The sequence below is a fragment of the Streptosporangium subroseum genome (assembly GCF_900188345.1).
Taxonomy (GTDB): Bacteria; Actinomycetota; Actinomycetes; order Streptosporangiales; family Streptosporangiaceae; genus Streptosporangium; species Streptosporangium subroseum.
This window is the reverse complement of the sequence record NZ_FZOD01000032.1, coordinates 1-100503: the sequence shown is the minus strand read 5'-3', so window position 1 is coordinate 100503 and position 100503 is coordinate 1. Positions and strand designations below refer to the sequence as shown.

91 protein-coding genes are annotated in these 100503 nt (G+C 70.0%); 60 read left to right on the top strand and 31 right to left on the bottom strand.

Going from position 1 to position 100503, the window contains the following annotated elements:
- Both CHC08_RS27755 and CHC08_RS27750 read right to left on the bottom strand, forming a co-directional pair.
- A partial coding sequence (locus CHC08_RS27755) for an amidohydrolase (RefSeq protein ID WP_089210312.1) occupies nt 1-1308 on the bottom strand: 1308 nt, incomplete at its 3' end.
- Nucleotides 1309-1414: 106 nt separating this feature from the next.
- Entirely contained in the window at nt 1415-2815 is a 1401-nt protein-coding gene (locus CHC08_RS27750; RefSeq protein ID WP_089210311.1) for an NAD(P)/FAD-dependent oxidoreductase, read from the bottom strand.
- A gap of 177 nt (nt 2816-2992) precedes the next feature.
- Here CHC08_RS27750 and CHC08_RS27745 point away from each other — a divergent pair, with 177 nt between their 5' ends.
- Nucleotides 2993-4024: a GNAT family N-acetyltransferase gene (locus CHC08_RS27745; protein WP_089210310.1), complete on the top strand. Its 1032-nt coding sequence runs from the start codon at nt 2993-2995 to the stop codon at nt 4022-4024.
- A 210-nt stretch (nt 4025-4234) separates the two neighbouring features.
- Here the strand turns inward: CHC08_RS27745 and CHC08_RS27740 are convergent, their stop codons facing one another.
- Nucleotides 4235-4822, bottom strand: coding sequence for a Clp protease N-terminal domain-containing protein (locus tag CHC08_RS27740; RefSeq protein WP_089210309.1), 588 nt, complete (start codon nt 4820-4822; stop codon nt 4235-4237).
- Between the two features lie 484 nt (nt 4823-5306).
- On the opposite strand from CHC08_RS27740, the gene add reads away from it, so the two are divergent.
- Complete coding sequence (gene add / locus CHC08_RS27735) at nt 5307-6335, top strand: adenosine deaminase (protein ID WP_089210308.1); 1029 nt, start codon at nt 5307-5309, stop codon at nt 6333-6335.
- Nucleotides 6336-6869: 534 nt separating this feature from the next.
- Here the strand turns inward: add and pgl are convergent.
- From pgl to tkt, 6 genes are all read right to left on the bottom strand, one after another.
- A complete protein-coding gene (gene pgl / locus CHC08_RS27725; RefSeq protein WP_089210306.1) occupies nt 6870-7643 on the bottom strand; it encodes a 6-phosphogluconolactonase in 774 nt (257 codons plus the stop codon).
- Nucleotides 7644-7718: 75 nt separating this feature from the next.
- Nucleotides 7719-8630 (bottom strand): glucose-6-phosphate dehydrogenase assembly protein OpcA, encoded by a 912-nt coding sequence (locus tag CHC08_RS27720; RefSeq protein WP_089210305.1) that lies wholly within the window; start codon nt 8628-8630, stop codon nt 7719-7721.
- Entirely contained in the window at nt 8631-10268 is a 1638-nt protein-coding gene (gene zwf / locus CHC08_RS27715; RefSeq protein ID WP_245878602.1) for a glucose-6-phosphate dehydrogenase, read from the bottom strand.
- Nucleotides 10269-10288: 20 nt separating this feature from the next.
- The gene (locus CHC08_RS27710; RefSeq protein WP_089210304.1) at nt 10289-11917 is read right to left on the bottom strand and encodes a hypothetical protein; all 1629 of its coding nucleotides are present in this window, start codon (nt 11915-11917) and stop codon (nt 10289-10291) included.
- A gap of 4 nt (nt 11918-11921) precedes the next feature.
- A complete protein-coding gene (tal, locus tag CHC08_RS27705; RefSeq protein ID WP_089210303.1) occupies nt 11922-13025 on the bottom strand; it encodes a transaldolase in 1104 nt (367 codons plus the stop codon).
- 2 nt (nt 13026-13027) lie between these two features.
- Nucleotides 13028-15139, bottom strand: coding sequence for a transketolase (tkt, locus tag CHC08_RS27700; protein ID WP_089210302.1), 2112 nt, complete (start codon nt 15137-15139; stop codon nt 13028-13030).
- A gap of 307 nt (nt 15140-15446) precedes the next feature.
- Between tkt and CHC08_RS27695 the strand changes: the two genes are divergently transcribed.
- Entirely contained in the window at nt 15447-16400 is a 954-nt protein-coding gene (locus CHC08_RS27695) for a heme o synthase (RefSeq protein ID WP_089210301.1), read from the top strand.
- A 159-nt stretch (nt 16401-16559) separates the two neighbouring features.
- Complete coding sequence (locus tag CHC08_RS27690) at nt 16560-17804, top strand: PrsW family intramembrane metalloprotease (protein ID WP_179282241.1); 1245 nt, start codon at nt 16560-16562, stop codon at nt 17802-17804.
- On the opposite strand, the gene CHC08_RS27685 is transcribed toward CHC08_RS27690, so the two are convergent.
- Both CHC08_RS27685 and CHC08_RS27680 read right to left on the bottom strand, forming a co-directional pair.
- Nucleotides 17792-18472, bottom strand: coding sequence for a SanA/YdcF family protein (locus CHC08_RS27685; protein WP_089210299.1), 681 nt, complete (start codon nt 18470-18472; stop codon nt 17792-17794). The two genes, CHC08_RS27690 and CHC08_RS27685, sit on opposite strands and share 13 nt — an antisense overlap.
- 171 nt (nt 18473-18643) lie before the next feature.
- The gene (locus CHC08_RS27680) at nt 18644-19633 is read right to left on the bottom strand and encodes a COX15/CtaA family protein (RefSeq protein ID WP_089210298.1); all 990 of its coding nucleotides are present in this window, start codon (nt 19631-19633) and stop codon (nt 18644-18646) included.
- A gap of 357 nt (nt 19634-19990) precedes the next feature.
- Between CHC08_RS27680 and CHC08_RS27675 the strand changes: the two genes are divergently transcribed.
- The 13 genes from CHC08_RS27675 to CHC08_RS27615 all read left to right on the top strand — a co-directional run bounded on the left by CHC08_RS27675 (nt 19991) and on the right by CHC08_RS27615 (nt 32802).
- A complete protein-coding gene (locus CHC08_RS27675) occupies nt 19991-21145 on the top strand; it encodes an NAD(P)/FAD-dependent oxidoreductase (RefSeq protein WP_089210297.1) in 1155 nt (384 codons plus the stop codon).
- Entirely contained in the window at nt 21142-21684 is a 543-nt protein-coding gene (locus CHC08_RS51720; RefSeq protein WP_245878601.1) for a (2Fe-2S)-binding protein, read from the top strand. The genes CHC08_RS27675 and CHC08_RS51720 overlap by 4 nt, the downstream gene beginning before the upstream one ends.
- Nucleotides 21685-21691: 7 nt before the next feature.
- The gene (locus CHC08_RS27665; protein WP_089210296.1) at nt 21692-23071 is read left to right on the top strand and encodes an FAD/NAD(P)-dependent oxidoreductase; all 1380 of its coding nucleotides are present in this window, start codon (nt 21692-21694) and stop codon (nt 23069-23071) included.
- A 52-nt stretch (nt 23072-23123) separates the two neighbouring features.
- Nucleotides 23124-24017, top strand: a complete 894-nt coding sequence (locus tag CHC08_RS27660) for a dihydrodipicolinate synthase family protein (RefSeq protein WP_089210295.1) — start codon at nt 23124-23126, stop codon at nt 24015-24017.
- A gap of 154 nt (nt 24018-24171) precedes the next feature.
- Complete coding sequence (locus tag CHC08_RS27655; RefSeq protein ID WP_089210294.1) at nt 24172-25173, top strand: proline racemase family protein; 1002 nt, start codon at nt 24172-24174, stop codon at nt 25171-25173.
- Between the two features lie 358 nt (nt 25174-25531).
- On the top strand, nt 25532-26704 hold the full coding sequence (locus CHC08_RS27650) for a branched-chain amino acid ABC transporter substrate-binding protein (RefSeq protein ID WP_089210293.1): 1173 nt from the start codon (nt 25532-25534) through the stop codon (nt 26702-26704).
- A 112-nt stretch (nt 26705-26816) separates the two neighbouring features.
- A complete protein-coding gene (locus CHC08_RS27645) occupies nt 26817-27710 on the top strand; it encodes a branched-chain amino acid ABC transporter permease (RefSeq protein ID WP_089210292.1) in 894 nt (297 codons plus the stop codon).
- Complete coding sequence (locus tag CHC08_RS27640) at nt 27707-28669, top strand: branched-chain amino acid ABC transporter permease (protein ID WP_179282240.1); 963 nt, start codon at nt 27707-27709, stop codon at nt 28667-28669. Before CHC08_RS27645 ends, CHC08_RS27640 begins: the two co-directional genes overlap by 4 nt.
- On the top strand, nt 28666-29433 hold the full coding sequence (locus CHC08_RS27635; RefSeq protein WP_089210291.1) for an ABC transporter ATP-binding protein: 768 nt from the start codon (nt 28666-28668) through the stop codon (nt 29431-29433). The genes CHC08_RS27640 and CHC08_RS27635 overlap by 4 nt, the downstream gene beginning before the upstream one ends.
- A complete protein-coding gene (locus CHC08_RS27630; protein ID WP_089210290.1) occupies nt 29426-30151 on the top strand; it encodes an ABC transporter ATP-binding protein in 726 nt (241 codons plus the stop codon). Before CHC08_RS27635 ends, CHC08_RS27630 begins: the two co-directional genes overlap by 8 nt.
- Nucleotides 30152-30212: 61 nt before the next feature.
- Entirely contained in the window at nt 30213-31187 is a 975-nt protein-coding gene (locus CHC08_RS27625; protein ID WP_179282239.1) for a proline racemase family protein, read from the top strand.
- Nucleotides 31184-32101 carry an ornithine cyclodeaminase family protein gene (locus CHC08_RS27620; protein WP_089210288.1) on the top strand — a complete coding sequence of 306 codons (918 nt, stop codon included), beginning with the start codon at nt 31184-31186 and terminating at the stop codon, nt 32099-32101. The genes CHC08_RS27625 and CHC08_RS27620 overlap by 4 nt, the downstream gene beginning before the upstream one ends.
- A gap of 20 nt (nt 32102-32121) precedes the next feature.
- Nucleotides 32122-32802 carry a GntR family transcriptional regulator gene (locus CHC08_RS27615; protein ID WP_089210324.1) on the top strand — a complete coding sequence of 227 codons (681 nt, stop codon included), beginning with the start codon at nt 32122-32124 and terminating at the stop codon, nt 32800-32802.
- A gap of 133 nt (nt 32803-32935) precedes the next feature.
- Here CHC08_RS27615 and CHC08_RS27610 read toward each other — a convergent pair whose 3' ends face one another.
- The 4 genes from CHC08_RS27610 to CHC08_RS27595 form a co-directional block, all read right to left on the bottom strand.
- Nucleotides 32936-33853 carry an EamA family transporter gene (locus tag CHC08_RS27610; protein ID WP_179282238.1) on the bottom strand — a complete coding sequence of 306 codons (918 nt, stop codon included), beginning with the start codon at nt 33851-33853 and terminating at the stop codon, nt 32936-32938.
- Nucleotides 33854-34025: 172 nt separating this feature from the next.
- Nucleotides 34026-35399: a glycosyltransferase family 39 protein gene (locus CHC08_RS27605; protein WP_089210287.1), complete on the bottom strand. Its 1374-nt coding sequence runs from the start codon at nt 35397-35399 to the stop codon at nt 34026-34028.
- Nucleotides 35400-35498: 99 nt separating this feature from the next.
- The gene (locus CHC08_RS27600; RefSeq protein ID WP_089210322.1) at nt 35499-36224 is read right to left on the bottom strand and encodes an ABC transporter permease; all 726 of its coding nucleotides are present in this window, start codon (nt 36222-36224) and stop codon (nt 35499-35501) included.
- A 133-nt stretch (nt 36225-36357) separates the two neighbouring features.
- Nucleotides 36358-37266: an ABC transporter ATP-binding protein gene (locus CHC08_RS27595; protein ID WP_089210286.1), complete on the bottom strand. Its 909-nt coding sequence runs from the start codon at nt 37264-37266 to the stop codon at nt 36358-36360.
- A gap of 370 nt (nt 37267-37636) precedes the next feature.
- On the opposite strand from CHC08_RS27595, the gene CHC08_RS27590 reads away from it, so the two are divergent.
- From CHC08_RS27590 to CHC08_RS27535, 12 genes are all read left to right on the top strand, one after another.
- Nucleotides 37637-38869: a multidrug effflux MFS transporter gene (locus CHC08_RS27590; protein WP_089210285.1), complete on the top strand. Its 1233-nt coding sequence runs from the start codon at nt 37637-37639 to the stop codon at nt 38867-38869.
- Nucleotides 38870-38973: 104 nt separating this feature from the next.
- Nucleotides 38974-39765: a helix-turn-helix transcriptional regulator gene (locus CHC08_RS27585; protein WP_143653368.1), complete on the top strand. Its 792-nt coding sequence runs from the start codon at nt 38974-38976 to the stop codon at nt 39763-39765.
- Entirely contained in the window at nt 39762-41174 is a 1413-nt protein-coding gene (gene sufB / locus CHC08_RS27580) for a Fe-S cluster assembly protein SufB (protein WP_089210283.1), read from the top strand. Before CHC08_RS27585 ends, sufB begins: the two co-directional genes overlap by 4 nt.
- A complete protein-coding gene (gene sufD / locus CHC08_RS27575; protein WP_089210282.1) occupies nt 41174-42292 on the top strand; it encodes a Fe-S cluster assembly protein SufD in 1119 nt (372 codons plus the stop codon). Before sufB ends, sufD begins: the two co-directional genes overlap by 1 nt.
- Nucleotides 42289-42606, top strand: a complete 318-nt coding sequence (locus CHC08_RS27570) for a Rieske (2Fe-2S) protein (protein ID WP_089210281.1) — start codon at nt 42289-42291, stop codon at nt 42604-42606. Before sufD ends, CHC08_RS27570 begins: the two co-directional genes overlap by 4 nt.
- 44 nt (nt 42607-42650) lie before the next feature.
- Nucleotides 42651-43382, top strand: coding sequence for a Fe-S cluster assembly ATPase SufC (gene sufC, locus CHC08_RS27565; RefSeq protein WP_218825511.1), 732 nt, complete (start codon nt 42651-42653; stop codon nt 43380-43382).
- Nucleotides 43382-44641: a cysteine desulfurase gene (locus tag CHC08_RS27560; RefSeq protein WP_089210279.1), complete on the top strand. Its 1260-nt coding sequence runs from the start codon at nt 43382-43384 to the stop codon at nt 44639-44641. The genes sufC and CHC08_RS27560 overlap by 1 nt, the downstream gene beginning before the upstream one ends.
- 118 nt (nt 44642-44759) lie before the next feature.
- Nucleotides 44760-45197, top strand: a complete 438-nt coding sequence (gene sufU / locus CHC08_RS27555) for a Fe-S cluster assembly sulfur transfer protein SufU (RefSeq protein ID WP_089210278.1) — start codon at nt 44760-44762, stop codon at nt 45195-45197.
- Nucleotides 45194-45559 (top strand): metal-sulfur cluster assembly factor, encoded by a 366-nt coding sequence (locus CHC08_RS27550; protein WP_089210277.1) that lies wholly within the window; start codon nt 45194-45196, stop codon nt 45557-45559. Before sufU ends, CHC08_RS27550 begins: the two co-directional genes overlap by 4 nt.
- Nucleotides 45560-45924: 365 nt before the next feature.
- Nucleotides 45925-47625 (top strand): DEAD/DEAH box helicase, encoded by a 1701-nt coding sequence (locus CHC08_RS27545; RefSeq protein ID WP_089210321.1) that lies wholly within the window; start codon nt 45925-45927, stop codon nt 47623-47625.
- A 344-nt stretch (nt 47626-47969) separates the two neighbouring features.
- Nucleotides 47970-48728 carry a class I SAM-dependent methyltransferase gene (locus CHC08_RS27540; RefSeq protein WP_089210320.1) on the top strand — a complete coding sequence of 253 codons (759 nt, stop codon included), beginning with the start codon at nt 47970-47972 and terminating at the stop codon, nt 48726-48728.
- A gap of 545 nt (nt 48729-49273) precedes the next feature.
- Entirely contained in the window at nt 49274-49702 is a 429-nt protein-coding gene (locus CHC08_RS27535) for a metalloregulator ArsR/SmtB family transcription factor (RefSeq protein ID WP_089210319.1), read from the top strand.
- A gap of 78 nt (nt 49703-49780) precedes the next feature.
- Here CHC08_RS27535 and CHC08_RS27530 read toward each other — a convergent pair whose 3' ends face one another.
- Nucleotides 49781-50806, bottom strand: coding sequence for a LacI family DNA-binding transcriptional regulator (locus CHC08_RS27530; protein ID WP_089210276.1), 1026 nt, complete (start codon nt 50804-50806; stop codon nt 49781-49783).
- 163 nt (nt 50807-50969) lie between these two features.
- Here CHC08_RS27530 and CHC08_RS27525 point away from each other — a divergent pair, with 163 nt between their 5' ends.
- From CHC08_RS27525 to CHC08_RS27470, 12 genes are all read left to right on the top strand, one after another.
- The gene (locus CHC08_RS27525; protein ID WP_089210275.1) at nt 50970-52751 is read left to right on the top strand and encodes an ABC transporter substrate-binding protein; all 1782 of its coding nucleotides are present in this window, start codon (nt 50970-50972) and stop codon (nt 52749-52751) included.
- 87 nt (nt 52752-52838) lie between these two features.
- The gene (locus tag CHC08_RS27520) at nt 52839-53834 is read left to right on the top strand and encodes an ABC transporter permease (RefSeq protein WP_089210274.1); all 996 of its coding nucleotides are present in this window, start codon (nt 52839-52841) and stop codon (nt 53832-53834) included.
- Nucleotides 53831-54691, top strand: a complete 861-nt coding sequence (locus CHC08_RS27515; protein WP_089210273.1) for an ABC transporter permease — start codon at nt 53831-53833, stop codon at nt 54689-54691. The genes CHC08_RS27520 and CHC08_RS27515 overlap by 4 nt, the downstream gene beginning before the upstream one ends.
- A gap of 34 nt (nt 54692-54725) precedes the next feature.
- Complete coding sequence (locus tag CHC08_RS27510) at nt 54726-55667, top strand: ABC transporter ATP-binding protein (RefSeq protein ID WP_089210272.1); 942 nt, start codon at nt 54726-54728, stop codon at nt 55665-55667.
- Entirely contained in the window at nt 55667-56551 is an 885-nt protein-coding gene (locus CHC08_RS27505) for an ABC transporter ATP-binding protein (protein ID WP_089210318.1), read from the top strand. Before CHC08_RS27510 ends, CHC08_RS27505 begins: the two co-directional genes overlap by 1 nt.
- A gap of 65 nt (nt 56552-56616) precedes the next feature.
- Nucleotides 56617-59037 carry a glycoside hydrolase family 2 protein gene (locus CHC08_RS27500; protein ID WP_089210317.1) on the top strand — a complete coding sequence of 807 codons (2421 nt, stop codon included), beginning with the start codon at nt 56617-56619 and terminating at the stop codon, nt 59035-59037.
- 113 nt (nt 59038-59150) lie between these two features.
- Nucleotides 59151-59414: a phosphoribosyl-ATP diphosphatase gene (locus CHC08_RS27495; RefSeq protein ID WP_089210316.1), complete on the top strand. Its 264-nt coding sequence runs from the start codon at nt 59151-59153 to the stop codon at nt 59412-59414.
- Between the two features lie 68 nt (nt 59415-59482).
- The gene (hisG, locus tag CHC08_RS27490) at nt 59483-60328 is read left to right on the top strand and encodes an ATP phosphoribosyltransferase (RefSeq protein WP_089210271.1); all 846 of its coding nucleotides are present in this window, start codon (nt 59483-59485) and stop codon (nt 60326-60328) included.
- A gap of 137 nt (nt 60329-60465) precedes the next feature.
- Nucleotides 60466-61350 carry an ABC transporter ATP-binding protein gene (locus tag CHC08_RS27485; protein ID WP_089210270.1) on the top strand — a complete coding sequence of 295 codons (885 nt, stop codon included), beginning with the start codon at nt 60466-60468 and terminating at the stop codon, nt 61348-61350.
- A complete protein-coding gene (locus tag CHC08_RS27480) occupies nt 61347-62084 on the top strand; it encodes an ABC transporter permease (protein ID WP_089210269.1) in 738 nt (245 codons plus the stop codon). Before CHC08_RS27485 ends, CHC08_RS27480 begins: the two co-directional genes overlap by 4 nt.
- Complete coding sequence (locus tag CHC08_RS27475; protein WP_089210268.1) at nt 62081-63220, top strand: sensor histidine kinase; 1140 nt, start codon at nt 62081-62083, stop codon at nt 63218-63220. The genes CHC08_RS27480 and CHC08_RS27475 overlap by 4 nt, the downstream gene beginning before the upstream one ends.
- On the top strand, nt 63217-63822 hold the full coding sequence (locus CHC08_RS27470) for a response regulator transcription factor (RefSeq protein WP_089210267.1): 606 nt from the start codon (nt 63217-63219) through the stop codon (nt 63820-63822). Before CHC08_RS27475 ends, CHC08_RS27470 begins: the two co-directional genes overlap by 4 nt.
- Before the next feature lie 106 nt (nt 63823-63928).
- Here CHC08_RS27470 and CHC08_RS27465 read toward each other — a convergent pair whose 3' ends face one another.
- Together CHC08_RS27465 and CHC08_RS27460 are read right to left on the bottom strand one after the other, a co-directional pair.
- Nucleotides 63929-64789 carry a siderophore-interacting protein gene (locus CHC08_RS27465; RefSeq protein ID WP_089210266.1) on the bottom strand — a complete coding sequence of 287 codons (861 nt, stop codon included), beginning with the start codon at nt 64787-64789 and terminating at the stop codon, nt 63929-63931.
- 168 nt (nt 64790-64957) lie between these two features.
- Complete coding sequence (locus CHC08_RS27460) at nt 64958-66022, bottom strand: EAL domain-containing protein (protein ID WP_245878600.1); 1065 nt, start codon at nt 66020-66022, stop codon at nt 64958-64960.
- 244 nt (nt 66023-66266) lie between these two features.
- On the opposite strand from CHC08_RS27460, the gene CHC08_RS27455 reads away from it, so the two are divergent.
- The 5 genes from CHC08_RS27455 to CHC08_RS27435 all read left to right on the top strand — a co-directional run bounded on the left by CHC08_RS27455 (nt 66267) and on the right by CHC08_RS27435 (nt 71981).
- Complete coding sequence (locus tag CHC08_RS27455; RefSeq protein ID WP_089210314.1) at nt 66267-66953, top strand: acVLRF1 family peptidyl-tRNA hydrolase; 687 nt, start codon at nt 66267-66269, stop codon at nt 66951-66953.
- Between the two features lie 180 nt (nt 66954-67133).
- Nucleotides 67134-68732, top strand: coding sequence for an ABC-F family ATP-binding cassette domain-containing protein (locus CHC08_RS27450; RefSeq protein ID WP_089210265.1), 1599 nt, complete (start codon nt 67134-67136; stop codon nt 68730-68732).
- 114 nt (nt 68733-68846) lie between these two features.
- The gene (locus tag CHC08_RS27445) at nt 68847-69065 is read left to right on the top strand and encodes a helix-turn-helix domain-containing protein (protein WP_089210264.1); all 219 of its coding nucleotides are present in this window, start codon (nt 68847-68849) and stop codon (nt 69063-69065) included.
- 129 nt (nt 69066-69194) lie between these two features.
- Complete coding sequence (locus CHC08_RS27440; RefSeq protein ID WP_089210263.1) at nt 69195-69998, top strand: enoyl-CoA hydratase/isomerase family protein; 804 nt, start codon at nt 69195-69197, stop codon at nt 69996-69998.
- A gap of 108 nt (nt 69999-70106) precedes the next feature.
- Nucleotides 70107-71981: an ABC transporter ATP-binding protein gene (locus CHC08_RS27435; RefSeq protein WP_089210262.1), complete on the top strand. Its 1875-nt coding sequence runs from the start codon at nt 70107-70109 to the stop codon at nt 71979-71981.
- Between the two features lie 185 nt (nt 71982-72166).
- Here CHC08_RS27435 and CHC08_RS27430 read toward each other — a convergent pair whose 3' ends face one another.
- Entirely contained in the window at nt 72167-73057 is an 891-nt protein-coding gene (locus CHC08_RS27430) for a sulfotransferase family protein (RefSeq protein WP_089210261.1), read from the bottom strand.
- 30 nt (nt 73058-73087) lie between these two features.
- Here CHC08_RS27430 and CHC08_RS27425 point away from each other — a divergent pair, with 30 nt between their 5' ends.
- Both CHC08_RS27425 and CHC08_RS27420 read left to right on the top strand, forming a co-directional pair.
- The gene (locus CHC08_RS27425; protein ID WP_089210260.1) at nt 73088-74047 is read left to right on the top strand and encodes a S66 peptidase family protein; all 960 of its coding nucleotides are present in this window, start codon (nt 73088-73090) and stop codon (nt 74045-74047) included.
- Between the two features lie 91 nt (nt 74048-74138).
- A complete protein-coding gene (locus CHC08_RS27420) occupies nt 74139-75017 on the top strand; it encodes a hypothetical protein (protein WP_245878599.1) in 879 nt (292 codons plus the stop codon).
- Nucleotides 75018-75104: 87 nt separating this feature from the next.
- Here the strand turns inward: CHC08_RS27420 and CHC08_RS27415 are convergent, their stop codons facing one another.
- Both CHC08_RS27415 and yczE read right to left on the bottom strand, forming a co-directional pair.
- Entirely contained in the window at nt 75105-76865 is a 1761-nt protein-coding gene (locus tag CHC08_RS27415; RefSeq protein WP_089210258.1) for a glycoside hydrolase family 15 protein, read from the bottom strand.
- Nucleotides 76866-76909: 44 nt separating this feature from the next.
- Nucleotides 76910-77515: a membrane protein YczE gene (gene yczE, locus CHC08_RS27410; protein ID WP_089210257.1), complete on the bottom strand. Its 606-nt coding sequence runs from the start codon at nt 77513-77515 to the stop codon at nt 76910-76912.
- Nucleotides 77516-77590: 75 nt separating this feature from the next.
- Between yczE and yczR the strand changes: the two genes are divergently transcribed.
- A complete protein-coding gene (yczR, locus tag CHC08_RS27405; protein ID WP_089210256.1) occupies nt 77591-79024 on the top strand; it encodes a MocR-like transcription factor YczR in 1434 nt (477 codons plus the stop codon).
- 66 nt (nt 79025-79090) lie between these two features.
- Here the strand turns inward: yczR and CHC08_RS27400 are convergent, their stop codons facing one another.
- Nucleotides 79091-79702, bottom strand: a complete 612-nt coding sequence (locus CHC08_RS27400; RefSeq protein WP_089210255.1) for a trimeric intracellular cation channel family protein — start codon at nt 79700-79702, stop codon at nt 79091-79093.
- Between the two features lie 45 nt (nt 79703-79747).
- The gene (locus tag CHC08_RS27395; RefSeq protein ID WP_089210254.1) at nt 79748-81247 is read right to left on the bottom strand and encodes a peptide MFS transporter; all 1500 of its coding nucleotides are present in this window, start codon (nt 81245-81247) and stop codon (nt 79748-79750) included.
- Between the two features lie 179 nt (nt 81248-81426).
- Here CHC08_RS27395 and CHC08_RS27390 point away from each other — a divergent pair, with 179 nt between their 5' ends.
- The gene (locus CHC08_RS27390; protein WP_089210253.1) at nt 81427-83265 is read left to right on the top strand and encodes an AMP-dependent synthetase/ligase; all 1839 of its coding nucleotides are present in this window, start codon (nt 81427-81429) and stop codon (nt 83263-83265) included.
- 126 nt (nt 83266-83391) lie between these two features.
- Nucleotides 83392-84276 carry a hypothetical protein gene (locus CHC08_RS27385; protein ID WP_143653366.1) on the top strand — a complete coding sequence of 295 codons (885 nt, stop codon included), beginning with the start codon at nt 83392-83394 and terminating at the stop codon, nt 84274-84276.
- A 61-nt stretch (nt 84277-84337) separates the two neighbouring features.
- Here CHC08_RS27385 and CHC08_RS27380 read toward each other — a convergent pair whose 3' ends face one another.
- Nucleotides 84338-85438, bottom strand: coding sequence for a PucR family transcriptional regulator (locus CHC08_RS27380; RefSeq protein ID WP_179282235.1), 1101 nt, complete (start codon nt 85436-85438; stop codon nt 84338-84340).
- Between the two features lie 176 nt (nt 85439-85614).
- Between CHC08_RS27380 and CHC08_RS27375 the strand changes: the two genes are divergently transcribed.
- From CHC08_RS27375 to CHC08_RS27355, 5 genes are read left to right on the top strand one after another with little or no spacing between them, the layout of a single operon-like run.
- On the top strand, nt 85615-86310 hold the full coding sequence (locus CHC08_RS27375) for an SDR family NAD(P)-dependent oxidoreductase (RefSeq protein ID WP_089210250.1): 696 nt from the start codon (nt 85615-85617) through the stop codon (nt 86308-86310).
- On the top strand, nt 86310-87059 hold the full coding sequence (locus tag CHC08_RS27370) for an SDR family NAD(P)-dependent oxidoreductase (protein ID WP_089210249.1): 750 nt from the start codon (nt 86310-86312) through the stop codon (nt 87057-87059). Before CHC08_RS27375 ends, CHC08_RS27370 begins: the two co-directional genes overlap by 1 nt.
- A gap of 19 nt (nt 87060-87078) precedes the next feature.
- Nucleotides 87079-88032: an agmatinase gene (speB, locus tag CHC08_RS27365; protein ID WP_089210248.1), complete on the top strand. Its 954-nt coding sequence runs from the start codon at nt 87079-87081 to the stop codon at nt 88030-88032.
- Entirely contained in the window at nt 88029-89033 is a 1005-nt protein-coding gene (locus CHC08_RS27360) for a polysaccharide deacetylase family protein (protein ID WP_218825509.1), read from the top strand. Before speB ends, CHC08_RS27360 begins: the two co-directional genes overlap by 4 nt.
- Nucleotides 89030-90478, top strand: a complete 1449-nt coding sequence (locus CHC08_RS27355) for an APC family permease (RefSeq protein WP_089210247.1) — start codon at nt 89030-89032, stop codon at nt 90476-90478. Before CHC08_RS27360 ends, CHC08_RS27355 begins: the two co-directional genes overlap by 4 nt.
- On the opposite strand, the gene CHC08_RS27350 is transcribed toward CHC08_RS27355, so the two are convergent.
- Genes CHC08_RS27350 through CHC08_RS27340 form a run of 3 tightly spaced genes read right to left on the bottom strand, consistent with a single transcriptional unit; the run spans nt 90475 to nt 93132 of the window.
- Nucleotides 90475-91488 (bottom strand): NAD(P)/FAD-dependent oxidoreductase, encoded by a 1014-nt coding sequence (locus tag CHC08_RS27350; protein WP_089210246.1) that lies wholly within the window; start codon nt 91486-91488, stop codon nt 90475-90477. The two genes, CHC08_RS27355 and CHC08_RS27350, sit on opposite strands and share 4 nt — an antisense overlap.
- A complete protein-coding gene (locus CHC08_RS27345; protein ID WP_089210245.1) occupies nt 91485-92045 on the bottom strand; it encodes an isoprenylcysteine carboxyl methyltransferase family protein in 561 nt (186 codons plus the stop codon). Before CHC08_RS27345 ends, CHC08_RS27350 begins: the two co-directional genes overlap by 4 nt.
- Before the next feature lie 7 nt (nt 92046-92052).
- Nucleotides 92053-93132, bottom strand: coding sequence for a type III polyketide synthase (locus tag CHC08_RS27340; RefSeq protein WP_089210244.1), 1080 nt, complete (start codon nt 93130-93132; stop codon nt 92053-92055).
- Nucleotides 93133-93271: 139 nt separating this feature from the next.
- On the opposite strand from CHC08_RS27340, the gene CHC08_RS27335 reads away from it, so the two are divergent.
- On the top strand, nt 93272-94141 hold the full coding sequence (locus CHC08_RS27335; protein ID WP_245878598.1) for a UbiA family prenyltransferase: 870 nt from the start codon (nt 93272-93274) through the stop codon (nt 94139-94141).
- A 153-nt stretch (nt 94142-94294) separates the two neighbouring features.
- Here the strand turns inward: CHC08_RS27335 and CHC08_RS27330 are convergent, their stop codons facing one another.
- Together CHC08_RS27330 and CHC08_RS27325 are read right to left on the bottom strand one after the other, a co-directional pair.
- Nucleotides 94295-95227 carry an aldo/keto reductase gene (locus CHC08_RS27330; RefSeq protein WP_089210242.1) on the bottom strand — a complete coding sequence of 311 codons (933 nt, stop codon included), beginning with the start codon at nt 95225-95227 and terminating at the stop codon, nt 94295-94297.
- A gap of 321 nt (nt 95228-95548) precedes the next feature.
- A complete protein-coding gene (locus CHC08_RS27325; RefSeq protein ID WP_089210241.1) occupies nt 95549-95896 on the bottom strand; it encodes a VOC family protein in 348 nt (115 codons plus the stop codon).
- 231 nt (nt 95897-96127) lie between these two features.
- Between CHC08_RS27325 and CHC08_RS27320 the strand changes: the two genes are divergently transcribed.
- Nucleotides 96128-96973 (top strand): hypothetical protein, encoded by an 846-nt coding sequence (locus CHC08_RS27320; protein ID WP_089210240.1) that lies wholly within the window; start codon nt 96128-96130, stop codon nt 96971-96973.
- Nucleotides 96974-97288: 315 nt separating this feature from the next.
- On the opposite strand, the gene CHC08_RS27315 is transcribed toward CHC08_RS27320, so the two are convergent.
- Nucleotides 97289-97657: a YciI family protein gene (locus tag CHC08_RS27315; protein ID WP_089210239.1), complete on the bottom strand. Its 369-nt coding sequence runs from the start codon at nt 97655-97657 to the stop codon at nt 97289-97291.
- 235 nt (nt 97658-97892) lie between these two features.
- Between CHC08_RS27315 and CHC08_RS27310 the strand changes: the two genes are divergently transcribed.
- Nucleotides 97893-98807 (top strand): SDR family oxidoreductase, encoded by a 915-nt coding sequence (locus tag CHC08_RS27310; protein ID WP_089210238.1) that lies wholly within the window; start codon nt 97893-97895, stop codon nt 98805-98807.
- Here CHC08_RS27310 and CHC08_RS27305 read toward each other — a convergent pair.
- Nucleotides 98798-99772, bottom strand: a complete 975-nt coding sequence (locus CHC08_RS27305; RefSeq protein ID WP_089210237.1) for a helix-turn-helix transcriptional regulator — start codon at nt 99770-99772, stop codon at nt 98798-98800. The two genes, CHC08_RS27310 and CHC08_RS27305, sit on opposite strands and share 10 nt — an antisense overlap.
- Nucleotides 99773-100121: 349 nt before the next feature.
- Between CHC08_RS27305 and CHC08_RS27300 the strand changes: the two genes are divergently transcribed.
- A partial coding sequence (locus tag CHC08_RS27300; RefSeq protein WP_143653365.1) for an endo-1,4-beta-xylanase occupies nt 100122-100503 on the top strand: 382 nt, incomplete at its 3' end.

The window sequence follows — 100503 nt, the reverse complement described above, 5'->3', positions numbered from 1 at the left end:
GTCGGCGTTGGAGACCGGCCAGTCGCTGCCCGCGCAGAACCGGGTGCCGGCGTGCAGCAGGTCGGCGAACGGATACTGCCAGGAGGACCGCTCGTCGCCCAGGAACGGGATGGTCAGCTCGTCCATCTGGGCGTGGTGGGTGGCCCAGAGCGGCTGCAGGTTGGCCGTCACGCCGAGCCGGGCGAAGCGCGGCACGTCGGAGGGTTCGATGATTTGCAGGTGCGCGATGTGGTGCCGGTTGGCCGGGTCGCTGCCCTCGAGGCTGTCCAGCGCCTCGCGGACGGCCCGCTCGCCGATCGCGTGGAAGTGCACCTGGAAGCCGTGCCGGTCCAGCTCGGCGACGTATTTGTTCAGCAGCGCGGGATCGACGTAGGACAGCCCGGTCCCGCCGCAGCGGCAGTAGGGCTCGATCACCGCGGCGGTGAAGTTCTCGGTGATGCCGTCCTGCATGATCTTGATCGACGTGGCCTGGAAACGCTCCAGGCCCTCGGCGGCCCTCCGGCGCTCCACGAGGTCGGGGATCTGCTCGGCTCCGCGCGTGCGGTCCCACCAGAGCGCGCCCACGACCCGGGCCTTCAGCCGCCCCGAGGCCGCGGCCGAGATGTAGGTGGGCAGGTGGTCGACGGAGCCCGCGTAGGAGCCGACGATGGCGTCCTGCCAGCCGGTGATGCCCTGGGAGAACAGGTGCGCCTGGGCCTCCACCAGCGCGTCGGCCTGGTCCTGGACGGTGGGACGCGGGGTGAGCAGGCCCACCAGGTCCATCGCGCCCTCGTGCAGCACGCCGCTCGGCGTGCCGTCTGCGTCGCGTTCGATCCTGCCGTCGGCGGGGTCGGGGGTGTCGCGGGTGATCCCGGCGAGTTCCAGGGCCCGGCTGTTCACCCAGGCGGCATGGTGGTCGCGCTGGATCAGGTAGACGGGACGGTCGAGGAAGTCGAGCTGCGAACGGTGGGGGAGGCCGCCGGGGAAGGCCGACATGTCCCAGCCGCCGCCGTCGATCCACGCATTGCCGGAATGGGATCCGGCGTAGGAGGCGATCAGCTCCAGATACTCCGGCAGGCCGTACACCTCGGCCAGGTCGCACTTGGCCCGCTCCAGCCCCGCCTGGACCGGATGGATGTGGGCGTCGGTGAAACCGGGGGTCAGCAGGCCGCCGCCGAGGTCAACGGTCTCGTGGCCGGGGGCCGCCAGCCGTGCGAGGTCGGACTCCCCGCCCACGGCGCTGATCCGGCCGTCACGGACCAGCACCGCCTCGGCGAAGGCCTCGGCGGCGAGGAACACCCTGCCGCCGCGGAAGAGGATGTCGCTCACCCGGTCACCGCCCAGAGGATCGCATCGGTCGCTCGCGGTCCGGGACGGTCGCGGGCCATCGGCTCCGCGATCTCGTGGCCTTCGCACAAACAGGTCATTTCTCTCCTCAGCGTCCGGTGATGGAGTCGGCGATGCGGGCCAGCATGGAGGTGCGGCCGAGCCCGGCGTTCTCCCGGGCGTCGGCCCGGCGGTACAGGTCGTACATGGCGTGCACGCCGATCCATCGGAGCGGTTCCACTTCCCAGCCTCGCACCTTGCGACCCACCCAGGGCATGGACGCCAGCTCGGTGTCCTCGCGCAGGATCAGGTCGCGCAGGGTACGGCCGGCGAGGTTGGTCGTGGTGACCCCGTGACCGGTGTAGCCGCCCGCCCAGCCGATGCCGGTGGAGTGGTCCACGTGCACGGTGGCGCACCAGTCGCGCGGCACGCCGAGCACGCCCGACCAGGTGTGTGCCACCTTGGAGGCCTTCACAGCGGGGAACATACCGGTCAGCAAATCCCAAAGTGCCTCGATCGTCCACTCATGGGTGTGGCCACGATCGTCCACATGCGAGCCGTACAGATAAGGTTTGCCGCGTCCGCCGAACGCGATCCTGCCGTCGGCGGTGCGCTGGGCGTAGGTGTAGTAGTGCGCCATGTCGCCGAGCAGCTCGCTGCCCTCCCAGCCGATCGCGTCCCACAGGTCACCCAGCGGCTCGGTGACGATCATCGAACTGTTCATCGGCAGCCATGCCCGGTGATACTGCTTCAGCCCGGCGGTGAAGCCCTCGGTGGCGCGGATGACATATTCGGCGCGGACCGTGCCGTACGGCGTGCGGGCCTCCCGGGGGGCGATCTCGGTGACGGGGGTGCGCTCGAAGATCTCCACCCCCAGGTCCCGCACGGTCCGCGCCAGGCCGACGGCCAGTTTGGCGGGCTGGATCCGGGCGCAGTGCGGGCTCCAGATCGCGCTGACCGCGCCGTCCACCCGCATGCGGCTCTCCCGCTCGGCCGGATCGAGCAGCCGGACGTCCTCCTCGGTCCAACCCCAGTGGCGCTCGTGGGCGAGCAACTCGCGCAGCCGCCGGTCCTGGGCGGCGTTGACGGCGACCGTGGTGACGCCGCCCTTGACGACATCGGCGTCGATGCCCTCGTTCGCGGTGACGTCGATGACCTCGTCGATGGACTCGAACATCATCCGCTGGAGCCGCTTGGCCGCGTCCACACCGTGGGTCTTCGCGTAGCGCTCGGGGGTTCCCGCGAGCTCGCCGACCAGCCAGCCGCCGTTGCGCCCGGACGCTCCGTACCCGGCGAACTCCTTCTCCAGCACGATGATCCGCAAGCCGGGGCTGGCCCTCTTCAGGTAGTAGGCGGTCCACAGACCGGTGTAACCGGCGCCGACGATGACCACATCGGCGTCGCGGTCGCCCTCCAGGGGGCTTTTCGCCACGGGGACGCCGAGAGAGCGATACCAGAAGGAGACGTCTCCGTTGACAAAGTCCCGGGCCAGGGGAACACGCGTGCTCATGGCTTCATATCCTTCTATATCCGTTAATTAGAGTGCACCTTCCAACGGAAACCGTTGTACAACCGCTGTGTAACAGCGCAATAAGGGATCTTCGCAGACGTAACGATGGGCTCACTCCTGTGTAGCAGTCCCGTAACAGAGCTGGGTAAGGCTGTCCTCAACAGAGGGAGCGTTTTAATGGGATTTCTGCGGATTCGCACTACCGTTGACGAGCGGCCCGGGCGTCTGGCCTCGCTGGCCGCCGCGCTTGCGGCCAAGGGCGGCAACATCCTGGGTCTGAGCGTGCAGACCGACGCCGACGGCACGGTGGACGAGTTCGTCACGGATATCCCCGCCGGTGCCGAGGTGGTGCGCGAGGCGCTGGAGGCGGCCGGCGGACGGCGCGTCCAGGTCGTCACCGCCACCGCCCACGAGCTGACCGACGAGCCCACCCGCGTGCTCCTGCTCGCCTCCCGGCTGCGCACGACGCCCTGGCGGCTGCCCGAGCTGCTCGGAGAGTTGCTGCGCGCCGATGACTCCCGCTGGGTCTACGGTTCGGATATGAGTGATCTTCCGGACCCGACGCTGCTGACCGTTCCCGTGGCCGCGCGCCGGGCGATCAGGGTGCGCAGGGCCGAGCTGCCCTTCACCCTGACCGAGGCCGCCCGGGCCGCCTCCTTCGTACGGCTCGCGCAGCCCCCCGTCCAGCAGACCGGGGCCGACCGCGACATCAAGCTGGCCGACGGCAGCGAGGTCCAGATCCGCCCGCTCACCCAGCTCTACCGCGAGGCCGTTCGCGACCTGCACGATCGCTGCTCGCCCGAGGCCCGCAGGTTCCGCTACTTCACCTCGATGCCCATGCTGCCGCCCAAGGTCTTCGACCGGCTCTGCGACCGCAGCCGCGGCCACTCGCTCGTCGCAGGCCACGACGGGCAGGTGGTCGCGCTGGCCAATCTGATGTTCACCCCGGATCCAGGCATCGCCGAGATGGCCTTCCTGGTCGAGGACCGCTGGCAGGGCAGGGGGCTGGGCTCGGTGCTGGCCAGGATGCTCGTCCGCCAGGCCCGCGACCTGGGCTTCGCCGAGGTCAGGGCCACTCTGCTCTCCGACAACGTGCGCATGCGCAGGCTCCTGGTCTCGCTCGGCGCGACCCTGAGCTATACCGAGGACCCCGGCGTGGTGGAAGCCAGGCTGGCCGTGGGCGTGATGGCGACGGTATCTCCGAGCTGAACCCATCACCTGGTCTCTCCGGTTCGGGATCGCTCAGGGGTTCCGAACCGGAGAGGTCAGAGCTCCGTACACCCCACGGTCTCCTGGGAGACCGTGGCCTTGTGCGTCTCGCGGAGATCGGGGCTCCACGGGAGGCCGTGGCTTCGTGCGTCTCACGGGAGCCCTGCGCGTCTCATGGAAAGACTTCATCCCGGCCGTTTCACGGGGAGATCAAGAATCCGGTATCGGGTCCTGCGGCTGGTCCAGGGCGTCCAGGCGGCGCTCGATCCGGTCCAGGCTCTCCTGGATCCGCTCCAACTTGGCGGAGAGCGGCGACCCGACGCCCTGGAAGCCCTCCTCGCTCCTCAGGAGCCGGTCCCGGCCGCGCCGTCCGGTCAACATGATCACCTGGGCGCGTACGGCCTCAAGCCGCGCACCCCGGTTGACGAGCACCCGGGCCGCGACCCCCTCGCCCTCGCGGATCAGGCCGAGCAGGATGTGCTCGGTGCCGATGTAGCTGTGGTGCAGGTTGAGCGCCTCCCGCAAGGACAGCTCCAGCACCTTCTTGGCCTGCGGGGTGAACGGGATGTGACCGTCCGGGGCCTCGTCCCCCCTGCCGATGATCTCTTCCACGTCGTTTCGTACCTGCTCGTCGCCGATGCCGAAGCTCTGCAGGGCGTGGCCGGCGGCGCCGTCCTTCTCGCCGATCAGGCCGAGCAGGATGTGCTCGGTGCCGATGTGGTCGTGGCTGAGGCGCCGGGCCTCTTCCTGGGCCAGGACCACGACGCGGCGGGCACGGTCGGTGAAGCGCTCGAACACGAGGGCCTCCGGGAGAGGTGTCGAGTTGCTTGTGTATCCACTATGCGCCAGACAGCTCGGTAGGTGAGGGGATATAGGCCACAGAATCCCCTTGAAACCGGGGCCGGCCGTGTTTGCGGGTGCCGCTTTCCCGGCGACGCCGTGAACCGCGCGTCCGCGCCGAGGGCAGCCGGAGGTCAGGGAGCGGTGAGCGCGGTTCACGCCATGGGTGACGTTCCTCGGTGACTTCCGGCGTGCGCGGAGTGCATGAGGGCAGGCGTGGTCCTCATGACGTCGCAGGTCCGACCGGTGCCGAGGGTGATGCGCCGGAGGGTTCGCCGGTGTCGCGTACTCACCTCGCGAGCCGGCGAACCGATCGGAAACCGGCACGTCATGGCCGACGCCGCCGGATCCGGCGCTTCCATAGGATAAACCTTACATTTTTATGTGAGATTAACGGCAAATGTCTTTTCGGCGCGGACTGGACGCGCCTAAGGTCGGCCGCATGACGATCGACGCGTTCATCGACGCGCTCCCCAAGGTCGAGCTCCACGTCCACCTGATCGGCTCCGCCTCGGTCCCCACCGTGCTGGAGCTCTCCCGCCGCCACCCCGACAGCCGCGTGCCCACCACCGAGGAGGAACTGCGCGCCTTCTACGGATTCCGCGACTTCCCGCACTTCGCCGAGGTCTACCGGGCGGTCAACGCCCTGGTCCGCACCCCCGAGGACGTCGCGACCCTGGTGACCGGGCTGGCCGGGGACCTGGCCCGGCAGAACGGGCGCTACGTCGAGCTGACCGTCACGCCGTACGCGCACCACATCATGGGCATGCCGATGCGGGAGGTCACCGAGGCGCTCGACCTGGCGGCCCGGCGCTCCCGCGACGAGTACGGCCTCCAGGTGGCCTACATTTTCGACATCCCCGGGGAGTACGGCGTCGAGGCGGCCCGCGTCACCCTGGACCACGCCCTACGGGAACCTCCCGAGGCATTGGTAGGTTTTGGACTGGCTGGAATCGAGCAGGAGCGCCCGCAGCACCGCGACGCCTTCAGGGACGCCTTCCGCGCGGCCACCGCCGCCGGGCTGCGCAGCCTGCCGCACGCGGGGGAGATGAACGGCCCCGAGCCGATCTGGGAGGCCCTCGACCACCTGGGCGCCGAGCGGATCGGCCACGGCATCGCCTGCCTGGACGACCCCCGACTCGTCGCGCACCTGCGCGAGACCCGGATCCCCCTGGAGGTCTGCCCCACCTCCAACGTGTGCACCGGGCAGGTCGCCCACATCAAGGAGCACCCGTTCCCACGCCTGCTGGAGGAGGGCCTGTTCGTCACCCTCAACAGCGACGACCCGCCCATGTTCGCCACCACGCTGAGCAGCGAGTATCGGGTCGCCGCCGAGGTCTTCGGCCTGGACCGCGAGGCCCTCACCGGCCTGGCCCGCAACGCCGTCAACGCCTCCTGCCTGGACCCCGCGGGCAAGCAGACGCTCCTCGCCGAGATCGACGGCCTCCCCACCGACCCCGCGACACCGTGAAATGCGCTGAGCGAGCCAGAGGCCAGGGAGCAGTGAGCGCGGCTCGCGCCGTGGCCATCTTCATCACCAGCCGGTGGGGATTGTCCTTGACCGGGAGGAACCCGTGGAAGGCGTAGAAGTCAGCGGCACGGCCGTCGATCGCGTCGACGACGATGATGCGGCCTCCGGCCGACGTGGAGGCGGACACAACTTTGGAGATCGCGTTCACCAGTAGCTCCGAGCCGAGGCCGCGACCCTGGAGGCCGTGATCGAGTGCCAGCCTCGCCAGCAGGTAGCCCGGCACGATGCTCACACCCCCTGAGAGGGAGCCGCCCACTTCGGCGCGGCGCACCTCGGTGGGAGTGATGGAGAAATAGGCGACGATCCGGAGGTCGTCAGGGGGAGACCATACGTAGGTGCGCGCCGTGTCCGACCGCTGGGCACGGAGCGCCGTCTTGACCAACCATTCGTTCATGATCGGGACTGAACAGTCGAAGGCGCTGAGATCGTGCTCCTCGTGGAGAGGCCGATGGCGGATTCCCCGCACGGCGGGGGTCAGGGTGAGGAGATGCGGCCCAGAGAGGCGGGGATCTTGGAGGCGGCGGCCCTGTCCAGGAGGAAGAGGGTGCGCTGGCGTCCGCGGGCGCCGGCCGCCGGGACCTGCATGGTTCCCGACTCCGACAGGGCCAGCCGTACGGCGGCGGACTTCTCCTCACCGGCGGCGATCACCCAGACCTCGCGTGCACCCTGGATGACCGGCAGCGACAGCGTGATACGGGTGGGCGGCGGCTTCGGCGAGCCGTGCACCGCCACGGCAGGGCGCGTGTCGTACAGCGCGGGCATGCCGGGGAACAGCGAGGCCACGTGGCCGTCCGGGCCCATGCCCAGCATCAGGACGTCGAAGGACGGCGCGGGGCCGTGGTCCTCGGGGCGCGAGGCCCGGCGGAGCTCCTCGGCGTACGCCTCGGCCGACTCCTCCGCGGTCATGCCCGAGTCGGGGCCGCGCATCACGTGGACCCGGGCCGGGTCCACGTCGACGTTGTCGAGGAGGGCCTTACGGGCACCGGTCTCGTTGCGCTCGGAGTCGCCGCTGGGCAGGAAACGCTCGTCGCCCCACCAGATGTCCAGGTTGCGCCAGTCGACGGCGTCGCGGGCCGGGGAGGCGGAGATCTCGGCCAGGGTGGCGATGCCGACGGTGCCGCCGGTCAGCACCAGTGAGGCCGACCCCTTGGCCGCCTGGTCGTCGACCAGGCGGGTGATCAGCCGGGCGGCGACCGCCTTGGCGAGCACGTCGGCGTCACGATGGATGATCACGGTGGGAACGCTCACGACGGTTCTCTTTCGAAGGACGAGTTCAAGGGAAAAGGATGAGCGCCCCGCGGCAGGCCGCGGGGCGCTCACGGGTCAGGACTTGTGCGTCCGGGCGAGTCGCCGGATCGCGGCCTCGTAGATCTCGTCGGGATCCAGCCGCCTGAGCTCCTCGGCGAGCAGCTCCGACTTCGGGCGCCGGGTCAGAGCGACCCGGCGGTCCGGCTGGCCCGGGCGGGACAGCATGGCCATGCGGCCGTCGCCGCGGGTGATGACGATGTCGCCCTCGGCCGTGGACAGCTTCACCGCGGTCAGCCCCGGGCCCGCCGATTCGGCGACCTTCACCGGGGTGTCGAGGCGCTCACCGAGCCAGGCCGCCAGCAGCAGGGCGCTGGCGTGACCGGTCACGGCCTCCACGGTGCCCTTCTTGACCTTGCCCACCGGCTGGTCGAACGCGGCGGCCAGCAGGCTCCGCCACGTCGTCAACCGGGTCCAGGCCAGGTCGGTGTCACCCGGCACGTAACCGCGAGCCCGGCCGGCGATCGCCGCGACCGAGTCGGTCGCCGCCCGCGCGTCGACGATGCGGCGCTGGGCGAGCACGCCGATCGGGTCCTTGGCCGGGATTTCGGGGCACTCGCCCGGCCACCAGGCCACCACCGGAGTGTCGGTGAGCAGCAGCGGGCTGACCACCGAGTCGGCGTGCTTGGTGAGCTCGCCGTACAGGCGGAGCAGGATCACCTCGCCCGGCGTGGACTCGCCGAACCGCAGCTCGGCGTCGAGCCGGTTCGACTCCTTCGGATCGCGAGAGATGACGACCAGTATCCGGGAGGGGTGCTCCCTGGCCGCCTCGGTCGCGGCCCGTACCGCGTCGTACTGCTCGCTCTCGTCGCAGACCACCACCAGGGTCAGCACCATGCCGACCGCCGGGGTGCCCATCTGGTGCCGCAGCGCGGTGAGCTGGGAGGAGATCTTCGACGCGTTCGTGCCGCTGAGCATGAAACTCGTCATCTAGAGCCTCCTCCAGACGCGGCCGTCGCGGGCCATCAGTTCGTCAGCCGACTTGGGGCCCCACGTGCCCGCCGGGTATTCCTCCGGCGGGCCCTGGGAGGCCCAGAACTCCTCGATCGGGTCGAGAATCTGCCACGACAGCTCGACCTCGCGCTGGTGCGGGAAGAGCGGCGGATCGCCGATCAGCACGTCCAGCAGTAGCCGCTCGTAGGCCTCGGGGGAGGACTCCATGAACGACTCGCCGTAGGCGAAGTCCATAGAGACGTCCCTGACCTCCATCGCGGTGCCGGGCACCTTGGAGCCGAACCGCACCGTGATGCCCTCGTCGGGCTGCACCCGGATGACCAGGGCGTTCTGCCCCAGGATCTCGGTGTCGTCCTTGCTGAACGGCAGGTGGGGCGCGCGCTGGAACACCACGGCGACCTCGGTCACCCGGCGGCCGAGCCGCTTGCCGGTGCGCAGGTAGAACGGCACCCCGGCCCAGCGGCGGTTGGCGATCTCCAGCTTGATGGCGGCGTAGGTCTCGGTGATCGAGTCGGGCTGGATGCCCTCCTCCTGCGTGTAACCGACGACCGGGTCGCCGCCCTGCCAGCCCGGACCGTAACGGCCGCGGGCGGTGGACAGCGACAGGTCCGACGGCAGCCGCACCGCCTTGAGGACCTTCTCCTTCTCCCTGCGCAGCGAGTCGGAGCCGAACGACGTCGGGTCCTCCATGCCGACCAGGGCCAGCAGCTGCAGCAGGTGGTTCTGGATCACGTCACGCGCCGCGCCGATGCCGTCGAAGTAACCCGCCCGGCCGCCGATGCCGATGTCCTCGGCCATCGTGATCTGAACGTGGTCGACGTAACCCCGGTTCCAGATCGGCTCGAACAGGTTGTTGGCGAACCGCAGCGCCAGGATGTTCTGGACGGTCTCCTTGCCCAGGTAGTGGTCGATGCGGAACACCGAACTCTCCGGGAAGACCGCGCTGGTGATCGTGTTCAGCTCCTGGGCACTCTTCAGGTCGTGCCCGAAGGGCTTCTCGATCACAACCCGCCGCCAGCTCCCGGGAGGGGCGTCGGCGAGGTTGGTCCGCTTGAGCTGCTGGACCACGAGGGGGAAGAACTTCGGCGGCACCGACAGGTAGAAGCCGTAGTTGCCGCCGGTGCCCCGGGTCTCGTCGATCTCCTTGAGCATCATGGCCAGCGCGTCGAACGCGCCGTCGTCGGTGAACTCACCCGGGCAGAAGAAGATGCCCTCCGACAGCTGCTTCCAGACCTCCTCGCGGAACGGCGTCCGCGCGTGCTCCTTGACGGCCGCGTGGGTGAGCTCCGCGAAGTCCTGGTCCTTCCAGTCACGGCGGGCGAAACCCACCAGGGAGAACCCCGGGGGCAGCAGCCCCCGGTTGGCCAGGTCGTAGATCGCCGGCAGCAGCTTCTTCCGTGCCAGGTCGCCGGTCACGCCGAACAGCACCAGCACGCACGGCCCCGCCACGCGAGGAATGCGCTTGTCGCGCGGGTCGCGCAGCGGGTTGGCCGCCGCCACCGCTTCGGTGGTGGCGGCAACCGCGGCCGCGGCTGCCGAGGTTGTGGGCTCCCCGGCCTTGACCTCGGAATTTATGGGCTCCGAGGCTTTCACCTCGGAGTTTTCCTTGTTCATTCAGACCTCCAGCGGCCCATTCAGGCCTGCCGGGCGGCGGCGAGCAGACGCTCGACGCCTGCCACGCGATCGGTCAGGTGCAGCCGTACGGTGGGACGTCCGCGCTTGGCCAGCGCGCCCTGGTCTCCCAGAGCCTGGGCCAGCTGCAGGCGGCCCAGGGTGTACGGCTTTCCGGGAACCTCGATGTCGTCCTCAACGGCCCCGGTGATCTGCAGGAACACTCCGTTCTGCGGGCCACCCTTGTGGTACTGGCCGGTGGAGTGCAGGAACCGGGGGCCCCACCCGAAGGTGACCGGGCGCTCGGTCCGCGTCGCGAGCTGTCCGCGCAGCGTGACCGGGTCGGCCCCGCTCCACGCGTCGGTCATCTCCTCGAACGAGGCGCCCTCGGGATAGGGGGCGTCGAACGCCGCCTCCCGGTCGAGGTAAGCCATGATCGTGAGATAGCCGTCTTCGGGGATCGCGTCCAGCAGCCGGGTGAGCACGTCGGACAGATCCTCGGGAGCCTCCGAGCCCGGTAGCTCGCCGTACACCTCGACCGGGCCGTCGACCAGGATCGGCGTGCCGACCGGCAGCTCGGCCTGGTCCAGCAGCTCGCCGGTGTTCTCCTTGGACTCGGCCACGTTCGGCTGGCTGAACGGGTCGATGCCGAGCACGCGGCCGGCGACGGCCGTGGCGTACTCCCAGACGAGGAACTGCGCGCCCAGCGGGCCGGTGACGGTCACCGCGCCGTCGGTGTCGATCCCGACGACCAGCTCGTCGTCGACGCCACTCGGGTCGGCGCCGACGACGGGCAGGATGCCCTTGCCGGACTTGCCGGTGGACTCGGCGATGAGCTGCTCGATCCAGTCGGGCAGGCCGTTGATCTCCGAGAGGTCGTCCTCGATCACGAGCTTGTCACGCCCGTCGGCCGCGGCGGCGCCGAGGGCGGCGCCGAGGTCCAGGCCGGGGTTGCCCTCGGTCTGCGACAGCAGCGGCTGCACGGCGGCCGCGTCGTCGAGCAGCTCCTTGACGTCGGCCCCCGCGAGGGCGCTGGGCACCAGGCCGAACGCCGACAGGGCGCTGTAGCGGCCGCCGACGGTGGGGTCGGCCAGGATGACCGTGTAGCCCGCCTCGATGGCGCTCTGCTCCAGCGGGGAGCCGGGGTCGGTGACCACGACGATCCGGTCGGCCGGGTCGATCCCCGCGTCGCGGAAGGCCTTCTCGTAGATCCGCCGGTGGCTGTCGGTCTCGGCGGTGCCGCCGCTCTTGCTGGCGACCACCAGGATCGTGCTCTCCAGCCGGTCTTCGAGCGCGCGGCGCACCTGACCGGGGTCGGTGGTGTCGAGCACGGTCAGCGGCACGTCGGCGCTCGTCGTGATGACCTCGGGGGCGAGCGAGGAGCCGCCCATGCCCGCGAGGACCACGTGGTTCAGGTTCTCCGCGCGGGCCCGCTCGACCAGCTTCTCGATCTCGGGAAGCAGCTCACGGCTTGTCAGTGGAAGGGTGAGCCAGCCGAGGCGGACGGTCGCCTCGGGCTCGGCCCCCGGGCCCCACAGCGTGGGGTCCCCGCTCGCCAGGGCGGCGGGGACCCCTTCGGCGACGAGTCGGCCCACGGCCTCGGAGGCCAGTTCGGCCAGATTCTCGTCGTCGAACGTCACGGACACTGACATGTGTTCAGGCCTTCTTCAGCTCGGTGGCGACGGTGGACAGGAGCTCGGTCCAGGACGCCTCGAACTTGGCCACACCGTCCTCCTCCAGGAACCTCACGACGTCGTCGTAGTCGATGCCGACCTCCTTGAGCGCGGCCATGGTGTTCCAGGCCTGCTCGTAGAAGGGACGAACGGTGTCGCCGGTGATCTTGCTGTGGTCGGCCACCGCGTTGAGGGTCTTCTCCGGCATCGTGTTGACCGTGCCGGCCGTGACCAGGTCGTCGACGTAGAGGGTGTCGGGGTACTCGGGGTTCTTGGTCCCGGTGGAGGCCCACAGCGGGCGCTGCGGGCGAGCGCCGGCGGCGGCCAGGGCCTGCCAGCGCGGGGAGTTCGTGACGTCCTCGAAGGCGGCGAAGGCCAGGCGGGCGTTGGCGACCGCGGCCTTGCCCCTGAGCTGCAGCGCCTCGGGCGTGCCGATCTTGTCCAGGCGCTTGTCGATCTCGCCGTCCACCCTGCTGACGAAGAACGAGGCCACCGACTCGATGCCCGACAGGTCCAGGCCGTTCGCCTTCGCCCGCTCCAGGCCGGTCAGCCAGGCCTCCATCACGGCGCGGTAGCGCTCGAGGGAGAAGATCAGCGTGACGTTGACGCTGATGCCCTCGGAGATCGCCTGGGCGATCGCGGGCAGGCCCTCGACCGTGGCGGGGATCTTGATGAACAGGTTGGGCCGGTCGACCATCCACCACAGAGCGCGGGCCTCGGCGACCGTCTTGTCGGTGTCCCTGGCCAGGCGCGGGTCGACCTCGATCGAGACCCGGCCGTCCACACCGCGGGTGGCGTCGTAGACCGGCTTCAGCACGTCGGCGGCCCAGCGGATGTCATAGGTGGTGATGGCGCGCACCGCCTCCTCGAGGTCCACTCCACGCACCTTCAGGTCGTGGAGCTGGGTGTCGTAGGCGTCGCCCTTGCTCAGCGCCGAGGCGAAGATCGTCGGGTTGGAGGTGACGCCGACCACGGACTTCTCGCGGATCAGCGACTCCAGGTTGCCGGTACGCAGGCGCTCGCGGCTGATGTCGTCCAGCCAGATGGAGACGCCCTGCTCCGAAAGTCTCTTCAGAATCTCACTCATGATCAGTTTCCCGTCGTCTCGCCCTTGTCGGCCCCGGTCTTCGCGAGGCTGGCCTTCGCGGCGGCAGCGACTCGCTCGGCGGTGAGGCCGAACTGCTCGTAGAGGGTCTTGTATGGGGCAGAGGCACCGAAGTGCTCCAAACTCACTACTTCCCCTTCATCTCCCACGAACTCCCGCCAGCCCAGTGCGATTCCCGCCTCCACGGCCACGCGCGCGCGGACCGCGGAGGGCAGCACCGTCTGCTTGTAGGCGGAGTCCTGGGCCTGGAACCACTCGACGCACGGCATCGACACGACCCGGGTCGGGAATCCCTCCGCCTCCAGGAGCTCGCGGGCCTCGACGGCCAGCTCGACCTCGGAGCCGGTGCCGATCAGGATCACCGCGGGCTGGCCGTTGGAGGCGTCCCGCAGGACGTAACCGCCCTTGGCGACCTTCGTGGCATCCCCGGTGCCCTCGTAGACCGGCAGGTTCTGCCGGGTCAGGGCCAGCGCGGCCGGCCGGTCGTTGTGCTCCAGCACGGTCCGCCACGCGGCGGCCGTCTCGTTGGCGTCGGCGGGGCGGACCACGTCGAGGCCCGGGATGGCGCGCAGCGCCCACAGGTGCTCGATGGGCTGGTGGGTCGGGCCGTCCTCGCCGAGACCGATGGAGTCGTGCGTCCACACGTAGGTGACCGGCAGCTTCATCAGCGCCGCGAGCCGTACGGCGGGGCGCATGTAGTCGCTGAAGACGAGGAACGTGCCGCCGTAGGGGCGGGTGCCGTTGTGCAGCGCGATGCCGTTGAGGATCGACCCCATGCCGTGCTCGCGGATGCCGAAGTGCAGCGTACGACCGTAACGGTTGCCCGGGAACTCCTTGGTCTGGAACTCCTCGGGGATGAAGGACGGCTCGCCCTTCATCGTGGTGTTGTTGGATTCGGCCAGGTCGGCCGATCCGCCCCACAGCTCGGGCAGCACCGGCGCGAGGCTGTTGAGCACCTCGCCGGAGGCCTTGCGGGTGGCGATGGAGGCGCCGGTCTCGAAGACGGGAAGCGCCTCGGTCCAGCCCTGGGGGAGCTGTCGCGCGGAGATGCGCTCGAACTCGGCGAAGCGCTCGGGGTTGGCGTCGCGCCAGCTCTGGAAGCCCTTCTCCCACTCGGCGTGGGCCGCGCGGCCCCGCTCGACGACCTCGCGGGTGTGCTCCAGAACCTCGGCGGGGACGTCGAAGCTCTTGGCCGGGTCCTGCCCCATGACCGTCTTGGTGGCGGCGACCTCGTCGGCGCCCAGGGCCGCGCCGTGGGCCTTGCCGGTGTTCTGCTTGTTCGGCGCGGGCCAGCCGATGATGGTGCGCAGGCGGATGAACGACGGCCTGCCGGTCTCGGCGCGGGCGGCCTCCAGGGCCTGGTGCAGCGCCTCGACGTCCTCGACGTAGTCGCCGGTCTGCGTCCAGTCGACGGTCTGGGTGTGCCAGCCGTAGGCGTCGTAACGCCTGACGACGTCCTCGCTCAGCGCGATCTGGGTGTCGTCCTCGATGGAGATGTGGTTGCTGTCGAAGACGACGATCAGGTTGCCCAGCTTCTGGTGGGCGGCGATGGAGCTGACCTCGTGGCTGATGCCCTCCTCGATGTCACCCTCGGAGGCGATGCACCAGATCGTGTGGTCGAAGGGGCTCGTGCCCGCCTCGGCGTCCGGGTCGAACAGGCCGCGCTCGCGGCGGGCCGCCATGGCCATGCCGACCGCGTTGCCGATGCCCTGGCCGAGCGGACCGGTGGTGGTCTCGACGCCGATGGTGTGGCCGTGCTCCGGGTGGGCCGGGGTCAGGCTGCTCCACTGGCGCAGTGCCTTCAGGTCGTCCAGGCTGAGGCCGTAGCCCGAGAGGAACAACTGGATGTAAAGGGTCAGGCTGCTGTGTCCGGCGGAGAGGACGAACCTATCCCTGCCCACCCAGGTGGGATCAGAGGGGTCGTGCCGCATGGCCTGCTGAAAAAGCAGGTAGGCGGCGGGCGCCAAGCTCATCGCGGTGCCCGGGTGGCCCGAACCCGCCTTCTCTACCGCGTCCATCGCCAAGGCCCGTACGACGTCGACCGCCTGACGGTCCAGGTCGCTCCATTCAAGGGCTGGCACGAGTTCGCTGCTCAAGTGCTCATTCTCCGGATCTTGTCGTGTAATGATGGCGCCGGTCTGGTACTTCCCGCCCACACCGGACCCTAACGGTTCGGCCTCGCCTGCTGCTGCGCAGGCCCACGTCGGGGCGAGTCCGCGGGGGCGGCGAGGAGCGCGGACGGGTCCCCGGAGGGGATCCCGTCGCGCGGCTTCAGCACCCCATGCCGGGACCGGCCCCCCCAACAACTACAGTGAGTTCTCAAAGCTGGCTGGTGCCCGCATTCACGGATCCGCTCTAATCAGAGGTTACGCGTTGACCCCGCACGTGCTGGAAGCGCCTTAGATGGTGCTGACCGACAAGCAATCGATGACCCCTCCCGGGGCGGCCGAGGCATCCGATGCCACGCCGCACTCGTTCGGCGACACGGTGAAGGCGTACGTCGCCCTCACCAAACCGCGGATCATCGAGCTGCTGCTGATCACAACACTACCGGTGATGTTCCTGGCCGCACGAGGCCTGCCACCGCTGTGGATCGCCGTCAACACCCTGGTGTTCGGCACCCTCTCGGCCGGCAGCGCGAACGCCCTGAACTGCTACATCGACCGTGACATCGACGCCACGATGCGCCGCACCCGGCGCCGCCCGCTCGCCCGCGACCTGGTCCCGCCGACCAACGCGCTGATCTTCGGCGTCATCCTCGGGGTGCTGTCGACTCTTGGCCTCGGGTTGATGGTGAATTGGCTCGCGGCGGGCCTCTCACTGGCCGCGAACCTCTTCTACGTGCTCGTCTACTCGATGATCCTCAAGCGGAGGACCTCCCAGAACGTGGTGTGGGGCGGCCTCGCCGGCTGCATGCCGGTGCTGATCGGCTGGGCGGGTGTCACCGGCAGCCTCGACTGGGCCCCGGTGGTCCTCTTCGGCGTGGTGTTCTTCTGGACGCCTCCGCACACCTGGACCCTCGCCATGCGCTACAAGGAGGACTACGCCGCGGCGAAGATCCCCATGCTGCCGGTGGTCGCCACCGAGCGCCGCGTGGTGCTGGAGAGCATCGTCTACACCTGGGCCACGGTGCTCTGCTCGCTGCTGCTGTGGCCGGTGGCCGGGACCACGCTGCTCTATCCCGCCGTGGCCCTCGTCCTCGGCGCGGCCTGCCTGTGGGAGGTCCACCGCCTTCTTGGCCGGGTCAACGCGGGCAAGACCGGCGTGGACCTGCGCCCGATGCGCTTCTTCCACTGGTCCAACGCCTACCTGGCGCTGCTCTTCCTGGCCGTCGCCATCGACTCGATATTCGTCTGAGCCGGCTCGGGCATTCCGCTAGGGCCGTCGCCCCCGTGACCGTTCACGGGGGTTCTTCTTTTCCGGTTCTTTGCCGTCGAATGTGTCTTTCGCGGTTGACCCCAGGTCAAGCGCGAGAGTGGAGGGGACAGGTCGTGGTTGATCGGTTACGGTTGCCCCATGGCAAGCCGTGATCCTCGGTGGGTGCTCAGGGAGCGCCCGTCTGTCGCACTGATCGCGGGGCTTGTCCTTACCGGGTTGTGCGCGTTGGTGTCGTTCTCCTTCGACGTGCTGAACGGTGATCCGGTCTATTTTTTCATCGCGCTCGGGCTGGCCCTGGCGCCGGTCCCCGTCCTGCTGGCCGCCGTGCTCGCGCTCGACCGCATGGAGCCCGAACCCCGAAGCAACCTGATCTTCGCGTTCGCCTGGGGCGCGGGCGTGGCGGTCCTCGTCGCCGGGGTCATCAACTCCTTCAACCTGTTCTACATCGAGAACGCCGTCCGGATGGGCTACGACTACGCGCGCAACGTCGCCGCGACGTTCGGCGCCCCGGTGGTCGAGGAGACGATGAAGGGGCTGGTCCTGCTGGGCCTGCTCAGGTTCAAGAGGGCGGAGCTCGACGGGCCCACCGACGGCATCATCTACGCCAGCATGGTCGGCCTCGGCTTCGCGATGAGCGAGAACGTCAGCTACTACGTGGCCGCTCTCGACGACCTGGGCGCGCAGGGCCTGGCGGTGACCGTCGTGTTGCGGGGGATCCTGTCGCCGTTCGCCCATCCGCTGTTCACCTCCATGATCGGCGTCGCGGTGGCCTACGCCGCGCAGCGCCAGGGGCCGATGCGGATCTTCGTGATCGCCGCCGGCTGGATCGGCGCGATGGCGCTCCACGGGATCTGGAACGGCTTCGCGTCCTACGTCGGCATCGGCGGCCTGGCCATCGCCTACCTGCTGCTGATGATCGTGCTGTTCGTCATGATCTGGATCGTCTTCCGCGACCGCAAGCGCATCGTCGGCCTGATCCAGAGCTATCTGCCCGCCTACCAGCCGACCGGGCTCGTCGCCCAGTACGACGTCAACATGCTCTCCTCCCTGCCCGGACGCCGCCACGCCCGGCAGTGGGCGAAGACACACGGCGGCAGGGGAGGGCTGCGGGCGATGAACGACTACCAGCTCGCGGCCACCGAGCTCGGCCTGCTCCACGAGCGGGCCAGGCGCCGCGTGATCGACGAGCGCACGTTCGACGAGGAGCAGCAGGCACTGTTGGAGTGCATGGCGGGTGCCCGCGCGCAGTTCCCCGTGCCGCCGCCCGCGCCCCCCGGCGGCGGCGCCTCATCGGGATACCGGCCCGGCCAGGGCGGCCCGCCCAACCTGCCGGGCGCCTCCTACCGGCGTCCGTTCCCCGGGTACGGCGCTCATCCCGACTGAAGCGCGGCGTCCAGGCTCGTCTCGCGCGGACCGGGGAAGACCGGGTCGGAGTCGAGGACCACGGAGTCGAGAAGCCCCTTCGCCGAGGCGAAGAACTCGCGGGCCGCGAGGGCATAGGTGGAGACCCACCGCTTGCTCGAGTCGTCGCCGACGCCGAATGCCTCCACGCCCGCCGTACGGCACAGGGTGACGGCCCTGGGCAGGTGGAAGACCTGGGTGACCACGGTGAGCCGGTGGGCGCCGAACACGGTGCGGGCCCGCACGCACGAGTCCCAGGTGTCGAAACCCGCGTAGTCGAGGACGAGCGCCCTGCCCGGTACTCCGCGCGCGAGCAGGTAGTCGTGCATCACGGTCGGCTCGTCGTATCCCACCCGCCCGTTGTCGCCCGACAGCAGGATCGCCCTGACCTTGCCCGCCCGATACAGCTCGGCGGAGATGTCCAGTCGCCTGGCCAGCATGGGCGACGGGTTCTCCCCGGCGATGCCCGCCCCGAGCACCAGCGCCACCGGCGCCTCGGGGACCTCGGCCATCCAGCCAGGGGAGGAGTCGGCGACCACCCGATGTCCGGAACTGGCCAGCCAGACCCAGGTCAGCGGCGCGATCATCAGCACGCTCAGCAGCACCGCGCCCTGGTAGAAGAGCCGGAAGGTCTTGCGTGACACACGCATCCGATCATTGTCCCGGTTGAGTACGGGTGGCGTCGAGATTCTCCCGGTTGAGCGCGGACGGCGTCGAGGCTGTCCTGATCAGGTCCTGTGTGGCGCCGATCCGTCCCGATCAGGTCCCAGTGGCGCCGACTCCATCCCGGCCGGGTGCGGCCGGCGCCGTACCCGTGCTGATCAGGCGTTGACGGTGTTGAACTCGTCCCGGTTCGTGGCCGGTGTGTCCAGTGGACCCCGCGACCGCATCATGAACACCACCCGCAGCGTGCAGATCCACACCAGCGTCGAGCCGAGCACGTGCAGGTCGACCAGGGCCGCGGGCACACCCAGGAAGTACTGGACGTATCCGACGCCTCCCTGGGCCAGTTCGACGATCAGCAGCACCAGCGCCGCCCGTCGCACGTAGCCCGGTGCGTCGGTGACGTGAACCGCGAACAGCAGCGCGAACGTGAGACCGACCACGATGTAGACGAAGTCGGTGTGGATCCTCACCACGCTCTCGATGTCGAACTGGAACCGGGAGGCCATCTGGTCGCCGGAGTGCGGCCCGGTGCCGGTCACCACCACGCCCGCGATGAGCAGGACGAACACCGCGGCGGTGAGCGCGAAGCCGAGCGTGCGGATGTCGCGGTGGACCAGGCGTCGCGGCGGGGCGTCTCCCTCGCGTGAGCGGGCGTACAGCGCGTAGGCGGCGGCGATCAGGCCGGTGGAGATCAGGAAGTGCACGCTGACGGTGACCGGGTTGAGCAGGCTCCGCACGACCAGGCCGCCCCAGAGCGCCTGCGCGGCCACGCCGACGGGCTGGATCCAGGCCAGCCGGACCAGGTCGCGGCGGCGGGGAAGGAGCCTCATCGCGGTGACCAGGCAGACCAGGGCGACGGCCAGGACCAGGAAGGTCAGCATCCGGTTGCCGAACTCGATGGCCATGTTGATCGGCGCGGTCTCGCCATGGGCGGCAGGGATGAAGCTGCCGGGGGTGCACCTGGGCCAGGTCGGGCAGCCCAGGCCCGATTTGGTGACCCGCACGGCCGCGCCGCTCACCGTGATGCCCGCGTTGACGACCACCGCCGCCAGTGCCCACCGGCGCACGGTGACGGGGGTGGGGGACCACACGGTATGCCACAGTTTCACGGCATTGCGGCCGATCTGGTCAAGGAGGTGCTTCACGGCTCACATGTTAGGCGGCGAGGTGGTCGGTCCCGCTCCGGACCCCGTGCGCGTCCCTCCTCGGGCCGTGTGCGTGTCCACCGTGGAGCGCGTACGCGCCCGGCTCGCGGACCGTGTACGCGTCCGGTCTCCGGTCGCGTGCGCCGCGGGGCGCGTCCTGTCTTGGGCCCCGTACGCGCCCCGCTTCCGGTCGCGTGCGCCGCGGTGTCCATCCGGCCTGCCCCGGTGCGTACGGCTTGCCTCGGGGGCCGTCCGGGTAGGGGTCGCTGAGTCGGAGAACGTAAGCGATGTCCCATTGATCCCCTCAAAGGTATGTGACATAGTACTGGCGAGTCGAGGCGCGGAGCGAGGTGAGTCATGCCGGACGTCGTGGTGATCGGCGCCGGGATCGTCGGGGCTGCCTGCGCTTACTACGCGGCCCGAGCGGGACTGGACGTGGTGGTCGTCGACCGCGGGGCCGTGGCGGGCGGAACGACCGGCGCGGGAGAGGGCAACGTGCTGGTCTCCGACAAGGAGCCGGGCCCCGAGCTCGATCTGGCGCTGCTCTCCAACCGCCTCTGGCGTGACCTGGCGAGCTCCGGGCCTGGCGACGGGTTCGAGTTCGAGTCCAAGGGCGGCCTGGTGGTCGCCGAGACCGGTGAGGTGCTCGGCGCACTCACCTCGCTGGCCGCCAAGCAACGCCTTGAGCACACCGTGGTCGCCTCCGGCGAGCTCGGCGACTACGAGCCCCACCTGACCGAGGACCTCGCCGGAGGCGTGTTCTACCCTCAGGACGCCCAGGTCCAGCCCATGCTGGCAGCGGCCAGGCTGATCCGGCAGGGCGCGGAGAGATTCGGCCACAGCGCCCTGATGCTGCGCACCGGCGTCACGGTCACCGGCTTCGTCCGCGACGGCGACCGGGTCACCGGTGTCACGACCGACCAGGGCGACATCCTCGCCGGAGCCGTCGTCAACGCCGCGGGAACCTGGGGCGGCGAGATCGCCGCACTGGCCGGAGTGCACGTCCCCGTCCTGCCCCGGCGTGGCTTCATCCTGGTCACGGAGCCGCTCGAAAGACCGCTGATCAGGCACAAGGTCTACACCGCCGCCTACGTCACCGACGTGGCCAGCGATTCGGAGGGCCTGGAGACGTCCGCCGTCGTGGAGGGCACCCCGGCGGGACCCGTGCTCATCGGCGCGAGCCGCGAGCGGGTCGGCTTCGACCGTACGGTCTCCATCCCGGTGCTGGAACGCCTCGCGGCCCAGGCCGTCGCGCTGTTTCCCGCGCTTGCCGAGCGCAGGGTCATCCGGGCCTACTGCGGCTTCCGTCCCTACTGTCCCGACCACCTCCCCGTGATCGGAGAGGACCCCCGGGCCCCGGGCCTCTATCACGCCTGCGGCCACGAAGGCGCGGGAATCGGCCTGGCCCCGGCCACCGGCCACCTCATCGCCCAGGCCCTGATCGACGACCACCTCGACCTGGACCTCCGCCCCTTCCGCCCGGACCGTTTCACGAAGGAGGACTCTCGATGAGGCAGCCGTACCGTCTGGTGCGGGCGCGGCCGGAGCCGGAGTTCGAGATCAGCGTGGACGGCGTTCCCGTCCCGGTGGTCCCCGGCCAGACCGTCGGCGCCGCCATGCACGGCGCGGGCATCCGCTCCTGGCGCACCACCAGGTTCGGCGGGCGCCCCCGCGGGCTGTTCTGCGGCATAGGCGTCTGCTTCGACTGCCTGGTCACGGTGAACGGCAGCCCGTCCCTGCGCGCCTGCCTGACCGAGGCCCGCCCGGGAGACCTGGTGACCACCGGCCACGACGTGAGCGACGGCCCGCACGGCGACGCGCCCCTCCCCGGCGGTTTCCTCTCCGGCTCCGACGCGCCGACCCAGGGCGCGTCCACTCCCGAGGCGTCCACATCCGGCGCGTCCGATCCCAATGAGTCCGATCCCAATGCGTCCGGTCCCGGCGCGGGCGGTCCCAATGAGTCCGATCCCAATGCGTCCGGTCCCGGCGCGGGCGGTCCCAATGCGTCCGGTCCCGGTGTGCCCGGTCCCGGCGCGGGTGGGGAGCGGTGAGCGGCCGATGAAGCCGATCTACGACCTCGCCGTCGTCGGCGCGGGCCCCGCCGGGGTGGCCGGAGCGCTCACCGCGTCCCTCGCCGGGTTGAGCGTCGTGCTCGTCGACGCCGGAGCCAGGCCCGGCGGCCAGTACTTCCGGCATCCGCCGGCGGGCTTCCACGCGGAGAATCCCGGAGCGCTCCACCACGGCCTCGACGGGTTCATGCGGCAGTGGGAAACGCTCCGCGGTCGGGCCGACGTACTGCTCCACCACCGGGTCTGGGCGGTCGAACGCGCAGGTGGGGCGATGACCGTACGGTGCCTGGAGGGCGACCGCGAGGAGCGGCCCCGCACGGTCACCGCGCGCAGGCTGCTGATCGCCACCGGCGCGCACGACCGGCCGGTGCCGTTCCCCGGCTGGGACCTGCCGGGCGTGCTCACCGCGGGCGGCGCGCAGGCGCTGCTCAAGGGCGACCTCGTGGTCGCGGGCCGCAGGGTCGTGGTCGCCGGTACGGGACCGTTCCTGCTCCCGGTCGCCGCAGGACTGGCCGACGCGGGCGCGGAGGTGCTCGGCGTCCACGAGGCCAACGGCCGTTTCGGGCTCGCGGGACACCCGCTGCTGGCCGCGGGCAAGGCCGGGGAGGCACTCGGGTACGGCGCGCGCCTGGCCCGCCACCGGGTCCCCTATCACGGCCGCCAGGCGGTGATCGCCGCGCATGGCGACCCCGGCGGCACAGCGCTGACCCATGTCACCGTCGCCAGGCTGAACTCCGGCTGGCGGCCGATCGCGACCAGAACCGTCGAGTGCGACACCCTCGCCTACGGCTACGGCTTTGTCCCCCAGCTCGATCTGCCGGTCCAGCTCGGCTGCGCGACCCGTCACGACGTCGACGGCAGTCCGGTCGTCGCGGTGGACGCGGGCCTGCGCACCAGCGTGCCCGGCGTCTACGCGGCGGGGGAGTCCACCGGCGTCGGCGGGGCCGTGCTCGCCGAGGTCGAGGGCCGCATCGCGGGCCGGGCCGCCGCCGCTGACCTGGGCCGCCGGGTGCCGCTCGATCCGGCGCTGTCCCGGCGCAGGGACAGGCTCGCCGCCTTCGCGCGGGCGCTGCAGAGCGCCTACCCGGTGCGGCCCGGCTGGATGCGGTGGCTCCGCGACGACACGCTGATCTGCCGCTGCGAGGAGGTGCCCCTGTCGGCCGTGCGCGAGGCACAGGAACTGGGCGCCGTCGACGCGCGCTCCGTCAAGCTGCTGGCACGCCCCGGCATGGGCTGGTGCCAGGGCCGGATATGCGGCTACGCGGTCGCGTGTCTCGCCGGTGAGGACCCCACGGCGCCCCGGCGCCCGATCGCCCAGCCCATCAGGCTCGGCGACCTCGCCGCGTCGACCCGGCCCCCCTCGGACTGACCCGGCCACCTCGGGCTCCACCGAGCCCGACCCCACTGGAAGGATGATGACGATGACGACCCGCCCGAAGCCCTGGCACGGCGTGATGGTGGCCACCGCGCTGCCCCTCGGCGAGGATCTCTCTGTCGACCTGGACGGCTACGCCGAGCACTGCCGGTGGCTGGTCGCCTCCGGGTGCGACGGCGTGGTGCCGAACGGATCGCTGGGCGAGTATCAGACGCTGACTCCCGAGGAGCGGGCCTCGGTCGTGGAGACCGCGGTCGCCGCCATCGGCGGGGACCGGGTCATGCCGGGAGTCGCCGCCTACGGCGCGCTGGAGGCACGTCGCTGGGCGGAGCAGGCCCGCGACGCCGGATGCCAGGCGGTGATGCTGCTCCCGCCGAACGCCTACCGGGCCGACGACCGGATCGTGGTGGAGCACTACCGCGAGGTGGCCAAGGCGGGCCTGCCGGTGGTGGCCTACAACAATCCCTTCGACACCAAGGTGGACCTCACCCCGGCGCTGCTCGCGCGGCTCCATGGAGAGGGGCTGATCGTGGGGGTCAAGGAGTTCAGCGGCGACGTCCGCCGGATCTACGAGATCGCCGAGCTCGCCCCCGGCCTGGAGGTGCTGGTCGGCGCGGACGACGTGCTGCTGGAGCTGGCCCTGGCCGGCGCGGTCGGCTGGGTGTCCGGTTTCCCCAATGCGCTGCCCACCTCCACCGTGGCCCTGTACCGGGCGGCCATGGCCGGGGACCTGGCCACCGCGCTCCCGCTCTACCGCGCGCTGCACCCGCTGCTGCGCTGGGACTCCAAGCCCGAGTTCGTGCAGGCGATCAAGCTCTCCATGGATCTGGCCGGGCGCAGGGGCGGTCCATGTCGCCCGCCACGACTGCCGCTCATCGCCGAGCAGGAGGCCACCGTCCGCGCCGCCACCGAGAAGGCCCTGGCCGAGGGCCTGTGCTAGGCGATCGTTCCCGGACCGCACGGCCGCGGACGACGCCCGTCGCGCCCGGCCGCCGGTTCAGGAGGCGCCTCCGGCTCCGAACCCCGTGCCGCGGTCGTTCACCCAGAAAGCGACCGTAGGCTCGAAAAGCAGTCACCCCCCGCGAGGAGAATTAATGAGGACAAAAAGGGTCTTTCATGCGGTGGACTCCCACACCGAGGGCATGCCCACCCGTGTGATCACCGGGGGAGTGGGAGTCATCCCCGGCTCGACCATGGCCGAGCGCAGGAAGCACTTCCTGGCCGAGATGGACCACCTCCGGACCCTGCTCATGTATGAGCCGCGCGGCCACTCCGCGATGAGCGGGGCCATCTTGCAGCCGCCCACCCGGCCCGACACCGACTACGGCGTGCTCTACATCGAGGTCTCCGGCTGCCTGCCCATGTGCGGCCACGGCACCATCGGCGTCGCCACCGTCCTGGTGGAGACCGGGATGGTCGAGGTCGTCGAGCCGGTCACCGTCATCCGGCTGGACACCCCCGCGGGACTGGTCGTCGCCGAGGTCCAGGTCGAGGACGGCGCCGCCATGGCCGTGACCATCACCAACGTGCCCTCGTTCAGCGCCGGCCTGGACCGCACGGTCAAGGTGGCGGGCATCGGCGAGGTCACCTACGACCTGGCCTACGGTGGCAACTACTACGCGATCCTGCCGATCGAGTCGGTGGGCCTGCCGTTCGAGCGCTCGCACAAGCAGCAGATCCTCGACGCGGGTCTGGCGATCATGGGTGCGATCAACGAGCAGGACGAGCCCGTCCACCCGCTGGACGACGGCTTCCGGGGCTGCCATCACGTGCAGTTCACGGCGCCGGGTTCGGACGCCGGGCACTCGCGGCACGCGATGGCGATCCATCCCGGCTGGTTCGACCGCTCACCCTGCGGCACCGGCACCAGCGCCAGGATGGCCCAGCTCCACGCCCGGGGCGAGCTCGCGCTGAACACCGACTTCGTGAACGAGTCGTTCATCGGCACCCGGTTCGTGGGGCGGCTCGTCGAGGAGACGGAGGTCGCCGGCCTGCCCGCGGTGGTCCCGACCATCACCGGGCGAGCATGGGTCACCGGCACCGCCCAGTACTTCCTCGATCCCCGTGACCCCTTCCCCGAGGGCTTCCTGCTCTGACACGCTCCCCGATCCTCCAGGACTCCGCCGGCCGATTCCCATCGGGCCACGTCCGGCGTCGCCGTCCGGCGTCGAACGCGCGGGTCGAGAAGATCCGCAACGAACCGGCCGGCGGGGTCCTGGGAGATCGAGGATCCCCGGCCGGAGCCGGGTGGTTCACGGTCGTTCTCGGCCGCTCGGCGAAGAACGGCCGAGAACAGTCGTGATCGGCCTGGCCGGGGGCATACGAGGGCACTCGTGTGGCCCCCGTCACATGCGGCGAAACAGTGTATGAACGTTAACGGTCTTGTTTCGACCCTTGACGCGCACATCTACGCAAAGTGCAATGTCACACATCATTCGATGTGAGGAGCCGCACATGCGTGCCATCCCCTTGAAATCCCTCGCCTCCCTGGCCGTTCTCGGTCTCCTGGCCACCGGATGTGGTCAGGGTCTGCTCGGCGGCGGTGACAGCGGCGACCAGGCGGCGAAGAAAGACGGTCCGATCCTCCTCGGGATGCTCATCCCGCAGTCGGGCAGTGAGGCCGCCATCGGCCCTTATATGAGCAATGCGGCGCAGCTCGCGGTCGACGAGATCAACGCCAAGGGCGGGGTGCTCGGACGCCAGCTGGAGCTGAAGACCGCCGACGACGCCTGCGACGCCCAGTCGGCGGCCGCCGGGGCGAACAAGCTGGTCACCGAGGAGGTGGACCTCTCCGTGGGCGGTTACTGCTCGGGGGCGACGCTACCGACCCTGCCGATCTTCGGCAAGGCGAACATCCCGATGATCATTCCGGCCGCCAACTCCCAGGAACTGGTCGACCAGAAGCTCAAGCACGTCTTCCTGATCAACGGCACGGGCTCCCAGCAGGCCATGGCCGCGGAGAAGTGGATCACCAAGCAGGGCGCCAAGAGCGTCGCGCTGATGCACGACAACACCAGCTACTCCAAGGACATCGCGGTCCGCACCCAGACCCTGCTGGAGGTCCCCGGCGGCGCCGAGCCCGTGATCACCGAGGCGGTCACGCCCAAGGAGAGCGACTACAGCGCCAACATCACCAACGTGCTCGACAAGAAGCCCGACTTCGTCTACTGGACCGGCTACTTCCAGGAGGGCGGGCTGATCGCACGCCAGCTCCGCCAGGCCGGGTACAAGGGCTCGATCATGGTCGGGGACGGCTCGGTCTCGCCCAAGCTGATGGAGATCGCCGGCGCCGAGGCCGCCGAGGGCGTCTACGCCACGATGACCCAGACCCCCGACACGCTTGAGGGCGCGGAGGGCTGGATCGCGGCCTACAAGAAGAAGTACAACGCCGACCCCGGCCCCTACTCCAACCAGGCCTACGACGCGGTGCGACTGGCCGCCGAGGCGGTCACCAAGGCGGGTGGCACCGACGGCGCCAAGGTCATCGCCGCGCTCGAGGCGATCGACGGGTTCCCGATGTTCTCCGGGCCCCTGAAGTTCACCCCCGAGCACACCCTGGCCAGCGGCGGCTTCCAGATCCTCGTCGTCAAGGGTGACAAGTTCGCCCTGCAGGACGCCCTCAAATGATCAGGTGCGTCCCGGTCACGTGGGCGGTCGATGAGGGTACCGGCGGACACGCCGCCCTCATCGGCGCCCTCGCCGCCGCCCTGCCTCCCCGGCCGGTGAAGGAGGCCGCCGCGTGACCCAGCTCGTCTGGAACGGCCTGTTCGTCGGCTCGTTCTACGCCCTGGTGGCCCTCGGCTACAGCATGGTCTACGGGATCATCAAGCTGCTCAACTTCGCCCACGGCGACCTGTACATGCTCGGCGCGTTCGTCGGCTTCGCCATCCTCGGAGCGGTCGGCGGCGTCTCCCCCTCCATGGCCCTGCCGCTGCTGCTCGTGGTGCTCCTGGCGACCATGGTGGTCACCGGCCTGGCCGGGGTGGCGCTGGAGCGGATCGCCTACCGGCCACTGCGCCGCGCGCCCCGGCTCTCCCTGCTGATCACCGCCGTCGGCGCGTCCTTCGCCCTGGAGTACGGCATGCGCGCCGTGGCCGGCGCCGACCCGCAGGTCTACCCGGTCCGGCTCGGCGGCACGGCGATGGAGGTGCTCGGCGCCCGGCTGACCCTCCAGCAGCTCGTCCTCATGGGCGTGGCCGTCGTGCTCATGATCGCTCTCAACCTGCTGGTCACCCGGACCCGGGAGGGCCGGGCGATGCGGGCCATCGCGCTGGATCCGCGCACCAGCGCGCTGATGGGCATCAACGTGAACTCGGTGATCTCCCGGACCTTCTTCGTCGGCTCGGCTCTGGCCGGGGCCGCGGGGGTGATGGCCGGGGCCTACTACGGGAAGATCGACTTCATGATGGGCTTCCTGATCGGGCTCAAGGCCTTCACCGCCGCGGTCATCGGCGGGATCGGCAACATCCCCGGCACGATGCTCGGCGGGCTGCTGCTCGGGCTGCTGGAGTCGTTCGGCACGTACTGGCTGGGCGGCGAATGGCGTGACGTGTTCGCCTTCGGGGTGCTGATCCTGTTCTTGACCGTGCGGCCCACGGGCCTGCTCGGCGAGCGCGTCACGGAACGCGTATGAGCACGACCAAGGTCCGCCGTCTCGGCACGGACAAGCCCCCGACCCGGGCGTCGAGGCTGATGCGGAACAAGTGGGCCGGGACCGCCGGCCTGCTGATCGCGCTCCTTGCGCCCTTCGTCGACGCCACGCCGTACGCACTGTCGATCATGACCAGCGCGGCCATCGCCGTGATGCTCGCCGCCGGGCTGAACATCGTGGTCGGCTACTGCGGCCTGCTCGATCTCGGCTACGTGGCCTTCTTCGCGGTCGGCGCGTACACCAGCGGCGTGCTCGCCACCCGCTTCGACCTGCCGCTGCTGGCCACCGTGCCCATCGTCATCGTGGTCACGGTCATCGCCGGGATCATCATCGGCGCGCCCACCCTCCGGCTCCGCAGCGACTATCTCGCCATCGTGACCCTGGGCTTCGGCGAGATCATCCGGATCACCGCCAACAACCTGGACGTCACCGGCGGGCCCTCGGGGATCTACGGCATCCCGCACCTGGTCGAGAACAAAGTGCTCTTCTACTACGTCACCGTGGTCGTCGTCTCGCTGGCCGTCCTCGGCGCGGCCCGCCTGGGCCGCTCCCGGCTCGGCCGGGCCTGGCGTTTCGTCCGGGAGGACGAGGACGCCGCCGAGGCCATGGGCGTGCACACCTACCGCGTCAAGCTCGCCGCCTACATCGCCGGAGCCGTCTGGGGCGGCCTGGCCGGCGTCCTGTTCGCCTCCCAGCTGTCGGCGATCTCCCCGGGGAGCTTCACCTTCCTGCAGTCCGCGCTGGTCCTGATGGCCGTCGTCCTCGGCGGCATGGGCTCGATGCCCGGCGTCGTCATCGGCGCCGTCGTGATCAGCCTCCTGCCGGAGGTCCTCCGCGGCCTCGCCGACTACCGTTTCCTGTTGTTCGGCATCCTTCTCATCATCGTCATGCTCCTGCGCCCGCAGGGGCTCTGGCCCGCCCGTTCCAAGGAGGTCTCGTGAGCCTGCTGAGCGTGGAGGACCTGCGCCTGTCCTTCGGCGGGCTGGCGGCCATCGACGGGCTCTCGTTCTCGGTGGACGAGGCGGAGATCGTCTCCGTCATCGGGCCCAACGGCGCGGGCAAGACGTCGGCCTTCAACTGCGTCACCGGTTTCTACCGACCGACCTCGGGCCGGATCACCCTGCGGGACAAGAACCTTCTCGGGCTGAGACCGTCGGCCGTCGCGGGCCTCGGCGTCGCGCGGACGTTCCAGAACCTGCGTCTGTTCGGCGAGCTGTCGGTCCTGGACAACGTGCGGGCCGGATCGCACCTGTGGCTGCGGCAGAGCGTCCTCGACGCCCTGCTGCACACCCCCCGCTACCGCCGCTCCGAGCGCGAGTGCACCGAGCAGGCCCACCACTGGCTGGACTTCGTCGGCCTGCGCGGCGACCGGTACGGAGCCGCCCGCAACCTGCCCTACGGCGAGCAGCGCCGTACGGAGATCGCCAGGGCGCTCGCCCGCCGTCCCGACCTGCTGCTGCTCGACGAGCCCGCGGCCGGGCTCAACCACGGCGAGAAGGAGGAGATGCTCGACCTGATCCGGCGCATCCAGGGGCTGGGTGTGGCCATCGTGCTCATCGAGCACGACATGGGCCTGGTCATGGAGGTCTCCGAACGCGTGGTCGTGCTGAACTTCGGCAAGGAGATCGCCGACGGCCGCCCCGAGGACGTCCGCGAGAACCCGGCCGTCATCGAGGCCTACCTCGGGAGCGACGCCCATGCTTGAGATCCACGGACTCGACGTCCACTACGACGGCGTGCACGCGCTGCGCGGCCTGTCCCTCACCGTCGCGAAGGGAGAGATCGTCGCCCTGCTGGGCAACAACGGCGCGGGCAAGACCACCACGCTGGCGGCGGCCTCCGGCCTGGTGCGGCCCAGCGCCGGAAAGATCGTCTTTGACGGCAAGGACATCACCAGGGAGAAGCCGCACAAGATCACCGCAAGCGGCCTGGTGCACGTCCCCGAGGGCCGCAAGATCTTCAGTACGCTCACCGTGCATGAGAACCTGCAGCTCGGCGGCTATCTCATCCGAGACCAGGCCGAGATCCGCAGGCGGATCGAGCGCGTCTACGAGCTGCTGCCCCGCCTGGCCGAGCGGCGCGGCCAGCACGGCGGCACGCTCTCCGGCGGCGAGCAGCAGATGCTGGCCATCGGCCGGGCACTGGTCACCGGGCCCAGCCTGCTGCTGCTCGACGAGCCCTCGATGGGCCTGGCCCCGCTGGTGGTCGCCTCGGTCATGGAGCTGATCGCCGGTATCAACGCGGACGGCACCTCGGTGCTGCTCGTCGAGCAGAACGCGACCGTCGCGCTCAAGATCGCCAACCGGGGGTACGTCATCGAGAACGGCGAGTGCGTGCTCGACGGCCCCGCCGCCGAGCTCCGCGAGGACGCCCGGGTGGTCGAGGCCTACCTCGGCGGAGTGCGGCGGAACGGAGGCACGTGACCTCCTCGCCACAGCCTCCCTGCGGCCGAAACCAGAGGTCTCCACGCTGGAAGGACCCAGGATGATCGAGACAATCGACTACCACACCGCGGGGGAGCCGTTCCGGATCGTCGTCGCCGGGGTGCCGGGCATCGCCGGTGACACGGTGCTGGAGCGCCGCGAGGCGGCGAGGGCTCCGGAGATCGACGCCGTGCGGCGGCTGCTCTGCCACGAGCCGCGCGGGCACGCGGACATGTACGGCTGCTTCCTCGTCCCTCCGGACGACCCCGGCGCCCATCTCGGCGTGCTGTTCTGGCACAAGGACGGCTACTCCACCGCCTGCGGCCACGGCACCATCGCCCTCGGTGTGTACGCCGTGGACAGCGGGCTGGTCAAGGCCGATCCCGACGGGGAGACCGACGTGGTCGTCGACGTCCCCTCCGGCAGGGTGACGGCCAGGGTCCGCTGCGTGGCGGGCCGGATCGAGGCCGTCACCTTCAGGAACGTCCCCTCCTACGTGCTCGCGCGAGGCATCCGGCTGGACCCCGTCTCCGGCGTCCCCGGGATCACCGTCGACGTCGCGTACGGCGGAGCCCTCTACGCCTCGGTTCCGGCCGCGGCGTTCGGGCTGAGCGTGGTCCCCGAGCATCTCACCGAGCTGATCGCGCTCGGCCGGGCGATCAAGGCAGCCCTGGCCGATCACCCCGCCGCCAGGCATCCGGGCGACGACCGGCTCTCCGGGATCTACGGTGTCATCTTCCACGACGAGCTGGGCCCCGGCCACCAGCGCAACGTGACGGTCTTCGCCGACGGAGAGGTGGACCGCTCGCCCTGCGGGTCGGGCACCGCGGCCCGGCTGGCGCTGCTGCACGACGACGGCTTCACCGGCACGCTTGTCCACGAGAGCATCGTGGGCACCTCCTTCCGCGCCCGGGTGGCCGAGGTGACCGACGAGGGGGTCGTCGCCGAGGTGGAGGGCATGGCCTACCGCACGGGGGACCACCGGTTCGCCCTCGACCCGCGCGACCCGGTGGGCACCGGGTTCACCCTCCGGTGAGCGGCCTGCCGTACCTCGACGGGGAGGCCCTGCGCGAGCTGGTGCCGATGGCGCGGGCCGTACAGGTGCTGGAGGACGCGCTGCGCGGCGGGCTCGACCCCGAGGAGACACCGCGGCGGCCCGTCGTGGAGGTCCCCGCCGGACAGCTGCTGCTGATGCCCGCCGCGTGGGGCCGTCACGTGGGAATCAAGATCGCCGCAGTCGCCCCGGCCAATCCCTCGCGCGGGCTGCCCCGGATCCAGGGCACCTACCTGCTCATGGACGGGGAGACCCTGGCTCCGCTGGCCACACTGGACGGCGTGGCGCTGACCTCGCTGCGCACCCCGGCCGTCTCCGCGCTCGCCGTACGGCACCTGGCCGGACCCGGCGCCGCGACGATGGCGGTGTTCGGCACGGGCCCGCAGGCGTGGGGACACGTCGAGGCCTTCCGCGCGGTCCGCCCCGTGGACCGGGTGATCGTGATCGCCGGGGATCGGGGGAGGGCGGAGGCGTTCGCCGGGCGGTGCGCGGACGAAGGGCTCCGGGCGGACACCGTGGCCGGTCTCGGGCAGGCCGATCTCATCGCCTGCTGTACGAGCGCCAGGGTGCCCCTGTTCGACGGTAGGCTCGTCCGCGACGATGCGACCGTGGTCGCGATCGGCTCCCACGAGCCGGACGCCCGGGAGATCGACGATGATCTCGTCGCCCGTGCCACCGTTTTCGTCGAAGCCCGCGGCGCCGCCCTGGCCGAGGCAGGGGATCTGATCATCCCGTTGCGGAACGGTACGATCACCGATGGTCATCTCGCTGGAAACCTCCGGGAACTGGTCACCGGTGCCGTGCCCCCGGGCCCGGGCCCCAGGGTGTTCAAGAGCGTGGGCATGGCCTGGGAGGACCTGGTGGTGGCGGCCGCCGCCTACGAGGCGTGGACGTGAGCGAGATGAGAGGCGCCGGCATGAGTTCTTCGGCGGACAACCGGCTCGACCTGCCGGTCGTGAGCGAGCGGCAGAGCCTGCGGGAGCAGGTGGCTCACGCGCTGAGGGCGGCACTGATCACCGGTGAGATGAGGCCGGGCACGGTCTACTCGGCGCCGGTGCTGGCCGCCCAGTTCGGGGTCTCGGCGACCCCGGTGCGCGAGGCGATGCTCGACCTGACCAAGGAGGGCCTGGTCGAGGCGGTGCGCAACAAGGGCTTCCGGGTCACCGAGATGTCCGACCGCGACCTGGACGAGCTCACCGAGATCCGCAGGCTCATCGAGGTGCCCACGGTGGCCCGGCTGGCCGGCACGGACCGCGCGGAGAGCTTCGACCTGCTCCGCCCGGTGGCTCAGGAGATCGTCGACGCGGCGGAACGCGGCGACCTGCTCGCCTACGTCGACGCCGACCTCCGCTTCCACGTGGAGCTCCTGGCGCTGGCGGGCAACGTCCACCTCGTGGAGGTGGTGCGCGACCTGCGCAAGCGGGCCCGGCTGTACGGCCTGTCCGCCCTCCATCAGCGGGGCCGTCTCCCCGACTCCGCCCGCGAGCACCTCGATCTGCTGGAGCTGCTCGCGGCCGGCGACGCGGACGCCGCCGAGCAGCTGATGCGCGACCACATCCAGCACGTCCGGGGAATCTGGGCCCGGCCCCCGCAGTAGTCCCCGACGCGGCGCGACCGGCCGGCGTCTGCCACGTCATCCGTGACCACGAGGGGGACGCGCGGCCCCGCGGCCGGCCGGCGGCTCCACGTCGACGGCCGGCGGGCGCAGCGGGTCCCGGCCACGCCGACGGTCAGCGGGTGCTGCGGGTCGCGCCCACGCTGGCGATGACCACGCAGCCGATGGCGGCCCACTCGCGCACCTCGAGCACCTCACCCAGCACGAGCAGGCCGACGATCGCGGCCACCGCGGGCTCCAGGCTCATCAGGATGCCGAACACCCGCTTGGGCATCCTGCGCAGCGCCTCCAGCTCGATGGAGTAGGGGATGACCGATGACAGCAGGCCCACCCCGAGCCCGATCAGCAGCAGTTCCGGCTGGAGCAGGTCGGCCCCACCGGTGGTGATCCCCACGGGGGCGATCACCAGGAACGACACGATCATCGCGAAGGAGAGGCCGGTCGTGCCGGGGAAACGCCCGCCCACCGAGGCCGACAGCAGGATGTAACCCGCCCAGCAGACCGCCGCGACCAGCGCGAACCCGATCCCGGCCCAGCTGATCCGGGAGGTCGCCGTCCCCCACGGGGCCAGCATCACCACGCCCGACCCGGCCAGCACGACCCAGAGCAGGTCCATGCGGCGGCGCGAGGCGGCCACCGCCACGCCGAGCGGGCCGAGGAACTCGATCGCCACGGCGATGCCCATGGGCAGCCGCGCCAGGGCCTCGTAGAACGACAGGTTCATCACGCCCAGCGTCACGCCGAACGCCACGCCCGCCCCGAGGTCTGCCCTGGTCAGCCCCTTCAGCCGGGGCCGGGCGACCACGCCCATGATCAGCGCGCCCATCGCGATCCGCAGGAACACCACCGCGCTCGGCGGCAGCTGGGAGAACAGGTCCTTGGCGAATCCCGCGCCCACCTGCACGGACAGGATGGCCAGCAGCACCAGCCCGGACGGCGGGATGGCGTCGGACGCGGCGCGCAGCAGCGCTCCGGGCCTGGGCAGTCCGGGCTCGTACGGCTCGGCGGGCCCGTCCAGGGCTTGGGCGGTCACGGGACTCCTCGGTGCCAGGTGCAATGCGGTGGTTCAGACCTTACTGTCGTTCCGACCTTACTCATGGAGGGTGCCATTTCCTGGGCGATGTCCGTCATGTGAGACGACCCCACCGCCGCGGACGGCACCACGACCATGGAGTGTCACGGTCGTCTCCCGCGGGGCCTCGCGGTCATGCCCGCCGGGTGTAGAGCGCCACGGTCATACCGGGCACCCGTCCCGTCCGCCATGCCCTGTCGCGGACGAACCCCTCCCCGACCAGGGTGATGACCTTGTCGATGCGAGAGCCCGCCTCGGGGGCGCCCCGCCAGATCACCCAGACCCGTTCGACCCCGCCGACGGCCGCGGCGACGTCGGTCCGTTCCGGATAGCCGAAGGACTCCGGCAGGGGGTCGCCGCCCAGGAGCAGCACGTCGTCGGGGAGGCTCGCCCCGCCGTAGTAGCGGAAGCCCTCCCGCAGCGAGGACCGTCCGTACATGATCGCGTCTCCGGGGCGGGCCTCGCCCGTGATGACCCGCACCGCCCGGGGGAAGTTCTCGTGGTGGCCGTCCTCCCCGCGGAGGTCGAGCTGCCCCGGCAGCCCCGCGGCCAGAAAGCCCGTCAGCGTGAGGGCGGTGAGCACGTGGGGCACCGAGGCCAGGGCGATCCCGGCCAGCAGCGCGTAGGCGGGCACCGTCGCGAACAGGTAGCGGTCGACGTAGATCGGGGAGACCAGGTGGGACAGGGTGAACAGCAGGAGGGGCGGCAGGACGGCCCAGCCGGCCAGAGCCGTCATCCAGAGCCGGTCGGCGCGGAGCCGCCGCCACAGGAACAGGGCGGACAGCGCCAGGACCAGCAGGACGCACCCCGCGAGCGAGGTGCCCCCCACCATCTTGGGCAGCGCCAGGAACACGTCCGGGCCGGGCATCGTGATCCAGCTGATCGCGTGCCGTTCGTTGAAGCCGATCACGACCCAGGCCGCTCCGGGAAGGCACCCGAGGGCCATGCTCGGCAGCATCCTCCTCAGGAGGCTCCTGTCGTACAGCGCCACGGCGAGCAGGTGGGCGGCCAGCACGAGCAGCGCGAACACCTGGGTGCAGCCGAGCAGCGCGACGGCCGCCGCGTATCTCCACCAGCCGCCGGGCCGTTCGGGCTCCTCCGCGGCCCGGTGCAGCGCCCAGATGGCCAGGACCGTGGCGGCGGCCGCGAACGCGTAGGAGCGGATGTTCTGCCCGTGGTAGGAGACCGAGGGCACGAACACGTAGACGGCCGCCGCGGCCAGGCCGGCGGGCAGGGAGTGCAGCCGCCGTCCCAGATCGGCGATGAGCGCGGTGGCCACGCCCGTCGCGATCGCCGAGGGCAGCCGCAGCCACCACTGCGCCTGGCCGAACTCCAGCCACAGGTGCATGAAGCCGTAGTAGGGCAGGAAGTGCCCGTCGATGTTCATGGCCAGCTCCCAGAGCCCGCCCGCGCTCCGGCCGGCCGCGCTGAGAGTGGCCAGTTCGTCGGATGACTGGGAGACCGTTGACGAGCCGGCGACGGCGACAAGCGTGGCAACAATCCCCATGGCCAGACTCGGCCACATTCGCCCCGAATGTCGTGTCGCCGATACGGATGAAGATCGCGTTTCGGTGATGATCACTCGGAGGATGCTAAGGCGTGTTGATCATTCCCAGCGAAAAGTTCGCGAAGTAATGAAAAGTGACACCGCGGCCCAGGCCGCGAGGATGGCCACCGCGGCCAGCGGCAGCCCGGCGCCGTCGGTCAGGACCGAGCGGAGCCCGCCGGTCAGCGCGGAGATCGGCAGCGCCTCCAGCACCGGCCGCACCGACTCCGGGAACTTCGAGAGCGGGAAGACGACCCCGCCGCAGCCGAGCAGCACCAGGTAGACGAGGTTGGCCCCGGCGAGCGTGGCCTCCGCGCGCAGGGTGCCCGCCATCAGCAGGCCCAGACCGCTGAACGCGGCGGTGCCCAGCAGGATCAGCAGGATCAGGGAGACCACGGCCAGGGGGGAGCTCGCGGGACGCCAGCCCAGGGCGATCGCCACCCCGCTGAGGACCACCACCTGGATGATCTCCACGGCGACCACCGCGAGGGTCTTGGCCAGCATGAGCCCGGTCCGCGACAGCGGGGTCGCGCCCAGCCGTTTCAGCACGCCGTACCGGCGCTCGAAGCCGGTCGCGATGGCCTGCCCGGTGAAGGCCGTGGACATCACGGCCAGCGCGAGCACGCCGGGGGTCATGAAGTCCACCCGGGAGCCGCCGCCGACGTCCACCAGCGGGGCGGCCGAGAAGCCGACGAGCAGCAGCACCGGAATGATCATTGTGAGCAGGAGCTGCTCGCCGTTGCGGAGCATGGACCGGATCTCCGCGCCCGCCTGCGCCAGCACCATCCGGTGGAGCGGTGCGGCACCCGGGGCGGGTGCGAAGTCCAGGGTCGTCACTGTGGTCTCCTGCGGTCTGGCGCGGGCCGGGCCCGTCGATGAACGGGCCGCACTCGGCGGTGAGAGGGGCGGGAGGGGAGCGTCATCGGAGCTCACGGCCGGTCAGTTCGAGGAAGACGTCCTCCAGGGTGCGGCGCTCGATGCTCAGGTCGTCGGCGGTGACGCCCTCGGCGGCGCACCAGGTGGTCACGGTCGCCAGGAGCTCGGGCCCGACCTGTCCCTCGATGATGTAGTGCCCCGACGGCGACTCCTTGGCCGCGCTGCCGCCCGGCAGCGCGGCGAGCAGCTCGTCCAGGGAGAGCCCGGGCCGGGCGCGGAAGCGCAGTTGCCGCTCGGCGCCGGTCAGCGAGGTGGGCGTGCCCTCGGCCACGACCCTGCCGTGATCGATGATCACGATCTGGTCGGAGAGCTTCTCCGCCTCGTCCATGTGGTGGGTGGTGAGCACCACCGAGACCCCGGCGGTGCGCAGGTCGCTCACCAGTTCCCAGCAGGCGTGCCTGGCCTGCGGGTCCAGGCCCGCGGTGGGCTCGTCGAGGAAGACCAGCTCGGGGCGGCCGATGACGGCCGCGGCCAGCGACACCCGCTGCTGCTGGCCGCCGGACATCCTCCGGTACGGCGTGCGGGCGTGCTCCGTCAGTCCCAGGCGATCCAGCAGCGCAGCCGGGTCCAGGGGGCTGGCGTGGAAACGGCTCATCAGGCGCAGCCACTCTCCGCAGCGCATCGCCGGAGGCACGCCGCCCGCCTGGAGCATCACCCCGACCTTCGCCCGCAGCTCCGCCCTGGAGGGGTCGAGCCCGAGCACGTTCACGGTGCCGCCGTCGGCTCGCCGGAACCCCTCGCAGATCTCGACGGTCGTGGTCTTGCCCGCGCCGTTGGGGCCGAGGATCGCGGTGACCGCGCCGCGGGCGGCACTGAAGGTGAGGCCGTCGATCGCGGTCGTTCGGCCGTATCTCTTGACCAGATCGATGATCTCGACGGCTGGGGACTCCATGACCACGAGTTTAGGGACTGCCCGTGCCGGTCACGCGCCCGGACCACCGGTCGGGATCCGGCCGGAGTCCGGCGCCTGCCCGGTTTCCGGCGGCGGAGGACTCCGGCCGGATCCCGCGGAAACCTTCGGCCCTCCGGGGCCTCCGACCTGGGAGCGCGGCCGCGCCGGGCCGCCCGCCGTCCCGCCGGTCCGGTGCCCGGACACCCGGGTGGCGGGCGTCGCCGCTCCCGCTCCTCCACCCGCTCGAGCGTCACATATAGGTATTTTTACCGAAATTTCCGTTACTAAGGAATTCGGATGACCCGGTTGTGGTTTAGACCCTCTGGCCCTCGTGGGCCCATCGTGGCCTGCGAGGAAAAGGGGATCGGGTATGACTGCGGCCGTCATCGCGCCGGAGGTCGCGCCGATCACACGGCGCAGGGGACTGCTGCTCATCCTGGGCGCGCTGTCGGCGATCGGTCCCCTCTCGATCGACATGTACCTGCCCGCGCTGCCCGCCATCGCCGGGGAGATGGCCACCGGACAGGCGGAGGTGCAGCTCACCCTGACCGCGTGTCTCATCGGCGTCGCCGTGGGACAGGTCATCGCGGGCCCGCTCAGCGACGTGCGCGGCCGGCGGACGCCACTGCTGCTCGGCATCGCGGCCTACGCCGTCGCCTCCCTGCTGTGCGCGTTCTCGCCCTCGGTGTACGGGCTGGTCGGGTTCCGCCTGCTCCAGGGCATCGCGGGCGGCGCCGCGCTGGTGATCGTCCGCGCGGTCGTCCGTGACCTCTACGAGGGCGCGGCCATCGCCCGCATCTTCGCCACCCTCATGCTCGTCAGCGGCCTCGCGCCGATCCTGGCCCCGATCGCGGGCGCGCAGCTGCTCAACCACACCTCCTGGCGCGGCGTCTTCGTCTCGCTCAGCGTCGCGGGACTCCTCCTGCTGGCCGCCGCGATGTTCTGGGTCCGGGAGACGCTCCCGTCCGACCGGCGCGAGGGCGGCGGGCTCAAGCACACCCTCGTCACCTTCGGCCACCTGCTCCGGCACCGCTCCTTCATGGCCAGCGCGCTGGCCGGCGGCCTGGGCTTCGGCGGCCTGTTCGCCTACATCTCCGGCTCGCCGTTCGTGCTCCAGGAGGTGTACGGCGCCTCGCCGCAGACCTTCTCCCTGGTGTTCGCGCTGAACTCCTTCGGCCTGACCATCACCGCGCAGATCGGCGGCCGTCTCGCCGGTCGCAGGATGACCCCCGAGCGGCTGATCCTCATCGGGCTGTTCCTCAACGCGATCGGAGCCGTGGCACTGCTCGCCACGGCCCTGTTCGACCTGCCCCTGTGGGTGCTGATCGCCGCGCTGTTCGTGATGATGTGCGGCGCGGGCTTCGTCCTGCCGGGCAGCGGCGCGCTCGCGCTGGCCGGACAGCCCCAGCAGATCGCCGGGAGCGCCTCGGCGCTGACCGGCGTGCTGCAGTTCGCGATCGGTGCGGTCGCGGCCCCGCTGGTGGGGATCGGCGGCGGCGGTTCGGTGCTGCCGATGGCTCTGGTCCTGGCCGGGTTCACCCTCGCGGCCGTCGTCGCCTTCGTCGGTCTGCGGTGGTCGCCGAAGAGCGTTTCCGCAGGTTAGGTAAGGCTTACCTGCGTGACAAACCGCATTCCCGGGGGGTCCGATACCGGTTGTCACCCGGGAAGCAATTAAGGCACACTGATGTTGTGAAATACGTGACCGAGATGCCGGGCACCGAGGAGACCGCCGTCGTGCGGCTCTCCGGCGTGTCCGCCGAGCGGAGCACGCGTGCGCGTGTCGCCCGGCTCATCCTGGAGCACGGACCCATCACCGCCGCCTCCCTCGGCGAACGGCTCGGTCTGACCCCCGCCGCCGTCCGCCGCCATCTGGACGCGTTGCTCGTCGACGGCCTGACCGAGGTCCGTACGGCGAGGCCCCGCGGCCAGCGCGGACGCGGACGTCCGGCGAAGATGTTCGTCATCACCGATGCCGGGCGGAGCGCCTTCGAGCACGCCTACGATGGGCTCGCGGGAAGCGCGCTGCGTTTCCTCGCCGAGCGTGTGGGCGAGGAGGCCGTGGCCGAGTTCGCGCGGTCACAGGTGTCGGCTCTCGTCGAGCGCCTGCGGCCGGAGATGAGCGAGGTCCCCGTCGACCAGCGGGTTCGCGTCCTGGCCGAGGCACTGTCGGCCGAGGGCTACGCCGCCTCGGCGAGCAAGGCAAGCCTCGGTGGCGAGCAGCTGTGCCAGCACCACTGCCCGGTGGCGCACGTGGCCGCGGAGTTCCCGCAGCTCTGTGAGGCCGAGACGGAGGCGTTCGCGCAGATCCTCGGCACTCCCGTGCAGCGGCTCGCGACCATCGCCCACGGCGACGGCGTATGCACCACTCACGTCAGCCCCCACAGAACGACCGAGCCGGGTGCGAAAGAGCGTAGGACGAGCTCGCAGGCATCGGGGCCGGGGCAGTCGTCAGCAATCCACGAAACGATCGACACATTGAGTAAGGAGACCGGAAGGTGACTGTCACCGACCGCCCGGAGCTGGAAGGCCTCGGGAATTATAAGTTCGGCTGGGCCGACTCGGACCTCGCTGGTTCCACAGCACGTCGTGGCCTGTCCGAGGAGGTCGTCCGCAACATCTCCGCTCTCAAGAACGAGCCGGAGTGGATGCTGGAGCTCCGTCTGAAGGGCCTGCGCCTGTTCGGCAAGAAGCCCATGCCCAACTGGGGTTCCGACCTCAGCGGCATTGACTTCGACAACATCAAATACTTTGTGCGCTCCACCGAGAAGCAGGCCGCTTCCTGGGAAGAGCTGCCCGATGACATCAAGAACACCTATGACAAGCTTGGCATCCCGGAGGCGGAGAAGCAGCGCCTGGTCGCCGGCGTCGCCGCCCAGTACGAGTCCGAGGTCGTCTACCACCAGATCCAGAAGGACCTTGAGGACAAGGGTGTCATCTTCGTCGACACCGACACCGCGCTCAAGGAGCACGAAGAGCTCTTCAAGGAATACTTCGGCACCGTGATCCCGGTCGGCGACAACAAGTTCGCCGCCCTGAACACGGCCACGTGGAGCGGTGGCAGCTTCATCTACGTGCCGCCGAACGTCAACGTGGAGATTCCGCTCCAGGCCTACTTCCGGATCAACACCGAGAACATGGGCCAGTTCGAGCGGACCCTGATCATCGTGGACGAGAACTCCTACGTCCACTACGTCGAGGGCTGTACGGCGCCGATCTACTCCTCCGACTCGCTGCACAGCGCGGTCGTGGAGATCATCGTGAAGAAGGGCGCCCGCTGCCGTTACACGACCATCCAGAACTGGTCGAACAACGTCTACAACCTGGTCACCAAGCGCGCCGTGGCCTACGAGCACGCGACCATGGAGTGGGTCGACGGCAACATCGGCTCCAAGGTCACCATGAAGTACCCGGCCGTCTACCTCATGGGCGAGTACGCCAAGGGTGAGACGCTGAGCGTCGCCTTCGCGGGCGAGGGCCAGCACCAGGACGCCGGCTCCAAGATGGTGCACCTCGCGCCGCACACCAGCTCCAGCGTCATCTCCAAGTCCGTCGCCCGTGGCGGCGGCCGCACCTCCTACCGCGGTCTGGTCCAGATCGAGGAGGGCGCGTACGGCAGCGCCAGCACCGTCAAGTGCGACGCGCTGCTGGTCGACCAGATCAGCCGCTCCGACACCTATCCCTACGTGGACGTGCGTGAGGACGACGTCTCCATGGGACACGAGGCCACGGTCTCCAAGGTCTCCGACGACCAGCTCTTCTACCTGATGAGCCGCGGTCTGGGCGAGGACGAGGCGATGGCGATGATCGTGCGCGGCTTCGTCGAGCCGATCGCGCGTGAGCTCCCGATGGAGTACGCCCTCGAGCTGAACCGCCTGATCGAGCTGCAGATGGAAGGGGCCGTCGGCTGATGGGCCTCGAAACCAAACCTCTGTCGACACTCCACGAGAAGGCCTCGTACAACGTGGAGGACTTCGCGGTCCCGACCGGCCGCGAAGAGGAGTGGCGGTTCACCCCGCTCTCCCGCCTCAAGGGTCTGCACAGCGGTGCCGCGACCTCCGGGAGCGTGGCCGTCCACGTGGACGCCGCCCCCGAGGTCACGGTGGAGACCGTGGGCCGCGACGACCAGCGGCTCGGCAAGGCCTACGTGCCCGCCGACCGGGTCAGCGCCCAGGCCTACGCCGCCTTCGAGAAGGCCACCGTGCTCACGGTGGCGCGCGAGGTCGTCGCCTCCAAGCCGACCGTGATCACCTTCACCGGATCCGGTGAGGGCCACGCCTACGGCCACACGGTCGTCAAGCTTGAGCCGATGGCCGAGGCCGTGGTCGTCCTGGACCACCAGGGCAGCGCGGTCTACGCCGACAACGTCGAGTTCGTCGTGGGCGAGGGCGCCACGCTCAAGGTCGTCAGCCTGCAGGACTGGGCCGACGACACCGTGCACGTCTCCCATCACCACGCCCAGCTCGCCAAGGACGCGACCTTCCGCAGCTTCGTGGTCACCCTCGGCGGCGACCTGGTACGGCTCTCACCGTCGGTCTCCTACGCGGGACCCGGCGGCGACGCCGAGCTGATCGGCCTCTACTTCGTGGACGCCGGCCAGCACCTGGAGCACCGCCTGCTGGTGGACCACTCCCAGCCGAACTGCAAGAGCAACGTCGCCTACAAGGGCGCTTTGCAGGGTCAGGACGCCCACGCGGTGTGGATCGGCGACGTCATCATCAGGGTCGAGGCCGAGGGCACCGACACCTACGAGCTGAACCGCAACCTGCTGCTCACCGACGGCGCCCGCGCCGACTCGGTGCCGAACCTGGAGATCCTCACCGGTGAGGTCGCCGGGGCCGGTCACGCCAGCGCCTCCGGACGCCTGGACGACGAGCACATCTTCTACCTCCAGGCCCGCGGCATCCCGTTCGAGGACGCGCGCCGCCTGGTCATCCGGGGCTTCTTCGCGCAGCTCCTGGAGAAGATCGAGCTTCCCGAACTCCGTGAGCGGGTGCTCGCCAAGGTTGAGGCGGAGCTCGAAAAGTGACCTTCGAGAAAGTCTGCAAGCTGGCCGACATCCCCGATGACGGTGTGATCGGCCTAGAGGTGGGGGAGACCCCGATCGCCCTGGTCCGCCAGGGTGAAGAGGTCTTCGCCCTGCACGACGTGTGCTCCCACGCCGAGGTGAAGCTCAGCGAGGGCGAGGTCTACGAAGGCACCCTGGAGTGCTGGCTGCACGGCTCCTGCTTCGACCTCCGCTCGGGCAAGCCCACGGGCCCGCCCGCCAACAAGCCCGTTCCCGTATACCGAGTAAAGATCGACGGCGATGACGTCCTCGTCTCGCTTTCGAAGGAGTCATAACAGTGTCTGATGTGAGCCGAGTCCCCTCGGGGTCCACCCTTGAAATCCATGACCTGCACGTCGCCGTCGGGGACAAGGAAATCCTGCGCGGTGTCAACCTGACCGTGAAGGCCGGCGAGACCCACGCCATCATGGGCCCCAACGGCTCGGGCAAGTCCACGCTCGCCTACGCGATCGCGGGCCACCCGAAATACACCATCACCAGTGGCCGGGTCCTGCTGGACGGCGCCGACCTGCTGGAGATGACGGTCGACGAGCGCGCCCGCGCGGGCCTGTTCCTCGCCATGCAGTATCCGGTCGAGGTCCCCGGCGTCAGCGTCTCCAACTTCCTGCGCACCGCGGTCACCTCCATGCGCGGCGAGGCTCCCAAGCTCCGCCAGTTCGCCAAGGACCTGAAGACCGGCATGGACGCCCTGTCCATCGACGCCGCCTTCGCCCAGCGCAACCTGAACGAGGGCTTCTCCGGCGGCGAGAAGAAGCGCCACGAGATCCTCCAGCTCGAGCTGCTCAAGCCGAAGATCGCCGTCCTCGACGAGACCGACTCCGGCCTGGACGTCGACGCGCTGCGCGTGGTCTCCGAGGGCATCAACCGCTTCCGCTCCTCCGGCGAGACCGGCGTGCTGCTCATCACCCACTACACCCGCATCCTGCGCTACGTGAAGCCGGACTTCGTCCACGTCTTCGCCGCGGGACGCATCGTGGAGCAGGGTGGACCGGAGCTCGCCGACAAGCTCGAGGCCGAGGGCTACGAGGCATACACGAAGGCATCTGCGTAATGAGCACAGGCTTTGACGTGGAGAGGATCAGGAAGGACTTCCCCGTCCTCTCCCGGGAGCTGCCCGGCGGCAGGCCGCTGGTCTACCTTGACTCGGGAAACTCCGCTCAGAAGCCCACCCAGGTGATCGAGGTCATGCGCGATCACCTGGCCATGCACTACAGCAACGTCGGCCGTGCCCTGCACGCGCTGGGCGCCGAGTCCACCGAGGCGTACGAGACCGCCCGCGACAAGGTCGCCGCCTTCATCGGCGCGCCGAGCCGCGACGAGATCATCTTCACCAAGAACGCCTCCGAGGCGCTCAACCTGGTGGCCTACGCCTTCGGCAACCCCATCACCGAGGATCCCCGTTTCCGGCTCGCCCCCGGCGACGAGATCGTCATCTCCGAGATGGAGCACCACTCCAACATCGTGCCGTGGCAGATGCTCGCGCAGCGCACCGGCGTGAAGCTGAGGTGGTTCTCCGTCACCGACGAGGGCCGCCTGGACCTGTCGAACCTGGAGGAGCTGGTCAACGAGCGCACGAAGATGGTGTCGATCGTGCACCAGTCGAACGTGCTCGGCACGATCAACCCGGTCGCCCAGGTGCTCGCCAGGGTCCGCGAGGTCGGCGCGCTGATGATGCTCGACGCCTCGCAGTCGGTGCCCCACCACGCGGTGGACGTGGCCGCGCTGGGCGTCGACTTCCTGGCCTTCACCGGGCACAAGGTCGTCGGCCCCTCCGGGATCGGCGTGCTGTGGGGCCGCGGCGAGCTGCTGGACGCCATGCCCCCGTTCATGGGCGGCGGCGAGATGATCGAGGCGGTCTGGATGGACCACTCGACCTACGCGCCCGCGCCGCACAAGTTCGAGGCGGGCACCCCGCCGATCGTCGAGGCCATCGGTCTCGGCGCCGCGGTGGACTACCTGTCCGAGATCGGGATGGACGCCATCGCCCGTCACGAGCACGAGCTCACCGGCTACGCGCTCGACGCGCTGGGGGAGATCCCCGGCCTGAAGGTGATCGGCCCGAAAGGTCTCGAACAGCGCGGGGCGACTGTTTCATTCACTCTTGAAGGGATTCACCCGCACGACGTCGGGCAGATCCTGGATGACAACTTCGGCGTGGCCGTGCGGGTGGGGCATCACTGCGCCCGCCCGCTCCACCTGAGGTTCGGGATTCCCGCCACCACGCGGGCGTCCCTCTACCTTTACAACACTCCGGCCGAGATCGACGCCCTGGTCCGCGGCCTCCATCACGTGCGGAAGGTGTTCGCCTAGTCATGCCGGAGCAGTCAAGCCGGCGAGCGGGCAACGAGCCGGCCGGGCCCCTCCGGGGCGCGGTCACCGGTGACGCACGGGCATACGGTGCAGCGAACGAGAAGGTGAGCACGACCATATGATCGCCGAGTCCATGTACCAGGAGCTGATCCTGGAACATTACAAGCATCCACAGGGGCGAGGTCTCAGGGACCCGTACGACGCCGAGGTTCACCACGTGAACCCGACGTGCGGCGACGAGATCACCATGCGTGTGAAGGTGGGCGACGGCGGCAAGGTCGAGGACGTCTCCTACGACGGCCAGGGCTGTTCGATCAGCCAGGCCGCCGCCTCGGTTCTGCACGAGCTGACCACGGGCTCGACCGTGGACGAGACGCTCGCCGTGGTGGACGAGTTCACCCGGCTCATGCAGGGCAGGGGCAAGGTGGAGGCCGACGAGGACGTGCTCGGGGACGCCGTGGCGTTCGCCGGGGTCGCCAAGTTCCCCGCCCGGGTGAAGTGCGCTCTACTGGCTTGGATGGCCTACAAGGACGCGGTCGTTAGGAGTTCTAAATGAGCAAGGCTGTTGAGACGCCGACGACGGCGTATGACGGAGATGTCTCCCTTGACGAGATCATGGAGGCCCTCAAGGACGTCGTGGACCCCGAGCTGGGCATCAACGTGGTCGACCTGGGCCTGATCTACGGGGTCAACCTCGACGCCGCGGCGCCCGGCACCCCGCCGATCGCCACCATCGACATGACGCTGACCAGCGCGGCCTGCCCGCTGACCGACGTCATCGAGGACCAGGCGCACTCCGCCCTGGACGGCATGGTCTCCGATGTGAAGATCAACTGGGTCTGGCTTCCGCCGTGGGGCCCGGACAAGATCACCGATGAGGGTCGCGAGCAGCTCCGCATGCTCGGATTCAACGTTTGATCCGCACTTCCAGGTACGGCTCGCGCCCTCGGGTGCGAGCCGTACCGAATTATGTGAGAGGATGCCCGGTGCCGGGAAGAAAAGCCCGGCACGGAGTGTTGACTCCATTCGACGGACAAGCGTTCATCTCATGATGCACGCCCCGACCGAGCCTGGCACTGCGAACGCCGGGTATGCTTGATCGTGGTTTGACTGCGTGCGGGTAAGCTAGACCCGCCCCGTGCGGTGCGCCTCGACTTGCACCGCACTACCGCCCCCATGTGGGTGTTGATTGAGCGCGGCCTCAGGCCGCGCGTTCCAGGCTCGTCCTTTCGCAGAAGTGACGTGCCCCGTACTTCTATCGAAAGGCACGAGTCTTCGTGACCATGCTTGACGCTGCCCTGCCCGAAATCACCGAGATCTCTGAGGCCCCCGCCGGCCCGTCCGAGTTCACGCTCCTCGGCCTGCCGAAGCCGCTGGTGACCGGGCTTTCCCGCCAGGGCATCGACAGTCCCTTCCCCATCCAGCGGGCCACGATCCCCGACATTCTCGCTGGAAGTGACGTCCTCGGCCGTGGCCAGACCGGTTCCGGCAAGACGCTGGCCTTCGGCCTGCCCATGATGACCCGCATCTCCGGCTCCAAGGCCCGCCCGGGCCACCCGCTGGCCATCATCCTGGTGCCGACCCGCGAGCTGGCCATGCAGGTCACCGACGCGCTCGAGCCCCTCGGCCGCGGTCTGTCCCTGCGGATGAAGACCGTCGTCGGCGGCATGTCCATGGGCCGCCAGATCGAGGCCCTGCGTCGTGGTGTCGAGGTCGTCGTGGCCACGCCGGGCCGCCTCACCGACCTGATCCAGCAGGGCGAGTGCACGCTGGACGAGGTCCGCGTGACCGTCCTGGACGAGGCCGACCACATGTGCGACCTCGGATTCTTCCCGGTCGTCAGCGCGATCCTCCAGCAGACCCCTTCCGACAGCCAGCGCCTGCTGTTCTCGGCCACCCTCGACGGCGACGTCGACAAGCTCGTCCGGCGCTTCCTCACCAACCCGGTGACCCACTCGATGTCCCCGGCCCTGTCGTCGGTGGACACCATGGAGCACCACGTGCTCGAGGTTCACCGCGACGACAAGTTCCCGGTGACCGCCGAGATCGCCAACCGCGAGGGCCGGACGATCATGTTCGTGCGCACCCAGCACGGAGTGGACCGTCTCTGCAAGCAGCTCGCCCAGGTCGGCATCAAGGCCGGCGGCCTGCACGGCGGCAAGCGCCAGAACCAGCGCACCCGCATCCTGGCCGAGTTCAAGGAAGGTGCGATCAACGTCCTGGTCTGCACCGACGTCGCGGCCCGCGGCATCCACGTCGACAACATCAGCCTCGTGCTGCACGTCGACCCGCCGCAGGACCACAAGAGCTACCTGCACCGTGGTGGCCGTACCGCTCGTGCGGGGGAGAAGGGCACCGTCATGACGCTGGTGCTCCCCAACGAGCGTCGCTCCACCGACGCGATGACCCGTCGCGCCGGCATCAAGCCGTCCCGCATCAAGGCGACCCCGGGCCACCCGCGCCTGGAGGAGGCCGCCGGTGCGCGTCGTCCCACCGGCGAGCCGATCCCGGTCTGGGAGCCCTCGGCCCCCGCGACCAAGCAGCGTCAGCGCCGCGAGGGCTTCGGCGGCAGCGGTGGCGGTGGCGGCCGTGGCCCGCGCCGGTTCCGTGAGCGTTCCCCTCACAGCGGTGGCGGCGAGGGCTACCAGCCCCGTGAGCGTCCCGCCGGCGACGACAGCCGTGGCGGCTACCGTTCCGACCGTCCGGCGAGCGACCGCCCCACCGGTGGTGGCTACCGTTCGGACCGTCCGGCCGGTGACCGTCAGCCGTTCCGCGCCGACAGGCCGAGCACGGGTGGCGGCGGCTACCGTTCCGACCGTCCGGCCAGTGACCGCCCCACCGGTGGTGGCTACCGTTCGGACCGTCCGGCCGGTGACCGTCAGCCGTTCCGCGCCGACAGGCCGAGCACGGGTGGCGGCCGCGGCGGCGAGTTCCGCTCCGAGGGCCGTCCCGACAACCGCGGTGGTGGCCACTACGGCCGCTGATCACCTCGTAGGTTGATCAACGCATAGAACGACCCTGAAAGGGCCGGTACGGCAGTCGCCGTACCGGCCCTTTTCTCGTCTCCGGCGGGGAGCCGCCGATCCTCGTCTCCACCGGCATCGCCGGGCCTCGTCTCCGACGGGAGCCGCCGGGCCGGTGATGCCGATGGACTCGACAACCCGGCCGACCGCGGGCGAGTGGGTGTTCCCTGTCCCCGGGCGCCTCCGCGCCGGTCGGGGGCCGGAGCTCGACCCGTGTTTCCTGAAGGCCGTGTCTCCCAGGGGGCGGGCAGGGCGCGGGGAGAAATTCGTTGGACGGCCGGTGAGGAGACTGCCAACCTTTGATCATGACGACGCGAACGTTCGAGGAACTGGTCGCCGAGGCCGAATCCGTCTCGGTCGATGGCTGGGACTTCTCCTGGCTGGACGGCCGGGCGACGGAGGAGCGTCCCTCGTGGGGTTACTCACGGCTCGTGGGGGAGCGGATGGCGCACGCCGTCGCCGCGCTCGACATCCAGACCGGCGGGGGTGAGGTGCTCGCCGGTGTTCCGCGGCTCCCTTCCCTGACGGTCGCCACGGAGTCCTGGCCACCGAACATCGCGCTCGCGACCGCGAGGCTGCGCCCACGGGGGGTCGCGGTCGTCGCCGACGACGACGAGCCGAGGCTCCCGTTCGGTGACGGCGTCTTCGACCTGGTGATCAGCCGTCACCCGGTGACCACCTGGTGGCAGGAGATCGCCCGGGTGCTCCAGCCGGGAGGAACGTATCTCTCCCAGGAGGTCGGCCCGAGGAGCGTCGGGGAGCTGACGGAGTTCTTCATGGGACCGCGGCCGCCCGGCTCGGCCCGTGACCCCGAACGTGCCAGGGCGGCGGCCGAGGCCGCCGGTCTCGAGGTGGTCGACCTTCGCCTGGAGTCCCTGCGGATGACGTTTCACGACATCGGCGCCGTGATCTACTTCCTGCGGAAGGTGATCTGGATCGTGCCGGGGTTCACCGTCGACCGGTACCGTAGCGAACTCGGGACCCTTCACGACCGGATCCTGGCGAGGGGTCCCTTCGAAGCGCATGCGACGCGATTTCTCATCGAAGCCCGTAAACCGGTCTGACGGCCCCCCGGCTCGCGCGGCGAAAACCGAGCCGGACGCTCCTTGAACCGGTCTGGCGGCCTCAGGCCCATGGGGAGAAGATCGTAGGCGAACGATCCTTGAACCGGTCTGACCACCCATGGCTCATGGGGCGAAGACCGAGTCGGACGGTTTTTGAACCGGTCTGGCGGCCTCAGGCTCACGGGGAGAAGATCGAGGCGAACGATCCTTGATTGCCGGCAACCAAGGATCGCCGGCGTCGCGGCGGCGAGGGAACGGCTGAGGACGTAATGGCCGCACTCGCGGTTGCCTCGTCCCCGAACGCTCCGATCGGAGTGACTTCCTGGGTTCCGCCGTCCGGCATGCTCACCTCCGCTGTCTGGAAACATATAGTGATTCATCGGGGACTTAAAGTAATAGTCATGGGCATGTAAAGATGCTGGTTCGCATTTTCCCAAGTGAGAAGATCGTTGGAGTCGAATCATTCGAGTGCGGCCTGCGACACCGAACGGGCTCGGTCGGACTCGCGTTGACTTGTATAAGTCCTTGCTGAAATTCTGATGTCTGTGCATGCGTTCGATGTCCTGGGCGATCCGGTCCGGCGCCGGATTCTGGAGCTGCTCGCCGACGGCGAGCAGGCGGCCGGCGCGATCAGCGCGATCGTTCAGGAGGAGTTCGGGATCTCCCAGCCGGGGGTGTCGCAGCATCTGCGAGTGCTGCGCGAGAACGGCTTCGCGACGGTCCGGGCCGAAGGCACCCGCCGCCTGTACGCCGTCGATCCCGCGCCCCTGCGGGAGGTCGACGCGTGGCTCGAACGCTACCGGCGGTTCTGGACCCCGCACCTGGACGCGCTGGCCACCGAGCTCGCCCGAGGCAAGCGCGCCCGGCGCGTGGCCGGTGAATCCGGAAGTGCTCCCGAGGCGGGGCCGGTGAAGCTCAGGAGCCCTGAGAATTCCGGGAACGCGGCCCGGCGTGGGGCCGGCGAGGCCGGCTGAGGCCGGGCTCTGCCCGCCGGTGCCCATCGGTTCTATCCGAGCCACATCGATGACGCCGCCGAGGGAGAGAGAAGTGGTCTATCCGTGCGGGACGCCGGAGGGCGGGGGAGCGGTGCTGCCGCGGGGGGTGAGGCGAGCCGCCTCGTCCTGGAAGGCGCCCACGTCCTCCCCGGCGATCAGAGCGAGCAGGCGGCGGGCCGCGTGCCCGCCGTACGCCGAGATGTCGCGGCTGAGGGCGGTGAGCGGGGGCCGGACCACCTGGGAGAGCGGTGAGTCGTCCCAGGCGACGATGGACAGGTCGCGGGGGACGTCCAGACGTAGGTCCTGGGCCGCCGACAGCCCGGCCACGGCCATGATGTCGTTGTCGTAGACGATCGCGGTGGGCCGGGCGGGAGAGCTGAGCAGCCGCCGGGTGGCGCGCGCGCCCTCCTCGCCGGTGTAGTCGGTGTGCACCGTCACCTGCTCGGCCACGCCCTCGCAGGCCTCGGCGAACGCCCGGTCCCGCAGCGCCGTGTGGACCAGGCGGGGCAGTCCGGCGACCCTGGCGATCCTGCGATGACCCAGCGCGACCAGGTATTCCACCGTCTCTCGTACGGCGCCGCCGTCGTCGGACCAGACGGAGACCAGCGCCCCCGACTCCGACGGATGGCCGATCACCACGGTGGGCAGCCCCAGTGTCTCGAACTCGGCCACCCGGGGGTCGCCGACGTGCAGGTCGACGAGGATGGCGCCGTCGACGCGGCCCTCTCCCCACCAGCGGCGGTAGACCGCGACCTCCTGCCGGTGGTCGCCGACCACCTGGAGCATGAGCGCGTAGGAGCGGGCGGAGAGCTCGCCCTCGATCCCGCTGATGAGCTCCATGAAAAACGGCTCCATGCCGAGGGTGCGGGCGGGACGGCACAGGGCCAGGCCGACGGCGCCCGCTCGCGCGCCGTTCAGCGCCCGGGCGGCGCTGTTGGGGCGCCAGCCGATCTCCTCGGCGATCGCCATGATCCTGGCACGGGTGCTCTCCGAGACGCCGGGCTGCCCGTTGAGGGCATAGGAGACGGCTCCCTTGGAGACTCCGGCCTGCCTGGCGACGTCCGCGATCGTCGGTCTTCTCATGATCCCCCTTGTTGACGGAGGTGATTATAGCTGAACCGGTCCAGTTGCCTATTGACACCCACGACACATGGACTTTACGGTCGCGTTACTTATCCGGTTCAGAAAGTGCATGCGATCGCGGCCTTCGATTGGGAGCGCTCCCATGCCGGAAAGGGGAACATCGATGCGGACTCGATGGAGACTGTTGACCCTCGGTGCGGCGGCCTGCCTGGTCGCCGCCGGCTGCACGGGGGGTTCCACGCAGCCGTCCGCCCCGAGCGGGGCGCCGCAGGCCTCGGGCAGCGCGGCCCCGGCCCCGGCGGGGAGCGGGGCGGACGCGGCGAACGCGGCGTTCCCGCGTAAAGAGACGCTGTACACCAGCGGCACTCAGTGGGGCCCGCCGGCCAACTGGAACCCCCTGCGGACCTGGGACTCGGCCACCGGCACCAAGGGCCTCGTCTACGAGACGCTGTTCCTGTACGACCCCCAGACCGACAAGTTCACGCCCTGGCTGGCGGAGAGCGGCACCTGGACCGGCGAGAAGACCTACGAGCTCAAGCTGCGCAAGGGGGTCACCTGGGCGGACGGCAAGCCCTTCACCGCCGCCGACGTGGTCTTCACCGTCGAGCTCGGCAAGATGAAGACCGTCCCCTACGCCAACCTGTGGACCTGGCTGGAGAAGGCGGAGGCGACCGACGACCAGACGGTGACGTTCACCTTCTCCAAGGCCAACTACCAGCAGTGGGCCAACTGGGTCTACAACAACGCGATCGTCCCCAAGCACCTCTGGGAGGGGCGCTCCGAGGACGAGGTGATGAACGGGACGAACGAGAAGCCGATCGGCACGGGACCGTACGCCTACCACAGCCACGACCAGGACCGCATGGCCTGGGTCAAGCGTGACGGCTGGTGGGCCACGGCGGCGCTGGGCAGGGACGTCAAGCCCAAATACGTCGTCGACATCGTCAACTCCAGCAACGAGGTGGCGATGGGCCTGCTGCTGCAGAAGGGCCTGGACCTCAGCAACAACTTCCTGCCCGGGATCGCCAACCTGGTCAAGGGGAACTTCGGCATCCAGTCCTACTATCCCGAGCCTCCCTACATGCTGTCGGCCAACACGGCCTTCCTGGTCCCCAACACCGCGAAGAAGCCGATGGACGACCCCGCCTTCCGCAAGGCGATCGCCAACTCCATCGACACCAAGAAGATCGTCGAGGGCGTCTACGGCAACCTGGTCAAGGCGGCCGGTCCCACGGGCCTGCTGCCCCAGTGGGACAAGTACGTCGACACGGCGGTGGTGAGCGAGAAGGGCTTCGCCTTCGACACGGGCAAGGCGAAGAAGCTCCTGGCCGACGCGGGCTACAAGGACACCGACGGCGACGGGTTCGTGGAGAACAAGGACGGCTCCAAGGCCTCGCTGAAGATCATCGTCCCGGCGGGGTGGACCGACTGGATGGAGGCCTCCCGGGTCATCGCCGAGGGCGCCAAGGCCGCCGGGATCGACCTCACCCCCGAGTTCCCCGACTACAACGCGCTGGTGGACCAGCGGGGGTCCGGCAAGTTCGACCTGCTGCTCAACAACGAGCGGCAGCTGTCCAACACGCCCTGGATGTACTACGACTACATCTTCCAGCTGCCGGTCAACAAGCTGCAGAACACCGTCAACTTCGGCCGCTACGAGAACAAGAAGGCCTGGGACCTCGTCCAGGAACTCGACGGCAAGAAGGTCGACGACGTCGAGGGGATGAAGCAGGTCGCCTCGGAGATCCAAAAGATCCAGCTGGACGATCTTCCGGTGATCCCGCTCTGGTACAACGGCCTGTGGGCCCAGACCAGCAACGCGGTCTGGACGAACTGGCCGTCCTCGGCGGCGGGCACGCCCAAGTCCCCGCCGGCCATGTGGCGCAACTGGCTCGAACTCGGCGGCGTCCTGACCCTGACCGACCTGAAGCCGGTAGGCGGCTGACCGACGATCCTCACCCCTTTCCCCGCGCTGTTTCCGAAGTGTTTCGCGCGGGGAAAGGGGCCCATCTCGCCGATTCGGGAGGATCGTTTGCGACGCTATTTCGGCAGGAAGCTGCTCGTCTACGGGCTCACCTTCCTCGTGGCGGTCACGATCAACTGGATGATCCCGCGCTTCATGCCGGGGGATCCCGTGCAGAGCATGCTCGCCAGGGCCAACGTCTCGCAGCCCGCCGCCGTGGAGGCGATGCGCGCGCACTACACGAACCTGTTCGGGCTGGACCTGCCGCTCTGGAAGCAGTACGGCAACTTCTGGGCCGCGCTGTTCCAGGGTGACCTGGGCACCAGCATCTGGCTGTTCCCGACCCCCGTGACCGACGTCATCATGCGGGCGGTGCCGTACACGCTGGCACTGCTCATCCCGGCCATCCTGCTCAGCTGGTGGGCGGGCAACAGGTTCGGCGCGTTCGCGGCCAGGCGCAAGTGGCTGGACAACACCGTGCTGCCGATCGGCTACGTGCTCACCGCGACCCCCTACATGTGGCTGGCCATCCTGCTGGCCTGGGGGCTGGGCATCGTCGCGGGGGTCTTCCCCGTCTCGGGCGGCTACAGCTTCGCCATGCGGCCCAACCTGTCGTGGGAGTTCGTGGGAGACCTCGCGCTCCACTGGTTCCTGCCGTTCGTCTCGCTCTTCCTCGTCGCGTTCGGCGGATGGGCGATCGGCATGCGCAACATGATCATCTATGAGCTGGAGGCCGACTACTCCACCTACCTGTCCTCACTCGGGGCGCCCCAGCGCCTGATCCGGCGCTACGCGTTCAGGAACGCCGTCCTGCCGCAGATCACCGGCCTGGCCCTGCAACTCGGCGTGCTCGTGGCGGGCGCCCTGGTCACCGAGATCGTCTTCTCCTATCCGGGACTCGGCCACCTGATCCTCCAGGCGATCCAGAACCAGGACTTCTTCCTGCTCCAGGGGGCCTTCCTGTTCATCGTCGTGGGCGTGCTGGCAGCCAACTTCATCATCGACGTCGTCTACGTCCTGGTCGACCCCCGCACCAGGACCGGGATGGGAGGCGAGGCGGCATGACGGCCGTTCCCGCGAGGCGCCACGAGGGCCTGTACTTCGCGATCCGCAACGGCAAGCTCCTGGCGGGGCTGGTCGTGCTGGTCCCGCTGATCGTCCTGGCCGTCGCCGGTCCGATGTTCGTCGAGGGCGATCCGAACGCCTACGTCGGCATCCCCGCCTCCTCACCCTCGGCCGAACACTGGTTCGGCACCACCATGTTCGGCCAGGACATCTTCGCCCAGTTCCTGTACGGCATGCGGGTCACCTTCGTGGTGGGGCTGCTCGGCGGAGGGCTGGCCGCGATCATCGGCATGGTGATCGGCTTCACCGCCGGCTACCGGGGCGGGCTGGTCGACGAGGTGCTGAACATGCTCACCAACATCGTCCTGGTCCTGCCCGCGCTGGCCGTACTCCTGATCGTCAACGCCTACCTGGGCATCCGCAGCGTCGGCGTGCAGGCGCTCTTCATCGGGCTCACCTCCTGGCCCTGGGCGGCGAGGGCCATCAGGGCCCAGACGTTCTCGCTGCGCTCGCGGGACTTCGTGGACCTGGCCCGGCTGAGCGGGGTCCGCACCTGGAAGATCATCGTCAGGGAGATCGCGCCCAACATGAGCTCCTACCTGTTCATGACGTTCATCCTGCTGTTCGGCGGGTCGATCCTGATCGCCGCCTCGCTCGACTTCATCGGGCTCGGGCCGAGCCAGGGCGTCTCGCTCGGCCTGATGCTCAACAACGCGGCCCGCTGGAGCGCGCTCCACCTGGGCATGTGGTGGTGGTTCGTGCCTCCGGGGGCCGGAATCACCGCCATCGTCGGCGCCCTCTACGTCACGAACGTCGGCCTGGACGAGGTGTTCAACCCGAAGCTGAGGGAGCTGTGATGACCGAGACCGTGCTCGCCCCGGGGAAGGCTTCATGACACTGCGCGTTGACGACCTGCGGGTCCACTACCGGACCCTGCGGGGCGAGGTGAAGGCGATCGACGGCGTCACCTTCGACGTCGGCGACGGGGAGATCCTGGGGCTGGCCGGGGAGTCGGGCTGCGGCAAGACCACCCTCGGCAAGAGCCTGATCAGGATGGACGGCCGGATGCGGCTGGCCGGAGGCGCCGCCGAGCTCGACGGCGAGGAGCTGCCGATCGGTGACGACCACCGGATGAACCCCTTCCGCTTCACCAAGGTGTCGATCATCCCGCAGTACTCCATGAGCGCCATGAACCCCACCCGCAGGATCGGCAGGATGGTCGCCGAGCTGCTCCGCTCCCGCGGGCGGCAGCTGGACACCGACGAGCTGGGACGCCGCCTGGACCTGGTCGAGCTGCCGCGCGAGGTCCTCCAGCGGTATCCGATCGAGCTGTCCGGCGGCATGAAACAGCGGATGGTCATGGTCATCTCCACCCTGCTCGACCCCTCCCTGCTCATCGCCGACGAGATCACCTCCGCGCTCGACGTGTCGACCCAGAAGGCCGTGGCCAGGACCCTCGTGGAGTTCCGGGACCGCGGGTTCGTGCGCAGCATGATCTTCATCACCCACGACATCTCGCTGACCTACCAGATCGCCGACACGATCATGGTCATGTACGCGGGGAAGCTGGCCGAGAAGGCTCCGGCGGGCGTGATCGTCGGCGAGCCGCGCCATCCCTACACCCGGTTGCTGATCTCCTCGCTGCCGGAGGTCGGCGTCCGCTACACCGATCGCCGGCTCGCAGGCATCCCCGGCGAGCCGCCCTCGCTGCTGGATCCGCCCGCCGGCTGCCGGTTCAGGGACCGATGCCCCCTGGCGTTCGACAAGTGCGCCGAGGAACCCCCGGTGGTCGAGGTCGAACCCGGCCACCACGTCGCATGCTGGAAGGCCTGATGCTGAGACTCGACGGGATCACGAAGATCTACAAGGTGGGCGCCTTCGGCGGCAGGACCATGACCGCCGTCGACGACGTGAGCTTCGACCTGCGGCCGGGGGAGGTGGTCTCGCTCATCGGGGAGAGCGGCAGCGGCAAGACCACCATCGGCAGGATGATCCTCGGGCTGACGTCTCCCTCCGGAGGCTCGATCACCCTCGACGGGGCCCGCGTCACACCCGGCAAGGCCTACTACCGCCACGTCCAGGGCGTCTTCCAGGATCCGTTCAGCTGCTACAACCCGGTCTTCAAGGTCGACCGCGTGCTCCAGATGATCAAGAACGAGTACTTCCCCGGGGTCGCCGCCTCCGAGTGGGAGGGCAGGATCACCGAATCGCTCAAGGAGGTCAGGCTCAACCCCGGCCAGGTCCTCGGCAAATATCCGCACCAGCTCAGCGGCGGCCAGCTCCAGCGCCTGCTGATCGCCAGGGCGCTCCTGCTCGACCTCAGGTTCCTGGTCGCCGACGAGATCACCAGCATGCTGGACGCGTCCACCAGGATCGACGTCCTCAACCTGCTCGCCGACCTGAAGTCGCGGGGCCTCGGCGTGCTGTTCGTCACCCACGACCTCTCGCTGGGCAACTACATCAGCGAGCGGGCCGTGGTCCTGTACCGGGGGCAGGTGGTCGAGTCGGGCCCCACCGAGATGGTGTTCGGCAACCCCCTGCACCCCTACACGATCAAGCTGCTGTCCTCGGTTCCGCAGCTCACCACAAAATGGGACGGTGCGTCCGCCACCCTCCGCGACGACGGGCCCGCTGCGCCCTCCACACTGGTGGAGGCCGAACCGGGGCATCTCGTCCGGCAGGACGATGCGCCCACACGACTGAGGAGCGTGAGTTGAGAACTCTGCACGACGGCTGGACTCTTTCCCGGGTGGGCTCCTCGGGCTCCGAGGCGGGCTCTGAGATGGGCTCCCAGATGGGGAAAGAGCTCTCCCGCGTCGCGGCCACGGTGCCGGGGTGCGTGCACACCGACCTGCTGGCCGCCGGGCTGATCGAGGACCCCTACCTGGACGACAACGAGACCCGGCTGACCTGGATAGGCCGCTCCGGCTGGGACTACGAGACGACGTTCGTCTGGCACGCCGACGACCGCGACCGGACCGACCTGGTCTGCGAGGGGCTCGACACGGTCGCCACGGTGGTGCTCAACGACGTCGAGGTCGCGGTCACGGCCAACCAGCACCGCTCCTACAGCTTCGCCGTACGGGATCTGCTTGTGGAGGGGAAGAACACGCTGCGGGTGCGGTTCGCCTCGCCGTACGAATACATCGAGGCGCGCAGGGCCGAGCTCGGCGACCGGCCGGGCTCCTACGACGACCGCTACCAGTTCATCAGGAAGATGGCCTGCAACTTCGGCTGGGACTGGGGGCCGGCGGTGGTCACCTCCGGCATCTGGCGGCCGATCGGGCTGCGGTCGTGGAGCGGGGCCCGGCTGGCGTCGGTCCGGCCGCTGGTGAGCGGTGACGGGCGGGTCGAGGTGCACGTCACGATCGAGCGGGCGTCCGCCGGCGCGGCTTCCGGGGCGACCTCCGGCACGGGTTCCGGCGCGGCATCTGGGACGGACTCCAGTGCGACCTCCGGGGCGGACGGACGGCCGGACGGGCCTCCGTTGACGGTCACGGCCTCGGTCGCGGGCATCGAGCACGAGGTACGGCTGGCGCCCGGCGAGAACGAGGCCGTCCTGACGCTCCAGGTGCCGGACCCGGAGCTGTGGTGGCCCCGCGGCTATGGCGAGCAGACGCGCTACGAGCTTGTCGTCGGCCTCGGCGAGGAGACCTGGAGCCGGCGGATCGGTTTCCGCGACGTCCACCTGGACCGGACGGACGAGGCGTTCACCCTCGCCGTCAACGGCGTCCCGGTGTTCGTGCGCGGGGTGAACTGGATCCCCGACGACTGCTTCCCCGCCCGGGTCACCCGCGAGCGGCTGGCCGAGCGGTTCGGCCAGGCCCTCGCGGCGAACGTGAACCTCCTGCGGGTCTGGGGCGGCGGCCTGTACGAGAGCGAGGACTTCTACGACCTGGCTGACGAGCTCGGCCTGCTGGTCTGGCAGGACTTCCCGTTCGCCTGCGCCGCCTACCCGGAGGAGGAGCCCTTCGCCGCCGAGGTGGAGGCCGAGGCGCGCGAGAACGTCACCCGCCTGGCCTGGCGTCCCTCGCTGATCCTGTGGTGCGGCAACAACGAGAACATCGAGGGCCACGCCGACTGGGGCTGGCAGGAGGAGCTGGGCGAGCGCACCTGGGGGGCAAGCTTCTACTACGACCTGCTGCCCTCCGTGGTGGCCGAGCTCGACCCGACCCGCCCCTACTGGCCGGGCAGCCCCTACTCCGGCCGCCCCGACCTGCCGCCAAAGGACCCCGAGCGCGGCACCGTCCACATCTGGGACGTCTGGAACCGAGAGGACTACACCCGCTACGCCGCCTACCGCCCCCGGTTCGTGGCCGAGTTCGGCTTCCAGGGCCCGCCCGCCTACGCCACCCTGCGCGGCGCCGTCTCCGACGACCCCCTCACCCCCTCCTCGCCCGGCGTCCTCCACCACCAGAAGGCCGCCGACGGCAACGCCAAACTCCTGCGGGGCCTGGGCTCCCACCTGCCCCGGCCGGAGACCTTCGACGACTGGCACTACCTCACCCAGCTCAACCAGGCGCGGGCGATGGCCTTCGGCATCGAGCGGTTCCGGGCGCTGGCGCCGTACTGCATGGGCACGATCGTCTGGCAGCTCAACGACTGCTGGCCGGTCACCTCCTGGGCCGCGATCGACGGGCAGGGCCGCCGCAAGCCGCTGTGGTACGCGCTGCGCCGCGTCTACGCCGACCGCCTGCTCACGGTCCAGGACGGCGCCGTGGCGGTGGTCAACGACAGCGCGGAGCCGTGGGCGGGCGAGCTGGAGCTCCTGCGGCTCGGTCTGACCGGTGAGCCGCTGGCCAAGGAGACCGTCAGGGTCGAGGTGGCGTCCCGTGCCGTGGCGAGGGTCCCGATTCCCGAGGGTGTCGCCACGCCCGGGAATCCGGCCGCCGAACTGCTGTCCGCACGGCTGGGGGAGCACCGTGTCATTACGTTCTTCGCCGAGGATCCGGAGGTCGACTTCCCCGTCGCGGCCTACGAGACCGAGGTGGTCCCCTCGGGAGACGGCCTGGACGTCACGATCACCGCCCGGACCGTCCTGCGCGACCTGGCCCTGTTTCCCGACCGCCTCGATCCCGCCTCCTCGGTCGACGACATGCTCCTGACCCTGCTCCCCGGGGAGAGCGTCACCCTCCACGTGACCGGTTCGCCCGATCCCGCCGCACTCGTCACCCACCCGGTGCTCAGATGCGTCAACGACTGACCGGCCGTTCCTTCTCGTGTGACCGATTCGTGTCCCACGGTGTGGACGCGCACGCGAGACGGCCGGTGGGCGGATACGCTTGACGAGCACATCCGACGATGGCGAGAGAGATCATGAAGACCTTCGAAGAGCTGTATACCGAGCTGTCCGACAAGGCGCGCACCCGGCCCGAGGGTTCGGGCACCGTGGCCGCGCTGGACGCCGGTGTCCATGCCATCGGCAAGAAGGTCGTGGAGGAGGCCGCCGAGAGCTGGATGGCGGCCGAGCACGAGTCGAACGACCGTGCCGCGGAGGAGATCTCCCAGCTCCTCTACCACGTGCAGGTTCTCATGATCGCCAAGGGGATCGGGCTGGACGAGGTCTACAAGCATCTGTGAGCCGGTGAGCCCGGCTCACGGCATCACGGCCCCGTAGACCACACTCCACACGTAAGGAACCTCACGCCATGTTGCGTCTTGCCGTCCCGAACAAGGGCGCCCTCACCGAGGCAGCCCAGACGATACTGAAGGAAGCCGGATACCGCGCGCGCAAGGACAGCAAGGAGCTCGTGGTCGTCGACCCCGAGAACTCCTGCGAGCTGTTCTTCCTGCGGCCCAAGGACATCGCCGTCTACGTCGGCGAGGGCACCCTGGACGCCGGGATCACCGGCCGTGACATGCTCCGCGACTCCGGAGCGCAGGTCGAGGAGCTGATCCCGCTCGGCTTCGGCAGATCCACCTTCCGCTTCGCCGCCAACCCCGACGAGTTCGTCTCCGTCGCGGACCTCAAGGGCAAGCGCATCGCGACCTCCTACGCGGGCCTGCTGGAGGCCTACCTCGCCGAGCAGGGCGTCGAGGCCCGGGTGATCAAGCTGGACGGCGCGGTCGAGACCGCGGTCCGCCTGGGCGTGGCCGACGCCGTGGCCGACGTCGTGGAGACCGGCACCACGCTGCGCAACATGGACCTCGAGGTGTTCGGCGAGCCGATCGCCCACTCCGAGGGCGTGCTGATCAAGCGGGTCGGCGCCGTGGAGACCCAGGGGCTCATGCAGCTCATGCGCCGTCTCCAGGGCGTGCTGGTCGCCCGCGACTACGTGATGATGGACTACGACATCCGGGCCGAGCGGATCGAGGAGGCCATCGCCCTCACCCCGGGCATGGAGGGTCCCACGGTCTCCCCGCTGCACCGGGAGGGCTGGGTCGCGGTCCGTGCCATGGTGCCGCGCAAGGGGCACCAGCAGGTGATGGACCAGCTCTGGGAGATGGGCGCGAAGGCCATCCTGGTCACCGCCATCTTCGCCTGCCGCCTCTGAGCGGTGTCCGGCTCCGTCTGATGCCGCCCGGCGTTGTTTGACGGCGTCCGGGGCCGCCGGTCTTTCTGACAAATGTCACCGCCAAACCCGGAGAACAGGCACTGAGGATCATGTCTTGACGCTTCTAGCGTTGAGGCATGAAAGCCATCGCCTTCACCGACGTGAGCAAGAGCTACGGGAACGTGCTCGCCGTCGACGGGCTGGACCTCGCGGTCGAGGCCGGCCAGACCGTCGCGCTGCTCGGCCCCAACGGGGCGGGCAAGTCCACCTCCATCAACATGCTGCTCGGCCTGCTCCGCCCGACCCGGGGCCGGATCGAGATCCTCGGCCGCCTCCCGGAGGAGGCGGTCTCCCGGGGTGAGATCGGGGCCATGACGCAGAGCGGCGAGCTCATTCCCGAGCTCACCGTCGGTGAGCTGGTCGACTTCGTGCGGCGGCTCTACCCCTCCCCGCTCGGTCTGGACGAGATCCTGAAGACGGCGGATCTCACGGATCTGGTGCGGCGGCGCGCCGCCAAGCTGTCCGGCGGGCAGGCCCAGCGGGTCAGGTTCGCCCTGGCCATCGCGGGCGCGCCCAAGCTGCTCGTGCTGGACGAGCCCACCGCGGCCATGGACGTGGAGTCGCGGCTGAGGTTCTGGGCGGGCATGCGTGACTACGCGGCCGGGGGCCGGACGGTCCTGTTCGCCACCCACTACCTCGAAGAGGCCGACGAGCACTCCGACCGGGTCATCGTGATCTCCGGGGGCCGGATCGTGGCCGACGGCACCGCCGCGCAGATCAAGGCCGGGGCCGGCGGCCATACCGTCCGTTTTGTCCTGGACGGCCAGTCGTCGACGGGGCTGGACGCCCTGCCGGGCGTCTCCGCCGTGGAGATCTCGGCGGGCACCGCCACGCTGCGCACCGCCGACCCCGACGCCACCGTGGCGGCCCTCTACCGGGGCACCTCGCTGGAGGTCCGTGAGCTGCGGATCACCGGGGCCGACCTCGAAGACGCCTTCCTCGCACTCACCCGGGAGCCATGATGCCGAACTACATCAAGATCGAGATCTTGCGGATGCTGCGCAACAAGCGCTACATCATCTTCGTGGTGGGCTTCCCCCTGGCGTTCTACCTGCTGTACTCCAGCCTGTGGGGCGCCGAGGCGGACTCCAACGGAGTGAAGGGCAGCCTCATCCTGATGGTCTCCATGGCCGCCTACGGCGCGCTGGCGGCCTCGATGATGAGCACCTCCGTGCCGTGGGCACAGGAGCGGCAGTCCGGCTGGCTCCGCCAGTTGCAGATCACCCCGCTGCCGAGCTGGTCGATCGTCGTCACCAAGCTGATCACCTCACTGCTGCTGGTGCTGCCCTCCCTGGTGCTGGTCTGCCTGGCCGCGGTGCTCACCCAGGGCGTCTCGCTGCGGGCCTGGCAGTGGGCCGCGCTGCTCCCGATCATGTGGATCGGCACCGTCCCGTTCGCCGCGCTCGGCCTGATCATCGGCTCCCTGCTGTCCGCCGACAGCGCTCAGCCGGTCGCGATGATCTGCATGCTCGGGCTGTCGTTCATCGGCGGCCTGCTGATCCCGGTGGAGGTCATGTCCGCGACCGTGAAGAGCGTCGCGCAGGTCACGCCCTCCTTCTCCTACGCTGACATGGGCTGGCACCTGGTCGCGGGCACGGCGCCGCCGCTGCGGGACGTGGCGACGATCCTGGTCTGGGCCGCCGTTCTGGGGACCGTCGCGGTGTTCGCCTACCGCCGGGCTACCGTACGAGCATGAAACTCAGCCAGGCCTTCACCCTCGAGGGGACGGGAGGGATCCTGTCCCCCTGGCGGCGGCTCTCCTGGATGTCCATCGGCCTGGTGTATCTGTGCTTTCCGATACTGGACATCGCCACCGGGCAGGTGACCGGCGCGAGGGCCGTGTGGGGCGCCCTCGGGCTGGTCGCCTTCATCGCCCTCTACGTCGCCGTGGTGTTGAGCCAGCGCACCTTCGGGGAGCCGACCCATCTGAGCCACCTGCTGCTGGCCGCGGTCACGGTCCTGGCCGTCGGCCTGCCGATCCTCTTCGGCGGCGGCTGGATGACGTTGCCGATCTACGTGACGGTGCTCTACAGCATGGCGCTGCGCCCTCGCGTGGCGGTCGCCGGCATCGTCGGCATGGGCGTCACCGTCGCGCTGATCAGCACGCTGAAGCAGAACGACCTGGGCAGCACCCTGGTTTTCGTCTTCCAGGTCGCCACGCTCGGCATCCTGTTCGTGGGCGTGCGCAACACCCGGCTGCTGGTGACCCAGCTCCGCCAGGCGCAGGAGGAGGTGGCCCGGCTGGCCGCGAGCGAGGAACGGCTGCGCATCGCCCGGGACCTGCACGATCTGCTCGGCCACAGCCTGTCGCTGATCGTGCTGAAGAGCGAGCTGGCCGGGCGGCTGGCCGAGAGCGGCTCGGAACGGGCGGTGGCGGAGATCAACGACATCGAGTCGGTGGCCAGGGAGGCGCTGGTGGAGGTGCGCGACGCCGTCACCGCCTACCGGCAGCGCGGCCTGTCGGGCGAGCTGGACGGCGCCCGCGCCGCGATGGAGGCGGCGGGGACGCGGGTGACGGTCCGGCTGGCGGGAACACCGCTGCCCGACGCGCTGGACGGGCTGCTCGGCTGGGCGGTGCGCGAGGGGGCCACCAACGTCATCCGGCACGCGCGAGCGACCCGGTGCCAGATCGAGGTGACCTGCGACGGGGAGGGCACCGTCCTGGAGATCGTGGACGACGGACGCGGGGCGGCGCCGTACGGACCGGGCAGCGGGCTGACCGGGCTGACCGAACGGGTGGAGGCGGCCGGCGGGACGGTGTCCGCCGGTCCGGGCGAGACCGGCTTCGCCCTCAGGGTGGCGGTCCCGACGGCTGTGGGAGGGCGGGCATGATCCGGGTGCTGCTGGTGGAGGACCAGGCGATGGTCCGGGGCGCGCTGGCCTCGCTGCTCGGCCTGGAGCCCGACATCGAGGTGGTGGGGGAGGCCGCCTCCGGCCCTGAGGCGCTCGCCGTCGCGCTCGGGATCCGGCCGGACGTCGTATTGCTCGACGTCGAGATGCCCGGGGGCGACGGCATCACCGCCGGGGCGCGGATCCGCGAGGCGCTCCCCGGCTGCCACATCATGATCCTGACCACCTTCGGCCGTCCCGGCTACCTGCGCAGGGCGATGGAGGCGGGCGCGGTGGCCTTCCTGGTCAAGGACAGCCCGGCCCGCGAGCTCGCCGCCGCCATCCGCCGGGTCCGCGACGGTGAGCGGGTCATCGACCCCGGTCTGGCCGCGGCCGCGCTCAGCGCGGGCCCCAACCCGCTGTCGCCTCGCGAGCGCAACGTCCTGGCCGCCGCGGCGGACGGCTCCACCATCGCCGACGTCGCCGGGAGCCTTCACCTGTCGGAGGGCACGGTCCGCAACTATCTCTCCTCGGCCATCCAGAAGACCCACGCGCGCAACCGGATCGAGGCCGTCCAGCGAGCCCAGACCCACGGCTGGCTCTGACCCGCGACGGGCTGCCGGGACCGTCCGGCGAGCCCGGACCCGCGGGCGGCTCCGATCGAGGCGGCTCCGGCTCAGGAGACCGGCTCTGATCCGGGAGGCTCCGGGCTCAGGAGGAGAGCGCGGCGGCCTCCTCCTGCTCGATCTGCTCGTTCCACTCGCGCTTGGAGGAGCGCCAGGCCTCGTCGTCGCGACCGAGGCGCCAGTAGCCGGAGATGGACAGCTGCGGCAGCGGGATGCGCCGTTCGGTGCGCAGGTGGCGTCTGAGCTCCCTGACGAAGGTGGCCTCGCCGTGCACGAAGGCATGTACGGCGCCGGGCGGGAAGTCGAGCTCCCGCACCGCTCTGACGAGCGCCTCGCCGACCGGCGCGCCGCCGCGGTGCAGCCAGAAGATCTTCGTGTCGGCGGGGGAGCCGAGTGACTGCTCCTCCTCCGCGTTCTCCACCTCGATGAAGACCCGGGCCTGCGCGCCTGCGGGCAGGCCCTCCAGGGCGGTGGCGATGGCGGGCAGCGCGCTCTCGTCTCCCACGAGGAGGTGCCAGGCGGCGTCCGGATCGGGGGCGTAGCCGCCGCCGGGGCCGAAGAAGTGGATCTCCTCGCCCGGCTGGACCCGATCGGCCCACGGCCCGGCCAGGCCGCTGTCGCCGTGGTAGACGAAGTCGAGTGTCAGCTCGGCCGCCTCGGGGTCCCATGCGCGGACGGTATAGGTCCGGGTGGTGGGCCACTGGTCACGGGGCAGGTCGCGCTGGATCGCCTCCATGTCGAACGGCTTCGGGTAGGTCACCCCGGGCGGGGGGAACAGGAGCTTCACATAGTGGTCGGTGAACTCACCCACCTCGAAGCCCGCGAGGCCCTCGCCGCCGAGCACCACCCGGATCATGTGCGGGGTGAGCCGCTCCACCCGCCGCACTTCGCCGCGGGTCGTCCTGCGTACGGGGCGCGCGGGGCGTGCGGGCCTGTCGTCTGCCATATGCCACTCCCGGGGGCGTTAAGTTAGGTAAGCCTAACTCTTAGCATATGCCATTGAAGTGCGGAAAAGTTTTGGCGATTCGGCCAACGTAAAGGCGCTCCCGCCGTCGAACGGCCGAGTGCGGGCGTTTGGCGCGTTCCAAGGTCGCTCTGCTGCAGGGGTCGCCTCTCAGTGCTGCATGGCCGCGACCTGGCGGATCAGGTCGGCCACCCGGACGACGCCCATGCAGCGGCCGACCTCGTCGGTGACGACCAGATCGTCGTAAACGCGTGCGGTGTCGCGGCCCGCGAACTGCATGGCGGCGATGGCGGGAGTGGTCTTGGGAACCGTACGGGCGGTGTCGGCGAGCCGTGCCGCGGGCTTCTTGCCGTGCAGGGCGTGGCCGAAGCGGGTGGCGATCGACAGCAGGAAGCGGCTGCGGTCGAGGCTGCCCCGGGGGCGCTGGTACTCGTCCACCAGGATCACGCTGGTGATGGACGGCTCGCTGCCGAAGGCCTCGGCCGCGTCCTCGGCGGTGGCGGCGTAGGGGAGGGTCACCGCGGGCAGCAGGAACTCCTGGACGCGGGGGCCGAGCAGGGCCTGCACCGGCTCCTGCTCGACGACGGGGATCGGCACGTGGACCCGTCCCGACGGGCCGGGGATCAGAAGCGGGCCCTGCGCCAGCCGTACTCCCCAGCCGCGCACCGCGGTGAGCTGTGCCTCATCGGAAATCCCCGGGGCCAGCACGTGGGCGCCCACGCCCCGGGCGAGCGCCGCCAGGGACTCGGCGAGCGCGGAGCGTCGCGCGTCGCGGGGGGTCCTGGAGACCAGCTCGGGGGAGATCACGGCCAGGTACGGCCCCGCGTCGACGAGCAGGTCCAGCGGAATGTGGCCGGTGCCCAGGTCGCCCACCGCGATCAGGTAGCCGATGGCGCGCAGGCCCTCCAGCCCGATGAGCAGGGCACGCCGGTCGTGCTGGGCGAAGTCTCCCCGGACCATGATGATGATCTCGCCGGGCCGCCGCCCGGATATGCGCAGGGCCTCGTGGAGCGGGGCCATCGCCGCCGAACCGCCGATCACCACGATGGCCGGCACGGGCAGTACGAGCGGGAGCAGCGCATCACTCCCGGTGACATTGTGGATCGTCTGGATGACGGCGGAGATGTTCCCGTGACCGTTGCCTGCCGCCTGGAGCGCGATGACGCCCCCGGTGTCGAGGTCGACGATCGGCGTGATGCCCAGGTCGGCCGCCATGGAGGCTGAGGGGAGGACTTGCGCGCTACTCGACACCTCTTGAGGATGAACCCGGTCGCGGGGGCTACAGAAGCCACGCACGGCGTGTTCACTGATATTTCGCTATTTGTTGAGGTTTTGGTTGGAGCCGGTCATTGGAGCCGGTCGTCGAGGGTGTCTGGACGGTCCTTGGGCGACCATCCGGCCGGGGTGGTCGCCCAAGGAATCGTATGGAGCGCCGGGTCACCGGGTAGTGTCCCGTTTCATGACATCGCGACCGGCCAAGGGTGGAGGTCGCTGGGTCCTGGTGGGACCCGAGCGCCTGAACCGCTGGATCGACGGCTTCGTGGAGCGGCACGGCCCGCCGAGCGTGACGGTCTCCGCCTCCGCCGACGTCGTCCGGCTTGAGGGCGCGGACGGCGCGGTGGCCGAGTGTCAGGTGCCGTTCCCTCCCCTGACCCCCTCCGGTGGTGGGCCGCTGGCGCGTCTCACCACCCACGTGCGCAAGGAACGCCGGATCGGCGTGCTGCTGGTACGGCTCGGCGGCCACGCGGCCGGAATCTTCCACGGGGACGAGCTCGTCTCCTCCAAGGTCGGGTCGCGGCTGGTCCACGGCCGTAGCGCGGCGGGGGGCTGGTCCCAGCACCGGTTCGCCCGGCGCAGGGAGAAGCAGGCGAACGAGGCACACGAGGCGGCGGCCGAGGTGGCTCTGCGCATCCTCGGACCCCACCTGAGCGAGCTGGAGGCGGTGATCCTGGGCGGCGACCGGCGCGCGGTGGACGCCCTGCGGCCCGACCGCAGGCTCGCCCCGGTCTTCGCGCTGGAGACCGAGCCCTTTCTGACGGTCCCCGACCCGCGGCTGGTCGTGCTCAAGGAGACCCCGGGCCAGTTTCGCGCGATCCGGATCAGGGTCACCGACCCCGATGCGCCGGCGTCAGACGAGCGGCCCTGAACAAACGGGGGGAAGCAGTCCGGTCGCGCGCCGTACACTGATCGGTATGCGCACTCCCGATTGACCGTCGTCTGGGCAAGGCGAGACGGCCGAGCCGAGAGCCGGGAGACACAGGGCGCGGCGGGTTCGGCCACTGGTAAGTGAGCCTGTGTATTTCCAGTCTGGGAGTGTTCTCCAACCATGATCGTAGCTTCTGACATCGAACTGCGCGCCGGCGCCCGATTGCTGATAGAGAACGCCTCGTTCCGGGTCAACCCCGGTGACAAGATCGGACTCGTCGGCCGTAACGGCGCCGGTAAGACCACCCTGACCAGGGTTCTCGCGGGTGAGGGCGCGCCCGCCGCGGGCACGGTCTCCATCACCGGCGAGGTGGGTTACCTACCGCAGGACCCGCGCACCGGCGACCTGCAGGTGCTGGCCCGCGACCGCATCCTGTCCGCGCGCGGGCTGGACGACGTGCTGCGCGACCTGCACGCGGCCGAGCTCGGCATGTCCTCCGAGGATGACCGCAAGAGGGACCGCGCGGTGAAGGCCTACGGGCGCCTGGAGGACCGGCTGCACGTCCTGGGCGGATACGCCGCCGAGTCCGAGGCCGCCTCGATCGCCTCCAGCCTCGGCCTGCCCGACCGGGTGCTCGGCCAGCCGCTGGAGACGCTGTCGGGAGGCCAGCGCAGACGGGTGGAACTGGCCCGGATTCTCTTCAGCGGAGCGGAGACTCTCCTTCTTGACGAGCCGACAAACCACCTAGATGCGGACTCAATCGGGTGGCTTCGTGATTTTTTACGATCTCACCAGGGCGGCTTGATCATAATTAGCCACGATGTGACGCTTCTTGAAGTGACGGTAAACCGGGTTCTGCACCTGGACGCCAACCGCGCGGCGATCGACACCTACAACGTCGGCTGGAAGACCTACCTGGCCCAGCGGGAGACCGACGAGAAGCGCAGGAAGCGTGAGCGGGCCAACGCCGAGAAGCAGGCCTCGGTGCTGATGTCGCAGGCCGACAAGATGCGGGCCAAGGCCACCAAGGCCAAGGCCGCACAGGACATGCAGCGCCGGGCGGAGCGCCTGCTCTCGGGGCTGGAGGTCGAACGGCGTGACGACAAGGTCGCCAAGCTGCGCTTCCCCGAACCCGCTCCCTGCGGGCGGACCCCGATCATGGCGGAGGGGTTGTCGAAGTCCTACGGCTCGCTGGAGGTGTTCACCGACGTGGACGCCGCCGTGGACAAGGGAACCAGGGTCGTCATCCTGGGTCTGAACGGTGCGGGAAAGACCACTTTGCTCCGCATTTTGGGGGGTATCGAGCAGCCCGACACCGGCGCGGTCAAGCCCGGCCACGGACTCAAACTGGGCTACTACGCGCAGGAGCACGAGACGATCGACCCCGACAGGACCGTGCTGGAGAACATGCGCTCGGCCGGGGGAACCCTCGCCGACGTGGAGCTGCGCAAGGTCCTGGGCTCGTTCCTGTTCACCGGCGATGACGTGGACAAACCCGCGAAAGTGCTCTCCGGCGGGGAGAAGACGCGGCTGGCGCTGGCCACCCTGGTCCTCTCGGCGGCCAACGTCCTGCTCCTCGACGAGCCCACGAACAACCTTGATCCGGTCAGTCGAGAGCAGGTACTTTCGGCACTAAGGTCCTATTCTGGGGCGATTGTGCTCGTCACGCACGATGAGGGTGCAGTAGCGGCTCTACGACCCGATAGGGTGATCTTGCTGCCTGACGGAGTTGAAGACGCATGGAGCGACGAATTTTCCGATCTTGTGGCACTTGCCTGATCTTAATTTGAGCGGGTACGGATCTTTTCCCATGGAGTAGGTAGCCGATCTCGCCGAAATGACTGATCATGGCGTGTGTAACGCTGCGGAAGTCTGGCACTACAGGAGGTACTCGTGGCCGAGACTCTTAAGAAGGGCACCCGGGTTACCGGGGCCGACCGTGAAAAACTGGCCGCCGATCTAAAGAAGCGCTACAGCGCGGGTGAGAGCATCCGCGCGCTGGCCGCTTCGACCGGCAGGTCATACGGGTTCATCCACCGCATCCTGAGCGAGTCCGGCGTGACTCTGCGCGGGCGCGGGGGAGCCACTCGAGGCAAGTCGTCTAAGCGCTGACCCCGCCTCGGAACGCGCGACCGCAGCCGCTCGTCCCCACGCTGGCCGTCCCGTCCGGGTCTGTAGAACCTCATTCTGGAGAATCGATAGGCTCGGACGAGACGGAACCGATGGGTGGGAGAACGAGCGATGGTGGAAGTGGCGTTCGGGGGGAGTGCGGAGGAGGTCTCCCTCGAGGAGGTCGGTCTGCGCTACGAGGTGGACGGCAAGATCGCGACGATCACGCTGGATCGGCCGGAGAAGCGGAACGCACAGACGTTCGCTACCTGGTCGGCTCTGGCTCATATCGGTGACACCCTGCCGCAGCAGGTAAGGGTCGTCGTGATCAGAGGTGAGGGGCCGTCCTTCTCGGCGGGGATCGACCTGCGGATGTTCACTCCGGAGGGGGTTCCCGGTCAGGGTTCGTTCGCGGCCTCGGCGATGCTCGACAGCTCGACCTTCGAGCAGCGGCTAGCCAAGGCCCAGCAGGGTTTCCTGTGGCTGCGGCGTCCCGACATCGTCTCCGTCGCGGCCGTTCAGGGCCACGCGATCGGTGCCGGGTTCCAGCTTGCGCTCGCCTGTGACCTGAGGGTCCTGGCGGACGATGCCAAGCTGTGCATGAAGGAGCCTGCTCTCGGGCTGGTCCCCGACCTGACCGGCACCAAGCCGCTGGTCGATCTCGTGGGCCTGTCCAGGGCGATCGAGATCTGCCTCACGGCTCGCACCGTGGGAGCGGAGGAGGCAGCCAGAATCGGCCTGGCCGAACTGGTGGTCGCTCCCGGGGATCTGGGGCAGGCCGTACAGGATCTGACCGCTGCCCTGCTGGCGGTCGACCGGGACGCCGCGACGGCGACCAAGCGGCTCCTTCAGGGCGCCTCAGAGCGCACGCTGGAGGAGCAGTGCGTGGCCGAGGGGCAGGAGCAGGCAGTACGGCTCAGGGCGTTGTTCGCGTAGTTCACAGCAGTTCACTTAGGGTCACTCAGGCGGGCCGTTGTTCGCCTCAAGCTGATGGGGGAATGGGACTGCCTCTCCCGGTGCTCGCATCGGGAGAGGAGGTCGTACATGGCGATGATGGGCGGGGGCTTCGGGCCCCAGATGATGCGCTCGCTCCGGCGGGACGGCTCGGTGACCAAGGAGCGTCTCACCCCGGGAACCGTCCGGCGCATCATCCGATACGCCCGGCCCTTCTCACGGCATATCGCGGCCTTTCTGACCCTGGTCGTGGTCGGCTCGGTCATCGTGATCGCCAACCCGCTGCTGATGAAGGCGATCATCGACAACGGGATCATCCCGAAGCGGGTGGGAGTCGTCATCGCCCTCGCGCTGGTCATCGCGGGCCTGGCGGTCGCCGACGCGGCGCTCACCCTGGCACAGCGCTGGTTCTCCTCGCGGATCGGCGAGGGCCTGATCTACAACCTGCGCACCGAGGTCTTCGACCATGTGCAGCGCATGCCCGTCGCCTTTTTCATGCGCACGCAGACCGGCGCCCTGGTCTCCCGGCTCAACAGCGACGTGATCGGCGCCCAGCGGGCGCTGACCAGCACGCTGTCCTCGGTCGTCGCCAACGTGGTCATGCTGGTGCTGGTGCTCGGCGCCATGCTGGTGCTGTCCTGGCAGATCACGGTCGTCTCCCTCGTGATGTTGCCGATCTTCATCTTCCCGGCCAAGTGGGTCGGCAGGAAGATGTCGGGGCTCACCCGTGAGCAGATGGAGCTCGACGCCGAGATGAGTTCCATGATGACCGAGCGGTTCAACGTCGCCGGCGCGATGGTCGCCAAGCTGTACGGCCGGCCGGACGAGGAGGCCGCCTCCTTCGGCGGCAAGGCGGGGCGGGTGCGCGACGTCGGGGTCACCGTCGGCATGTACGGGACGGTGTTCCGGGTCGCGCTCGGCCTGGTCGCGGCGCTGGCCACCGCGCTGGTGTACGGCATGGGCGGCGTGCTGACCATCGACGGCGCCTTCGAGTTCGGCACCCTGGTGGCGCTCACGACCCTTCTACTGCGCCTGTACGGCCCGCTGACGAGCCTGTCGAACGTTCACGTGGACGTGATGACCGCGCTGGTGAGCTTCGACCGGGTCTTCGAGGTGCTCGACCTCAAGCCCATGGTCGCCGAGAAGCCGGACGCCCAGGCCATTCCCCACGGCCCGGCCTCCGTCGAGTTCGACGACGTCTGGTTCAGATATCCGGCCGCCTCCGAGGTGTCCCTGGCCTCGCTGGAGGCCGTGGCCCGCCCCGACACCGGGCCCAGCCAGGACGTGCTGCGCGGCGTCGGCTTCACCGCCCGCCCCGGCGAGATGATCGCGCTGGTCGGTCCCTCCGGCGCGGGCAAGACGACGATCACGAGCCTGGTCTCCCGCCTCTACGACGTCAACGACGGCGCGGTCCGGATCAACGGCCTGGACGTGCGCGACGCCACCCTGGACTCCCTGCGCGACACCGTGGGCGTGGTCATGCAGGACGCCCATCTGTTCCACGACACCATCGGGGCCAACATCGGCTACGCCAGGCCGGGTGCGACCGAGGAGGAGATCTGGGACGCACTGAGCGCCGCGCAGATCGCCGACCTGGTCAGGGGACTGCCCGAGGGGCTGGAGACCGTGGTGGGCGACCGAGGCTACCGGTTGTCCGGCGGCGAGAAGCAGCGGCTGGCCCTGGCGAGGCTGCTGCTCAAGGCTCCCCGCGTGGTCGTCCTCGACGAGGCCACCGCGCACCTGGACTCCGAGTCCGAGGTCGCGGTGCAGCAGGCGCTGAAGATCGCGCTGGCCGGGCGGACCTCCCTGGTCATCGCCCACCGGCTGTCCACGATCCGCGACGCCGACCAGATCCTGGTGGTCCAGGACGGCCGCATCGTGGAGAGGGGCCGCCACGAGGAGCTGCTGGCCGAGGGCACGGTCTACGCCGAGCTCTACCACACCCAGTTCAGCGAGACCTCCTAGCGCCGACGCTCCGCTGAGCCCGACCCGGTCCCACCCGTGCGAGGTGGGACCGCCTGTGGCCATCCCCGGTCCCACACGCGCGGTGAGGAACGTCTCCTTGACGTCCTCCCCGCCCCGAAGGACGGGGCATCCGCCCGAAATATCCGGTGACCCCCTCGGCTACGTCCGTCGGAAGGACGCCGCCCTCAGGAGGCCGAGACGTAGCCGAGGCGCAGGAGCTCCTCGCGGGCGACCTTCGCCACCAGTTCGGCGTCCTCGCCGCGCAGCCGGGTGCGCCAGGCGCCGACCTTCGGCACGCTCCTGCCGTACAGGGCGACCTTGGAGATCCGGGTCCCGAGGAAGGTGGAGAGCCCCTCCGCGGCGTCGGCGGGGGAGGAGACCAGGTCCTCGTAGCGCAGGGTCAGCAGTTGCTCGCGGGGCAGCTCGTGGTGGAGCGAGGCCGACAGCCGGACCGCGCTGCGCCAGCGCAGCGCGCACTTGCCCGCCGTGGGCATCGCCTTCCAGCGCTCGCTGTGCTCGCCGGAGTTGAGGCCCAGGAACGGGTTGGGAAACTCGGTCTCGTCGCTCAGCATCACCGGCTTGAACCACGACAGGGCGGCGGGGTCGGCCAGCATGTCGGCGATCACGTCGCGGCCGTCCCTGATGAGCTGGACGAAGCGGGCGTCGGGGAAGGCCTGCAGCAGCACCGAGGCGCTGTAGAGCAGGTCGGGACTGGCGTCACCGAACCTGGCCACCGTGTTGGAGGCCACGCAGGGCCCCGCTCCGGTCACACCCCCCGCCTCGCGGCACGGCTCCGGGCACTCCTGGCACGCGCCGGGCACGATCTGCCAGGCCTCGGCCATGGCGTCGCGGAGCACCCGGGTGGCGCCCATGCCCCGGCTGGCGATGGAGGGGCGCCGGGCGAAGGCGTAGACGACGTGGGCCACCGCCGGACGCCCCATCGTGACGTGGAAGCCCGGGGAGCGTTTCAGGGCACGGGCCAGCAGGTCCGCGCCTGAGTGGGGAGCGGCGAGAACGAACACCGGCTGGCGGACTTTGATGCCGTTGACCACCAGGATGTGGGGCGGAGGTCGCATATGTGAGCCCAGTGTGGCACCGTTTGGGGAGTGAAAGAACCGCCTACGTCCTTCCCGGGCGCGGCAGACGGCGCCGTTGTCCCGCCTCCGCTGCGGCCCGGCGACACGGTGGCGGTGGTGGCTCCCTGCGGGCCCGTCGACTCCGGGGGAGTGGCGCGCGGCGTCCGGGTCCTGGAAGGCCTGGGTCTGAAGGTCGTCACCGGTGCCCACATCCTCGACAGGGACCGCTATCTGGCCGGATCCGACGCGGTCAGAGCCGCCGATCTGAGCGACGCCTGGTGCGATCCCGAGGTGAGCGTGGTGTTCTGCGCCCGGGGCGGTTACGGTGCGACCCGGATCCTGGACCTGCTCGACTGGGACGCTCTGCGGGCCGCCGGGCCCAAGACACTGGTCGGCTCCAGCGACGTCACCGCCCTGCACCGGGCGTTCGCCGTCGAGCTGGGCCTCGCCTCGCTGTTCGGCCCGATGCCGGCCAGCGCCGTGATCAGCGACCCCGCCGGTCCCGAACCCCGCACCTTCGAGCACTACAGGGCCGCCCTGGCCGGAGACCCGCCGCCGATCACCGGCGACCGGGTGATCGTTCCCGGCGAGGTCGCCGCTCCGGTCACCGGCGGCAACCTCAGCCTGCTGGCCGCGCTCTGCGGCACGCCGTACGAGCTGGTCGCACGGGGGCGGATCGTGCTGCTGGAGGACGTTGGCGAGGCGCCGTACCGGATCGACAGGATGCTCGTCCAGCTGCTCCAGGCGGGATGCCTGGAGGGGGCCGCCGGATTTGTCCTGGGCTCCTGGGTCGACTGCGGCGATCCCTACCCGGTGCTGGAGGAGCTGCTGGCGCCGCTCGGCGTGCCCGTGATCGCGGGGCTTCCCGTGGGGCACGGCCAACCACAATTAAGTGTGCTTCTAGGGGCACTTGGTGCTATTGATACGAAATTGTGCTCTCTAGCCTACTCCATCCGCGACTCCTCCAGGGCAGGCTGGGTGCGGATATAGGAGGAAACCCGGCAGAAGGGACACACGAGTGAGGCTTTTCCGGCGGCATCGGAGTCGGCGGGCCGAGATGCCCCCGCGTCCGGTCGAAGAAGTGGATCTCGATTCCCTGCTCGCGCTGGTCGCCGACAATCTCGGTTACACCTGCTCCTTCGCGCCTGACGACGGCGGCACGCTGACGCTCGAAGGCCCCCGCACGGTCGTCGTACGGCTGGCCGGACTCCGGGCCGAGGCGCGGCGGCGCTCGCGGGAAGACTGGCCGATGCTCGTCTCCGAGCACCTGTCCCACACGCTGGACGCCGCGGACGAGCCGCTCGACGCATGCGACCTGGACCAGGTCCGTTCGCTGCTGCGAACCCGGATCCAGCTCGACGAGGACCTGGGCTCGTCCCACGTGGTCGGCCGCCACCTCACCGCCGACCTGGTCGAGGTGCTCACCATCAAGTACGGCGCGACCGCGCGCCCGGTCCGTCCCGAGGAGGTCGGCTGCTGGCCGATCACCGCCGCCCAGGCACTGGACCTGGCCCTGGAGAACGTCCGCCAGGACGAGCGGCTCTCGGTCACCGAGGACGACCTCGGCGGCGTGGCGATCCGGCGGCTGAGCGGCCCCACCGCCAGCGCCGCGGCCCACCTGCGCCGCCTGGCCGACTACCTGCCCATTCCGTCCGACGGCGTGCTCGTCGCGCTGCCCGACCCCGCGACGCTGATCGTCCACCCCGTTGAGAGCATCGGTGTGGTCCGCGCGATCGAGCGGCTGCGGCTGTTCGCCCAGCGGGAGTTCGACCTGGGCGTGGGCGCCGGCGCGCTCAGCTCGCAGGTCTACTGGTGGCACGACGGGCGGCTCAGGCTGATCCGGTCCGATCTGGTCAATCATGACGGCCAGACCCGGCTGGTGGTGGCCCCGCCGCCGGAGTTCGCCCGGGTCCTCGCGAACCTGGCGGTCCGTTCCGACGGCGAGGGCGCCACCGGCTGACAGCGCGGCCGAAGACCCGTCACCGTCGAGGTCTCCCGCCGTCTCCTCGCCGTCGTCGCCGGAGCGAAGAGACCGGGGGACTCCGGCTCAGCTGAGCGCGCGGGCCGTGTGGATCAGCGGAACGTGGCTGAAGGCCTGGGGGAAGTTGCCGACCAGCCGGCCGTAGCGGGGGTCGTACTCCTCGGCGAGCAGGCCGACGTCGTTACGCAGGGACAGCAGGCGCTCGAACAGCACGACCGCCTCGTCCTTGCGGCCGATCATGGCCAGGGCCTCGGCCAGCCAGAAGCTGCACGCGAGGAACGCGCCCTCGCCGCCCGGCAGGCCGTCCACGTCGTTGTCGGCGGCCACCGGGTAACGCAGCACAAAACCCTCGGACATCAGCTCGCGCTGGACCGCCTCGACCGTGCCGATCACGCGCGGGTCATCCGGCGGCAGGAAGCCGACGATCGGGATCAGCAGCAGGGCCGCGTCCAGCTCGTGCGAGCCATACGACTGGGTGAAGGTCCCGCGTGCCTGGTCGAAGCCCTTGTGGCAGATCTCGGCGTGGATGTGGTCGCGCAGCGTCTTCCAGCGTTCGACGGGTCCCGTCCGGCCGAACTCCTCCACCTGCCTGATGGCCCGGTCGAGGGCGACCCAGCACATCACCTTGGAGTGGGTGAAGTGGCGGCGGGGGCCGCGGACCTCCCACAGGCCCTCGTCGGGCTCGTCCCAGTGCGCCTCCACGAAGGCCATCAGCTCCCGCTGGATGGTCCAGGCCCGGGCATCGGGCTCCAGGCCCGAGACGCGCGACAGGTGGAGGGAGTTCATCACCTCTCCGTAGACGTCCAGCTGGAGCTGGTCGACCGCGGCGTTGCCGATGCGGACCGGCCGGGAGCCCTCGTAGCCGGGCAGCCAGCCGAGCTCCAGCTCCGTCAGCCGGCGCTCGCCGGACACGCTGTACATGATCTGCAGGTCCTGGGCGCGGCCCGCGATCGCCCGGAGCAGCCACGCGCGCCAGGCGCGGGCCTCGTCCAGGTATCCGGCTCCGATGAGGGCCTCCAGCGTCATGGTGGCGTCGCGCAGCCAGCAGAAACGGTAGTCCCAGTTGCGGACCCCGCCGATGTCCTCGGGCAGCGAGGTCGTGGGGGCGGCGACGATGCCGCCGGTGGGCTCGTAGGTGAGCGCCTTGAGCGTGATGAGGGAGCGGACCACGGCCTCGCGCCACGGGCCCTGGTAGGTGCACTGCGCGACCCACTCGGCCCACAGCGACTCGGTCTCGGCCAGCTGCTCGTAGGGGTCGATCTCGACCGGCTTGGTCTCGTGCGAGGGGTGCCAGGTGAAGATGAAGGCCATGCGGTCGCCGGCGGAGACCTTGAACCTCGCCTTGTGGGCGTAGTCGCCGCCCTGCAACGGGACGGGGGAGTGCAGCCACACCGAGTCGGGGCCGCCCACGGCCTGCAGCAGGCCGTCGGTGCGGCGCACCCAGGGCACGATGCGGCCGTAGTCGAAGCGGATGCGGATCTCGGTGGCCATGTCCACCGTGCCCGACACACCCTCCACGATCCTGACCAGGTCGGGATTGGCGTGCCGGGTGGGCATGAAGTCGGTCACGCGGACCGTGCCGTGCGGGGTGTCCCACTCGCTTTCCAGGATCAGGGACTCGCCCTTGTAGTGCCGCCGGGTGGCCTTGGGCCGCTCGGCGTCGGCGGGACCGAGCCACCACTGCCCGTTGTTCTTGTCGCCCAGCAGAGCCCCGAAACAGGACGGCGAGTCGAACCTCGGCAGGCAGAGCCAGTCGATGGAGCCGTTGCGCCCGACAAGGGCGGCGGACTGCATGTCGCCGATGAGAGCGTAATCCTCAATCCACATGGGCTCGACGCTAGTGCCTCCGCGGCCTTTCCGGCGGCCGGATGTCAGCCCCTGGGCCGCATCCGCGGCATGAAGAACTGGCTCAGGGGCCCGATGGCGAGGGCGAAGATCAGGGTGCCGGCGCCGACGGTGCCGCCGAGCAGCCAGCCGATGGCCAGCACCGTGACCTCGATGACGGTGCGGGCCGAGCGGATGGACAGACCGAGGCGGTTGAGGCCGGTCATCAGCCCATCACGCGGGCCGGGGCCGAGACCCGCGCCGATGTAGAGGCCGGTCGCCGCGGCGGTGGCGACGACGCCGAGCAGCAGGTAGGCCCAGCGGGCGACGAGGGGGTCCGGGGTCGGGATCAGCCACATGGCCGCGTCGGCGAACAGCCCGAGGAAGACGACGTTGCTGAGGGTGCCCACGCCCGGCTTCTGCCTCAGCGGGATCCACAGCAGCATGACCAGGGCGCCCACCACGATGATCCAGATGCCGATCGACAGGCCCATATGGATGGAGAGTCCCTGGTGGAACACGTCCCAGGGGCTGCCGCCGAGATGTGACTCGATCTGCAGGCCGACGCCGACGCCGTAGAGCGCCAGGCCCGCGTACAGGCGCAGGAGGCGGTTGGGAAGGGAGCCCAGAAGGGGAAGGGAGGCTTCGCTCATAATGCCCTCGATCCTCCGGGCCACCGGCGCCAAGAAAAAGGGCCAATAACGAAAAGTGGCTTTATAGTGGCCAGCATGGATCGGCATCTGAGCGGACCTCAGCTCGCACGTCTCGTGGCGATCGCCCCCGGCGCCAGGCCGTACTACAGGGTCCTGGCGCAGGCGGTACGGTCGCTGATCCTCGACGGGCGGCTCCCCGTGGGAATGCGCGTCCCGGCCGAACGGCACCTCGCCGAGGCCCTGGGCGTCAGCCGTACCACCGTGACCGCCGCCTACGACCGGCTCCGCGAGCAGGGGTATCTGGAGAGCAGGCAGGGCGCCGGGAGCTGGACCGCGCTGCCCGACGCCGCCTCGATGGGCACGGACAACCCGTGGATCGCCTCCGGCGACGACGGGCTGCTGCCCCTGCACGCCGCCGCTCCGCTCGCGATCTCGTCGCTGCCCGCGGCGATCGCCTTCGCGAGCGAGCACTACCCCCGCTACGCGCTCGGCATGGGCTACGACCCGGTCGGGATCGCGCCGCTGCGCCAGGCGATCGCCGCCCGCTACACCGCGCGAGGGCTGGCCACCCGGCCCGAGCAGATCCTGGTCACCACGGGAGCCCAGCAGGCGATCCACCTGGTGGGCAAGGCGCTGCTCTCGCGGGGCGACCCGATCATGCTGGAGTCGCCCACCTATCCGCACACGGTCGACCTGGCCAGGTTGCGCGGGGCCAGGATCGCCGGCGTCGGCGTCTCCGACGAGGGCTGGCACCTCGACCTGCTCACCGAAGCCCTGCGCCAGTCGGGCGCCCGCCTCGCCTATGTGATCCCCGACTTCCAGAACCCCACCGGTCACCTGATGGACGACGCCACGCGCGCGGGCCTGGTCCGCGCGGCCAGGCGGTCCGGCACCACCGTGATCGCGGACGAGACCTGGAGAGAGCTGGCGATCGACGAGGTGCCGGACACCGCGCCGCTGGCCGCGTTCGACACCGACGGGCGGGTGATCAGCATCGGGTCCGCGTCCAAGCTGTGGTGGGGCGGGCTGCGCATCGGCTGGATCCGTACCACCGCCGCCATGGTCCGCCGCCTGGCCGTGCTCCGCGCGGCCGTGGACATCGCCAGCCCGCTCTTCGAGCAACTGGTCGTGACCAGGCTGTTCGAGGACATCGAGGAGGCGAGGGCCGAGCGCCGCCGTACCCACGGCGCCTCCAGAGCCGCCCTGGTGGCCGCGCTGGGGACGCACATGCCCGATTGGAGGTTCATCGTCCCGAAGGGCGGAGGATCGCTCTGGGTGAGGCTGGAGGGCCCCTCCGCCACCTCGCTGACCGACGCGGCGAGCTGTCACGGCGTACGGCTCGCGCCCGGCCCCCTGTTCGGCGTGGACGGCACGCTGGAGGGCCGGCTCCGCCTGCCCTTCACCCAGCCGCCACAGGTCCTCGTCGAAGCGGTGAGCCGCATCGCCGAGGCGAGGGTCAAGGGGGCGCACGGCGCCCGCCCCGCCCGGTCGCTCACCCCGGCGCTATGACCCGCTTTCGACGTGACCCGCACGGGAACGACCCCGTTTCGAGCCGGTCTGCTCCGCGGCGTCCGGCTATTCCGAGGTGACGCCCCTGGCCAGAGGTGCGCGCCACCGTAGCCTCATGGCCGCGATGCGCAGTCCGAAGGCGAGCACGGCCGCGGCCAGCGTGGTCGGCCATCCGTGCAGGTCGAGGGTGTAGAGCAGGGCCATGAGCGCCGAACCGAGCATGGCGGGCACCGCGTAGAGCTGGCGGTCGTACAGCAGGCTGGGGATCTGCCCGGCGAGGATGTCGCGCAGGACGCCGCCGCCGACCGCGGAGGTGATCCCGAGCAGGGCCGCGTGCAGCGGGCTGAGGCCGTAGCTCATCGCCTTCTCCGTGCCGACCGCGCAGAACAGGCCGAGTCCCGCCGCGTCGAACACGTCCACCGCGGGCATCACCCGCTGCACGTGCGGATGCCAGAAGAAGACGATCAATGTGGCGACCATCGGGACGAGCACGTAACCGAGGCTGGAGAAGGCGGCGGGCCGTACGTTCAGGACCAGATCGCGCAGGATTCCGCCGCCCAGGGCCGTCATCTCCGCCAGTACGGCCATGCCCACCACGTCCAGCCGCCTGCGGACGCCGACGAGCGCACCCGAGAGAGCAAAAACGAAGATTCCGGCCAGATCAAGCACTTCATGCACTGATAAATCATCACATGACGGGTTTTATGAAATTCCGGTGGATGGTCAGGGCGACGCCGGAGCGCTCGGCTCGCGGTGCTCGCGCATCATCGTGTGGAGCCTGCCCGCGAACGCCAGGAGCACCAGGGACGCCACGATGGCGATCACCGCGAGCGTGAGGAAGTAGGCGGGCTCCGACATGTGGTTTTTCAGCCGGCCGGTCTGCCCGCCCACGGAGTCGCCCACGGCGAAGGACATGAACCACAGGCCCAGCATCTGGCTCTTGAAGGCCTGGGGGGCGAGCTTGCTGGTGACCGAGAGCCCGACGGGGCTCAGCGCCAGCTCTCCGAAGACCTGGACGAGGTAGACGAGCACCAGCCACCACACCGAGATCCTCCCGCTCTGGGCCAGGGCGGCGGCCAGGGCCATGACCACGAAGCTCAGGCCGTTGATGAACAGTCCGGCCGCGAACTTCTGGGGAGCGGTCACCCGGTCGCCCAGTTTGACCCAGAGCGCGGCGAAGACCGGCACGAAGATCATGATGAACAGCGGGTTGAACGCCTGCGTGGTCGCGGGCGTGATCGAAATGCCGAACAGCGACAGGTCGGTTCTGTGCTGGGCGAAGAACAGCAGCACGGTCGGAGCCAGATCGTAGATCATCCAGAAGATGGCGGCGGCGATGAACAACCAGATGTAGGCCTTCACCCGAGAGCGCTCGTCGTCGGTCAGGTTGTGGCTGCCGAGCAGGATGTAGCCGAAGTAGAGCACGGGAACGGCCAGGATGATCAGTGTCATCACGAGCGCGAAGGCGTCGAGGCTGAAGGTGCCCGAGGCCGTCCAGGCGGTCAGGGCCACGGCGATCACGGCGACGACGGCGAGGGCGGTCAGGCCGAAGTGCCTGCGCTCCTCGGGGGTCAGCCGGTGTCCGGGCACGTCTCCCACCCCCCGCAGGTGGTGGCGGCCTCGCGCGTACTGGAGCAGGCCCAGGGCCATGCCGACCGCCGCCGCGCCGAAGCCCAGGTGCCAGCGGTCGCCCGCGGCGAGCCAGCCGACGACGATGGGGGCGACGAAGGCGCCGATGTTGATCCCCATGTAGAAGATGGAGAAGCCCGCGTCCCTGCGCGCGTCGTCGTTCTGCGGATAGAGCTTGCCGACCATCGTGGAGATGTTCGGCTTCAGCAGCCCGGTTCCGATGATGATGAGGAACAGGCCGAGCGCGACGAAGGCGCCCGTCCTGGCAGGAATGGCCATGCTGATGTGGCCGCACATGATGATGAGGCCGCCCCACAGCACCGCCCTGCGGGAGCCCAGGACGCGGTCGGCGATCCAGCCGCCGGGCAGGGCGACCAGATAGATGAGGGCGCCGTAGATGCCGACGATCGCCTGGGCGGTCGCCTCCGTCAGGCCGAGGCCGCCCGCGGCCGGAGAGGCGACCATGAAGGTGGCCAGGATGGCGCGGAGGCCGTACCAGCTGAAGCGTTCCCACAGCTCGGTGCCGAACAGCGTGGCCAGCCCTCGTGGGTGGCCGAAGAAGGTCTTCTCGCGGGCGCCCGTCCCCGATGCCATGTCGCCCCCCGGCGTCAGCGTGTGATCGAGTTCTCACTTTACGTATACATGTCGGCGGAGTGCGAAGAGAGGTTGCGCGGGCGAGGGTTCTTCTCCCCTGAAGGGTCTTGTTCTAGGTGATCGCCATGTGGTGCGATGCATCCCCACTCGTGCAAGTGAGCACTTTCAGGAGGCGCGTCATGGCCGGTGTCCTTGAGGAGCGTGCGGCGATCGAGCAGGAGATCGCGGGCCGTACCGTCTGCGGGCAGTTGAAGGAGGCGGCGGAGCGCAACCCCGATGCTCCGGCCTACTCCGACCCGATCGAGGGGGGCTGGAGCACCCTCACCTACGCCGAGGCCCGCCGGCGGATCCTGGAGATCGCCGCCGGCTTCGTCGCCCTCGGGCTGGAACCGGGCGAGGCGGTCGCGCTGATGATGGTCAACCGCAGCGAGCACGTGCTGGCGGACCTGGGCGCGATACACGCGGGCGCGGTGCCGTGCTCCGTCTACTCCACCTTCGCCCCCGAGCAGGTGGCCTTCGTGGCCGATGACGTCAAGGCGAGGATCGCGGTGCTGGGCGGCCCGGCCGAACTGGCCAGGTGGGAGCCGGTGCTCGGCGACCTCCCGGAGCTCCGAAAGATCATCATGTTGGAGGGCGCCCCGCAGGACGACGACCGGTTCGTCGGCTGGGACGACTTCCTGGCCCTGGGCCGCGAACGGCTCGAACAGGACCCCGCCGGGATCGACGCCCGCTGGCAGGCGGTGACCGCCGACGACACCCTGACCGTCCTCTACACCTCGGGCACCACCGGTAATCCCAAGGGCGTGCCGCTGACCCACTCCAACGTGTTCTTCGAGGTCGTGGCCACCGACCGGATGGCCTCACTGCCTGAAAAGGGCACTCAGATCTCCTATCTCACCTACGCGCACATCGCCGAGCGCGTGCTCAGCCTCTACCTGCCGCTGTTCAAGATCTCCCACACTCACTTCTGCACCGACCTCGCCCAGCTCGGCACCACCCTCGGCCAGGTCAAACCGGTGCTGTTCTTCGGCGTCCCGCGCGTCTGGGAGAAGATGATGGCCCGCCTGCAGGCGCTGCTGTCCACCCAGCCGCAGGAGCAGCAGGAGAACGTCCGCAACGCCATGGCCGCCGGTCTCGCCCACGTCGAGGCCAGCCAGTACGGGCGCACACCCTCGCCCGAGGTCCAGGCCGCCTACGAGCAGGCCGACGCCGCGCTGCTGTCGATCATCCGCTCGATGGTCGGCTTCGAGAACGCCGGCTGGCTGATCACCGCCGCCGCGCCGATGCCGACGGAGGTCCAGCGCTTCTTCGCCGGTCTCGGCATGCGGGTGCTCGACGTGTACGGCATGACCGAGACGACCGGCGCGTTCACCGCCAACTCCCCCGAGCGCTTCAAACTCGGCACGGTCGGCCAGGCGGGTCCGGGCGTCGAGATCCGCATCGCCGAGGACGGCGAGATCATCACTCGCAGCCCCGCCAACACCGGGGGCTACCTGAACCGGCCGGAGGCGACCGCCGAGCTGCTGGACGCGGACGGCTGGCTGCACACCGGCGACGTGGGCTCCATCGACTCCGACGGCTTCGTCAGCATCGTCGACCGCAAGAAGGAGCTCATCATCACCTCCGGCGGTGAGAACATCTCCCCGGCCAACATCGAGAACTACCTCAAGGAACACCCCCTCATCGGCCAGGCGCTCGCCTACGGCGACGGCAGGCCGTACCCGGTGGCGATCCTCACCCTCGACGGCGAGGTGGCCCCCGGCTGGGCCCAGGGCCGCGGCTTCGTGTTCACCACCCTGGCCGAGTTCGCCGAGCACCCCGAGGTCCTCAAGGAGATCGAGGCCGCGATCGCCGCCGCCAACGAGAAACTGGCCCGCGTCCAGCAGGTCAAGCGCTGGCGCCTGCTGCCGGTGGAGTGGACGGCCGAGACCCTGGAGCTCACGCCGAGCCTGAAGCTCAAGCGCCGCGTCATCCACGCCAAGTACGCTGAGATGATCGAGGACATGTACGAGAGCTGAACCCTCGTACGGCCACCGGGCGTCCGGCCCTGTCTCCTGGGGAGCCGGACGTCCGGCGGCCTTTTGCCTGATCAGGCGTGTGTCGTCTACCCGGTCCTTACCGGGTGTTTCCTAGCGTCCTGACCCATGACTATGAAAGTTCTCCTCGCATCCCTGGCGGCGGGGGCCATGGCTCTGCCCTCGCCCGTCGAAGCCCCGGCCGCCGACACGGTTCCGGATCTGACGATCCGCTCGGTGACCCTGAACCCCGCCTCTCCCGTGGTCGGGCCCGTCGGCGCGGTGCGCCTGGTGGTCGAGGTGGTCGCCCGTGGGGTCGCGGGCCCGGAGGGGGTGACGATCCAGGTCGAGCCGGGCGTGCCACCCGAGTCGTCCCGGATCGGGACCTTCCCCGTCTCCGCGTCCGGCTCCGTCTCCACATCCGTCCCGGGCGCGGTCCCCGGACCGAGGCCGACCCGCGTGCCCGGCCGGCCTTCCGGGACGCGGAAGGGCACCGTCGCCCGGTTGGCGGGTGGAGGGGCCGCGATCGAGACGGCGACGGTCTTCTCGCGTGCCGGGCAGGACTGGGAGACCTGGCGGTTCGCCCCCGACAAGAGCCTGAGCCGCTGGTATCCCGCGGGACGGTGGACCGTCACCGCGACGGCCAAGGGGGCGGGCGGCACGACGGTCACCGGGTACGCGCCGTTCTGGCTGAAGCGCGAGACCAGGTTCGGCGCGGTCCAGGCGGTCAGGAAGGGGACGGAGGTGCAGGTCGACGGCGTGTTGAAGCGGGTCGATCCGCGGGGAGTCGTGGACTACGCCCCGTTCGCCGGCCAGCCCGTCGAGATTTTGCACCGGGAGACGGCGCAGGCGGCCTGGACGACGGCGGCCACCGCCACGAGCGACGCCCAGGGGAAGTTCAGCCGGAGCGTGCCGGACCGCCAGGGAGGGGAGTGGCGGATCCGCTTCGCGGGAACGGGCCACTACGCCGCCCGTCTGGGCAAGATCCACCCGACCTCGCCGAGCGAGAGCTGAACCACGAGCCGAACCATCGGCCGGGACGGACCCGAGCCGCGGCACGCCCGGTGCCGGCCCGTCAGTTCTGCGCGCCCCAGGCCCACATCGCCACCGCGAGCGCGATCCGGTCCTCGAACCGCAGCGGATTACGCCCGGTCACCGCCTCGATCCGGGCCAGCCGATGCCGCAGGGAGTTGACGTGCAGGAAAAGGGCACGTGAGGCGGTGCCGACCGAGCCGTCGCTTTCGAGGAACGCCTGGAGCGTGTCGATCAGCCGTGTCCCGTGGGCGGCGTCGTAGGCGGCGAGCGGCCGGGCGATCTGCTCGATGAAGGGTTCGAGCCGGTGCGGCCCGATCCCGCCGAGCAACGCGGTGAACGTGGCCAGGTCCCCGGAACGGACGATCCCGCCACGCCGCCGGGCCAGGTCGAGCGCGGCACGGCTCTCCGACAGGCCGCGCGCCAGCTGCGCGAGGGGCACGGGACCGCCGATTCCGCACGGCACCAGCCAGGAGGCGGCGAGCTCGCGCGCGGGCAGTTCGTCGGCCGCCAGCAGTACGGCCACGCCGTCGGCGACGCCCAGGAGAATCCCCGGTGGCGTCTCGGTCCCCGTGGGGACCTCCGGCACGGGCAGCGCCGCCACGACGAGCGGGCGGTCGGGCAGTCCCGCCCGCTCGACGTGACCGCGGACGGCCTCCGCCGAGGCGAGTCCGGAGCCGACCAGGACCAGCAGCCGCCCGACCTCCTGGCGGTCGTGCTCCACGTCGTGGGCGGTGGCGAGCCGCTCGGCCAGCCACTCGGTGAAGCTGACGAAGGGCACGTTGGGGGGTACCTCGAACAGCGGCAGGTCCAGTCGCTCACAGGCCTCCCGCAGGGCCTCGGGAACCTCGGGGGTGACGTCGCCGATCCCGTATCCGATCGCGCTCGCCGTACTCGCGTGCACCGACTCCGCGAAGGCGACGGCCAGGGCGGGCTCGCGGAGGGAGGCCCCCACCGTCAGCACGATCTCGTGGCCGCGCAGATAGGGGCCGGGATTCAGCAGCTCGGTCGAGTGCGCCCAGCGGATCGGCCGGTCGAGTCCTCCGCCGCCCGCGACCAGGCGCAACTGGAACCGCGACTCCGCGAGAAGTTCTGCCACGGTCAGCCGCAGGCGGGAAAGACCCGATGGAGACTCCCTGGTCACGGTCATCACTATTTCAGATTAAACGCGCAATGTGACCGGTGCGTAACGCGACATTGGAGAACTGTACGGCTGGTCAGCCCCGTAGCGGTGCATTACCCCAAGCCTCTCCCAAAACCCTTGTCGCCCGCCTTCCCACCTCGTTTCCATGGACGCCAGAGCCCAGTCGAGGAGGTCGGATGAGGGAGCGGGTGGCACTGGTCACCGGCGCGGCGAGCGGCATCGGAGCGGCGGTCGTCGCGGAGCTGTCCCGCCGGGGCTGGGTGACCGCGGGGCTCGACCTGCGGCCCGCGGCCGGGGCCGACCACGCGATCGGCGTCGACGTCGCCGACCCCGCACAGGTGGGCGCGGCGGTGCAGCGGGTCGAACGGGAGCTCGGGCCGATCGGCGCGGTCGTGTCCGCCGCCGGTCACTACGCCATGGTCCCGGTCGCCGACATCACGCGGGCGCAGTGGCGGCACATGCTGCACGTCCACCTCGGAGGCCTGTTCAACGTCTGCCGCGCGGTCGTCCCCGGCATGACCGAACGCGGCCGGGGCGCCATCGTCGCCGTCACCTCGGAGCTCGCCATCGGCGGCGGGGACGGCGACGCGCACTACGCGGCGGCCAAGGGGGCGATCATCGGCCTCGTTCGGTCCCTGGCCGTCGAGCTCGCCCCCGAGGGCATCCGGGTGAACGCCGTCGCGCCGGGGCCGACCGACACCCCGCTGCTCGAATCCAGCTCGCCCTGGCGGGACCCGGCCTATCTCGCCACGCTTCCCGCGCGCCGGCTCGTCACCCCCGAGGAGGTCGCCGTGACCGCGGCGTTCCTGATCGAGGAGGGCACCTTCTGCTGCGGCGAGGTCATCTCGCCCAACGCCGGGGCGGTGATCTGATGCGCGTCGCCCTCGTCACCGGGGCCGCCGGCGGGCTCGGCCGGGCCGTCGCGCGCCGCCTGGCCGCCGACGGCGCCCTCGTCGCCGTGTTCGACCGTTCGCCGGGCCGGGAGCTCGACCTGCTCGCGGAGGAGATCGGCGGCTTCGCCGTACCCGCCGATGTGGCGGATCCCGAGGCGGTGCGGGAGATGGCGGCCGCGGTCGAGGAACGGGCCGGCGCCCCGATCGAGGTGCTCGTCGCCAACGCGGCGTACATGACCATGGCGCCGTTCACCGAGCACGACCTCGACGACTGGTGGCGGATCGTGGACACCAACCTCGGAGGCACCTTCGCCTGCGTCCAGGCGGTGCTGCCGGGCATGCGAGCGCGAGGCGGCGGCCACATGGTGTTCGTCGCCTCCGAATGGGGGGTCATCGGATGGCCCGGCGCCAGCGCCTACGCGGCGTCCAAGGCCGGGCTGATCTCGCTGGCCAAGACACTCGGCCGCGAGCTCGCCCCCGAGGGCATCGCGGTCAACGCGATCGCGCCCAGCGTCATCGACACCCCGCAGCTGGAGGTCGACGCCCGGGCCGCGGGGGTGAGCTCCGAGGAGATCCGCAGGCGGTACGCCGAGCGGGTGCCGCTCGGCCGGACCGCGGCCCCCGAGGAGATCGCGGCGGCCGTCGCCCACCTCACGGACCCACGCATGTCCTCCCTGGTCGGCCAGGTCATTCACGTCAACGGCGGGACCACCCGGGCCCGTGCCTAGAGACTGGAGAAGCAACGGTATGGGGCGCGACCACACGAACATCGGCCAGCTCAACGCGCTGGAGATCCCGCGCTACGCGGGGCCCGCGACGTTCGCACGCCTGCCACGCCGGGACGAGGTCGAGCGTTTCGACGTCGCCGTGGTGGGCGTGCCCTTCGACAGCGGCGTCACCTACCGGCCCGGAGCGCGCTTCGGGCCCGCCGCGGTACGGCAGGGGTCCCGGCTGCTGAAGCCGTACAACCCGGCGCAGGACGTGATGCCGTTCGCCGCGCAGCAGGTCGTGGACGCGGGCGACATCGCCTGCAACCCCTTCGACATCGGCGCGGCGGTGGTCCAGGTCGAGGCGGGGCTCCGCGAGCTGACGGCCGACGGCGGGCGAGCCGTGACGATCGGGGGAGACCACACCATCGCGCTGCCCGCACTCCGCGCGGCCACCGCGATGCACGGGCCCGTCGCGCTGGTCCACTTCGACGCACACCTCGACACCTGGGACACCTACTTCGGCGAGCCGTACACGCATGGGACGCCGTTCCGACGGGCCGCCGAGGAGGGGCTGCTGATGCGGGACGCGAGCGCCCACGTGGGCATCCGCGGCTCCCTGTACGACCCCCGCGACCTCGACGACGACGCCCGTTTCGGGTTCACGATCGTGCACTGCGCCGAGATGGACGTCATCGGCCCGCACGGCGTCGCCGAACGCGTGCGGGCCAGGGTGCAGGACGCCCCGGTGTACCTGTCCATCGACATCGACGTGCTGGACCCCGCCTTCGCCCCGGGCACCGGGACGCCGGAGAGCGGCGGGATGAGCAGCCGGGAGCTGCTGTCGGTGCTGCGGGGACTGTCGGGGCTGAACATCGTCGGCGCCGACGTGGTGGAGGTCGCCCCCGCGTACGACCACGCGGAGATCACCTCCGTGGCGGCGGCCACCGTCGCCTACGAGCTGGTGAGCCTGCTGGCCGGGAAGCGCCCGTGACGCGGCCCGGCGAGCCCGCCGAGTCCGCCGAGGGGGAGAGGCCCGCGATGCGGTCCGCCGAGTCCGCCGACAGGGAGGCTCCTGCGGTGCGATCCGCCGAGTCCGCCGAGCGGGGGACTTCTGTGATGCGGCCCGCCGAGCCGGTCGCCTGGCCGTACGGAAAGAGCGCGGCGGCCTCGTTCACCTTCGACGTCGACGCCGAGTCGGCGGTGCTCTTCGGCCATCCGGGGGCGGCGTCCCGGCTGAGCGTGATGAGCCACCAGGCCTACGGGCCGCTGACCGGCCTGCCACGCCTGCTGCGGATCCTCGCCGGGAAGGAGGTGCGGGCCACCTTCTTCGTCCCCGGGTACACGGCGCACCGCCACCCCGACGCCGTGCGCGCGATCGTCGACGGAGGCCACGAGATCGCACACCACGGCTACCTGCACGAGTCGCTCATCGACACAGGCGAGGCCGCAGAGGCGGAGATCCTGGACCGGGGACTGGCGGCGCTGGACGAGGTGGCCGGGGTGCGGCCGGTGGGCTACCGCGCGCCGATGTGGGAGCTGACCTACAACTCGCCCCGCCTGCTGGCCGAGCGCGGCTTCCTCTACGACTCCAGCCTGATGGACGCCGACGTGCCGTACGAGCTCGACGCCGGCCACGCGACGTCGATCGTCGAGATCCCCGTCCACTGGGGGCTCGACGACTGGGAGCAGTACTGCTACCTGCCGGACATCGCGGGGGCCGGGCTCATCGAGCACCCCGACAAGGCCGTCTCGATGTGGCGGGGCGAGTTCGAGGCGCTCCGCCGGGAGGGCGGATGCTTCGTGCTCACCAACCATCCCTTCCTCTCGGGACGCCCGGCGCGGGCCGCCGCCCTGGAAGGACTGATCGAGCATGTCGCCGGCTGCGCGGACGTGTGGCTGGCCCCGCTGGGCGACATCGCCCGGCACGTGCGCGGGCTCGCCCTGAAGCCGCGCGCCATCCCGAAACCCGAACTGAGAGGCAGCCCCCCATGACGTCGCCCTCCGATTCCGACGCCCGTCTCGCCACCCCGGTGGCCGACGGGCAGACCCTCCACAAAGGCTTCACCCTGCGCTCGGCCTGGGCGCTGGCGTTCGCCGACGTCTCCCCGATCGTCGCGCTGTACGCGATCTTCACGCTGGGACTCGTCGCGGCGGGGCCGGCCTTCTGGTGGGCGTTCCCGATCGTGCTCGCCGGACAGCTCCTCGTCGCCTGCGTCTTCGGCGAGCTCGCCTCGCGCTGGCCGTACGAGGGCAGCGTCTACCAGTGGGCCCGGCACGTGAGCGGGACCGGCAGCGGCTGGTTCGCGGCCTGGGCGTACATGTGGGGGCTCACCATCGCCCTGTCCACCCTGGCGTACGGTGCGGCGGGTTTCCTGCTGGAGGCACTGGGAGTGTCCGAACCCGGCAAATGGGTGACCGTACTCACGGCACTGGTGATCCTCGTGCTCGGCAGCCTCGCCAACATCGTCGGGCGCCGGACGCTGAAGATCCTCGTCACGGCGAGCCTGGTCTGCGAGGTGCTCGCCTCGGTCGGACTGGGCACGGTGCTGCTGCTCTTCTACAGGGTGAACCCGTTCGGCGTCCTGTTCGAAGGGGCCGGCGGGGCCCAGGGCGGCCTGTGGACCGCCGGCCCGATGCTCGCGGCCGCCGCCTACGTGGGCTGGTCGTTCGTGGGCTTCGAGGCGGCCGGGTCGATCGCCGAGGAGGTCGACGAGCCCGAGCGGAACGTGCCCAAGGCGCTGATCTTCTCGCTGCTGGCGGTGGGCGTCGTCGTCATGTACTCCGGCGCGGCGCTGATCCTCGCCATACCGGACCTGTCCGCGGCCGTCTCCGGTGAGGTGGCCGACCCCGTGGGAGGCACGCTCATCGCGCACTTCGGCTCGGCGATCGCGCGTCCGATGCTGGTCATGTTCGTCATCGGGTTCCTCGCGAGCTTCCTCGCGGTCCAGGCCGCGGTGTCCCGCGTCATCTGGGCGTCCGCCCGCGACCGGGCCCTTCCCGGGGCGCGGCTGCTCGGCCGGCTCGCTGGCGCCGAGCGGCTGCCGGTGAACGCGATCATTCTCACCGGGGCCGGTGCGGCGGTGTTCGTCCTGCTGTCGGGGTCGGCGCTGTACGCCGTGCTGGTCAACTTCACCACCATCGGCTTCTACATCGCGTTCGGCCTGCCGGTCTGGGGCGCGGCCATCGCCCACCTGCGCGGGAAGTGGCGGCCGGGAGCCTTCACACTCGGCAGGCTGAGCGCGCCGGTGACCTACCTCGCGGCCCTCTGGCTGGCCTTCCAGACCGTCAACATCTGCTGGCCCAGGGACACGGGCCAGGCGTGGTACGTCGAGTGGAGCATGGTGATCACGCTCGCCGTCGTCGGCGTCGCGGGAATCGCGCTCTACTCGTTCTGGTCAAAGAGGATCATGCCCGCGATCGGCGAGAGCACCCGCTAGGCCAGGGCGTGCACCGCGGCGCCGAACAGCAGGGGCATCCGCTGGGCCGCGGGGACGATCAGCCGTGCCGCGGTCCGGTGGCGGCGGGTCTCCACGAGTGCCCCGGTGAGCAGCCGGTGGCGCCGGGACAGCCGCCGCCAGGCGCCCTCGTACGCCTGGGGGGTGCCTGCCCGCAGGCAGTTCACCAGGGCCTGCGCGGACAGCAGCGCCAGCGAGACGCCCTCGCCGGTGAGCGCGTCGACGTATCCGGCCGCGTCGCCGACCAGCAGCACCCGCCCGGCGACCCGGGCGCGCACCCGTTGACGCAGCGGCCCGGCGCCGCGCACCGGGGTCGCGGCCGGTCCCCGCAGCCGGTCCACGAGTGCGGGGAAGTCCGCCAGGTGCTCCAGGTAACCGCGGCGCCGCGAGCTCAGCACGGCCACGCCGACCAGGTCGTCACCGACCGGTGTCACGTACGCCTCGCCGTCCGCCGCCCAGTGGACCTCGACGAAGTCCGTCCAGGGCGCGACGGGGTAGTGCCGGCGCAGGCCGTACCGGCGCGGCAGGCGGTCGGGCAACTCCAGCCCCAGCCGGGCACGGAGCGGGGAGTGCAGGCCGTCCGCGGCCACCAGCCAGCGGGCCCGCAGTCCTGCGGCCTCGACCCCGTCGCGGTCCTGCCGCAGCTCACCCACCTTGCCGGAGACGACCTTGATTCCCAGCTCGGCCGCCCGGAGGGACAGCGCGGCGTGCAGCGCGGTACGGCGCACGCCCAGCCCCAGGCCGTCGCGGAACGCGGCCTGAGCCTCGTGCCGCCCGTCCAGATAGCGGATCCCGCGCAGCGTCCGGCCCTCGACCCGCACGCCCAGCGACCGCAGGGCGGCGGCGCCGCTGGGCATCAGCCCCTCGCCGCACGCCTTGTCCACGGGCATGGGCCGGGGCTCGACCACCACGGCCTCCATCCCGGCCTGCGCCGCGTGGATGGCGGTGGCCAGGCCCGCCGGGCCTCCCCCCGCGATCAGGACGTCGATCACGCCCGCGCCCGCCCGGGGGACGGCGTGGAGACGAGCGAGGCCAGGGCGGCCTCCTCACAGCGGATCCGCACCACCATCAGCGCGGCGTTGAGTACGGTGAACACCAGCGCGGTGACCCACGCGCCGTGCACCAGCGGCAGGGCCGCGCCCTCCACGGCCACGGCCACGTAGTTGGGGTGGCGCAGCCAGCGCAGCCGGTAGGGGCCGCGGGTCACCGGGGACAGGCCGGGCACCACGATCACCTGGGTGTTCCACTGCGGTCCCAGCGCGGTGATGCACCACCAGCGCAGTCCCTGCGCGGCGACCACCAGGGCGAACATCGGCCAGCCGAGCGCCGGGACGAAGGGCCGGTCGGCCAGGCCGGCCTCCAGCAGGCATCCGGCCAGCAGTCCGGTGTGCAGGAGGACCATCCACGGATAGTGGCCACTGCCCGACAGCACCCCGCCGCGGGCCATGCTCCACCGCGCGTTGCGGCGGGCGACGACCAGCTCGGCGATGCGCTCGGCCCCCACGAGCAGCAGGAGCAGGAGGTACCAGGACGACAGATGCCAGGACATCGGGCTCCTACCAGCGCAGCAGTACGAGTTCGGAACAGAAGCCGGGCCCCATCGCGATGAGCAGTCCGGGCGTGCCCGGCGGCGGTGGCCGCAGGGCGAGGGTATCCCGCAGGACGTACAGTACGGAGGAGGAGGACAGGTTTCCCACCTCGGCCAGCGAGCGCCAGGTGAGGTCCAGCGCGCCGTCCGGCAACCGGAGGGTCTCGGCCACGGCCTCCAGAACCTTGGGGCCGCCGGGATGACACACCCAGGCGGTCACGTCCTGGGTGGTCAGGCTGTGATCGGCGAGAAAGCCGTGCACGTCGTCGGCCAGGTAGGTGCGCACCACGTCCGGGACGCTCGCGTCGAGCACCACCTGGAAGCCGGTGTCGCCGACGTTCCAGCCCATCACGTGCTCGGAGCCGGGATACAGATGGCTACGGGTGGCCACCACGGTCGGCCCGTTCGGTGGTCCGCCAGGTCCGGCGGTCCGGGGCCGCCACTCGTCGCCGCAGGCCACCACGGCCGCCGCCCCGTCGCCGAACAGCGCGCTCGCGACCAGGTTGGCGACGGAGGCGTCACCGCGCTGCAGGGTGAGGGAGCAGAGCTCGACCGAGAGCAGCACGGCCACGTGGTCCGGCCAGCCGCGCAGGTAGTCGTGGAGCCGGGAGATCCCGGCGGCCCCCGCCACGCAGCCGAGACCGAACACCGGCACCCGTTTGACGTCGGGGCGCAGCCCGATCACACCGGCCAGCCTGGCGTCTATGGAGGGCGCGGCGATACCGGTCACCGAGGTGAAGAGGATCATGTCCACATCGTCCGGCGCGAGACCGGCCGCCTCCAGCGCGCCGCTCACCGCCGCGGCCCCCAGCTCCACGGCGGCATCGACGAAGACGTCGTTGGCCATCCCGAAGCCGTCGAGCTTGGCGTACTGGTCGAGCGGCAGCACCAGATGCCGTGAGCCGACCTGCGCACCGGCGTGAAACCGGTCGAGCAATCGCCGGTTGGTGCCCTCGGGCAGACATATCTGGGCGAGCGCGTCGGTGATCTCTGCCTGGGAGTAGCGGTTGGGCGGAAGAGCGCCGTGCACAGCGGCGATTCGCGTCATCTGGTGACTACTCCCCGGGCTCGCGGACAGCGGACGTCTAGATCTTGCCCATCTGCGTGTACGGCATGCCTCGCGGACCCGGGCGGCGGTACGAGATATGAGCGGGCATCCGTACGCCGGTAATCGTTACGCTCCTTCTGTGACGACGAGCCGGTATTCGCGCCTGGGCCGGGGGACCGGGCTCGGGGCCGCCCTGGGGTTGGTGCGAGCCTGTCATCTGGGACCGACCGTGGCGGTCACCGTCCTGGTGACCGCGCTGGCCGTGGCGAGCGGGCGCGACGTCATCGGGTGCGTCCTCGTGGCGGCCGCCGTGCTGACCGGTCAGCTCTCGATCGGCTGGTGCAACGACGCGGTGGACGCCGGACGCGACGTCGCCGCCGGCCGTACGGGCAAGCCGGTCGTGGACGGTGCGGTGAGCGTCCGGACGGTGTGGGTCGCCGCGAGCGCCGCCCTGGCGCTCTGCGTGCCGCTCTCCCTCGCCTCCGGTCTGGCGGCCGGTGCCGTCCATCTCACCGGCGTCGCCGCGGCCTGGGCCTACGATCTCCGGCTGAAGGCCACCGTGCTGTCCTGGCTGCCCTACGCGGTGGGGTTCGGCTCGCTGCCGGGGTTCGTGACCCTGGGGCTGCCGGGACACCCGTGGCCGGCGTGGTGGGCCGTTCTCGCGGCGGCGCTGCTCGGCTGCGGGGCACACCTGGCCAACGTCCTGCCCGACATCCCCGGAGACCTCGCCACCGGGGTCCGGGGCTGGCCGCAACGGCTCGGCCCCGCCCGCGTCCGCGTCCTGATCCCCTTGCCGCTGCTCCTGGCGACGGGGCTCCTCGCCTTCGGGCCGCCCGAGCCGCCGGGCGAGGGAAGCTGGGCCGCCTTCGCCGCGGCGGGGGCGTTCACCGCCGCGGGCCTGCTGCTGGGCCGCCGCTCGCCCCGGGTTCCCTTCGCGGTGGCCATCGCCGTGGCGGCGGTCGCCGTGATCCTCCTGCTCACCCAGGGCACCGCGATCACCGCGCGCTGACCCGCTTCCTGGGACATGGCAGGCACAGCGTCGTCGGGGTCGTCGACCTCGCCCGCACCGAGTAGCGGCCCGTCAGAGACCTCGGACCGCGTCGAAGACGGTAAAAGGGAGGCCGCCGCTGTCGCGAGGCCTCCCTGCCCACCCGTTCGGTATCTAGGATCCGAGTCCGGCGACGGTGGCCGCCTCGGCGGGGGACAGCGTCCAGGAGGTGGTGTTGGCGGCGATGTGCTCGGGCTTGGTGGCGCCGGCGATCACCGATGTCACCGACGGCTGCGCCAGCAGCCAGCCGATCGCCAGCTCCGTGACGGTGTGACCGTTCTCGGCCGCGAACGCTTCGTAGGCTTCGACCTTGTCGAAGTTCTCGTCGGTGACGAGACCGGCGGCGAATCGCTCGCCGAACCGCGCGAGGCGGCTGTCGGACGGGAACTCCTCACCCCTGCGGTATTTGCCGGTCAGCATTCCCGAGGCGAGCGGGAAGTACGGGACCACTCCCATACCGGCCGCGGTGGCCGCGGGCACGATCGACTCCTCCACGGCGCGTGACAGCAGACTCCACTCGATCTGCGTGCCGGTGAACCTGGCCCACCCCTTCTCGCCGGACACCACGGCGGAGCGCTCGATCTGCTCCGCGGACACGTTGGAGCTGGCGATGTGCAGGACCTTGCCCGCCCGCACCAACTCGTCCAGTGCCTCCAGCGCCTCCTCGGTCGGTGCTTCGGCGTCGGGGTAGTGCTGGTAGTAAAGGTCGATGCGGTCGGTACCGAGGCGGCGCAGACTGGCCTCGGCCGCCTCGCGGATGCGGTCCGCGAGCACCCCCGGGGTGTACGGCTGGTCCTTGGGGCGGGGCAGGAACTTCGTGGCGATCACCACTTCGTCACGGCGCGAGCCGAGCGCGGCGCCGAGGAACTCCTCCGACTTGCCGTTGCCGTACATCTCGGCGGTGTCGAAGTGGGTGATCCCGGCGTCCAGCGCCGCATGCACGACGGCCGCCGACGCCGCGGCGTCGATCCGCGAGCCGAAGTTGTTGCAACCCAGCCCGACCACTGACAGTTTCGGGCCGCCATCGCCCAGCACACGCTGTTCCATCGTGACACCTTTGGTTCGTCGTCCTGCGGACGAATATGTTGTACGGGCTCGCGTCGGCGAGCCCAACGCGTTCTGACCGGGGGCGATCAACGGCGGTCGCCCGCGCCTGATCACCCGGAGCACCCGGGCGATGACGGTCCTCGACCTGCCTTCCGCGTTTCTCACCCGCCTGCCCACCCTCGATCTTTCCGTTCTATCAGAGTGGTGGTGTGCAGCCGTTGGCGGGCATCCTGCCTGCGCCGCCACTCGCCGTACAGCAGGTGCGTGCGCGCCTGCCCGGTGACCGGAGAGACACGGTCGAGCGGTCCGCGCCTCTGCCGGTCATCGGTGGCTGAGCACGTTGACGATGCGTCCGTTGGGGTCTCGGACGAAAAAACGGCGTACGCCCCAGGGCTCGTCCCGGAGCGGATGGACGATCTCGGCGCCGGCCGCCGTCACGGCCGCGTGCACCGCGTCCACATCCGCCACCTCGACGCTGAAGTCGGGCTGTACGGACGCCGAGGCATCGGGGCCGGTGAGCGTGATCTGTGCCGTCGGGTTGTCCGGTGAGGCCATGGTCACCACCCAGCCCAGGTTCATGACCTCCTCAAAGCCGAGCATTCCGTAGAACTCAAGGCTCTCACCGATCGCTTCACTGCTGATATCAGGCACTACCCGACGAATACTCATGGGCTTATCTTTTCCTGCCGGACCGACAGAGACCTGCTGCCCGGCAGCGAAGCCCGTTGTGCTGTTCTCTCGAAAGAGAAGTTTTGCGGGTGAAAGTAGGAAAATTGGATGATCAGCCGCGCGGCAGACTGTGGCGTGGGATGGCGGGCGAGGTACTGTCACCGTTTTGTGCCTGTTTGATCCTGTGATCAGGCCTGCCATGTCTGCTACTCGCCAAGGAGTGAGCCATAGATGGAGGACTGGTTCGATGAGCCGATCGTTGATCCGACCGTTCCGGAACCAGATCGGCGGCGGATCACCGGCGCGTCCGTCCTCCCCCTTGGTTCCTCCGAGTTTTCTCCGCGGACAAGGCGCTTCTTTGCGGTCGGCGGAGTCGTCGTAGGAGTGATCGGAGCCCTTCTAGCCGGTACGGCCATGCAGTCTGGTTCGTCCACCTCGGCGTTTGCATCTGTCCTGGCTTTTGCCGTCGCCGGCCTTTCTGTCAGCTTTGGTCGCCCGAGGCTCGCCACGCGACTGCAACGTCTCTACGGCGACTGCTACGTGGTTCCAGCGGAGCTGGACGATGAGGCTCGAGATCTGATCCGTCGCGCGCGGCAGGCGATCGAGAGCGTGTCCACATCCAGAGTGAACCGCCTGGGACTGCTCGACGGCATAGCCAACGATCTCGTTCTTCCGGAAAAGCTCTGGGACATCGCTCGTCTTCTCCGTACTCAGGCGGCGTTGCGGGCGGAGCAGGCCGAGGCGATGAATGAGGTGATCACACCCGAACTGGCGGCGGTCCTCGCCCCGCAGCGGGAAGCCCTGAACCGCTCGATGATGTCGGTCACCAAGCGGATTCTTGAACTTGAGGATTATGCCCATCGGGTTCAGGAGGCTGACGCGGCACTCCGGGCTCATGAGCTGTTGAAGAGCAATGACAAGTATCGAGACCTTCTGGCCCAGACCGACGATGCCCAGGGACTTCGGAATCTCACCGAACAGGTGGACGTGCTCGAAAGCACGCTGGCCAAAAACCTGCGCGACGCCATTGATGCGGGACAGGCCCTCGTAACCCTGGAAGACACCACCGCGGTATGAATCGGGTCCGTACCGAGTCGCGTCCTGCGGAATGACATCAGATCTCGATCGGTTGTCGCCAACGTCGGCCAAAGCGCCATTTGTACCAGCGAACCAGGTGCCGAAGGCCGCTGCTGCCACCCAAAACGAGGGCTGCTTCGTGACAGGCGGTGTCTGATTTCGGCTTCTCACGATGGCGGCGACGAGTCCTGCTCACCGCTCGCTGAAAGACCCTGCACCGTGTCCTCGGCGCCGGACGGGTACGCCGAGGACCTGCGGCGTCAGGTGGCGCGGCAGGTCCTCGAGCGGTGGGTCCTCAGAGGAGGGTCTCCGGGCTCACATGTCCGATCCGGCCGAGAACATCACCGGCCGCACCTCGATGCCCAGCCCGTTGATCCTGGTGTCGGGGATCTGCAGAGCCAGTTCGATCGCGCGCTCCCTGCTCTCGCAGTCCACCAGGTAGTAGCCGCCCATGTACTCCTTGGCCTCCGCGAAGGGCCCGTCGGTCACCGCCGGGACTCCGTCGTGCCGGCGGACGGAGGCGCTGTTGGCCGGGTCGGCGAGTGCGTGCGTACTGATCATCTCGCCGGACTCCTGGATCGTCTTGAGGAAGGCGCCGTGGCCGTTCATCACCTCGTTGCGCTCCTCCTCCGGCAGGGCGTCCCAGATGTTGGGGTTCGTCTGCATGATCAACATGTACTTCATCGATTCGATCCTCACGGTTTTTGACGCCCTGATCGGGTGCCTCTGACAGGTAGGTCGGAGCAGGTTGCGGGTTCTCGACATCGGCGAGGAAACCAATGGAGGGCGTGGCCGGAATGTCCCCCGCGAAAAGGATGGCACCACCTGCCGACGGCCAAGCTTCGTTGCCGACTCGGACCCGGAGCCGAGGCGGAAAGTCTGACGTTCCCTGTCAGGTATACCTGCCAGCATCGATCTCATGAGTGAATCACTGAGGGGGAAGATCGCGCTGGTCGCCGGGGCGACGCGTGGTGCGGGCCGTGGCATCGCGGTGGAGCTGGGTGCGGCGGGGGCGACGGTCTACGTGACGGGGCGCACCACCCGGGAGCAGCGCTCGGAGATGGACCGGGCGGAGACGATCGAGGAGACCGCCGAGCTGGTCACCGCCGCGGGCGGCAGAGGCATCGCGGTGCAGGTGGATCACCTGGTGCCCGAGGAGGTCCGCGCGCTGGTGGAGCGCATCGACCGGGAGCAGGGCGGGCTCGATGTGCTGGTCAACGACATCTGGGGCGGGGAGCTGCTGTTCAGCTGGGACGAGAGGCTGTGGGAGCACTCGCTGGACAAGGGCATGCGCATCCTGCGGCTGGCGATCGACACCCACATCATCACCAGCCACTACGCCCTTCCCCTGCTGATCAGGAAGCCGGGTGGCCTGGTCGTCGAGGTGACCGACGGCACCACCGAGTACAACGCGGACCACTACCGCCTCTCCTTCTTCTACGACCTGGCCAAGACGTCGGTGAACCGGATGGCGTTCGCCCAGGCCAAGGAGATTGCTCCGTACGGTGCGACGGCGGTGTCGCTGACCCCGGGCTGGCTGCGTTCGGAGATCATGCTGGAGGTGTTCGGCGTGACGGAGGCGAACTGGCGTGAGGCGCTGGTGAAGCAGCCGCACTTTGTCATCTCCGAGACACCCGCCTTCGTGGGGCGGGCGGTCGTGGCACTGGCCTCCGATCCCGAGGTGGGACGGTGGAACGGGCAGTCGTCGTCCAGCGGGCAACTCGCCCAGGTCTACGGTTTCACCGACGTCGACGGCAGCCGGCCCGACGCGTGGCGATACATGGTGGAGGTTCAGGACGCCGGTGGGCCCGCCGACGCGACGGGCTATCGCTGAGGCCGGTAGAGCAGCCCGGCGAGCCGGTCGGCGGCGTCGGCCATCCGGGCACGCAGCTCCGGAGGATCGACGACCTCGACCTCCGGGCCGAGGCGCAGCAGTACGGTGTACGCCACCTTCAGGGACTCGACGGGCAACTGGGTACGCACCCAGCCCTGCTCGTCGGGTTCGCCCGCCGCCGCGTGGGCCTGCTGGGCCGCCGGTGGCTCGACGGCGAAGGGCAGCGCGCGCATCCCCTCGGGGCTCAGCCGGACGGTGACGTGTTCGGTCAGCATGGACGTGACGAACCGCGCGGCCTTGTCGGCCCAGAATCCGGGCAGGTCGAACGTCTCATCCCGGACGAATGACGCCCCCGCCGGTTCGACGGAGACGACCCGGTCCACCCGGTAGACCCGGTAGTCGTCGGCGACCCGGCCCACCAGATACCAGACGCCTCCCTTGAGCACGAGCCCGTACGGGTTCATCGTCCGGGTCACCTCCCCGTCGCGGCGGTAGCGGAGTTCGACGGTCCGGTCCTGCCAGACCGCGTCCGCCAGCTCGGTCAGCCGCGGCGGGGGGTCGGCGTTGGCGAACCAGCCGGGAACGTCGAGGTGGAACCGCTGACCGACCCGTGCCGGGGCGTCCTGCAGCGCGGGTGGCAGCGCGGCCAGGACCTTCAGGCGGGCGGTGGCCACGACGTCGGCCAACCCCATTTCCCCCGCCGGACCGGGCAGCCCGGACAGGAAGAGCGCCTCCGCCTCGGCCCGGCTCAACCCGTTCAACCGCGTCCGGTAACCGCCGACCAGGCGGTAGCCGCCCGTGCGGCCGTGGTCGGCGTACACCGGCACTCCCGCCGCCGAAAGCTCCAGCACGTCCCGGTAGATCGTCCGCTCCGACACCTCCAGCTCGCGCGCCAGCTCGCCGGCGGTCATCGCCTCGCGCGATTGCAGCAGCAGCACCAGAGAGATAAGTCGAGACGCGCGCATCCTCCCATCCTGGCCTCACGCGTGCCCGCCGTTCCCCGAGGAGCCTCTTGTATCGCCCGCGTTGACGGCAGCCGGCATCCTGATTCATGAAACTTTCGGCAGGTTATTTGAGGCTGTCGCGGCATGACGTGCGCGGGAACGGCAATCAACCCGAAACATTTCTGAATTACGTTGACACATTTCGTGGCCCTCCTCAGACTGAGGCGTCAGGTAGAGCTCTCCACATCTTCACCCGGGTGTCAGCGGTACAGCCGCAGCTCAACATGGTTCCGGACCCAGTCGTGTCGACCGCTGCGATGCCGTACGCACGTTCCATTTTCCCGATTGATGTTCCAGTGGAGGAACAGACGTGATCGACAACGCCGTCCCACACGGCAGACCCCAAAAAAGCCGCTCGGGCATCCGCACCGCGCTCGCCATCGGCGCCGTCGGCGTTCTCGGCGCGGCCTTCGCCGTGGCCCTGTCCGCCCCGGCCAACGCCGCCACCACCCTCGGCGCCTCAGCCACCGAAAAGGGCCGCTACTTCGGCGCCGCGGTAGCCGCCAACCACCTCGGCGAAGCCCAATACGCCGCCACCCTCAACCGCGAATTCACCATGGTCACCCCCGAAAACGAGATGAAGTGGGACGCCACCGAACCCTCCCGCGGCTCCTTCAGCTACGCCAACGCCGACCGCATCGTCAACCACGCCATCGGCCAGAACATGAGAGTCCGCGGCCACGCCCTCGCCT

Coding starts and splice junctions, on each gene's coding strand:
- CHC08_RS27460 (WP_245878600.1), bottom strand. CDS start 66,022: ATGGCGGCCGACCTGGGCATCACGCCGATCGTCGACCTCGACACCGGG.
- CHC08_RS27430 (WP_089210261.1), bottom strand. CDS start 73,057: ATGCGACCTCCGCCCCACATCCTGGTGGTCAACGGCATCAAAGTCCGC.
- CHC08_RS27615 (WP_089210324.1), top strand. CDS start 32,122: ATGAGTTCTTCGGCGGACAACCGGCTCGACCTGCCGGTCGTGAGCGAG.
- CHC08_RS27485 (WP_089210270.1), top strand. CDS start 60,466: ATGAAAGCCATCGCCTTCACCGACGTGAGCAAGAGCTACGGGAACGTG.
- CHC08_RS27605 (WP_089210287.1), bottom strand. CDS start 35,399: ATGGGGATTGTTGCCACGCTTGTCGCCGTCGCCGGCTCGTCAACGGTC.
- CHC08_RS27595 (WP_089210286.1), bottom strand. CDS start 37,266: ATGGAGTCCCCAGCCGTCGAGATCATCGATCTGGTCAAGAGATACGGC.
- CHC08_RS27435 (WP_089210262.1), top strand. CDS start 70,107: ATGGCGATGATGGGCGGGGGCTTCGGGCCCCAGATGATGCGCTCGCTC.
- add (WP_089210308.1), top strand. CDS start 5,307: ATGACGATCGACGCGTTCATCGACGCGCTCCCCAAGGTCGAGCTCCAC.
- CHC08_RS27550 (WP_089210277.1), top strand. CDS start 45,194: ATGAGCAAGGCTGTTGAGACGCCGACGACGGCGTATGACGGAGATGTC.
- CHC08_RS27315 (WP_089210239.1), bottom strand. CDS start 97,657: ATGAAGTACATGTTGATCATGCAGACGAACCCCAACATCTGGGACGCC.
- CHC08_RS27330 (WP_089210242.1), bottom strand. CDS start 95,227: ATGGAACAGCGTGTGCTGGGCGATGGCGGCCCGAAACTGTCAGTGGTC.
- CHC08_RS27505 (WP_089210318.1), top strand. CDS start 55,667: ATGCTGAGACTCGACGGGATCACGAAGATCTACAAGGTGGGCGCCTTC.
- CHC08_RS27440 (WP_089210263.1), top strand. CDS start 69,195: ATGGTGGAAGTGGCGTTCGGGGGGAGTGCGGAGGAGGTCTCCCTCGAG.
- CHC08_RS27745 (WP_089210310.1), top strand. CDS start 2,993: ATGGGATTTCTGCGGATTCGCACTACCGTTGACGAGCGGCCCGGGCGT.
- speB (WP_089210248.1), top strand. CDS start 87,079: ATGGGGCGCGACCACACGAACATCGGCCAGCTCAACGCGCTGGAGATC.
- yczR (WP_089210256.1), top strand. CDS start 77,591: ATGGATCGGCATCTGAGCGGACCTCAGCTCGCACGTCTCGTGGCGATC.
- CHC08_RS27345 (WP_089210245.1), bottom strand. CDS start 92,045: ATGTCCTGGCATCTGTCGTCCTGGTACCTCCTGCTCCTGCTGCTCGTG.
- zwf (WP_245878602.1), bottom strand. CDS start 10,268: ATGAACAAGGAAAACTCCGAGGTGAAAGCCTCGGAGCCCATAAATTCC.
- CHC08_RS27545 (WP_089210321.1), top strand. CDS start 45,925: ATGCTTGACGCTGCCCTGCCCGAAATCACCGAGATCTCTGAGGCCCCC.
- CHC08_RS27600 (WP_089210322.1), bottom strand. CDS start 36,224: ATGGTGCTGGCGCAGGCGGGCGCGGAGATCCGGTCCATGCTCCGCAAC.
- CHC08_RS27750 (WP_089210311.1), bottom strand. CDS start 2,815: ATGAGCACGCGTGTTCCCCTGGCCCGGGACTTTGTCAACGGAGACGTC.
- CHC08_RS27665 (WP_089210296.1), top strand. CDS start 21,692: ATGAAGCCGATCTACGACCTCGCCGTCGTCGGCGCGGGCCCCGCCGGG.
- CHC08_RS27480 (WP_089210269.1), top strand. CDS start 61,347: ATGATGCCGAACTACATCAAGATCGAGATCTTGCGGATGCTGCGCAAC.
- CHC08_RS27585 (WP_143653368.1), top strand. CDS start 38,974: ATGCCGGGCACCGAGGAGACCGCCGTCGTGCGGCTCTCCGGCGTGTCC.
- CHC08_RS27470 (WP_089210267.1), top strand. CDS start 63,217: ATGATCCGGGTGCTGCTGGTGGAGGACCAGGCGATGGTCCGGGGCGCG.
- CHC08_RS27685 (WP_089210299.1), bottom strand. CDS start 18,472: ATGCGTGTGTCACGCAAGACCTTCCGGCTCTTCTACCAGGGCGCGGTG.
- CHC08_RS27310 (WP_089210238.1), top strand. CDS start 97,893: ATGAGTGAATCACTGAGGGGGAAGATCGCGCTGGTCGCCGGGGCGACG.
- CHC08_RS27515 (WP_089210273.1), top strand. CDS start 53,831: ATGACGGCCGTTCCCGCGAGGCGCCACGAGGGCCTGTACTTCGCGATC.
- hisG (WP_089210271.1), top strand. CDS start 59,483: ATGTTGCGTCTTGCCGTCCCGAACAAGGGCGCCCTCACCGAGGCAGCC.
- tal (WP_089210303.1), bottom strand. CDS start 13,025: ATGAGTGAGATTCTGAAGAGACTTTCGGAGCAGGGCGTCTCCATCTGG.
- CHC08_RS27540 (WP_089210320.1), top strand. CDS start 47,970: ATGACGACGCGAACGTTCGAGGAACTGGTCGCCGAGGCCGAATCCGTC.
- CHC08_RS27675 (WP_089210297.1), top strand. CDS start 19,991: ATGCCGGACGTCGTGGTGATCGGCGCCGGGATCGTCGGGGCTGCCTGC.
- CHC08_RS27510 (WP_089210272.1), top strand. CDS start 54,726: ATGACACTGCGCGTTGACGACCTGCGGGTCCACTACCGGACCCTGCGG.
- CHC08_RS27630 (WP_089210290.1), top strand. CDS start 29,426: ATGCTTGAGATCCACGGACTCGACGTCCACTACGACGGCGTGCACGCG.
- CHC08_RS27640 (WP_179282240.1), top strand. CDS start 27,707: ATGAGCACGACCAAGGTCCGCCGTCTCGGCACGGACAAGCCCCCGACC.
- sufU (WP_089210278.1), top strand. CDS start 44,760: ATGATCGCCGAGTCCATGTACCAGGAGCTGATCCTGGAACATTACAAG.
- CHC08_RS27690 (WP_179282241.1), top strand. CDS start 16,560: ATGGCAAGCCGTGATCCTCGGTGGGTGCTCAGGGAGCGCCCGTCTGTC.
- CHC08_RS27495 (WP_089210316.1), top strand. CDS start 59,151: ATGAAGACCTTCGAAGAGCTGTATACCGAGCTGTCCGACAAGGCGCGC.
- CHC08_RS27370 (WP_089210249.1), top strand. CDS start 86,310: ATGCGCGTCGCCCTCGTCACCGGGGCCGCCGGCGGGCTCGGCCGGGCC.
- yczE (WP_089210257.1), bottom strand. CDS start 77,515: ATGAGCGAAGCCTCCCTTCCCCTTCTGGGCTCCCTTCCCAACCGCCTC.
- CHC08_RS51720 (WP_245878601.1), top strand. CDS start 21,142: ATGAGGCAGCCGTACCGTCTGGTGCGGGCGCGGCCGGAGCCGGAGTTC.
- CHC08_RS27320 (WP_089210240.1), top strand. CDS start 96,128: ATGGAGGACTGGTTCGATGAGCCGATCGTTGATCCGACCGTTCCGGAA.
- CHC08_RS27455 (WP_089210314.1), top strand. CDS start 66,267: ATGACATCGCGACCGGCCAAGGGTGGAGGTCGCTGGGTCCTGGTGGGA.
- CHC08_RS27560 (WP_089210279.1), top strand. CDS start 43,382: ATGAGCACAGGCTTTGACGTGGAGAGGATCAGGAAGGACTTCCCCGTC.
- CHC08_RS27525 (WP_089210275.1), top strand. CDS start 50,970: ATGCGGACTCGATGGAGACTGTTGACCCTCGGTGCGGCGGCCTGCCTG.
- CHC08_RS27390 (WP_089210253.1), top strand. CDS start 81,427: ATGGCCGGTGTCCTTGAGGAGCGTGCGGCGATCGAGCAGGAGATCGCG.
- CHC08_RS27395 (WP_089210254.1), bottom strand. CDS start 81,247: ATGGCATCGGGGACGGGCGCCCGCGAGAAGACCTTCTTCGGCCACCCA.
- CHC08_RS27650 (WP_089210293.1), top strand. CDS start 25,532: ATGCGTGCCATCCCCTTGAAATCCCTCGCCTCCCTGGCCGTTCTCGGT.
- sufD (WP_089210282.1), top strand. CDS start 41,174: ATGGGCCTCGAAACCAAACCTCTGTCGACACTCCACGAGAAGGCCTCG.
- CHC08_RS27695 (WP_089210301.1), top strand. CDS start 15,447: ATGGTGCTGACCGACAAGCAATCGATGACCCCTCCCGGGGCGGCCGAG.
- CHC08_RS27325 (WP_089210241.1), bottom strand. CDS start 95,896: ATGAGTATTCGTCGGGTAGTGCCTGATATCAGCAGTGAAGCGATCGGT.
- CHC08_RS27660 (WP_089210295.1), top strand. CDS start 23,124: ATGACGACCCGCCCGAAGCCCTGGCACGGCGTGATGGTGGCCACCGCG.
- CHC08_RS27465 (WP_089210266.1), bottom strand. CDS start 64,789: ATGGCAGACGACAGGCCCGCACGCCCCGCGCGCCCCGTACGCAGGACG.
- CHC08_RS27710 (WP_089210304.1), bottom strand. CDS start 11,917: ATGTCAGTGTCCGTGACGTTCGACGACGAGAATCTGGCCGAACTGGCC.
- CHC08_RS27415 (WP_089210258.1), bottom strand. CDS start 76,865: ATGTGGATTGAGGATTACGCTCTCATCGGCGACATGCAGTCCGCCGCC.
- CHC08_RS27530 (WP_089210276.1), bottom strand. CDS start 50,806: ATGAGAAGACCGACGATCGCGGACGTCGCCAGGCAGGCCGGAGTCTCC.
- CHC08_RS27625 (WP_179282239.1), top strand. CDS start 30,213: ATGATCGAGACAATCGACTACCACACCGCGGGGGAGCCGTTCCGGATC.
- CHC08_RS27450 (WP_089210265.1), top strand. CDS start 67,134: ATGATCGTAGCTTCTGACATCGAACTGCGCGCCGGCGCCCGATTGCTG.
- CHC08_RS27355 (WP_089210247.1), top strand. CDS start 89,030: ATGACGTCGCCCTCCGATTCCGACGCCCGTCTCGCCACCCCGGTGGCC.
- CHC08_RS27655 (WP_089210294.1), top strand. CDS start 24,172: ATGAGGACAAAAAGGGTCTTTCATGCGGTGGACTCCCACACCGAGGGC.
- CHC08_RS27385 (WP_143653366.1), top strand. CDS start 83,392: ATGACTATGAAAGTTCTCCTCGCATCCCTGGCGGCGGGGGCCATGGCT.
- CHC08_RS27475 (WP_089210268.1), top strand. CDS start 62,081: ATGAAACTCAGCCAGGCCTTCACCCTCGAGGGGACGGGAGGGATCCTG.
- CHC08_RS27720 (WP_089210305.1), bottom strand. CDS start 8,630: ATGACGAGTTTCATGCTCAGCGGCACGAACGCGTCGAAGATCTCCTCC.
- CHC08_RS27340 (WP_089210244.1), bottom strand. CDS start 93,132: ATGACGCGAATCGCCGCTGTGCACGGCGCTCTTCCGCCCAACCGCTAC.
- CHC08_RS27500 (WP_089210317.1), top strand. CDS start 56,617: ATGGGCTCCCAGATGGGGAAAGAGCTCTCCCGCGTCGCGGCCACGGTG.
- CHC08_RS27305 (WP_089210237.1), bottom strand. CDS start 99,772: ATGCGCGCGTCTCGACTTATCTCTCTGGTGCTGCTGCTGCAATCGCGC.
- CHC08_RS27375 (WP_089210250.1), top strand. CDS start 85,615: ATGAGGGAGCGGGTGGCACTGGTCACCGGCGCGGCGAGCGGCATCGGA.
- CHC08_RS27590 (WP_089210285.1), top strand. CDS start 37,637: ATGACTGCGGCCGTCATCGCGCCGGAGGTCGCGCCGATCACACGGCGC.